The organism is Croceibacterium soli (genome assembly GCF_009828065.1).
GTDB lineage: Bacteria > Pseudomonadota > Alphaproteobacteria > Sphingomonadales > Sphingomonadaceae > Croceibacterium_B > Croceibacterium_B soli.
This window is the reverse complement of the sequence record NZ_WTYK01000009.1, coordinates 1-96,438: the sequence shown is the minus strand read 5'-3', so window position 1 is coordinate 96,438 and position 96,438 is coordinate 1. Positions and strand designations below refer to the sequence as shown.

Sequence of the window (96,438 nt, the reverse complement as noted above, 5' to 3'; positions counted from 1 at the left end):
CCGTTCGTCCTGAGCCTGTCGAAGGACGCGAGGACGCGCTCCTCGTGGTTCGACAAGCTCACCACGAACGGGATTTGTCACGAACGGAACTTATTTGGCTTTCCCACCAGAACCCGTTCGTCCTGAGCCTGTCGAAGGACGCGAGGACGCGCTCCTCGTGGTTCGACAAGCTCACCACGAACGGGATTTGTCACGAACGGGGCTTGTTTAGCTTTCCCACCAGAACGCGTTCGTCCTGAGCTTATCGAAGGACGCGAGGTAAAGCGCTACGCGGTGACGCTAGGGTGACAGCTGCTCCGCGATCGCGACGAATTCAGCGACCGATAGCGTCTCGGCCCTGCGGGCGGAATCGATGCCGAGCCGGTCCAGCGCGTCGAGTGCGCCGGGCAGCCCTTTGAGGCTCTGGCGCAGCATCTTGCGGCGCTGGCCGAAGGCGGCTTCGGACGCGCGTTCGAGCATCCGCGCCGATACGCCCGCCGGCATGGCCGTGGGCTCGACGTGAACCACCGCGCTCATCACCTTGGGCGGCGGAGTGAAGGCGCTGCGATGGACTTTCATCGCCAGCTTCGCGGCCGTGCGCCACTGGGCCAGCACGGCGAGCCGGCCGAACGGATCGGTGCCGGGCTGGGCGACGATGCGCTGGGCCACTTCCAGCTGGAACATCAGCGTCAGGGAGGTCCACCGGGGCGGCCATGTCTCGCCGGAGAGCCAGCGGACGAACAGGGCCGTGCCGACGTTGTATGGCAGGTTGGCGACGACCGCGTAAGGCTCGCCCATCAGCGCGTCGTGATCCATGGCCAACGCGTCGCCTTCGATCACGCGCAGCTTGCCGGGGAAGGCTTCCTCGAGCTCGGCCAGGGCCGGAAGGCAGCGGCGGTCCATCTCGATGGCCGTGACGCAGGCTCCGGCGCGGAGCAGCGCGCGGGTGAGGCCGCCGGGGCCGGGGCCGATCTCCAGCACTGCGCGTCCGGACAAGTCGCCGGGGATCGCCGCGATGCGGTCCAGCAACTGCTCGTCGAACAGGAAGTTCTGGCCCAGGGCCTTCGACGCGCTGAGCCCATGGCGCGCGATGACCTCGCGCAAAGGAGGGAGGCTGACGGTCAACGGACTTGCGGTGATGAGGCTGCCAGCCGTCGAGCAGCGGCGTCCCCGGCCATGCGGATTGCCGCGATGGTTGCGCCGGCGTCGGCCAGGCGCTTGCCGGCGATGGCGAACGCCGTTCCGTGATCGGGCGAGGTGCGCACCACCGGCAGGCCGAGCGTCATGTTCACGCCCTCGTCGAAGTCGAGCGCCTTGAGCGGGACCAGCGCCTGGTCGTGATACATGGCGATGGCGACGTCGTAAGTCGCGCGGGCGCGGGGGGCGAACAGCGAATCCGCCGGGTGCGGGCCGCTGGCGTCGATGCCTTCGCCGCGGAGGACTTCGATCGCCGGTGCGATGATCCTCTGCTCCTCGTCCCCCATGCGGCCGTTCTCCCCGGCATGGGGGTTGAGCGCGGCGATGGCGAGGCGCGGGGCGGCGATGCCGAAGTCGCGGCGCATGCCTGCGGCCACGATCCGCGCCCGGCGGCAGATCAGTTCGACCGAGAGACGGGCCGGTACCTCGGACAGCGCGCAATGCACGGTCATCGGGACGGTCCGCAAGCTTGGTCCCGCCAGCAGCATGACCGCGTCTTCCGCCGCCGCGCCGCAGGCATCGGCAACGAACTCGGTCTGCCCCGGAAATGCGAAGCCGACCTCTGCCAGGAGGGCCTTGGCGATCGGGCCGGTAACGATACCGCTCGCGCGCCGGGAAACGGCCAGCGCCGCCGCCTGTTCGAGCGAGGCAAGCGCCAGCCGCGCCCCGTCGGCATTAGGTTCGCCGGGCCGGTAAGGAGCGTCGAGATCCCCCAGCACGGGCAGTGCCTTGCCGTAGAGCGAACCTGCGGCGGCGGGATGGTCGATCCTGGCGATAGGGACGTCCAGCCCGCGCGCCCTGGCGGCCGCTTGCAACAGCCCTGCGCCGCCGGCCACGAAGAACGGCGGCAGGCGCGCATCGCCGCGTCGCTCCCAGGCCTCACAGATAAGCTCCGGGCCGACCCCCGCCGGATCGCCGAGCGAAACCGCGAGCGGGGGAGGGCCGGCGTCAGTTATATTCGATCACCGCGTCGCGGCGGAGGTCGCGCAGATAGCGCTGGGCGCGCTTGCCGACGCGGTCTTCTTCGAGCTGGCTCATGAGCTGGTCGAAGTTCGGCCCGCTTTCGACTTGCGGATCGTCGCGCCCGCACAGCATGAGCACGCGGACACCCTCGCTCAGCGAACCGAACGGCGGCGTCGTCTGCCCGACGTTGAGTTGAAGCAGGGCCTGCTGCAGCGCTTCGGGCAGCGCGCGGACCGGGATCTCGTCGTTGTTCACGACATTGGCGCCGATCGCGGCGGCCCCGGCGTCCGCATCGCCGCAGCCGCGCATCGCGGTTACGGCCTTGGTAAACTCCGCCGTGCGCTGGCGGGCCTGGGCCTCGCTGGTGCCCTTCGGGAAATCGAGTGAGATCTGCTTCAGGCTGAGCACGGCGTCGCGCGGATCGGCCATGCCGATCTGGCGCTGGTCGATCACGTAAAGGATTGAAAAGCCGCCGGGGATCTCGATCGGGCCGGCCAGCTGCCCGGGCTGCATCTCGCGCGCTGCGGCCTCGAGGGCGGGGTTCTGCAATTGCTCGAGGCGGATCCAGCCGAGCTCGCCGCCGACCGCAGCGGTGGAGGCTTCGGAGAACTGACGCGCATAAGCCGGGAAGCTGCCACCTTCGCGCAGCTGGTCGACGATGCGGCGGGCGTTCTGGGCCACCGCTTCGCGCGTGGTCGGGGTGGCGGAGAGATAGATCTCGCCGATGCGGTACTCGGTCGTGCCGCGTGCCGCCTTCAGCCGATCGTGCAACTCGGTGACTTCCTCGCTCGAAACGTTGACGAACGGCTCGACATTGCGCTGCACCAGCCGGCTCCAGGCCAGTTCGCCTTCGATCTGGCGCTTCAGGGAAGCGGGCGAGGAGCCGATCGTGCGCAAATGGGCGTTCAGTTCCTCGGGCGTGCGATTGAAGCGCTGCACGGCCAGGCGATTGTAGGTCTGGTCGACCTCGTCCTGCGTGACCTCCATCTCCTGCGCGCGGGCTTCCTGGATCTGCAGCGTCTCGTCGATCAGGTTGCGGAGCACCTGCAGGCGGAGGTTCTGCATCTCCTGCGCGGAGATTTCAGCGCCTTCGTTGGCCGCGATGATCAGGGCGGCCCGCTGGTCCACGTCGGTGCCGGTGATGATCTGCCCGTTGACCTTGGCCGTGGCGCGCCGGTTGTTCGGGTCCATCGTGCCGAGCATCGTCACGTTGTCGGGGATGTTGAACACACCGGCCGCGCCCGCGCCCTGCTCGGCAGGGGCGGCGGGTGCGGCGGTGTCCTGGGCGCCGGCCATGCCGGCCAGCAGCGCACAGGCGGCGGTCGCCGTGACACACCCGAAAGTCCAGATTCCCTTGGCGGATCGGATCACTTAGAATTCCTCCAGCGGCGCGTGGTGCGCCGGTCATATCGGGGCTGCTCTATGCCGGAAACGGCTGAACCGTTGCTGAGCGCCCCGCCCGTCTCGGCGCGGATAGCGCGTTTGCGCGGGTCTGCCAATCGCCTGCCCGCCGTCAACGCAGGCCCAGGTTCTTGAGCGAGAAGAACACCCGGAAGGAGTCGCCCCGCCGCGCGTCGGCAACCGCGATGTAGTCGCGTCGCCAGGTCAGGCCGAACTCGAGGCAATCGTCCTCGTAAGCGACGCCGAGGCGGGTCCGCAGCGGCTCGAACCCGTCGGAGGTGAAGCTCGGGTCTTCCTCCCGGTCGGTCAGGTTCACGACCGCCGAACCGAACACCGACCAGTAGTCGGCGAATGCGACGCGCGCGGCGGCGCGCATCTCCTCGCGGTCCTGCAGGTCTTCGAAAGTCAGGTCGATGTCGCGGTTGAGCCGCAGGTAGCCAAGCTCGATATAGGTCCGGTCCGTCCCCACCGTCGCGTCGATCTCGTTGCGGCGGACCGCGAAGTTGTCCTTGTCGAGCCGGAAGCGGTGGGTGAACTTCACGAAGTCGCGGAAGCGCACCTCGGTGCGGCCGACGAAATCGGAGAACTGGTCGTTGAGCCCGGTCCCATCGGGGAACAGGGTCGGCTTGTCGTTCAGGCGATAGGACTGGCCGATGGTCGAGCGCACGCGCCAGCCCGGGCGGGTCAGCTCCCAGTCGGCGCCATAAGTCACGCGAGCGCCGTCTTCGATCCGATCGTACCCGGGGAAGCGGTTCAGCGCGAAGAGGTTGCTGTCCTCCAGGTCGATCGAGCGGGCGTCTTCGTTGGGGATCTCGAGATTGCGGATCGGCGGGCTGGCGACGATCTGCACCCGCGGGGTCAGCACTTGGGTGCCGCCCAGGAACTCGCCCATCAGAGGCCACTGCAGGTCCACGGCCGCGATGGCAATCCCGCGCCCCTGCCAGCCGGCATCGCCGCGGTAGACGGCCGTCGCGGTCGTCGCATTCTCGTCCGAATGGTAGACGTCGCCGCGCACGAGCGCCGTCAGGGTCAGTTCCTGGCCCCAGGCGGTCACGCGGCGCATGTCCCATTGCGCGCGGGCGAAGGCGCGCTGGGTGTCCTGCCCCTGGGTCCGGGTGATCGCCAGGCTGTTGAGCTGCAGCTCGATCCGGCCGCCGAGCAGCGGGTCGGCGAGACGGCGGCGATAGTCGATCACGGGAAGGGCGATGGGAACAAGCCCTTGGTCCTGGTCGGTGAGCAGGACTTGCGTGGCCCAGCCGGCCACCGAGAGATAGGAATTGTCGTCGATCCGCTCGACTTCCGCCATCGATCGCAGGCGGTCGTCGCGGCTGATGTCGTAGCGGCGCAGGAAGGTGCGGTCGCTGGCGACGCGGATCGATCCGGTCACGCTCCAGTGCGGGTCCAGCTGGAACCGGCCGTTGGCGAACAGATAGCCGCGGAAGTCCTTCTCCGCGGTCGGCTCGGTCGCGCCGAGCGGGATGCGCGTGCTGTGGGTCAGGTAGGCGGTCGCCTGGTAGGCGCCGTTGTCGGTCAGCGCCCGGTACTGCGCCGAGACCATCGGCGCGACCCTGCTGTAGAGATAGCCGGAGAACAGCAGGTCGCGGTTTTCCGCCAGCCGCCAGTAATAGCTCTCGCTCAGTTCGAACCCGTTGGAGGCGCTGTAGCCGATGTCCGGCACGAGCACACCGGATGAGGCGCTTCCGCCGGTGCCGATGGTCAGGCCCATCAGCGGCAGCACGCGGGCGCCGAAAATCTCCAGGAAGGCGCCACGGAAGCGAATCTTCTTGGCCACGGGATCGTAGACCACGCGCTCCGCCGTGATCCGCCAGCTCGGATCCTTCGGGCAGCCTTCCGGCGTCTCCACGGAGCAACCCGAATAGGCGGCGCGCGTGAGGATCACGTTGCCGGCATCGTCGCGCACGCCCTGTTCGGCAGCGAGACGGCCGCCTTCGCGCAGCGCGAGCAGGAGATTGCTCATCGCCCCGGCGCGCAGTTCGTCGGTCAGCTCGACCCGGTCGGTGAACAGCTGGTTGCCGTCCTCGTCGACCAGCCGAACGTCCCCTTCGGCGACGATCTGGCCGCTCGTGCGGTTCCATGTGACGCTGTCGGCACGGACCGACTGGTCGCCGGAGCGCAGCACCACGTCGCCGCTGGCGCTGACGCTGTCGCTGTTGTCGTCATAGCTGACGGTGCTCGCCTCGAACGCGATTTGACGTTCGCCGGCGGCGTTGAACTCGGGGGCCGGGGGTGGAACGGGCGCATCTTCGGCCGGGCGCGTGGCGAGCGGCTCGTCGGCCTGCTCCTCGGCGGTGTCGACGCCCGGTGCGGCGCCGTCCTGCGCGGCGGCCATTGCGGGGAGGGTCAGCAGCAGGGCCGCGCCAAGCGCGGCACCCGAGCGGAGGGCGCGCAAGCGGACAACGTGGGCTTGCAGCACGAGCTGCTCGGAAGGGGGCATGCCTTGCCTATCGCACCGGCCGCGATTAACTGCAACGCCAGCAATGTACGAGCGCGCCTCCCTGCCGCTCCGCGCCCTCGTTTCACCGGAGAGACAATGCAGATCACCTTCCGCGCCGCCGCCGATTCCTCCAGCCCCCGCCTCGTCGCCCGTGTCGTCGAGCGGGATAAGCTTCCCGCCGACCTCTCGCGGGCCGATAGCGAAGGCGCCGCGGCGGTCCGCTTCACCGGCAAGACCGGTCAGGTTTTCGAGACGTTCGCGGAGCAGGATGGCCGCGTGGTGCGCCAGGTCCTGCTCGGCATCGGCGGCAACGACGGTGAAGGCCGCCTGGGCGCGCTGGAGCGGGCCGGGGCGGCGCTGACCGCAAAGTACCTTACCGCGGGCGAGAGCGCGATCGCGCTCGACATGTCGGACGGGAGGTTGCGGGCCGACGAAGTCGCCGCGCTGCTGCTCGGCATGCGCCTGCGCGCCTGGCGCCACGACGCCTACCGCACGCGCCTGAAGGACGAGCAGAAGCGCACGCTGCACGAGATCGCGGTGATCGGCGCGCCGGATGGCGCCGAGGCTGCCTGGCAGGTCGAGCAGGCGCTCGCGGAAGGTGTCGAGCTGACCCGCGAACTGGTCGCCGAGCCGGCCAATGTGATCTACCCGGAAAGCTTCGTCGAACGCGTCACCCAGCGCCTCGAGGGCACCGGGGCGGAAGTGTCGTTCCTGGACGAGGACGAGATGCGCGCGCTCGGCATGGGCGCTCTGCTGGGCGTCTCGCTGGGTTCGGAGCGCGAGGCGCGGCTGCTGGTCATCAAGTGGCTCGGCGGCGAAAGCGGCGTGAAGCCGACGGTGTTCGTCGGCAAGGGCGTCACGTTCGATACCGGCGGCATCTCGATCAAGCCGGCTGCCGGCATGGAAGACATGAAGTGGGACATGGGCGGCGCCGGCGCCGTCGCCGGGGCGATGCTCGCGCTGGCCAGGCGCAAGGCCCCCGCGAACGTGATCGGCGTCTGCGGCCTGGTCGAGAACATGCCCGACGGCAAGGCCCAGCGCCCGGGCGACGTGGTCACCACGATGTCCGGCCAGACGGTTGAGGTGATCAACACCGACGCCGAGGGCCGGCTGGTGCTGTGCGATGCGATGACCTGGGCACAGCGGGAGTTCAAGCCGGCGGCATTGATCGATCTCGCCACCCTGACCGGGGCGATGATCATCTCGCTCGGCCACGAGCACGGCGGCCTGTTCTCCAATAACGACAAGCTCGCCGACAACCTGCTCGCCGCCGGTCGCGCGAGCGGGGACAAGATGTGGCGGTTCCCGCTGGCGCCCGAATACGACAAGCTGATCGACAGCCCGATCGCCGACATGAAGAACGTCGGGCCGCGCTGGGCCGGGTCGATCACCGCCGCGCAGTACCTTCAGCGCTTCGTCGAGAACGACACGCCGTGGGCGCACCTCGACATCGCCGGGATGGTCTGGGCCGACAAGCCCGGCGCCACCTGGGACAAAGGCGCCACCGGCTTCGGCGTGCGCCTGATCGACCGCTACGTGCGCGACGTGCTCGAAAGCTGAGGTGGAGCGGGTCGGCTTCTATCTCACCGGCGCGCAGCCGGTCGAGCGGGTCCTGCCGCTGATCGCCCGTGCGGCGAAGAAGCAGGACCAGCGGATGCTCGTCGTGGCCGGGGACGAGGACCTGCTCGGCCGGCTCGACAAGGCGCTGTGGGAGCAGTGCCCGGAGGACTTCCTCGCCCACGGCCGCGCCGACGCGCCACATGCGGAGCGCCAGCCGGTGCTGCTGTCGCAGGAGTGCTCCGCAGCAAACGGCGCCGCGCTGGTCGCACTGGCGGACGGGCGGTGGCGGGATGAAGCGGAGCAGTTCGCCCGCGCGCTGCTGTTCTTCGACGAGAGTGGGCGCGACTCGGCCCGCACTGTGTGGCGCCGCTTCGACGAGCGCACGGAGGTGACGCGCGAGTTCTACGAACTCGACGCCGGCAAGTGGGTCAAGCGGGCCTAAATTCTCCCCCTCTGGGGGAGGTGGCAGCGCGGAGCGCTGACGGAGGGGGAGTGGCTTGGCTCAGCCGTCCGTCCAGGCCAGCCCCCACCGTCAGCCGCCTTCGGCGTCTGCCACCTCCCCCAAGGGGGAGGATTGAGTGAGAGGCTGGATGGGCTCGCACACCACTAACCAGCGCTCCCCTTGCGCCGGTGGGGCTGCGGCGCTAGTGGCGCGCGCCAATCCCAATAACAATCGTTCGCAAGGAAAAACCCATGGCGGTCACCCGCACCTTCTCGATCATCAAGCCCGACGCCACGCGCCGCAACCTGACCGGTGCGGTCACCAAGATGCTGGAAGAAGCCGGCCTGCGCGTCGTCGCCTCCAAGCGCATCCAGATGACCCGTGAGCAGGCCGAAGGCTTCTACGCGGTCCACAAGGAACGCCCGTTCTTCGGCGAACTGGTCGCATTCATGATCAGCGGCCCGGTCGTGGTGCAGGTGCTCGAGGGCGAGGACGCCGTGAAGCGCAACCGCGACGTGATGGGCGCCACCAACCCGGCCGACGCCGCCGAAGGCACGATCCGCAAGGCGCTGGCCGAGTCCATCGAGGCCAACTCGGTGCACGGCTCCGACAGCGACGAGAACGCCGCGATCGAGATCGCCTACTTCTTCAAGCCGGAAGAAATCGTCGGCTAATACGAAGTCAGCTCCGTCGGATGTCTGCTCGTATGGGCGGAGATCCGACGGACACCGGCTGCCGGGCCGCGCCCGCTCGCCCCAGCAGCGGAACCCCGCATCCTTTGGTCCGTTGTCGGGCCGATGTTCTTCCTCTTCTCCAACAAGCTAGGCTGCCTGGGATCGCTCGCGATCTCGGCGGGGATCACCTTGCTGTTGCTGGTGCTGCTCGGCTGGGTCCAGTTCTAGCCCCGCTCTCCACGCAGCGATGACTCGCGACGCGTGACAAACTTGCGACCGTGTCGTCGCTTGCAACAAACCCGTAACATCCCCGTGTGAACGGCCGCATCCGATGCACCGGCGTGGAAGCGCTGCGGTGCCGAGCCGACGGTCCGGGGGGTTCTCGCCGCAATGAACGAGCTTTCGACACTGCCGGAAGGCGCAGGGTCTTCGCGGCTGCGCGAGCTGGTGATGATCCCGCCCCCGCCGGCGGCGGCCAAGTCCTGGGGCGGCCGGCTCGTCGCGCCCCTCCGCCGTGCGCGCCACTCCATCGCAGCGCGGATAAACCTTGCCGCGGCGGGGATGACCCTCCTCCTGGTGATGCTCGGTATCGTCATCGCCTCGGCCACGATGCATCTCGGCGCGCGCACCGAGCAGTCGCGTATTCTGCGCGAGGCCGCCCTCGCTTCGGCCGAGCTTACCGGCAGCATCGGGGAAACCCGCTACCACGCCTCGCGCTATGCCGCGACGGGTGAAGCGCGGGAGATCGAGGCGGCTGGGGATACCCTCGCGGGAGCGAAAGATAAGCTCGCGGAGGCGCGGGACAGTTCCGCCAACGTCGACCGGCAGGCCCGCGAAGCCATGGAATGGCTCCAGGTCCAAGTCGAAGGCTTCGACCAGGAACTGACCGCCCTACAGGGCTCCATCGGCGCCTATGGACCGTCGGAGAGCGGGAACGCGCTGGCCGGTGCGATCGACATCAGCGGGGAACAGCTCGCCCGGCAGGCGCGCGGAGTGCAGGGCGATCTGATGGCCGCCTCAGCCAGGGCCGACGCGGAGTTCGCCGGCGAGACCCGGCGGATGGTCATGACCGTCGCCGGGCTGCTGCTCGGCTGCGTGCTGCTGACGATTGCAGGCGCGCGCTTCGTCTCGCGCACGACCGCCGGGCCGGTCCGCGAGATCACCGCGGCCATGAGCGGCCTGGCTCGCGGCGACCGCGGCGTAACGATCCCCGGCACCGACCGGCAGGACGAGATCGGCGAGATGGCGCAGGCGCTGGCGGTGTTCCGCAAGGCCGCCGACGATCTCGCCCACCTGCAGCGCATGGCTGCGGAAGCCGCGCGGGACGAGCTCGCCCGGCAGGAAGCGGAGCAGGCGCGCCATGCGGAGCTCATGCGCCAGCTCGCCCAGCGCTTCGAACGCACGGTGGGCGAGGTCGTCGGCAGCGTCGCCGCGGCCTCGGAGCAACTTCAGACGACGGCGGGCGCGATGGCAGCGGCTGCGGCACAGTCCGCCACCGTCAGCGCCGACGTGTCGCGGGTTATGGCCGATACGACTTCGGGAACGACCGCCGCCGCCACGGCCGGGGATCAGTTCGCCCTGGCGATCGGCGAGATCAGCCGCGAAGTCGCCAACTCCGCCACGCGGGCGCAGCAGGCGCGCCGCTCCAGCCAGGTCGCCGACGAACGCATGGCCTCGCTGGTCAGCACCGCGCGCCAGGCGGAACAGATCGTCACGATGATCGACGACATTGCCGAGCAGACCAACGTGCTCGCACTGAACGCCTCCATCGAAGCCGCACGGGGCGGGGATGCCGGGCGCGGGTTCGGCGTCGTCGCCGGCGAAGTGAAGAACCTCGCGCGCCAGACCAGCGCCGCGACCCGCACCGTCGTGGAGCAGATCCAGGCCATGCAGGGTTCGACCGAAGAGAGCGTCGCGGCCTTGCGCCAGGTCGGCGAATGGGTGCGGGAGATGGAAACCAGCGCCATCGCCATCGCCCAGTCGGTCGACCAGCAGACCACGGCCGGGCAGGAGCTGGCGCGCAACCTCGCCCTCGCGGCGGGCGGGGCGGACGAGATCGACCGCAACGTGGGCCAGCTCAGCGACATGGCCCAGGTGATCGGCACGGCAGCGGCCCAGGTGCTGCAATCGGCCAACGAGCTGCACCGGCAAGCCGGCATCTTGCAGCGTCAGGCGCAGGCGTTCCTCGGCTCCGTCCGCACTGCCTGATCCCGGATTACCTCAGTCGAGCTTTTCTGGGCGGCTGACATAATCCGCGAGCATGCGCGGGTAGAGCTGGTACTCGGCCATCAGCACGCGCGCGGAGAGTGTGTCGGGCGTGTCGTCCGGCAGGATGTGCACGGCGATCTGGCCGAGCAGCGGCCCGGCATCGAGCTCCGGCACGACGACGTGCACCGAGCAGCCGCCGTGGCTCTCGCCCGCCTCGATCGCACGCTTGTGCGTGTCGAGGCCCTTGTACTTGGGCAGCAGGGAAGGGTGTGTGTTGACCATCCGCCCGGCCCACTTGTCGACAAAGGTTTCGGTCAGCACGCGCATGTAGCCGGCGAGGGCGATGTACTCGGCGCCCGCGTCGCGCAGGGCCTGGTCCATGATCGCCTCGTGCTCCTGGCGGGAGAGGCCGGCGTGGCTATGGGCGAACGTGGCGATGCCCTCAGCCGCGGCGATGCTCAGCCCGCGCGCTTCGGGCACGTTGCTGGCGACCAGAACGATCTCGTACGGACAGCCGGGCAGGCGCGAGTGGAACAGCAGGGAGGACATAGTCGTCCCATTGCCCGACAACATCACCGCCACACGCGCCTTATCGGCCATCGAAACTCCGCCTCCTCTGCGAGTGCAAACCGAACGCGCTATTTAAGCGGTGTGCGAAGCTTCCCAGGCTTCGGCGGAGCCCCAGGTGCCGGCGGGACCGCGGACGGTGCAGCCGCGCGGGCCGTCGGCGACCTGGCCGATGTGGACTACGTCCTCGCCCGCGGCTTCGAGTTCGGCGACGACTTCGCCGGCCAGCTCCGGCAGCACGGCCAGGACCATGCCGATCCCGCAGTTGAAGGTGCGCGCCATCTCGCCTGGGGCAATGCTGCCCTGGCGCTGCAGGAACGCCATGAGGCCCGGCTGCTCCCAGGCACCGGCGTCGATCACGGCATGGGCGCCTTGCGGCAGCACGCGCGGGATGTTCTCCAGCAGCCCGCCGCCGGTGATGTGGGCGAGGGCATCGACTTTGCCGCCGCGCACCGTCGGCAGCAGCGAGCGGACGTAGATCCGCGTCGGCTCCATCAGAGTGTCGATCAGCGGGCGGGCGGCATCGAAGGGCGCGGGGGCGTCCATCTGCCATTCCATGTCTTCCGCCAGGCGGCGGACGAGCGAGAAGCCGTTCGAATGGACGCCGGAGCTGGCGAGGCCGAGCAGCACGTGACCCGGAGCGACGCGTTCCCCGGTCAGTTGCTCGCCGCGCTCGACCGCGCCGACGCAGAAGCCCGCGAGGTCGTAGTCGCCTGCGGCATACATGCCCGGCATCTCGGCGGTCTCGCCGCCGATCAGAGCGCAGCCGGCCATTTTGCAGCCTTCGGCGATGCCGCCGATGACTCGCTCGGCTATGCCCGACTCCAGCTTGCCGGTGGCGAAATAGTCGAGGAAGAACAGCGGCTCCGCGCCTTGCACGATCAGGTCGTTGACGCACATCGCCACCAGGTCGATGCCGACCGTGTCGTGCCCGTCATGATCGATGGCGAGCTTGAGTTTGGTGCCCACGCCGTCGTTACCGGCGACCAGCAGTGGGTCCGAATAGCCGGCGGCCTTCGGATCGAAGAAGCCGCCGAATCCGCCAATCTCGCCGTCGGCGCCGGGGCGGCGCGTGGCCTTCACCAGCGGCCCGATCGCCTTCACCAGCGCGTTGCCGGCGTCGATCGAGACACCTGCCTGTTCGTAGGTGTAGCCCTTGGGCGGCGGGGAATTGTTGGAGGCCATGGGCACCCTTTAGTCATTCGCGCTTGGTTTTCCACTCGCCTTTCGGCAAAAGGCCCGCGGTTTTCCCCGATGACAGGTCTCACCCTTCCTTTCCCTCCGCAGGTTCGCCGCTCCATCGCCGTGGTCGCCGGCGGAGCCATGCTGGCGCTCGCCGGCGTGACGCTGGTGGCGCAAGTATCCGGCGACCGCGGCATCGCGCCCGTCGCGAGCACGACCGACATCAGCATCGGCGGGATCTCGGTCAACGTCGTCGGCGAGAATGCCGAGGAAGCCCGCCTGCTCGGCTGGCGGGAAGCGCAGCGCCAGGCGTGGAAGAAGCTCGGCGGGCCCGACATGCCGGACGAGCGGATCCAGTCGATGGTCTCGGCGATCGTGATCGAGCGGGAGCGGCTCGGGCCGCGGCGCTACGTCGCCACCCTGGGCGTCGTGTTCGACCGCGCGCGGGCCGGCGCCCTGCTCGGTGCGGACGGCGAGCGCCAGCGTTCTGCGCCGCTGCTGACCCTGCCGGTGCTCGTCGCCGGGGGGACGCAGACGATGTTCGAGGTGCGCAATCCCTGGCAGCGCGCCTGGGCCGAGTACCAGACCGGCGGCAGCGCGATCGACTACGTGCGGCCCTCCGGCGCGGGCTTCGAATCGCTGCTGCTGACCTACGGACAGGTGGGTCGCCGCAGCCGGGCCTGGTGGAACAACATTCTCGATACTTTCGGCGCGGCGGACATCATCGTGCCAGTCGCCCACTTGCGCCGGCAGTGGCCCGGCGGGCCGGTGCAGGGCACCTTCACCGCCCGGTACGGCCCTGACGACACTTATCTGGCCGCGTTCACGCTCACCGCGCCGAACGAGGAAGCTCTGCCGCGCATGCTCGAGCAGGCGGTCAGGCGATTCGACGCGATCTACACCCGCGCTTTGAACGACGGCATCTTGCAGCCCGACCCGACCCTCGCGCGCGAGAATATCGAGATCAGCCCGGAAGTTCAGGCGCTGATCGAAGCCGCCCGCCGGGCCGAGGAAGCGGCGGTCTCGCCCGTGCCGCCGACGCCCTCGCAAACGGCTGCGCCGCCCGCGACTTTGCCGGCAGCCCCGGACCAGCAGGCAGTCGCCGCCTATACCGTGCAGTTCGCCACGCCAGATGCGGCGGCGGTCGACGCCGTGCTTGCGGCGGTGCGCAGCGTCGCCGGCGTGCGCGGCGCGGCGACCACCAGCATCGCCATCGGCGGCACCTCCGTGATGCGCGTGAGCTTCGCCGGCGCGCCGGAGGCTCTCGCCGCGGCGCTGAGTGCGCGCGGGTTCCAGGTCAACCAGTCCGGCGCCGTACTCAGCATCCGCCGATAAGGCTCCTGGCCTATGTCGCAGATAGCCCTTCCGCTCCGCCCGGCAGTCGGCGCCGGTCCGGCGCGGATCGTGCTGGGGCACGGGAACGCCCATGTTGCCGATGCCATCGCGCGGCCGGAGAGCTGGCCCTTCCGTACTGCAGTGCTCACCGGGCCGCCGCGCTCGGGCAAGTCGCTGTTCGCGCGCTGGTTCGCGCAGAGCGGGAAAGGCGATGTGGTGGACCAGGCACAGATGCTCGACGAAGCCGAACTGTTCCACCGCTGGAACCGCGCGCAGGAGCAGGGCCGTCCGCTGCTGATCGTCGGCGGACAGCCGCCGTGGGACATCGCGCTTCCCGACTTGCGCTCCCGCCTCGGGGCGGCCCTGCAGCTCGAAATCGGCCAGCCGGACGATGCCCTTGCCGCGGAGCTGCTGCTTTCGTTGGCCGAGGAACGCGGCCTGCCCCTGGGTGAAGACGCGGCGCAGTATCTTGTCCCGCGGGCGGAGCGTTCCTACCTGCAGCTCGAAAGGCTGGTCGCGGAGATCGACCGGCTGAGCCTGGAACGCAAGGCGCCGCCCACGCTGGTCATCTGGCGCGCGGCGCTGGAAGCGGTTCAGGGTCCGGAGGAGCCCCGCCTGCTTTAGGGGGGCGAGGAAAGCCGCCTTGCTTTGGTGCGGCGTTTGATGGAGAATCGGGTGCCATGTTCGACCGGCTGATCTCCTACCTGGATTCCATCAAGGCCCGCGACCCGGCGCCACGCAGCCGCTGGGAAGTGCTGCTCTATCCGGGTGTCTGGGCGCTCGGCCTGCATCGCCTGGCCCACTGGCTGTTCGAAGCCGAGCTCTATTTCCTGGCCCGCGCGGTCAACCACTTCTCCCGCTTCCTCACCGCCATCGACATTCATCCGGGCGCGAAGATCGGGCGCAACTTCTTCATCGATCACGGCTTCACGGTGATCGGCGAAACCGCGCATATCGGCGACAACGTCACCATCTACCAGTGCGTCACCCTCGGTGGGACCAACCCGACCAACGGGAAAGGCGGCAAGCGCCACCCGACGCTGATGGACAACGTGATCATCGGCTCCGGCGCCCAGATCATCGGCCCGATCACCGTGGGGGAACGCGCCCGCGTCGGCGCCAACGCCGTGGTCACGGACGACGTGCCGGAAGGCGCGACGATGGTCGGCCTCAAGGCTCGCTCGACGCTCGTCCCGGCGGAAACCTGGCTGCGAGAGTTCATCCCTTACGGCACGCCCTGTGATGAGCCCTGCGAGCCGAGCAGCCAGCGGATCGACGAACTCGAGTCGCGCCTTGCGCAGCTTCAGGCCGAGATCGAGCGGATGCGCGGCGGCGACGAAAATGCCGCAGGGCCGCGCAAGCGCAGCGGCTCGAGCACCTGATGAGCTTCGGACCCGGCGCAGGCAGCACGATACTCGCCTTCCCCGGCCGCCCGCCCAGCCAAGTCGGGTTCGAGCGGGCGGAGCTGCAGCGCATCCTCGATCTCTACGGCCGCATGGTCGCCGCCGGGGAATGGCGCGATTATGCGATGGACTTCGACAAGGACCACGCCACTTTCGCCGCCTTCCGCCGCACCGCCGACGTGCCGCAGATGCGCCTTGAGAAACGGCCCGCGCTGCGCAACAAGCAGGGCATGTGGACCCTGTTCGGCGAACACGGCCAGGTCCTCAAGCGCGGGCATGAACTGGCCGGCGTGCTCGCGCCGGTCGAGCGGCGGCTGGTGAAGGTCGTGGCTGAATAGGGTTGCGCCTCATGCCGACCGAATTTCCTCACGGCACCGTGCACGAGGCAGGCGAAGACCTCCAAGCGGCCCTGCGATCGCAACCCGACGTTCTGAAGCGGTGGGAAAGCCTTACTCCGTTGGGTCGCAACGAATTCATCTGCTGGGTTGAGGACGCCAAGCAGGCAGCGACACGCCAGCGTCGGATCCAGCGAACGTGCGAGGAACTGCTGGAAGGGAAGAAGCGGCCCTGCTGCTGGGCCGGTTGCATCCATCGCACCGACAAGGCGCCGAGCCGGTGGCAACAGGCTGTCCTGATCGACAAGAAGGGGAAGAGCCGCCGTTAGAACGGCGCCTCCGTGGCTCACAGCCGCTCGAGCACGCCCACCAGTTCGTCGTAGTGGTCGATCAGCGCGTCGGCGCCGAGGGTCTCCGGCGGGGCGTCGTGGTAGCCGACGCTCAGGACCACGCAAGGAGCGCCGGCGGCTTTGGCGGCGCGCACGTCGAAGCTTGAATCGCCAACCATCGCGAAGCGCGTGCCGCCGCTGCGTTCGAGCGCGGCCTCGATCATGTCCGGAGCCGGCTTTGCCCGCCCGGGGCCAAGCGTGTCGCCGCCGAGGATGCAGGCGAAGCGATCGGTCATCTGCAATTCGTCCAGCAGCTTGCGGGCGAGGTATTCCATCTTGTTGGTGACCACCGCCAGCTTGCAGCCGCGCGCGGTCAGCGCGTCCAGCGCGGCAAGGCAGCCGGGGTAGGGCTCGCTGCCTTCGGAGGTGTGCCGTTCGTAGCAGCCGATCAATTCCTCGTAGAGGCCGGCGAACTCTTCCTCGCCTACCATGCCGCCGGTGCGCTCCAGCGCGCGCGTGAGCATGGCCCGGGTGCCGCCGCCGATCAGTTCGCGGGTTACGTCGGCGCTGACCGGTGCCCGTCCGATCCGGGCCAGCGCGTGGTTGACCGCCCGGCCAAGGTCCGGCGCGGTGTCCACCAGGGTTCCGTCGAGGTCGAAGCCGATCGTATCGAAGGGGAAGCCGTTCATTGCGGCGCGCCGTGCCAGAGCGATATGGAAACCGCAACGGATTGGTGGCATTGCCGCGCGCGATGACCCAGACCAGCCGACCTGCCGCCCCCATCGCCGCCGTAGTTCTTGCCGCGGGCAAGGGAACCCGGATGAAGAGCCAGCGCCACAAAGTGCTGCACCCGATCGCCGGGCGGCCGATGATCGAGCACCTGCTCGCCGCGCTCGCCGAGCTCCAGCCGGAGCGGACCGTGGTGATCGTCGGCGACGGGCGGGAGCAGCTCGAGAAGCAGCTGGCGGGACGCGCCGTGTTCGCAGTGCAGGAGCCGCAGCTTGGCACGGCCCATGCCGTGCAGCAGGCGGAAGCTGCGCTGGCCGGCTTCCAGGGGGATGTGCTGGTGCTCTACGGCGACGTGCCGTTCGTCAGCGCCACGACGATGCGCTCCATGATCGAGCGGCTGCACGAGGAGGACGAGCCGGCGGCGGTCGTGCTCGGGTTCGAGCCGGAGGATACGCTGCAATACGGCCGGGTGATCGCCCAGGGCGGGCGTATCGCCTGGATGGTGGAGCACAAGGACGCCGACGACGGCCAGCGCCAGTGCCGGCTGTGCAACTCCGGCCTGCTGGCTGCGCCCGCCGACGTGCTGTTCGACCTGCTCCGCAAAGTCGGCAACGACAACGCCCAGGGCGAATACTACCTGCCCGACGCAGTCAACGTGGCGATTTCCGAAGGGCGCACTTGCGCGGTGGTCACGACTGAGGACCCGGACGAAGTCGCCGGAATCAACTCGCGGGCCGAACTCGCCGAAGCCGAAGCCCGCTGGCAGCGCGTCCGCCGGTCCAAAGCAATGGCCGAAGGCGCCACGCTGGTCGCGCCGGAGACGGTGTTCTTCGCCTGGGACACGCAGCTCGGCCGCGACGTGACGATCGAGCCGAGCGTGGTCTTCGGGCCTGGCGTGACAGTCGCCGACGGTGTGACCATCCATGCTTTCTGCCACATCGAAGGCGCCGAACTGGGCGAGGGCGCTTCGGTCGGCCCGTTCGCGCGGCTGCGTCCGGGCACTCGATTGGCCAAGGGCGTCAAAGTCGGCAACTTCGTGGAGGTCAAGAACGCTGAACTCGGCGAAGGCGCGAAGGCCAACCACCTGAGCTACGTCGGCGATGCTACCGTGGGCGCTGCGGCCAACATCGGGGCCGGGACGATCACCTGCAATTACGATGGATACTTCAAGCACCGGACCGTCATCGGGGAGCGCGCCTTCATCGGCTCCAACAGCGCCCTGATCGCTCCGGTGAGCATCGGCGCCGACGCGATCGTCGCGGCCGGCAGCGCGGTCAGCCGCGACGTTGCGGCCGGCGAACTGCGCATGGTCCGGGCGGAGCAGCTGGTGAAGCCGGGCTGGGCCGACCGATTCCACGATGCCATGAAAAAGAAGAAGGCCGACCCGAAGAAATAGCTTGCGGTGACATCATGCTGTGATATCGCCGCGCCGCAATGCCGCGCATCCTTGCCGACCTTCCCGAAGACGACATCAAGTGGCTCGACCGCCTTGCGGAAGAGCAGGGCCGGTCGCGCGCCGCCGTGCTGCGCCAGGCGGTGAGCGCCTTTCGCGCCGATACGGCAAGGGACGGCATCGAGCGGTACTTCGGCATCTGGAAGGACCGGGAGGACATCGGCGACGCCGTCGACTGGCAGCGCCGGGAGCGTGCTTCGGCCACGAGGCCGTGGGATGCGGGCTACGAAGACGTGAAGGCCGAGTTTCCCGATCTGTTCGAGGACGGCGATGGTCGCCCGCGCGAAGGTGGGGAATCGTGACCGAAGCGGTCTTCGACACCAACATTCTGATCGACGCGCTGCGCGGCGTTCCCGCGGCGCATGGCGAGCTGAAGCGCTATACGGAACGCTTCATCAGCCGCATGTCGTGGATCGAGATCATGGTCCTGGGCCTGCCGGGCGACGCCGACCGGGCCGAAGGGTACCTCAGCCAGTTCCGGATCATCGAGGTCGGCGAGGACATCGCCCGTCACGCGGCGACGCTCCGCGGCCAGCGACGGCGTCTCGGCGCGCTGGACGCCATCGTCCTTGCCTCGGCGCAAAAGACCGGGCGCATCCTCGTCACCCGCAACACGACGGATTTTCCGGCCACGATGCCGGGCATCCGCATCCCCTATTTCCTCTGATCGAAAGACAAATCCATGTGCGGAATCATCGGCATCGTCGGCAACCGGCCCGTCGCGGAACGGCTGGTCGATGGCCTCAGGCGGATGGAGTACCGCGGATACGATAGCGCCGGGATCTGCACGCTCGACGACGGCGCGCTTGTTCGCCGCCGGGCCGAAGGCAAGCTGCTGAATCTCGTGGCGGAGCTGGAGCGCAGCCCCGCGGCGGGAATGGTCGGCATCGCCCACACCCGCTGGGCGACCCATGGCGCGCCGACCACGAACAACGCGCACCCCCATGTCACCGCCGAACTGGCCCTGGTGCACAACGGCATCATCGAGAACTTCCGCTCCCTGCGCGGCGAGCTCCAGGCGCGCGGCCGGACGTTCGAGAGCGAAACCGACACCGAAGTCGTCGCCCACCTCATTTCGGAGCAGGTCGAGGCCGGCAGGTCGCCCGAGGACGCGGTGCGCGACATCCTGCCGCAGCTGCGCGGCGCTTTCGCCCTGGCGATCGCCTTCCGCGCACATCCCGACATGCTGATCGGCGCGCGGCTCGGCTCTCCGCTGGTCGTCGGGTATGGGGACGGTGAGACCTACCTCGGCTCGGATGCCCTGGCGCTCGCCCCACTCACCCAGAAGATCGCTTATCTCGAGGAAGGCGACTGGGTCGTCGTCACACGGGACGGTGCGACCATCTACGACGCGAACGGCGAGCAAGTGACGCGCGAGATCACCACGTCCGGCGCATCGGCGGCCGCGATCGAGAAGGGCAACTACCGCCACTTCATGCTCAAGGAGATCTTCGAGCAGCCGACGGTCGTGGCCCAGACGCTCCGTTCCTACCTCCGCCCGCTCGAGCAGCAGGTCGCCCTGCCGCAGATCGATTTCGACATCTCGGGAGTCGACCGCGTCACCATCGTCGCCTGCGGCACCAGCTACTACGCCGGGATGGTCGCCAAGTACTGGTTCGAACAGTTCGCCCGCGTGCCCGTCGACATCGATTTCGCCAGCGAGTTCCGTTACCGCCAGCCGGTCCTGCCCGAGGGCGGCCTGGCCCTGTTCATCTCGCAGAGCGGGGAGACCGCCGACACCTTGGCGGCGCTGCGGCACTGCAAGGCGGAAGGGCAGACGATCGCCGTGGTCGTCAACGTGCCGACCAGTTCGATGGCGCGGGAGGCCGATCTGCTCCTGCCGACGCATGCGGGTCCGGAGATCGGTGTCGCCAGCACCAAGGCGTTCACTTGCCAGCTCGCCGTGCTGGCCGCTCTCGCGGCGCACTTCGCGGTCAAGAAGGGCCGCCTGTCCCCCGCAGAGGAAGCGGAGATCGTCGCTCACCTGCTCGAGGCGCCGGCCTGCCTCAACGCTGCCCTCGCGCACGACGAGGAGATCGCGGCGATGGCGCACCTGATCGCTCCGGCCCGGGACGTGCTCTATCTCGGGCGGGGCCCGGACTTCCCGCTGGCGCTGGAAGGGGCGCTCAAGCTGAAGGAGATCAGCTACATTCACGCCGAAGGCTATGCCGCGGGGGAGATGAAGCACGGACCGATCGCGCTGATCGACGAGGCCGTGCCGGTGATCGTGCTGGCGCCTTCCGGCCCGCTGTTCGAGAAGACGGTTTCCAACATGCAGGAAGTTCGCGCGCGGGGCGGAAAGATCGTGCTGATCTCCGATGCCGAAGGCCTGGAAGAAGCGGGCGAGGGCTGCCTGGCGACCATCGAGATGCCGTCGGTGCATCCGTTGATCGCCCCGCTCGTCTACGCCGTTCCCGTGCAACTGCTCGCCTATCACGTGGCGGTCGCCAAGGGCACCGACGTCGATCAGCCGCGCAATCTGGCGAAGTCGGTAACAGTCGAATAACACTGCGCAATCCGCAGTCGATCCTTTACCCTGTCTCAACCATTGCCGGGTACTCGCGGCGGTGTGAGGGCCAGTCAATCCGATCTGCCGCAGCTTCCGCTCGATCTGGCGCTGCCGGAGCTCGTCGGGCTCAGGGACCCCGAGAAGGGTGACTGGGCGCGGCTGCGCGCCTTCCAGTACGCTCACCTTCATAAGCTGTCCCGTTGCAGGGCCATCGCCCATGCGCTGAGCGCCGTGATCGCCGTCAGCCTGTTCCTTGGCGACGTACCGCTGATCGGCCTGCTGCTGTGGCTCGCGGCCGTTGTCGCCGCGCAGTGGAACTTGTGCCGGATCGACAGCAGCCTGGCGAATGTCGATCGCCGGTCGATGACTCGCGGCGAGTTCAGGAGCCACGCGATCGGTGTCGGCGGCACTTCCGCGATCTGGGCCGTGCCCTTGCTGCTGTTCGTCCCGTTCGGCACGGCGGCGGACCAGTTCGCCCTTTGGACGCTGGTCTCCATGCTGATCGCCGGCTCGGCCCTGGTCATGTCGGCCGCACCGATGGCGATGATCGTCTTCTCGGCGGTCGTGGGGGCCGCCGCTGTCGCCTCTTTCCTCTTGCGCGGCGAGTTCACATTCGCCGTTGCTACCGGAGCTTTCGTGGCGATCACGATCGGCGGCGGCCTTAACGTCGCGCGGACTTTCCTGTCTTCGCGCGTGGCCGAAGCCAGCGTGGCCGAAAAGGCGGAGACCGTTTCGGTGCTGCTGCGCGAGTTCGAGGAGAACGAGGCCGACTGGCTGTGGCAGATGGACGGCAACCGGCGCATCCGCGGGGTAAGCCCGCGCTTCGCACATGCCCTGGGGCGCGATGCGGCGGAGGCCGAAGGCAAGTCCTTCGTCGAACTGCTCGCCGGCTCCGCCTGGGAAAGCGGGCACTTCCCCGCCAGCCTGCATGACCTCGCCGAGCGCATCAAACGGCGGGAGAGCTTCTCGGACCTCCTGGTGCAGGTCGAGATCGGTTCGGAACGCCGCTGGTGGGAAATCTCCGGCACGCCGATACAGGACGAGAACGGCCGTTTCGCCGGCTTCCGCGGCGTCGGCTCGGACGTGACCGAACAGCGCGAATCGTCCGAGAAGATCGCATTCCTCGCGCGGTACGACACGCTGACCGGGCTGCCGAACCGGCTGATGATCACCGAGGCGCTGAAAGAGGCGCTGGCTTACGCGGAGCAGTGGCGTTCGCGCTGCGGCTTCCTGATGATCGACCTCGATCGCTTCAAGGCGGTGAACGATTCGCTCGGCCACCGCATCGGCGACAACCTGCTGGTCCAGGTTTCGCAGCGGCTGCAGCAGGCTGTCGGCGAAGGCGCGATGTGCGGCCGGCTGGGCGGTGACGAATTCGCGGTGGTGATCCGCGACGCCTCGGATCGCGACAAGTTGGTCCAGCTGGCGAACCGGTCGATCGAGGCGATCTCGAAGCCGTTCGACGTGGAGGGACACAAGCTCTACATCGGCGCCAGCGTCGGCTCGGCCACCGGCCCGGGCGACGGCGACACGGTCGAAGCGCTGATGCGCAACGCGGATCTCGCGCTGAATCGGGCCAAGGACGACGGCGCAGGCCAGCACCGCGCCTACGAGCAATCCCTGCACGCTGAGGCGGAGGAGCGCCGGCAGCTCGAAGCCGCGCTGCGCTTCGCCATCGACAGGAACGAGCTGTCGCTGAATTTCCAGCCGGTGGTCGACTCCGTTGGCGAGCACGTGGTCGCATTCGAAGCCCTGCTGCGCTGGAACAGCACGGAGCACGGCTTCGTCAGCCCGGCGAAATTCATCCCGCTGGCCGAGGACACGCGCCTGATCGTACCCATCGGGGAGTGGGTCATGCGCGAGGCATGCCGGCAGGCGGTCGCCTGGCCGGACAGGCTGAAAGTCTCGGTCAACGTCTCGGGCGAGCAACTGCTCGAGCCCGGCTTCGCAACCACGGTCGTCAAGGCTCTCGCCGACAGCGGCTTGCCAGCCCGCCGGCTGGAGGTCGAAGTGACCGAGAGCATCTTCGTGCGCGACGCACAGGTCGCGCGCCAGGCGCTGGAGGAGATCATCGCGCTCGGGTGCTCGGTCGCGCTCGACGATTTCGGCACCGGCTATTCCTCGCTCGGCTATCTCCGCGCGATCCGCTTTTCGACGATCAAGGTCGACCGCAGCTTCGTCCAGGGCGCGGCGCAGGGCAGCCGCGAAAGCCTGGCGATCATCCGCGCCGTCGTGGCCATGTCCGACAGCCTGGAGATGACGACCACCGCGGAAGGCGTCGAAACGGCGTCAGAGGCTGCGATGATCCGCGACATGGGCTGCACCAAGATCCAGGGCTACTACTTCGGCCGGCCAATGCCCGCCGCCGAAGCGCTTGCGCTCGCCCAGCGCTGCCTGCCGGGCCGCGCCGCGGCCTGACTGGCCGAGAGCGCTCGCCTCCGTCCTTCGACAGGCTCAGGACGAACGGTGAGGGTGGAGGCAGGCTGAGCTCAATCTCTGGCTAAGCCGAGTTACCGTTCGTGGTGAGCTTGTCGAACCACGAGAAGCGCGGCGCTCCCGTCCTTCGACAGGCTCAGGACGAACGGCGAAAACGGGAGCCGGTTCGAAACCACTCCCGTTCGTGGTGAGCCTGTCGAACCACGGAAGCGCCGCGCTCCCGTCGTTCGACGGCTCAGGACGAACGGTGAAAATGGGAGCCGGTCCGAAACCACTCCCGTTCGTGGTGAGCTTGTCGAACCACGAGAAGCGCGGCGCTCCCGTCCTTCGACAGGCTCAGGACGAACGGACCTCAGGGTCAGGCGTCGACGAGGCCCTTCACGGCGCTTTCGAACAGGGCCCGTCCATCGGTTTCGCCCAGTTCCGGCTCGATCGCGCGTTCCGGGTGCGGCATCATGCCGAGCACGTTGCCGGCTTCGTTGAGGATGCCGGCGATGTCGCGCCGCGAGCCGTTGCAGGCGTCGAGATAGCGGAACGCCACGCGGCCTTCGCCTTCGAGGCGGTCGAGCGTCGCTTCGTCGGCGAAGTAGTTGCCATCGTGGTGCGCGACCGGGAGGTGGATCGTCTCGCCCTGCTGATATCCGCCGGTGAACAGCGACTGGCTGTTGACGACTTCGAGCGGTGCCGTGCGGCAAGTGAAGGTGATCTGCGCGTTGCGCATCAGCGCGCCGGGCAGAAGGCCGCTTTCGGTGAGGATCTGGAACCCGTTGCAGATGCCCAGCACCGGCACACCCTTGTTTGCGGCATCGATCACCGCGCGCATGATCGGGCTGCGCGCGGCCATCGATCCGCAGCGCAAGTAGTCGCCGTAGGAGAAGCCGCCGGGCAGGGCGATGAAGTCCAGCCGCTCGGGCAGTTCGGCGTCGCCGTGCCACACGCGGATGGCGGGCGTGCCGGAGACCTTCTCGAGCGCGACCGCCAGGTCGCGGTCGCAGTTGGAGCCGGGGAAGGTCACCACGGCCGAACGGAACGCCATCACGCCGTCTCCAGCTTCTCGATACGGTAGTTTTCGATGACCATGTTCGCCAGCAGCTTGCGGCACATCTCGTCGAGCGCCTCGTCGCTGGTGCTGTCGGCCACTTCCATTTCGATCAGGCGGCCGACGCGAACGTCGGCGACGCCTTCGAAGCCGAGCCCCTCGAGGGCATGGTGCACCGCACGGCCCTGCGGATCGAGCACGCCTGGCTTCAGGCTGACATGGACGCTGACCTTCATTTGCGGGCCTTTCGAGAGGGGCTGGGGACTCGCCCGGAGCCTATGGCGATTGCCGCCGCGCGGGACAAGAGGGCGAGGCCGGTTTGCGGCCGGATCGTTACGCTATTCGCCTGCTTTCGGCAGCACGACGATCTCCAGCCGCGCTTCGGGCTGCAGGTAGCGAGCGGCAACGGCCTGGACATCCTGCGGCGTCAGCGCCAGCAGCCGGTCCTTGGCGGAAACGAAGCGGGCGATGCGATCCGGCTCCCGCTGAGCATCGTCCGCCAGCTGCATCCACCCGGCGTTGGTTTTCAGCGCGTTGTCGTAGCTCTCCAGCAGCGGCCGCCGCGCGCGCAGCAGGGTGTCGGCCTCGACCGGCTCGGAAATCAGGCGGCGGACCGTCTCAAGCATCGCTTCGCGCGCCGCATCCACTTGCGCGGCATCGACCGGAGCGGCGATGTTGAACGTGCCATACCCCGGGTAAGTGCGCGACTGGCTCCCGCTCACGCCAGGGGAGTAAGTCTGCCCCAGCTCTTCCCGCAGGCTGTCGGTCAGTTCGAGCCGCATGACCCGGGCCAGGAGCTCGAGTTTGAGCACCTCGTCGAAGTCGCGGTCGTCACGCGTCGGCCAGGTCATCCGGACGATCGCCTGGTCGGCCGGTCCGGAGTGGTGGATCACCCGCGGCGAACGGTTGCCGGTGAAACCGCGAAGGCGGTTCTCCTCGTAGGCCCGGAACTGCTCCTCGCGCGGCGGCAGCGCGCCGAGCGTGCGGGCGACGAGGGCGATCGCCTGGTCAGGATCGAAATCGCCGACCAGCGCCAGTTCGAGAGCGCCCTTCTGAAGCCGGTCGCCGATCGCTTCGCGCAGCCTGGCGAAGCTGAGCGCCAGATAGGCCTCCTTCGGCTGCAGCGTGAAGCGAGGGTCGCCGTCCGAGATAATCCCGCCGAGGGCATTGGCCAGGGCGCTGTTCGGAGTGGCATCGCGGCTGGCGAAGAAGTTCTCGATATTGCGGCGGTACTGCGCCTCGCCCTGCGGCCGGTACCCAGGGTCGGAAATCGCCGCGGCGAGCAGCTGGAGCTGCAGTTCCAGGTCGCGCGGCGTCGTCGTGGCGCCCATGCGGAAGCTGCGCTCTTCCGCCCCGATCGAGAAATCCACGGTGCGCCCAGCCAGGATCGACTGCAGTTCGTCGGTCGAATGCTTGCCGAGCCCGCCGACCGGCAGCACGCTGGTCATCGCCGTTGCGAGCGGATTTTCGCGCGTGTCGAGCATCTGCCCGCCATCCACGTGCAGCTCGACCGAGATCCGGTCACGCTGCAGCTCGGTCGGCTTGAGGTTGAGCATGAGCCCGTTGGCGAAGCGGAGCGTGCGGATGCCCAGGAGCGGTTCGGTCGTGTCGGACACGACGGTGCCCGGAGGGCCGAACTGGGTATAGGCGAATTCCGCCAGCGTCGCCGCGTCCTCCTGTACCAGCTCTTCGGCCATGCCCGCATTCCATGCCGCGCGGATGGCCTCGGCGCCGCCTTCGGGCGCGGTGCGGCCTTCGAAGCGCAGCAGCGGGTTTTCGAGCGGGACCAGCTCTGCCCTGAGCGCGCCGTACACGGCTTCGGGGGTGATCGACGGCGCAAACGCCTCGAAGCGCTCCAGGCCGCTTTGCGGCGTGGTCGGAACCTGCCCTTCCTGCAGCACCAGCAACGCCGCGCCGACGTAGCTGGAGTTGGGGCGAGTGTCGGCACCGGCGGCGGCATTCTCCTGCAGAGTGCGCACGTTGGCGACCTGTTCGGCCACTTCGGCGCGAGTGAAACCGAACTTCAGCGCGCGGCGGAACTCGCGCTGCGCGGCCGCGAGCCCGCGGCGCCATTCGCCCTCCGCGGCATCGACGATCAGGTTCGTCGTCCGGCCCGCCTCGAACACGTTCGCGGTGCCGACGCCGGCACCGCGGAACGGCGGGTCTTCGGACCGCGCCAGGCGCTGCAGGCGGCGATTGATGATGCCATAGCCGATCTGGCGCAGGACTCTCATCTGCCGCGTGACGATGGAATCCTTTTCATCCAGCCACGGCCCGGTGCTGGCGGCGGTGATACGTTCGGACAGGGCCGGATCGATGAAGATGTCGGTCTCGCCGGCACGGGAGAAGTCGATGGGGCCAGGATCGATCGGGGGAACGGGGGTGCGCGGCTGCCAGTCGGTGAAGTGGCGGCGTATCGCTGCCTCGACCGCATCGGGATCGAACTCGCCGACCACGATCACGGCGGCGTTGTCCGGCCGGTAGAGCCGCTGCCACATGGCCTTGAGCCTGGCCGCGTCGGCCTTCTGCAGCGACTCGACGGTGCCGATCGGCAGGCGGTCCGGGAAGCGGGCGCCGCGGTACAAGAACTCGAGTTGGTCGATCGTGTTGCGCAAGGCATACGTGTCGCGCACGCGCCGCTCGGACAGGATCACGCCCTTTTCGCGCTCCACCGCCTCGGGCGCGAACGTCAGCTCGCTGGCCGTTTCCCGCATCAGCATCAATGCCGTGTCGAGCAGGGCCGGATCGTTGCGCGGTAGGTCGAGCTTGTAAAGCGTGGTGTCGAAGCTCGTCGAGGCGTTGGTGTCGGCGCCGAAGGCCAGGCCCTCGCGTTCCAGCAACTTGACCATCTCGCCTTCGGGCACGCGCGTGGAGCCGTTGAAGGCCATGTGCTCGATGAAATGGGCGTAGCCGCGCTCGTCTTCGCCTTCCGAGACCGACCCGGCGTCGATCCACAGCTGCACCATGCCTTGGCCGGCAGGCGTGCCGTTCGGGCGGATGATGTAGCGCAGACCGTTGTCGAGCGTGCCGAAGCGATAGGCGGGATCCAGCGGGAGGTCGCTCTCCTGGAAAGGCCAGACCGGCTCTGCCGTAGCGCTCGCGGCAGGCGCTGCCGCCTGCTGGGCAAGGGCGGGGCTGAAGGCTGAGAGCGCGAGGAGGAGGGCCGGAGCCAGCGAGCGGATGAACATCGCCACCGGTTGTGGCGGAGCAATGCTGAACCCGCAATGGCTTCATCCTCCCCGGGACGTGGAGGGGGACCATGCGAAGCATGGTGGAGGGGGCCCGCCGCAGGCGACGCGCTGGTAGCGGGTGGCCCCCTCCGTCAGCGCTACGCGCTGCCACCTCCCCGTGCCGGGGAGGATTGGCCGCTTACTTCTTCTTGACCGGCGTTCCGCGCAGCTTTGTGCGGTGGGCCGAGAGGTCGAACACTTCGCCGGGGTTGCCGTCGTCCTGCAGCAGGCCGAGGCGGCGGGCGACTTCCTGGTAGGCCTCTTCCTCGCCGCCGAGGTCGCGGCGGAAGCGGTCCTTGTCGAGCTTTTCGCCGCTGACCATGTCCCACAGGCGGCAGCCGTCGGGGCTGATCTCGTCGGCCAGGATCACGCGGCTGTAGTCGCCGTCCCAGATCCGGCCGAACTCCAGCTTGAAGTCGATCAGGCGGATATTGATCGCCGAGAACATGCCGCAGAGGAAATCGTTGATGCGGATCGCCATTGAGGAGATGTCCTGCATCTCCTCGTTGCTGGCCCAGCCGAAGCAGGCGATGTGCTCTTCCGCGACCATCGGGTCGTTCAGCGCATCGTCCTTGAAGTAGTATTCGATCAGCGTGTGCGGCAGCTGCTCGCCTTCCTCGATGCCAAGGCGCTGGCTGATCGAGCCTGCGGCGACGTTGCGCACGACCACTTCCAGCGGAATGATTTCGCATTGGCGAACGAGCTGCTCGCGCATGTTCAGGCGGCGGATGAAGTGCGTCGGGATGCCGATATGCGCCAAGCGCGTGAAGACGTGCTCGGAAATGCGGTTGTTGATCACGCCCTTGCCGTTGATCGTGCCCTTCTTCTGCGCGTTGAAGGCGGTCGCGTCGTCTTTGAAGTACTGGATGATCGTGCCAGGCTCGGGACCTTCGTAAAGGATCTTGGCCTTGCCTTCGTAGATCTGGCGGCGGCGGGACATGGCGTGCACCTTCAATGGCGGAAAAAGCGAGCGCCCCGGCTTAACGAAGCAACGGGCTTCGCGGGGCCGGGGCGCGAGGATGCGCCATACAGGGAAACGCTCGGCAAGGCAATTGGCAGCACGCGGATCGGCGCTCCCCGCAAGGCAAGGCGGATCATCGGCGCCGGTGCGGGTCCGGGAACCCCCAAAGTTGACCTTCATGGCGTCATCGGCGATAGGGCCTCGCAATAGCAAAAACGGGGGTCGAGACATGAGGGCGATTTCGGGCTACAGGTCCGCCTCGCGGGCAGTGGTTGCAACGGCCATTCTTGCGGGCGCACCGGCGCTGGCGCAGGAAGGGGCCGCAGCCGATACCGAAATCGTCGTAACCGGCTCGCTGATCCGCGGTTCGGCCGAAGCATCGCCGGCGCCGGTCGAGGTGATCACGGCCGACGATCTCGCCAACCAGGGCGGGCCGACGATGATGGGCCTGGCCAAAAGCTTGGCGGCTTCCAGCGGCGTGCTCGGCGACGCCAGCCAGTTCGACATCCGCAGTCAGTTCAACCAGGGCGCGGCCTCGGTCAACTTGCGCGGGCTCGGCCCGCAGCGCACCCTCGTGCTGCTCAACGGCAGGCGCGTGGTGCCCACGGGCGCGGGCAACATGCCGCTGGTGGACATTAACCTGTTCCCCTCGGGCGCGATCGAGCGGATCGAGATCCTCAAGGACGGCGCAGCCGCCACTTACGGCTCGGACGCGATTGCCGGCGTGGTCAACTTCATCACCCGGACCGACCAGGACGGGTTTCTCGCGGAAGGGGACTACCGCTACATCGACGGCTCCAACGGAGACTGGAACGCGGCCCTGAGCTGGGGCGGCGATCTGGGGCCGGCGCGGGTGTTCCTCTCCGGCGGCTACCAGCATCGCAGCGAGCTGCGCGTGACCGACCGCGATTTCGGCCTGCTGCCCTATGACGTGAACCCGCAGGGCGGCTGGTCCGGCGGCGGCAGTCCCGGCAACTTCGACTTCGATGCCACGCTGAACGGCGTTCGCTTCGATGCCGACGAGGGCTGCGAGGCGGTCGGCGGCTTCCGCTCGCTGCCGGGCTCCACGGCCGACTTGTGCATGACGCCCTACCTCGGCTTCACCAACTTCGTGGAGCCGGAGGATCGGTTCCAGCTCTTTGCCGATGTCGAAGTGCCGCTGGGCACCGCCGACTTGCGGCTGACGGGGCTCTACGGCCGCACCGACACGGTGCTGACCACATCGCCCAGCTACCTGCCGACGATCGCGCCTTCGGCCAACGCGGCGTTCGGCGGCGGCGGGCTGTTCGTGATCCCGCAGTATGCTCCGGCGATGGCCGACTACTGCGCGCGCTACGGCGCAGCGTCGGGCTGTGCGGTCGACGCGCAGGGCGTGCCCCAGGCGCCGGCGCTGGCCTATCCGGTCCGCTTCCGCCCGCTGCTGCTCGGCGGCAACCCGCTGTTCGACAACGAACGCGGCGCGGCGACCCCGGACTACGAGGGCGAACAGTCCCAACTTACCGCCTCGCTCACCCAGCCGGTCGCCGCGGCGATCGACTTGCAGACCTCGCTCACCTGGTCGCGCAACGACCGGCGCTTCCAGGGCATCGACAACTTCGTCGACCTTCTGCAGAACGCCCTGGCCGGCTTCGGCGGCGAAACCTGCGCCTATGCCACGCCGCAATCGCGCGCCGGCATGACGAACGCGCAGCTCGCCGCCGTGGCGGGCCGGAACGGCTGCCACTTCTTCAACCCGTTCTCGACCGGCATCCCCGGCAACGCGATCACCGGTGCACCCAACCCGGGTTACGCCGGCACGAGCAATCCCCTCGGGCTCGACCTCACGCCGGGCGCCGGCCTGATCAACGACGCTTCGATCGTGGACGACTTCTTCACCGTGATCGAACGCGGAGCCACGACGGAGCAGTGGGTCGGCGACGTGCTGCTGTCGGGCCTCAGCGGCGTCTCGCTGCCGGGCGGCGAGATCGGCTTCGCGGTCGGCGCGCAGTACCGCAGCGACAGCTATCGCCGGACGTACAGCGCCAACAACAACCTGGACGTTTATCCTTGCCCGGGATCGGTTCTCAACTCGGCGGCGTCCTGCACTCCGGAAGTCGGCCCGGTCGGCTTCCTCGGCTCCAACCGCAATGCCGACGTGAACAGCGACGTGTGGGCCCTGTTCACCGAGCTGCAGCTGCCGGTGACCGAACGGCTCCAGGCGCAGCTTTCGGCGCGGTACGAGGACTACGGTTCGAGCGGCTCCACGTTCGATCCCCAGGTTCGCCTGAAGTACGATCTGGCCAACTGGGTGTCCCTGCGCGGCGGCGTGGGCACGACCTTCCGCGGCCCGCCGCCGCAGAACACCGCGGCGGACCTGGTGATCCTGACATTCATCGGCGGCGCCTTCCGCGCGGTGGACATCCTCGCCAACCCCGATCTGGCGCCGGAGACCGCCACGACCTGGAACGGCGGCATGCTGGTCGACCGCGGCGGCTTTCGCGCGAGCGTCGACTACTGGCGCTACCAGTTCGAAGGCGCGATCGAGGCGGAGCCGGTCAGCGGCATCGTCTCGGCCCTGTTCGGCGGCACCGGCACGGCGAACTGCGGCAACCCTGCCTATGCCGCGCTGCAGGCGCGCTTCACCTTCTCCGGCGGGATGTGTTCGGCGGCCAACGTCCAGCGGCTCGCCACCTATGCGTTCAACTCGGCCGACGTGACCACCAGCGGGCTGGATTTTCAGGCGAGCTACGACTTCGCCGCCGGTTCCGCCCAGCTTCAGGCCGGCGTCTCCGGCGCGCACGTCTTCGAGTACGAAGTTGGCGACGTGGTGGTCGAAGGGATCACCGTGCAGCCGGCGTTCGACGCTGCCGGCAAGCTCAACTATCAGACCACCGCCTATCCCATCCCGCGCTGGAAGGGGCGGGCGTGGCTGCAGGGCCTGTTCGGAGAGCACATGCTGCGGCTGCAGGCGAACCATGTCGGCGGCTACGACGACCAGCGCGGAGCCGACGTGTTCGGCCCCAACTTCGGCGTCCTGGCCGGCGCCTCGGTCACCGAAGGCAAGCGCGTCGGCAGCTTCACGACGCTCGATGCGGTCTGGCGCTGGGACGTGCGGAACGGCACCACCCTGTCGGTGGCGCTGGAGAACCTGCTCGACGAGGATCCGCCGTTCGCCCGGCTCGACCAGAACTACGATCCCTTCACGGCGAGCCCGCTGGGCTTTACGGCGCGGGTCGGGCTGCGGCAGCGGTTCTGAAGGCCGGCAGCATGGCCGCCAAAGTCTTCCCGCTTTAACGATCTGTTAACTATCGGCCGATAGCTATCGCTAAGAAGGCGTTAACGCTGCACTGCGGGTACTACGCCAAGCATGGGGGAAGACGATGGCGGCACCGGTCGAGGCGAGTCCGAGCGACGCTACGCCCAGTGGTGAGCGGCGGACGAACGTACGCCACAGGATGCTGCTGCGCACCGCCAAGCTGCGCTGTCGCAGCGGCGAGTATCCCTGCGTGATGCACGATGTCTCCGAAACCGGCGCCAAGCTCCGGCTGTTTCATGCCCATCCGCCCGAGGCTCACAAGTTCCTCGAACTGGCCAACGGCGATCTCTACGCCGTCGAGCGCCGCTGGATCGACGGCGCCTTTGCCGGCTACAGCTTCTCTTGCGAGGTCGAAGTGGAAGACTTCATGCACGAGAAGAGCCCGTGGCAACGGCGCCCGATGCGCCTGCGGATCACGCACCCGGTGTCGATCGACGAAGCGGGCCAGCCTGCCGACGCTGAACTGGCCAACCTGTCGCAGCAAGGCGCTTGCGTGGAAGCTGCCCGGCGGCTCCCCGTCCGTGCACCCGTTCATGTGGCGATCCCCGGCAGCAAGCCGCGCCTCGCCCATGTCTGCTGGCGGCGGAACTTCCGCCACGGCCTGGTCTTCCAGAAGGCGCTGACGCTGGACCACCTCGCCGAGATCGCGCTGCAGCTTCAGCCCTACGGCGCCGAACCGGCCGAAGTAGAGAGCCACGTCGAACAGATGCGGATGCTGGGCGCCTAAGTCCGCCTGCCGAAGTCCGGTTTGCTGCGTGCAGGGCGCGATGCGTGCGTATCGAGCATAGTCGAGACACGCTCGCGCCGCGCTGGTCCCGCGTCTCCCCGGGTTTGGGGGTGCCGGTCCGTGACAGCAGGGACCTGCGCCCGGCCGCTGCATGGACCCTGAAACAAGTTCAGGGTGACGGTGAGGATGGGGAAGGCGAGAGGCCCTCGTCATCCTGGAAGAACCTCCTCGATCTGAAAGAACCTCGTCGATCTGAAAGAACCTCGTCATCCTGAACTCGTTTCAGGATCCATCTCGCCTCCCGCGAAGGTCTGGCGGGAGCGGGGGACGCACCAGTCAGGCCCGCAGCGGGGAGGGTTCCATCGCATCCGACTTGACGGGGCTTAACCCTCGAGCTTCATCCAGGCGGGCAGCAGCGCCGGATCGATATCCGCGACGCGCACGTGATCGACGGCCAGGCCGAGCTCCGGATAAGCGGCCTTGCGCCGTGCTTCGTCAGAGCGGTCGAGCGGCAGCACCAGCAGCCGGCGGTTGACCTTCTGCCGCCAGTTCATCCGCGCGGTGTTCTCCTGGCCGATGTAGCAGCCCTTGGAGAAGCTGACGCCGCCCAGCTCGGCGGCATTGGTTTCGAGCCACAGGATATCGCCGAGCTCCGCGCGCCCTTCCGGCACGCCCAGGGAGAGGCGATGCTGGCGCCAGGCATCGTCGGCGCTCTCATCGTCCTCGGCGGTCTTGGCGATCCAGCGCTGGCCGAGTTCCGGCAGCCGCGGATCGGGTGCGCCGCCGTCGCCCAGTTGGGGCTGCCAGTACACACCGACCGAGTCGTCGCGGGCGATGCCGATTTTGCGCCTTAGTCGGTACATCGAAAGCCGTTTCACCAGTTCGTCGGCAGCATCGGCTTCGCAGTCGAGCAGCAGTTCACCGTCGCCGGCGGGCCAGACGATGAAATCGAACAGTGCCTTGCCTTGCGGCGAAAGCAGTCCGGCCCAGGCCGGAAGCTGGCCGGTAATGTCCTGGGTCACGAGACCCTGCAGGAAAGCGGCGACGTCCTCGTCCTCGGCTTCGGGGGTGAGGCGGACGAGGGTGCGGGAAAACAGGCGTTCTGCGGGCATAGGTGACAGATAGGCTCTCGGGTGCTTAAGGGAACCCCATGAACGCCCCTGCAATGGTTACGATCCGCCGCCCCGACGACTGGCATGTGCACCTGCGTGACGGCGAGATGCTGCGCACCGTCGTGCCCTATACCGCGCGGCAGTTCGCCCGCGCGATCGTGATGCCCAATCTCACGCCGCCGGTCACGAATGTCGCCGCGGCAGCGGCCTATCGCGAGCGCATCCTCGCCGCGCTGCCGAAGGGGACGGCGTTCACGCCGCTGATGACTGCCTACCTGACCGACGGCACCGATCCCGCGGAGCTGGCGCGCGGGTTTGGCGAAGGTGTGTTCACCGCGGCCAAGCTCTACCCGGCCAATGCGACGACCAATTCCGCCCACGGCGTGACTGACATCGCGCACATTCGCCCGGCTCTCGAACGGATGGCCGAGATCGGCATGGTCCTTTGCGTACACGGCGAAGTGACCGATCCGGAGATCGACGTGTTCGACCGCGAGGCGGTGTTCATCGACCGGATCCTCGATCCGCTGCTGCGCGACCTGCCGGAGCTGCGGGTGGTGTTCGAGCATGTCACCACCGAACAGGCGGTACAGTTCGTGGAAGGCGCGGGCGAGAACGTCGCCGCTACAATTACGCCCCAGCACCTGCACATCAACCGCAACGCCATGCTGGTCGGCGGCATCCGCCCGCACGCCTACTGCCTGCCCGTCGCCAAGCGGGAACATCACCGGCTGGCGCTGCGCAAGGCGGCGACGTCCGGCTCGCCGAAGTTCTTCCTCGGCACCGACAGCGCGCCGCATGGGCGCGAAGCCAAGGAAAGCGCCTGCGGCTGCGCGGGCATCTTCAATGCGCCGTTCGCACTCGAAAGCTATCTCGCGGTGTTCGAGGCGGAAGGCGCGCTCGACAGGTTCGAAGGCTTCGCCTCCGAGCACGGCCCGCGCTTCTACCGCCTGCCGCTGAATGAAGGCACCGTTACGCTGGAGAAAGCGCCCGTCGAGGTTCCGGGCGAACTGTCGGCGGCCGGCACATCCCTGGTGCCGTTCCACGCCGGCGAGACGCTCGGCTGGCGCCTGCGCTAGCCGACCGGCGTAACGGGTGCCTCGATCGCGCGGGCGCCGCGGATCATGTCCCAGATGAACAGCAGCGCGGCCATCCAGATCGCCACGAAGCAGGCAAGCTGTGCGGTGCTGAGTTCCTCGCCGAACACCAGGAGCCCGATCAGGAAGACGATCGTCGGCGAGCTGAACTGCAGGAACCCCACGACGCTGTAGGGCAGGCGCCTCGCGGCGAACGCGAACATGAGCAGCGGAACCGCGGTCATCGGTCCGCCCCAGGCGACCGCCGCGGTGAGCAGCGGATCCTGCCCCAGGGCCGACCCTTCGGGCGAGGCGGCGAACCACCAGGCGATCGCTGCCGCGACCGGCGCCAGCATCAGCGTTTCCAGGGTCAGGCCGGCGAGCGGGCCGGCGTTCACGGTCTTCCGCAGCAATCCGTACATGCCGAAGGACAGCGCCATCGCCAGGCTGAGCCAGAGCGTCGTCAGCGCGCCGGCGGCCAGCGCCGCGACTCCGGCGCCGGCCAACGCCACGGCCGCCCATTGCAACCGGCCTAGTCTCTCGCCCAGCACGACCAGCCCCAGCAGCATCATCGTCAGCGGGAGGATGTAGTAGCCCAGGCTGGCGGCGTAGACGTGGTCCGTCTGAATTGCCCAGACGTAGAGGAACCAGTTGAAGCCGATCAGCGCCGAGCTGGCCAGCAGGGTCAGCAGCGCGCGCCTGTCCCGCAGCACTTCGCGTACCTCCGGCCCGGCCTTGCGCCAGAGGACGAATACCAGGCACACCGGCAGCGTGAACAGGATGCGCCAGGCGACGTATTCGAGCGCCGGCACGCTCTTCACCAGCAGCAGGTAAAGCGGCATCGAGCCCCACACCACGTGGGCGCCGAGGGCATTGGCGAGCGCGGCTCGGTCGTATCGCTGCATTGCCCCCGTCATCCGCACTGCGTTACGCCCCCCGCCGCGCAGCGACAAGAACCCGCCGAGAAGAAAATTCCACGCAAAAACAACGTGATCGCTTTTCTTGCAGTTGGGTTGTGAGCCGTTCAGGATTCGAGGCCTAAACCTGAATTCATCGAAATCACAGCCGAACAGGAGTTGAGCTGATGAACACCATTATCAAGAGGTCCGCCCTGGCCGTCGCCGCTGCTGGCATGGCCGTTACCGCTCTCCCCGCCTCCGCGGTCGAGTTCACGCCTTCGGGCTATGGCGCCGCGCCGACCGAGGAAACCTGGCAGCAGAACCGCCGCTACGATCGTTACGACCGCTATGATCGCTACGACCGCGACGGCCGTTACGACCGGGACGGCCGCTACGACCGCGATGGCCGCTATGACCGCGACGGCTATTATGGCCGCAGCTCTTATGCCGAGCCGATCCGCCGCAACACACGCACCTGGCGCGGTAACGACGGCCGCTACTACTGCCAGAAGAAGGACGGCACCACCGGCCTCATCATCGGCGCCGCCGCCGGTGCGATCATCGGCCGCGAAGTCGACAGCCGCGGCGACCGGACCCTCGGCACCGTGATCGGCGCCGCTGCCGGCGCGCTTCTGGGCAAGAAGGTCGCTCAGGGCACCAGCTGCCGCTGAGCCCGACAGCTTCGGCCGCGCTTTTCCCCCTTTGGGCGCGGCCGAAGTAGCGGCTCGTTAGCCATAACAGGCCGCACGAGGCGCCCGGCGGAGTTCCGCCGGGCGCCTTTTCCTTTGCGATCGGGATCACGCGATCTGACCCGTTTCGGCACGGCCCCGTGATTTAACCCTGTTCGGCAACCCAATTCCCCTGCGAGGCGCTATGCAGCGGCAACGAAGCCGGAAAACGGGGAAGCCTGACATGGTGCGCAAGTCGATACTCCTGCTGTCGCCGCTCCTGCTGCTGGCCGGGTGCGGCCGCGACGAGCAAGAACCCGCCGCAGTGGCCGAAGACGATCCGGCGATGGGCGACGCGCTGGGCGAGCAGATCATGATCGATCCGGATCTCGTCGGCCAGAACCGCGCCGGCAACGCGGCTTCGGTAGGCTCCGAGAACGGCTCGCTTCCGACCATGGACCGTTCGCCCCAGGCGCTCGCCGCCGCCCGTGCCGATGCGCTGAAGTTCGTCGGCGGGCCCGGCGCCATGCGCAAGGCACCGCGCGCCCGGGAGGTTTCGGGCGCCCTGCCGGCCCATTCTGCGCTGACCGTCGCCGCGCGCGCGGCCGCCTCGCCCGGCAACAAGGGCGATTGCGCGGCGCGGGCGCGCTACACCGCCGAATGGGCGGCGAAGCTGCCCGCGGCCTTCCCGGTCTACCCGCGCGGCGCGGTGCAGGAAGCCGCCGGCACGGACGAGGGCGATTGCGCCTTGCGGGTGGTCAACTTCACCACCCCGGTCCCGCTGCCGGAAATCATCGACTTCTACTACACGCGGGCCAGCACCGCCGGCTTCTCCGCCCAGCACGTGCTCGACGGCGAGGACAATGTGCTCGGCGGCACCAAAGGATCGCAAAGCTTCATCGTCTACGCCCGCCGCCTGCCCGGCGGCGGCACCTCGGTCGACCTCGTCACCCACGGGGGGTGATCCGAGCCAGACGCCGTTCGTGGTAAGGACGAACGGGAAGGCAGTCTGAGACGGTGCGTTTCCATTCGGCATCCATGGCTCCGCCTGGCTCGGCACCGGCAGAGGGCACGACCGCGCCGCCGCATGCCACTGCATGCTCCACGCAGGAGGCGAAATGGACCCTGAAACAAGTTCAGGGTGACGAGTAGGGGCCGGAGCTGAAGACTCACGAACGCCAGTAGACTCACGACCGCCAGTCACAACTTCGTCATGCTGAACTCGGTTCAGCATCCATGGCTCCGCCTGGCTCGGCGGAGGGCATGACCGCGCCGCCGCATGCGACTGCATGCTCCACGCACGAGGCGAAATGGACCCTGAAACAAGTTCAGGGTGACGAGTAGGGGCCGGAGCTGAAGACTCACCAACGCCAGTAGACTCACGACCGCCAGTCACAACATCGTCATGCTGACTTGGTTCAGCATCCATGGCTCCGCCTGGCTCGGCGTTCTCGCAGGCGCACAACTGCGCCGCCGCACCCCAATGCGATACCCGTTCTAGCGCCCCGATGGATCCTGAAACAAGTTCAGGGTGACGAGTACAGGGGGCAGCCAGCCGAGGCTCAGACCTTGAAGCCGACGCCGACGCTGGCGCGCGGTTGCTCCATCTCGGTGCTGGCGACGGGATAGGCGCAGTAGTCGGCGGCGTAGAAGGCGGCCGGGCGGTGGTTGCCGGAAAGTCCGACGCCGCCGAACGGCGCGGCCGAGCTGGCGCCGTTGGTCGGGCGGTTCCAGTTGACGATCCCGGCGCGGATGTTGGCCCAGAAGCGGTTGTATTCCTGCGAGTTGCCGCCGATCAGCGATGCGGCGAGGCCGAAGCGGGTGTTGTTGGCCTCGGCGATCGCCTCGTCGAACTCCTCCACCCTGATCACCTGCAGCAGCGGTCCGAACAGCTCCACGTCAGGCCGTTCGGCCATCGCCGTGGTGTCGATCAGGCCGGGGGTGACGAACGGCAGGTCGCCAAGGGGCCGGCGCATGTGGCTGATCGCCTTGCCGCCGTTGGACAGCAGGTAGAGGAAGCTTTCGGTCAGCTGGTCGGCGGCGCGGCCGTCGATCACCGGACCCATGAACGGGGCGGGATCGTCGAACGGCGCGCCGACGATGATCCGGTCGGTTAGCCGCTTCACCTCCTCGACCACCTGGTCGTAGAAGCCGGCCTTGACGATCAGCCGCCGCGCCGCCGTGCAGCGCTGGCCGGCCGTGGTGAAGGCCGATTGCACGATCAGCACCGCCGCGTCGTGGATCTTCGGGGTGTCCCAAACCACGATCGGGTTGTTGCCGCCCATCTCCAGCGCCACGATCTTGCCCGGCTCTGCCGCCAGCTTGCGGTTGATGGCGATGCCGGCTTGGGCGGAGCCGGTGAACAGCACCCCGTCGACGCCGGGATGGGCAACCAGCGCCTTGCCTTCGTCCGGTCCGCCGATCAGCACCTGGACCACGTCTTCGCCAATCCCCGCGCGGCCGAACAGCGACACCAGGAACGCGCCGACCGCCGGAGTCTTCTCGCTGGGCTTGAGGATCACCGCATTGCCCGCGATCAGCGCGGGGACGATGTGGCCGTTGGGCAGGTGGGCGGGGAAGTTGTAGGGCCCCAGCACCGCCATCACGCCATGCGGCTTGTGGCGCAGCGCCGCAGTGCCCTGCAGCGCGCTGTCGAGCTTCCGCTGCCCTGTCCGCTCGGCGTAGGCGCGGACCGAGATCTCGACTTTGGCGATCACGGCTTCGACTTCGGTGCGCGATTCCCACAGCGGCTTGCCGGTCTCGCGCGCGATCAGCTCGGCGAAAGCATCCTGCTCCTTGCGCACTTCGTTGGCGAAGCGGCGGACGAGTTCGATGCGGGTGGCCAGGGGCAGGGCGGCCCAGGCCGGCCAGGCACGGCGCGCGCGCTCCACCGCGGCGTCCACGTCGCCGACTTCGCCGCGCCAGAGCTCGGCGCCCGTGGCCGGCTCGAACGAGATGATGGTGTTTTCGCTCAAGGTTCGGGGAATTCCGATGGTTTCAAGGGAGACTTCCTTGCCTGATAGCGGCTGGCGGTCAACCAAGCCACCCCGTCAGGCAACTGCATCCGCAGCCAGGTGCCCGGCCGGCACGGGCGGTTCGCCGAGCGCCTCGCCCATGCGGCGGAGCGCCGCGACCTTGTCCTCCAGCGGCTGCCAGTCGTCGCGCTCGGCGATGGCCGACCAGATCGCTTCGACTTCGTCGATCAGCATGGCCTGGGGTGCGGGATCGAACCAGTAAGGGTGATCGTCCGCCACCGGTTTGTACCCGCCGAACGCTTCGGCCAGCGCGCCCTGCACATCCCGCCCGCCGCGGTGGCGGAAGAAGAACTCGTCCGGCCCGATCTCGCCTTCGCGCATGGTCTTCTCGGCGGCGGCGATCAGGGCGCTGTCCGCTTCGCTGCCCTGGCTGCCCACGCCGAGGCGCCAGCAGAAGCGGCGCCGCATCGCCTCCGTGTAGCATTCGCCGAAGCGGTTGAATGCCGCCACCAGCGGTTCGGCCTCGCAGATCCGCCGCAAGGCCATCGCCAGTTGCCCGAGGTTCCAGTGGATCGCCTCCGGCTGTCGGCCGAAGGCATAAAGGCCCGAATGATCGAAATAGGCCGCCGTGAACCCCGGCTCCCACCGCGGAAGCCAGCGCCAGGGGCCGTAGTCGAAGCTTTCCCCGGTCACGTTCATGTTGTCGGTGTTGAGCACGCCGTGGACGAAGCCCGCCGCCATGTAGCTCGCGGCCAGGTCGGCGAGGCGCTCGACCGCCTGGTGCATCAGGATCGCCGCCGGCTGCTCCCGGCCGGGAGCGTCCTCGGGCGGCAGGGGACCTGGGAACTGCGCCAGGCAGTAATCGACCAGCGCGTGCAGGTGATCGTCCTCTTCGTAGGCTGCGAGCCGCTGAAAGGTGCCTATGCGGATGTGCGAGTGGCTGAGCCGGACGAGCACGGCCGAGCGGGTCGGGGAAGGCTCGTCCCCCCGCTGAAGCTCCTCTCCGGTTTCGATGACCGAGAAGGTCTTGGAGGTATAGACGCCGAGCGCCTCGAGCATCTCCGTAGCCAGGATCTCCCGCACCGCGCCTTTCAGCGTTAGGCGCCCGTCGGCCGTTCGGCTGTACGGCGTCAGGCCGCTGCCCTTCGTGCCGAGGTCGAGCAGGCGGCCGGGGCCGTCACGCAGCTGTGCGAAGGTGAACCCGCGCCCGTCGCCGATCTCCGGGTTGTACACCCGGAACTGGTGCCCGTGATAGCGCAGCGCCAGGGGCCGGGGCAGGTTGTCCGGCAGGGGCGCGAACTTGCCGAAGTGGGCGATCCACTGCTCGTCGGACAGGCTGCCGAGCCCGACGGCCTTGTCCCAGCGGCTGTTGCGGAAGCGCAGCCGATGGTCGGGAAAGTCGGCCGGATCGACGGCATCTCCGAGCCAATCGGCGAGAGCTCCGATCTGCGGATCGGGGCGATAGGGGGCAGCTTGCGGTTCGGCGCGCATCTGGCATTAGTGGGCATCGGACCGGCCCGGCGCAAGGCGCGGGCCAAACTGAGGGGCGCATACCAGCATGGCCGCACCGGCCTTTTCCGAAGGCGAGTGGGAGAGCGAGGACGGTCTCACGCTCCACTACCGCGACTATCCCGCCGCTGCCGGAAGGCAGGATAGGCCGCCATTGCTGTGCCTGCATGGGCTGACCCGCAACGCGCGTGACTTCGAGGCGCTGGCCGAGGCGTTCGCCGGCGAATGGCGGATGATCGTGCCGGAGATGCGCGGCCGCGGGCAGAGCGAATATGCGCGCGATGCGGCCAGCTACCGGCTCGATACATACGTGGCCGACGTGCTGGGGCTGCTGCGCCAGCTCGATTGCGGCCCGGTCGTGGCCATCGGCACTTCGATGGGCGGGCTGATCGCGGTGACCCTGGCCGCCACACAGGCCTGGCCGCTCGCCGGAGTGGTGCTCAACGACATCGGCCCGCAGATCGAGCCGGCGGGCGTGGCCCGGATCCGCGAATACGTGGGGCAGGGCGGCAGCTTCGAAACTTGGATGCACGCCGCGCGTGCCCTGCGGGAGATGGCGGGCGCCGCGCACCCCGACTACCAGATTTCCGAATGGCTGGACTTCGCCAAACGCGCGATGGTCGTCGGCGGCAACGGCCGCATCGTGTTCGACTATGACATGAAGATCGCAGAGCCGCTCAATGCCGTGCCGGAGGTCCCGCCGGCCGACTTGTGGCCCGCCTTCCGCGCGCTCGGCGGGATGCCGTCGCTGGTCCTGCGGGGCGAACTGTCGGACTTGCTGTCCGCCGACACCGTGCGCCGGATGCAGGCCGAAGTGCCCGGGCTTAGCGCGGCCACCGTCGCCCGCGTCGGACACGCGCCGACGCTCGGCGAACCCGAAGCACGGCGCGCGATCGCGCAACTCCTGGCGGAGGTCGCATGAGCCGCAAACCGAACCAGGTGCCGCGTATCCTGCACCTTCATTCCACGTTCGATCCGGGCGGGAAGGAAGTTCGCTGCGTCCGCCTGATCAACGCCTTCGGGGCGGGGACCGAGCACGCGATCGTCTCGGGCGATCCGGACCGCCGCGGGGCGGCCGCTCTGCTCGATCCGAAGCGCAAGGTCGCCTGGCCGAAGTTCCCCTCGCTCAAGGGCAAGCCGCTGCCGGGCAGGCTCAAGAGCATCGCCGCCGCGATGGCCGGTTATGACCTGATCTGCACCTACAACTGGGGCGCCATGGACGCGGTGATGGCGCATACCCTGTTCGCCGACGTCTACCGCCTGCCGCCGCTGGTCCATCACGAAGACGGCTTCAACGAAGACGAAGCCTTGCGCCTGAAGGCGGGGCGCAACTTCTACCGCCGCATCGCGCTCGGCCGCACGTCCGCGCTGGTCGTGCCCTCGCGCCTGCTCCAGCGCATCGCGCTGGAGGCGTGGCAGCAGCCCCACACCCGCGTGCGGCGGATCCCCAACGGCGTGGATACGCGCGCCTATGCGAAGAAGCCGCGGGCCGACGCCTTGCCGAGCCTGGTCAAGCGTAAGGGCGAGAAGTGGGTCGGCACGCTGGCCGGGCTGCGCAAGGTCAAGGACCTGCCCCGGCTGGTCCGGGCATTCTCCCGCCTGCCGGAGGATTGGCATCTGGTGATCGCCGGCGAAGGGCCGGAGCGGGCGGCGATCGTCGCGGAGGCCGAGCGGCTGCGCATCGAGCACCGCGTGCACCTGCCGGGCTTCGTGGCCCGGCCGCAGGATCTGGTGGGCCTGTTCGACATCTTCGCCTTGTCCTCCACCAGCGAGCAGTTCCCGATCTCGGTGATCGAGGCCATGGCGGCTGGGGTGCCGATCGTCTCACCGGCGGTCGGCGACGTGGCGGCCATGGTCGCCGAGGAGAACCGCGAGTTCGTCGCGCCCGGCAGCGACGAACGGGACCTCGGCGCCGCGCTGGAGCGGCTCGCCGGCGACGCCGCGCTGCGCGAGCGCGTGGGCGCCGCGAACCGCACACTGGCGCGCAAGGAGTATGACGAGACGACGATGATCGAGCGCTACAAGGCGCTCTATTGGGGCCTGATGGGGCGCAAGGCGCCTTAAGTAGCCGTTCACCTCGCGGGGGACACAGGCCAATCGGTAATTGCCAGCACAGAGTACGGACCCTAAACAGCCGCCGCACTTCCAACAACAGCCTTTCGAGAAAGCCGCAGTGGCCCTTCCAACGACAACCGATCAGAACCGCGCCGACAAGCTCGCCTCCCGCAAGGTGGCCGAGCAGGACATGCTGCTGCGCGAGGTGGACGAAGCCGTCCGCCAGGATCGGGCGGCGCATATCGCCCAGACTTACGGGAAGCTGATCATCGGCGGGCTCATCCTGCTGCTGGCGGCGTTCGGTGCCTGGCTGTGGTGGGACGCGAGCCAGGAAGGAAAGCTGGAGACGGGATCGGAAGAGCTCGTCACCGCGCTCGACCAGCTCGAGGCCGGCAACCGCGACACCGCCGACAAGGAACTCGCGGCGATCGCCGAGGACGGCGCCCCCGCAGCGGCGGCCGGCGCAGCCATGCTGCGCGCCGGGATCCTGATCGAGCAGGGCAAAGCAGCCGACGGGGCGAAGATGCTGTTCGCCGTGGCCGACGACGACGATGCTCCTGCCGCCTACCGCGAACTGGCTGCGATCCGCGCCGTGGCCGCCACGTTCGACAGCATGGAGCCGCAGCAGGTGATCGACCGGCTGAAGCCGCTCGCCACGCCGGGCACGCCCTGGTTCGGCAGCGCCGGCGAGCTGCTGGCGATGGCCTATCTCAAGCAGGGCAAGAACGACCTCGCCGGCCCGCTGTTCGCCTCGATCGCCAAGGACGAGGACGTGCCGCAGACCTTGCGTTCGCGCACGCGGCAGATGGCCGGCATGCTCGGCTACGACGCGGTGGTCGATATCGACCAGGCAATCGCGGAAACCGCTGGCGGCGAAGCCGCCGCGCAATGATGGATGAACAGATGAGCGGTACTGCCTTTCCGAACCTCCTGCGCCGCGCCGCGCTCGTCTGCGCCTCATCGGCGCTGCTCGCCGGTTGCGGCATTCTCGGCGGGAGCGACAAGCCCAAGACGCCGACCGTCGGCAACCGCACGCCGATCCTGTCGAACATCGCCACCGAAGTCTCGGCCGATCCGTCGCTCGCCGGCGTCGCCGTCGTGCTGCCGCCTCCGCAGGTGAACGCCGAATGGGCCCAGGCCGGCGGCAATGCGTCCAAGAGCGCCGGGCACGCAGCGCTGAGCGCCGCCCCCGTGCGCGCCTGGACCGCTTCGATCCAGGGCACCAGCAAGCGGGAACGCCTCGCGGCGGCGCCGGTGATCGGCAACGGCATGCTCTACGCGGTCGACACCAATGGCAGCGTGAACGCATTCGACGCCGCTACCGGCGCGAAGCGGTGGGCTTATCAGCTCGCGCTCGAGAAGGATCTGCGCGCTTCCAGCTTCGGCGGCGGGGCAAGCTACTTCGAAGGGAAAGTCTACGCCACCAGCGGCTCCGGCGACGTCGTCGCGCTGGATGCCAACACCGGTGCGGAGCTGTGGCGCGTGAAGCCCTCCGGCCCGCTGCGCGGCGCGCCGACGGTCGCTTTCAACGCGGTCTACGCGATGACGATGGACAACCAGATTTTCGCGCTCGACCTCACGGACGGGCGGATCATCTGGCAGGACGCCGCCGGGTCCGGCGAGGCCGGGGTGTTCGGCGTCGCCACGCCGGCCGCCGGGCAGGGCACGGTGATCGCGGGATACTCGTCGGGCGAACTGGTCGCCTATCGCTACGAGAACGGCCGCGTGCTGTGGTCGGACGCCTTGGCGCGGACTTCGATCTCCACTTCGGTGAGCACGCTGACCGACGTCGACGCCGATCCGATCATCGACGGCGGCCGGGTCTACGCGCTCGGTCAGGGCGGCCGCATGGCGGCCTACGAACTCGTCACCGGGCAGCGCATCTGGGAACTGACGCTAGCCGGCATCTCCACCCCTGCGGTGGCCGGCGAGTGGATCTTCACCCTGACCGACGACGCCCGCATCCTGGCGATCGCCCGCTCGACCGGGCGCGTCCGCTGGGTCACCCAGCTCGAACGCTACCGCAACGAAGAGAAGCGCTCCGACCCGGTGTTTTGGACGGGCCCGGTGCTCGCCGGCAACAAGCTGTGGATCGCTAACTCGCGCGGCAGGGTCCTTTCGGTGGACGTGACCAGCGGCGCGGCGAGCGAGCTGACCCAGCTCTCCTCCGGCGTTTCGCTCCCGCCGATCGCCGCCAACCAGACGCTCTACATCCTGTCCGACGACGGCAAGATCACGGCGTTCCGGTAAGGTTCGGACCTGAACGGGTGGAGCGTGCCAGTCGTGGTTCGACAGGCTCACCACGAACGGAGGTGGGCGCTAGGGATCAGGCGACACGAATTTGGTAGAGCCACCCCCGATCCGTTCGTCCTGAGCTTGTCGAAGGATGAACGGGCACGGCGGTTTGCGGGCTACGCCTCCCGTTACCCGCCCTTTAACCCTTTTCGCCTAACGCGGGCCCGATGAGCGCGCCTTTCTCCCGCCCGGGCAGCCCGCCCGCCAGCGACGTTTCGCCGTGGGTCGGCCTGGTCGGCCTCGCCGCGCTGCTCGGCTGGATCGCGGTTTGCCGCAGCTGGCCGGAGCTTTCCGAGGGGCTCGACCTGGCGGGCCCGCGTGCGCGGCTGTCCGGGCCGCATTCGGCGCTCATGGCGATGATCCTCACCGGCCTGGCGATGGCGTCGTGGTCGGTGTTGGTGGAGAAAGTGCACCGCAGTCCCAGCACCGGGATCGACTGGAGCCGCAAGCGCCCGCTCGCCGCGGCGCTGCCGGAATCGCTGACGAAGCTGGCCGGTCTGTGGGCGACCTGGGCGATCATCGGTTTCCTCTACTGCCTCGGCCGCTGGTACTGGGACGGGCAGTACCTCTTCGCGATGAACGTAATCGGCTGGGCCGCCGTGCCGCTGTTCGTGCTGTCGGTGCCCTATGTCCTGTGGCTGGACCGCGTGCTGGTGGAGCCGCGCGACCACGCCTGGCACTTCGGTGCGATGCTGCTCGGCCGCGAGGGCTGGGACGGTGAGGAGGTGAAGAAGCATTGGCGCGCGTGGCTGATCAAGGGCTTCTTCGGCGCGTTCATGATCTCCGCGCTCCCGGCGGGCTTTGCAGCCGTCGTGGAAGCGGACTGGAGCGCGATCGCGCAGGATCCGGTGCGGGTCGGCGTGGGCTTGTTCGAACTTCTGTTCGTGATCGACGTGCAGATCGGCACCGTCGGCTACCTTCTCACGCTGCGCCCGCTCGACGCTCATATCCGCAGCGGCAATCCGTTCCTAGGCGGCTGGGTGGCGGCGCTGATCTGCTACCCGCCGTTCGTCTACGCCTTCATGGGGCAGGGCGGGGTGATCCAATACGAGTACGCCACGGCCGGCTGGGGCCACTGGTTCGCGGGGCATGAGGTGCTGCTGTGGATCTGGGCCGCCTGGCTGGTGTTCCTCACCGCCGTCTACGCCTGGGCCACGGTCGCGTTCGGCATCCGCTTCTCCAACCTCACCTACCGCGGCGTCCTGACGAACGGGCCGTACCGCTTCACGCGGCACCCGGCGTACTTGTCCAAGAACCTGTTCTGGTGGTGCTCCGTCCTGCCCTTCATGGTCACCAGCGGCTCGATGGTGGACATGGTACGCAATACGACGTTCCTCGCCTGCGTCAGCGCGATCTACTACTGGCGCGCCAGGACGGAGGAAACGCACCTGCTGGGCGAGGACGCGAAGTACCGCGAATACCACGCCTGGATGCAGCGGCACGGCGCGATCACGGCGCCGCTCGCCCGCCTGCTCTCCCGCGCCCGCCCGCGCTGCGTGGCGGTGCAGCCGGCGGAGTAGCTCAGAAGCTTTCTTCGTAGACCCGGGTGATGTCGCCGCCCCACTGGCCGTGGAACTTGTCCAGCAGGCGCTGGGCGGGGACTTTGCCGCTTTCGACGATCTCCTCGAGCGGTTCGAGGAAGCCGGTCTCGTTGTCGCCGGCCTCGTTCAGCCGCGCCCGCGCCGAAAGGCCGCCGCGCGCGATCGGCAGCGCCACGCGGGCGAGGTCGCGCAGGGTCCCTCCGCCGGGGATCGGCGCGTCGAGCGCCAGCTTCGGCACGGCGTCGCGCAGCGCCTCGCGCTCTTCCATCGACCAGTCCTTGACCAGGTCCCATGCGGCATCGAGCGCGGTCTGGTCGTAAAGCAGCCCGACCCAGAGCGCCGGGAGGGCGCAGATGCGGTTCCAGGGGCCGCCGTCGGCCCCACGCATCTCCAGGAAACTCTTCAGCCGGACTTCGGGGAAGGCGGTCGAGAGGTGGTCGATCCAGTCGCTCTCGGTCGGCAGCTCGCCGGGGAGGGCAGGGAGTTCGCCGCGCATGAAATCGCGGAAGCTCTGCCCGGCGGCATCGATGTACCGCCCTTCGCGGAAGACGAAATACATCGGCACGTCGAGCATGTAGTCGACATAGCGCTCGTACCCGAACCCGTCCTCGAACACGAACGGCAGCATGCCGGTACGATGCGGATCGGTATCGGACCAGATGTGGCTGCGGTAGGAAAGGAAGCCGTTCGGCTTGCCTTCGGTGAACGGCGAGTTGGCGAACAGCGCCGTCGCCAGCGGCTGGAGAGCCAAGCCGACGCGGAACTTCTTCGCCATGTTCGCTTCGGAACAGTAATCGAGGTTCACCTGGATCGTGCAGGTGCGCAGCATCATGTCGAGCCCGAGCGAGCCCACCCGCGGCATGTGCCGCAGCATGATCTCGTAGCGGCCCTTCGGCATGATCGGCAGCACGTCGCGGGTCTTGTCCGGCCACATGCCCAGGCCGAGGAAGCCGACGCCGCACTTCTCGCCGACGGCTTTGACCTGCTGCAGGTGCCGGCCGGTTTCCGCGCAGGTGCCGTGCAGGTCCAAGAGAGGCGCGCCGGAGAGTTCGAGTTGTCCGGCAGGCTCCAGGCTTACCGTTCCGTCGGCGCCCGCCATCGCGATGACTTTGCCGTTCTCCTCGACCGGCTGCCAGCCGAACTCCTGCATTTGCAACAGGATATCGCGGATACCGCCGTCTTCGTCGTAAGACGGGGCGCGGTGGTCTTCGGTCTTGAAGACGAGCTTTTCGTGCTCGGTGCCGATGCGCCAGTCGGCCGGCGGCTTCGCGCCCCCTTCCAATGGGGCGATGAGCTGCGCACGGCTTTCGATCCGCGGCTCTTCCCCCGTCGACGCCTTGCGCGTGCTCATGATTGCGCCGTTAGTGCGGGATGCGGCGACGCGCCAGCCTTAATTGCGCCAGTCCCCGGAACTGGACATCCACAACGCGCAGCCGGCGATCGCGGCGGTTTCGCCGCGCAGGATCCGTGGTCCGAGGGTGATTGCGCGGGCGACCGGGTGGGCGCGGATCGCCGCGCGTTCGGCATCGTCGAATCCGCCTTCGGGGCCGACCAGCAGCGCCGCCGGCCCGGCATGCGCGGCGAACGCCTCGGCCGCCGGAGCGCCGCCGAGCTCGTCCGCGAAGAACAGCACGCGGCCTTCGGGCCAGTCTGCCAGCAGCGTGTCGAGCTTCACCGGTGCAGCCAGTTCCGGCAGCGCGGTGCGCGCGCATTGCTCGGCCGCCTCGGTCACCACCGCGCGCGCCCGCTCCAGATTGAGCTTGTCGGCCACGCAGCGCCGGGTGACCAGCGGGCGAATGCTACGCACCCCCAGTTCGGTGGCCTTCTCCAGCACCAGATCGAAGCGGTCCTTCTTCAGCAGCGCCGGGCAAAGCCAGAAGTCCGGCACCTCCTCTCGCTCCCGCAGCTTCTCGGCTGGCTCGAGCACGACCTCGCGCTTGCCGGCGGAAACGACCCGCGCCGCCCATTCCCCGGTCATGTCGTCGCAGAGCACCACCGCGTCGCCTTCCGCGACGCGCATGACTTTCGCCAGATAGTGCGCCTGGTTGCCCTCGACGCTCACAGCGGCGCCCTGGGTCAACGATCCGGGCACGAACAGCCGCGGGGCGCTGCGTGGCGGCCAAGCGGGAGTGGCGGGCATCTGTTCTCCAATCGTCGTCGTCACCCCCGCGCACGCGGGGATCGCTGGCCTCATCGATCCGACCTAGCGGCCAGCGATCCCGGATCAAGTCCGGGATGACGAAATGGCGCCGGGCCGCTAGGCATGCGCCATGATCGCAACCGACATCACCCCCGACAGCGAGCACCGCGGGCTCGTCGGCCGCTTGCCGCAGCCGTTGCGGGATTACGCGCTGCTCGCCCGGTTCGACCGCCCGATCGGCTGGTGGCTGCTGTTCTGGCCTTGCGCCTGGGGCCTCTGGCTCGCCGGTGCGGGGCCGCAGTGGGAGCTGTTCGCCTGGCTGCTGCTCGGCGCCATCGCCATGCGCGGGGCGGGCTGCGTGTACAACGATATCGTCGACGCCGATCTCGACAGGCGCGTGGCGCGCACCGCGGCCCGTCCGGTCGCCAGCGGCCGGGTCAGCGCAAAGGCCTCCTGGATCTGGCTGCTGGTGCTGTGCGCCGTGGGCCTTGTCGTGCTGCTGCAACTGCGCTGGCAAGCGCAGCTCGTGTCTATCGCCAGCCTCGTGCTGGTGGCGATCTATCCCTTCATGAAGCGGGTCACCTGGTGGCCGCAGCTCTGGCTGGGCCTGGTCTTCACCTGGGGCGCGCTGGTCGGCTGGACGGCGCTGCGGCTCGATCACCTGGAGGTCATGCTTGCGCTCTACGGCGGCGCGATCTTCTGGTGCATCGGCTACGACACGATCTACGCGCTGCAGGACCGGGAGGACGATGCACTGGTCGGCATCCGCTCCAGCGCGCTCCGCCTCGGGGACAGCGTCAAGGCGGGGGTGACTGCCTTCTACGCCCTTGCACTCGCGCTGTGGGGCCTGGCGTTCTGGCTGCTGCGGGAGGACTGGCTGGCGCTTATCGCTCTTCTCCCGGCCGCCGCGCATCTCGCGTGGCAGGCGCTCACGCTCGATCCCGGCGATCCCGACAACCCGCTGCAGCGCTTCCGCTCGAACCGCTACCTCGGGCTGCTGGTGGCGGCGGGCTGCTTCGTCGTGGGCAACGCCTGACTTGCGTCAGGCATAGCTCACGATCTCGAACTCGAGCCCGTCCCAGTCGAAGAAATAGAACCGCCGCCCCGGCGAGTAGTCCGCGTGGTTGAAGGTCTCCAGCCCGGCCTCGAGAACGATCTTCTCGGCTGCATCGAGATCGTCGACCAGCAGGCCCAGATGGTTGAGCGGCACGCTCCTGCCGAAGGGCTCGTACGGCTGGCGATCGGTATAGAGCGCGAGATAGGTTCTTTCGTCGCCGACATGGATCGTCTCCCCGCCGTTCTTCGCTTCGCCGCGCCATCGTTCGTGCCAGCCGAGCAGCTTCTGGAACAGGGCGGAGGAGCGTTCGATGTCGCTCACCGTAAGGTTGGCATGTTCTAGCGTACCTCGGGTCATGATGTCCCTTTCGTTCATTCTCGGTTCCACGACGGCACGCGACCTGTCCCGTTCGGGAGCGGGGCGAATCATCGTGCTTGCTCATCATGCGACCTCAAGGTAACTTGAGATCAAGGACGATCTGGCGCGGGTGGGGACGATGGCGACGATCACCAAGGACGACGTGATATCGATCGGGACGCTTGCAGCCCGAACCGGCGTGGCCGTTTCGGCGGTCCGCTTCTACGAGGAAAAGGGGCTGATCCACTCGGTCCGCACCAGCGGCAACCAGCGCCGCTTCCTGCGATCGGACATTCGCCGGGTCAGCTTCATCCTCATTGCCCAGCGGCTCGGCCTGGCGCTCTCGGAGATCGAGCGGGAGCTTGCCACTTTGCCCGAAGGGCGCACCCCCACGGTGCGGGACTGGCAGCGGATCAGCCATTCGATGCGTGAGCAGATCGACCAGAAGATCAACCTGATGACCCGCACTCGCGCCAAGCTGGACGAGTGCATCGGCTGCGGCTGCCTGAGCCTGCACAAGTGCCAGCTCTACAACCGCGACGATCGGATGGGCGCGGCCGGGGCGACCGGCCCGCGTCTGGTGCTGGATTAGCTGGACCGCAAGAAGCCGCGTGCCCTAACGGCCGGCGCACCAATCGGGAGCAGACCTCGCAATGAAACCCATGGAGTTGCTCGGCGTAGCGCGTGCGCCGGATGGCGAGGAGCTGAAGCTGTTCCGGCGCGGGGACGATTTCATGATCGTGCTCGACCGCAACGAGCTGATGAACAGCCGCATGAGCGGATCGGAAGAGGCGCTCGCGGCGATGACTTGCGAGCGGCTGCAGGGCCGCGCGGCGCCGCATCTGCTAATCGGCGGATACGGGATGGGCTTTACCTTGCGGGCCGCTCTCGGGGCGCTCGGCGCGGATGGGCGGGTGACGGTCGCCGAGCTCGTGCCGGAGATTCTCGCCTGGGCCAGGGAGCCGATGGAGCGGCTGACCGCGGGTTGCCTCGATGATCCCCGTGTCGAAGTGGTCGAAAGCGACGTCGTGGCGGTGATCGCCAAGACGCGCGGCAAGTACGATGCCATCCTGCTCGACGTCGACAACGGCCCGGACGGGCTGGTGCGCCAGGCCAATGACCGGCTGTACTCGATGGCCGGCCTCGCCGCCGCCAAGGTGGCGCTGCGGCCCGGCGGCGTTCTGGCAGTCTGGTCCGCCGGACCGGACCCGGTGTTCGCCAAGCGGCTGCACAAGGCCGGGTTCACGGTCGACGAGGTGAGGGTGCGGGCCCGCAGCAACGGCAAGGGCGCGAAGCACGTGATCTGGTTCGCCGTTCCAGCATGATCATACGACCAGCCGGACCCGGCGACGCGGAGGCGATCCTCCGCATCGTCATGCCGGTGATCCGGGAAGGGCGCACTTATGCGCTGGACGGCGACATGAGCGAAGCCGATGCGCTGGCCTACTGGACGTCCGCCGAGAAGGAGACCTTCGTCGCCGAGCACGACGGCGCGGTGGTGGGCACTTACTACATGCGGGCGAACCAGGCCGGGGGCGGAGCGCACGTCTGCAACTGCGGCTACATGACCGGCGAAGCCGCCCGCGGGCGGGGCGTGGCGCGCCGGATGGCCGAGCATTCGCTGGTCCATGCGCGGGAGCGGGGATTTCGGGCGATGCAGTTCAACTTCGTGGTCGGCACGAACGAGCGGGCCGTGAGGTTGTGGTCCTCGCTCGGCTTCGGCATCGTCGGCCGCCTGCCCGGCGCGTTCCGGCTTCCCGAAGGCGAGTATGTCGATGCACTGGTGATGTACCTGGAGCTCTGACTGAACAACGGTTCAGGAACCCGATCCTGCTTGCGTCGTTCGCCTGGGGATAGCTCACGGTCGAGGCTCCTGTCCGGAGGGGGCTGCCGTCTGGCATCGAGGAGAGTGGCATGACTGTCCAAAGATTTGCGATGATCTGGGGTATCCTGTTCCTCCTGATCGGTATTGGCGGCTTCCTGTTTGTTGAGCCGCACACCCATCCCGACGTGACGATGGAGGCCGGCCTCGGCCTCGAACTCGGCCTGTTCCCGGTGAACCTGCTGCACAACCTCGTGCACATTGCTTTCGGCCTCTGGGGCCTGCTCGCCGCCCGCAGCCTCGGTGCCGCCCGCGGCTATGCCAAGGCGACCGCGATCATCTACTCGCTGTTCGTGATCATGGGCCTGATCCCGGCCGCGCGCCTGTGGACCACCTTCGGGCTGGTCCCGCTCTACGGCCACGACATCTGGCTCCACGTGATCCTCGCCGCCGGCGCCGCCTACTTCGGCTTCATCAAGCGCGAAGGCGACGTCCGCCGCTGAGGCTGATGCGAACCAGTCCCCCCCTGTAAGGGGAGGGGGACCGCCCGCGAAGCGGGTGGTGGAGGGGTGTCGCCGCTAGCGGGTACACCCCTCCGTCAGCCCTGCGGGCTGCCACCTCCCCTTGCAGGGGAGGATCTTTTCAACCCTGCATCACTCGGCGGCCAGCAGTTCCTCCGCGCCGCCGAGATCGACGCTGACCAGGCGGCTGACGCCTTTCTCGACCATCGTCACGCCGAACAGGCGGTGCATCCGGCTCATCGTCACGGCGTTGTGGGTGACGATCAGGTAGCGGGTCTGGGTTTCCTTCACCATCGCGTCGAGCAGGTCGCAGAAGCGGTCGATATTGGCGTCGTCGAGCGGCGCGTCGACTTCGTCGAGCACGCAGATCGGTGCGGGGTTGGTGAGGAACAAGGCGAAGATCAGCGCGATCGCCGTCAGCGCCTGCTCCCCGCCCGATAGCAAGGTGAGCGACTGGAGCCGCTTGCCGGGCGGCTGGGCGAAAATCTCCAGACCCGCGTCGAGCGGATCGTCGCTGTCGACCAGCGCGAGGTGCGCCTGCCCGCCTTCGAACAGGCGGGTGAACAGACGGCGGAAGTGGCCGTCGACTGCCTCGAACGCGGCGCGCAGGCGCTCGCGCCCTTCGCGGTTGAGGCTGCCGATGGAGCCGCGCAGGCGGTGCACGGCCTCGGCCAGTTCGGCCTGTTCGGCGGCGCTGGAGCCGTGCTCTTCCTCCAGCTTGGCGAGCTCGTCGGCTGCGACGAGGTTGACCGGGCCGATCCGCTCGCGGCTGGCGACCAGGCGGTCCATTTCCTCGCTCTCGGCGGCCGAGTCCTTCACCGCCTCGCCGTCGAACTCGAAACGGCCGGTGAGCAGCGGGGGCGGGCACTGGAAGCGCTCGCCCGATAGGCGGGCCATCTCCTCGCGCCGCTGCTCCTCGTTCTCCGCGCGCGCGGCGGCGCCGGCGCGGTTCTCGCGGGCGGAGGACAGCGCCTCGTTGGCATCGGCGAGCGCCTTGTCGGCGGCTTTGGCCTCTTCGGTGATGGAAGCGACCGCCGCTTCGGCTTTCGCCAGCTCTTCGGTCAGCCGGGCGCGCACGGCATCGCCTTGCTCGATCTCGCGCATCAGCCCCTCGGGCTTGGCGGCGGTGATCGCGCGCTCGGTGGCGATCTCTTCGAAGCGGCGCTCCATGTCGGCCAGGCGGCGGGCGGCATCGCCGGCGCGCATTTCCCAGCCCTTGATGTCTGCGCGCTGCGTTCCGGTTCGCTCCCGCGCTACCGCGAGCGCCTGGTCGTGCGCGGCGAGGGCGCCGAGCGCGGCCTGCAGCGCCGTGCGCGCCGCCTCGTGCCGGGCCTGGGCCGCGCTGAGCGAAGCGCGCCCGCTTTCCGGGTCGGGCAGGGCGGTGCGCTTCTTCTCCGCGGCCTTGAGCTCGGTTTCCGCCTGCGCCCGCTGCTCGGAGAGGTCCTTCGTGGCCGCGTCGATCTGCTCGATCCGCGCCGCCATCCGCTCCCGCGCGGCTTCGGCCTGGTCGAGCGAGCGCAGCGCCTGGCGCTCTGCTTCCGATGCTTGCGTGACGTCCCGCTCGGCGGCGACCAGCCCGCGCTGCAGTTCGCCGAGCGCCGACTGGATCTCGTCGTGCGCCTTCTGGGCCTGCTCGGCGGCAGCCCTCAGAGCGGGAAGCTCCTGCTCAAGATCCGCAAGGCGGTTCTCCGCCTCCAGCCGCGCCGCTTCCGCCGCGCCTTCGCCGCGCGCGATGAACCCGTCCCACCGGCGCAGCGCCCCGGCCTTGGTGACCAGCCACTCGCCCGGCTTGAGCGCGCGCCCGTCCTCGCTGTCCACAACGTGCACCAGCGCCAGCCGCGCAGCCAGCTCGGGCGGGCAGGAAGGCACGTGATTGGCAAGGCTGTCCGGGACCCTGGTCGGGGCTTCGGAACCTGTCCAGAACCGCCCCTCGGAGGGCGCCTCGGGCGAGCCCAGCGGGGCCTTGGCATCACGCCCCAGCACCGCCGCCAGCGCCCGCTCGTAGCCACGCTCCGCCTTTACCCGGTCGAGCGCCGCCGGCAGGCCATGCCGGTTGCTCGCCTGCTTGGCCCGGGCCTCGCGGTCCCGGACGAGCGCGTTGTACTCCCGCTCTACGCCCGCCAGTTCGGCCCGCGCGCCGGACAGCGCGCTCGAGATCTCGTCCCGCTTCTCGGCCAGCGTCTCCTTGCGCGCCTGCATCGCCTCGAGATCGGCGCGCAAGTGCGTCACTCTGGCCGCCGCCGCCTCCGCCGCATGCTTGGCTTCGAGAACCGCCGCAGCGGGATCGCCTTGCTGCGTCAGCGCCGCGCGCGCTTCCTCCTGCCGCCGCACTTCGCCGGCCAGCCGGTCGAGCCGCGACTGCACCTGCGCGACTGCCGCCTCGGCCACACGCCACTCGGCCTCGACGCCCGCGTGGTCGGCGGTCGCCTTCGCCAGCGCCAGCTCGGCCGCCCGCGCGGCTCGCTCCGCATCCTCGGCCTTCGCGGCGAACTCGGGCCGCCGCGCTTCGTCGGCGGCTAGCGCCTTCTCCCCCGCCTCCAGCTCGGCCTGGAGCCGCTTGAGCGCCCCGGCGGCGTCGGTGGTCATCCGGTCGGCCTCGCCGCGGTCGGCCTCGAGCTGCGCCGTCTGCCGGTCGAGATCGGCGAGCCTCTGCTCGGCCGCCTCGAGCTGGCTGGTAAGCGCCGCCATGCGGTGGCCGTGTGCGCTGGCGTCGTCGCGCCGGTCGGCCAGGACGTCGCGTGCTTCGGTAAGCTTCGCCGCGAGAGCATGCTGCGCCTTCTGCGCCGAGTCCGCCGCCTGCTTGGCGGCGTCGACCTTCGCGTTGGCGCCCTTGGCCTGTTCCCGCGCCACGTCGGCCGCGGCGGCGGCATCGCGCCAGCGGGCGAACAGCAGCCGCGCTTCGGCGACGCGGATCTGGGCGCTGAGCGCCTTGTACCGCTCCGCCTGCTTGGCCTGGCGGCGAAGGGAGGAAATCTGGCTGTCGAGCCCGGCCATCAGGTCCTCGAGCCGGGCGAGGTTGGCCTCGGTCTGGCGCAGCTTGCCTTCGGCGTCGCGCCGGCGGACGTGGAGGCCGGCAATGCCCGCCGCCTCTTCCAGCATCATCCGCCGCTCGGCCGGCTTGGCGGCGATCACCGCGGCGATCTTGCCCTGGCTGACGAGGGCCGGCGAGTGCGCCCCCGTGGCCGCATCGGCGAACACCAGCGCCACGTCCTTGGCGCGCACGTCCCGTCCGTTGACCCGGTATGCGCTGCCGGCCCCGCGCTCGATCCGGCGGGTCACCTGCAGCTCCTCGCCATCGGCACCGACCGCATCGAGCACGACTTCGGCGAAAGACCGCGGCGGGCGCTGCGCGGTCCCGGCGAAGATCACGTCCTCCATCCCGCCGGACCGCAGGGACTTGGGCGAGTTTTCGCCCATCACCCAGCGGATCGCTTCCAGCAGGTTGGACTTGCCGCAGCCGTTCGGCCCGACGACGCCGGTCAGCCCCGGCTCGATGCGCAGTTCGGCGGGCTCGACGAAGCTCTTGAAGCCCGCAAGCTTGAGCTTCCTGAAGAGCATCGCGCCGGGTTCCCCTCCGCCCGGCGCCCTAGCGAGCGCCGGCGTTCTGCAGGATCGGCTCGATTTCCGCCCAGTTGCTTCCTTCGAGCTTGCTGCCATTGAGGAAGAAGGTTGGCGTGCCGGTCACTTCCAGTTCCTCCGACTGGGCCTGCGAACGCTGCAGGATCGCCTCGCCCTTGGCCGGATCGGCCAGGCACTGCATCGCCTGGTCGCGGCTGATCCCGCGCGCTGCGAAGAAGTCCAGCAAGCCGGCGGCATCGGCGATCTTCTGGAAGCGGGTGGCGTCCTGCGCCTGCATGGCCTGGTTCAGCGCCGCTTCGTTCTGCTGGGCGGTGTTCATCACCTGGTCGAGGTTGGCCCAGACCTGGTTGGCCAGCGGGTGGAACGTCTCGGGCGCGCCGCAACGCATCAGCATCGCCAGCGTCAGGTCGAGCGCGTTGTGGACCTGGTTGCGGATCTCGTAGCTGACCACGCCCTTCGCGACGTACTCGTCCAGCTCGGCGACCGCCGAGGTCGAGAACGCGGCGCAGGCCGGGCAGGTGTGGCTGGCGTATTCGACCAGCTTGAGCGGCGCGTCCGGGTTGCCGATCCGGTATCCGTCTTCCGGGGTGACGGCGGCGGTCTCGACCCAGCTCGTGCCGGCGGGGGCGGGGACGGCGGCGATCGGCTCGCCCTTCGGCGCGCCTTCGGTGGCCTGCTCGTCGGAGCCGCAGGCGGCGAGGGCGAGCGCCAGCGGGGCGGCGACGGCGGTGAGAGCGATACGGCGAAGCGCGGTCATGGCAAAATCCTATCCGGCAAGAATTCCAGCGTGCAGGCTAGCCCAGCCCGGGCCCCCGTCAAACCACGGTAACCACCGCGGCCCTCCTTTTGCACAGGGTTATCCCATGTCGGCGCCCTACTTGTCCGCGGAGGCGAGCGCCTTCTGCAGGTCCGACCACTGGTGCACGCCTTCGAGCAGCTTGCCGTTGACGACGAAGCTGGGTGTCCCATTCACCTTGTACTGCGTCCTGTCGGCCTGGGCCTGGCCGACCAGAGCGTCGATCTTCGCCTGGTCGCCCAGGCAGCGATCGACTTGCGCACGGGTGTAGCCGCGGCGCTCCATCATCTCGTAAAAGCCGAGGTCGCTCGAGATCGCCCGCAGCCGTTCCGGCACGGTGCCGCTGGTCCAGCGCTGCTGCTGCGAACGGGCGGCGCCTTGGGCCTTGCTCAGCCACTGTTCCTGGCGGCTGAAGAACATCTCGTGATTGCCGAAGAACTTGGCCTTGTCGCCGCAGTTCGCCAGGACCACCGCGGTCAGGTCGATCGGATCGCGGATGAAGTGGCGGATCTCGACCGAGACTTTCCCCGGCTGCACCAGCGCCACTTTGATCGGCCCGTCGGCTTCCTTGAAGAACTTGCCGCAATGCGGGCAGGTGTAGCTGACGAACTCGATCAGCTTGGTCTTCGCCTGGGGATTGCCCAGCCGGTGCCCGCCGCTGGTGGCGGCTGTCGTGCCGAGCCAGTTCTGCGCCGTTACGGCGGTCAAGGGGATGGCCGCGAGCAGTGCGGCCAGGATCGCGAGCTTCTTCATCCCTGTTCGTCCTTCTTTCCGTTGCCCTGGGCTCCGAGGCTTCGGGCGAGCGATTCCAGCACGGTGCGCAGCTCCGGATCGCCGATGTCGCGGAGGCTTTCGCCGAGCTCGATCGGGATCGGCTTGAGCGACACCGGCGCCTTGGGGCGATCCTCGGTGCCGTCGGTGGCCCGGCGCGGCTTAACCGCGCCTTGCCGCAGCTTGACCCTGACCACGGCCTTGTAGCCAAAGAAGCGGTTCACCCGCTCGATGATCTCCGGGATCACGTGCTGGATCAGCGGCGCATGAGCCGGCAGCACGACCAGCTGCATGATCCCTTCGCTTTTCTCCCCCGGCGGGAAGCGGATCGATTCGGGCATGCAGACGCGCGCATGGCGCTCGCCGACGATCTCCGGCCAGCGGGTGACGACCGAGCTTTGCACGAAGCCGAACCGGCGGAACGCGGCGCGGCCGATCTGCGGCATAAGGTCGGCGATCGGCTTCGCCTGGCCGCCGCGCGGGCGCTCCCAGACTTTAGCCTTCGGCTGCTTTGCCTGGGCCTTCGCCTTCTTGCCTTCCGGCTTGTCTTCGTCCCGTTCCATGATCGCCCCCGCCATGCCATAGCCGCCGCATGACCGCCAGCCCGACGCCTCGCGAGACGATCCCCGGCAAGCTGCTGGAATGGTACGACGGGCATGCCCGCAAGCTGCCCTGGCGGGTGCCCCACGGGGGCGCGGTGGATCCGTACCGGATCTGGCTGTCGGAGGTGATGCTGCAGCAGACCACCACTGCTGCCGTCGCGCCATATTTCGCCGCCTTCACCGAACGCTGGCCGACCGTGGAGGCGCTCGCCGCCGCGCCGGAGGAGGAGGTCATGGCCGCCTGGGCCGGGCTCGGCTACTACTCGCGGGCGCGCAATCTCGTCGCCTGCGCGCGGGAAGTGGCTGCGTACGGCGGTTTTCCCGATACCGAGGAGGAACTGCGCAAGCTGCCCGGCCTCGGCGCCTACACCGCCGCAGCGGTCGCGGCGATCGCCTTCGGCCGGCGCGCGGTCGTGGTCGACGCCAATGTCGAGCGGGTCGTCGCCCGCCTCTTCGCCATCGAGGAGCCGTTGCCCGCCGCGCGCAAGGCGATCCGCGCGGCGGCGGAGCGGATCACGCCCGAACGTCGCGCCGGCGATTTCGCCCAGGCGATGATGGACCTCGGCTCAGGCATCTGCACTCCGCGGGGTCCCAAGTGCCTGCTGTGCCCCGTTTCGGCCGACTGCCGAGCCAGGGCGCAGGGCGATCCCGCGCGGCTCCCAGTGAAGGCGCCGAAGAAGGCTCGCCCCCAGCGCATCGGCACCGCCTTCTGGATCGAGCGCGAAGGCCAGGTCTGGCTGGTCACGCGGCCCGGCAAGGGCATGCTCGGCGGAATGCGCGCCTTGCCCGACGACGGCTGGAGCGTCCGCGCCGATGGATCGGGAGACGCGCCGCTGCCCGGCTCGTGGCGCTCCGGCGGCGTCGTGCGCCACGGCTTCACCCACTTCGACCTGGAGCTTGGCGTGGTCACATACGCCGGCAGCGCCTGGACCGAACTCGAAGGCGAGGGCGAGTGGTGGCCGGTCGATAACCTCGAAGGCGCCGGGCTCCCGACGCTGTTCGCGAAGGCGGCGCGAGTGGTGAGGGCCTAAAAATCCTCCCCGGGACGGGGAGGGGGACCGCGCGCAGCGCGGTGGAGGGGGCCCGCCACAGGCACCACGCACCAGGAGGCGGGCCCCCTCCGTCACCGGCCTGTGGCCGGCGCCACCTCCCCGTCCCGGGGAGGATTTGGAGACCTGGCAAGACATCTTCGTGTCTTCGTGTCTTCGTGTGAGTCCTTTTTGATCACACGAAGCCACGAAGCCATGAAGGGATCAGCACAATCCTTCGCGCCTTCGCGTGAGTAATAATCCTCCCCGGAACGGGGAGGGGGACCATGCGAAGCATGGTGGAGGGGGCCCGCCGCAGGCACCACGCACCAGGAGGTGGGCCCCCTCCGTCACCGGCCTACGGCCGGCGCCACCTCCCCGTGCCGGGGAGGAGTTGGATCAGATGATCCCGCCGCCGATCATCAGGCGGATTGCCGCGACGGCGAACACGATCAGGCAGAAGTTGCGGCCGGTGTTCTTCGACGACAGCGCGCCGAGCACGACCCCGACGGCGATCAGCGGCAGTGCCAGCCAGTTGCCCCAGCCGAGCAGGGGGATCTGCGAAGGGATCACGATCACCAGGGACAGCAATCCGGTCAGGATCGAAAGCAGGTTGAGCATGTGTCTTGTATGCATAACACAGCCGGTGGATGCAAGGACGGCTTTATCGCCGGCGCGGGGCCGCTAAGCTGCTATTCACGCCGTTCGCCCGATGGAGCGGCGGATTCGACTGGAGGGACACGCCGATGAAGCCGCTCGACTGGAACGCTATGGTCACCCGCCGCCAGTGGATCGGCGGCGCCGCAGCCCTGGGTGCGGGGGCCGCACTGGGGGGCGTGCCGGTGCTCGCGCAATCCGGCGGGCAATGGGCCAATGTCGAGCGGCTGATTGCCGGCTATGTCGACAGCCGCAAGGTCGCCAACATGGTCGCCACGCTCGGCTTCGGCGGGGAGGAGCCGGCGGTCGTCGCCCGCGGTCTCGACACGTTCGCGCAGCCGCGCCGGTCCGACGCAGACAGCATCTACCGCATCTATTCGATGACCAAGCCGGTGACGGGCATGGCGGCCATGATGCTGATCGACGAAGGCAAGCTCGGCCTCGACCAGCCGCTGCACGAGATCTTGCCGAAGTACCGCAACATGCAGGTGCAGAAAGTCTACGACGGGCCGATCACCCCCGACAATCTCGAACCGGCGGTGCGGCCGATCACCATCCGGCACCTGCTGACGCATACCGCCGGCCTCGGCTACGGGATCATCCAGACCGGCCCGATCGCCCAGGCTTACCGCCAGCGCGGCATTGTCCCCGGCGTGGTCAGCCGGCTGCAGAGCGTGCCGGTGTTCCAGGGCACTTCGGTCGGCAGCCTGGAGCTGTTCGCCGACCGGCTGGCGGAGCTTCCGCTGGTGCACCAGCCGGGCACGCGCTGGAGCTATGGCATGGGGCTCGACTTGCTGGGCCGGGCGATCGAGGTCGTTTCCGGCCAGAGCTTCGACGCTTTCCTGAAGGAGCGGTTCTTCGATCCGCTGGGCATGCGGGACACTGGGTTCCAGGTCGCGCGGGCGGATGCCGGGCGCCTCACGACCGGCTACTTCCTGCTCGGCGGGATGCTCCTGCCGATCGACCTCGGGCAGAACTCGGTCTATCTCGACAAGCCGCCGTTTCCCTTCGGCGGTGCGGGTCTCGCCAGCACGCCGCGCGATTACGACCGCTTCCTCGAGATGCTGCTCGGCAACGGGTCCTTCGACGGCGCCAGGGTGATGAGCGAGCGGGCGGTGCGGCTGGGCACTTCGAACCTCTTCCCCGACACGCTTTCGCCGGACGACGAGTACGCGAAGACCTGGGGCTTCGGAGCCGGCGGACGCGTCGGGCGCGGCGCGGAGGAGGGCGTGTTCGGCTGGGCCGGCGCCGCCGGGACGATCGGCTTCATCGACCGCAAGCACGGCCTCCGCGCCGGGCTCTACACGCAGTTCATGCCGTTCGACGCCTATCCCCTGCTCGAGGAATTTCCCGCAGCGATCCGCGCAGATCTGGCGGCGCAGGGCCGGGCGTGAGAGGACGGACGCTTCCTTTTGCCGGACACAAGCTCGACCGCGCCGACACCTTGCGCGCGGATCCCGCGCGGCTCGCCGCGCTCGCCGGGCCCGACGCCCGCCTCCTGCGGCTGGAGGGCCTCATCCCTCGGCTGAGCGACGAATCCTGCCTGCAGTGGGGCCGCTGCGGGGAACTGGAAAAGGGTGCCGAGCTGGTGTTCCTCGGCCTGCTCGATGGGGAGGCGCTGTTCGCCGCAGTGCCGGCCGATGGCGATGTCGATCCGGCCTATGCCCGGCAGGAGACCTGGGCGGCGCTTGGGCAGCTCGGACCGGAGGACCTGGCGCTCTACGGGGGTGCTCGCAGCGTGCTCGACTGGCATGCGCGCCATCGCTTCTGCTCCCGCTGCGGCGGGCCGACCAGGATCGCCAAAGGCGGCTGGCAGCGCGATTGCGTCAGCGAGACCTGCGCCGCGCAGCACTTCCCCCGGGTCGATCCGGTGACGATCATGCTGGTCGAGCACGGCGGCCGCCTCCTTCTCGGGCGCAGCCATCGCTTCCCCGCCGGCAACTACTCGGCGCTCGCCGGCTTCGTCGAGCCCGGCGAGTCGATCGAGGAGGCCGTCGCCCGCGAGGTGTTCGAGGAAGCGGGCGTGCGGGTGCGCGACGTCGCCTACGTCGGCAGCCAGCCCTGGCCGTTCCCCTCGCAGCTGATGATCGCCTGCCACGCCCATGCGGAGCACGACGCTCTGGCGATCGATGAAACCGAGCTGGAAGACGCCCGTTGGTTCACCGCGGGCGAAATCCGTGAGGCGCTGGAGAGCGGCGCCGAGAGCCGCAGCTTCCGGGCGCCGCCCCGGCAGGCCATCGCCCACCACATGTTGCATTGGTGGCTGGAGGAACAACGATGAGCAGACCCACTGTCGACGTGCAGATCTGGTCCGACGTGATGTGCCCGTGGTGCGCGATCGGCTATGCGCAGTACGCGAAGGCTTTGGCCGAGCTCGATGGCGAGATCGACGTCGAGACTCGCTGGATGCCGTTCGAGCTCAACCCGGATATGCCGCCCGAAGGCAAGAGCCAGGCGCAGCACCTGGCTGAGACTTACAACCGCTCAGAAGACGAACTAAGCGCCATGCGGCGGCGGCTGTCCGAGAAGGCCGCCGAAGCCGGCTTTCCGATCCCGGCAGACGAGCCGGCGGGGCAGCCGGGGATGATGTGGAACACCTTCGATGCGCACAAGCTGCTGCGCTGGGCCCTCGCGGTCGAAGGACCCGAGGCGCAGACCCGGCTCAGTCAGGCGCTATTCCGCGCCCATTTCCAGGAGCGGCGGAGCATCGGCGACCGCGAGGTCCTGCTCGACATCGCCGAAGCGGAAAACTTCGACCGTGGCGCCGCCGCGGAGGCGCTGGACGAGGAAGCGCTCGGCATCGCCGTGCGGCTGGAAGAGAAGCGCGGCCTCGAAGCTGGGATCAACTCGGTCCCGAGCTTCGTAGTCAACGGCAAGTACCTGATCCCCGGCGCGCAGGAGCCGGCGGTGTTCTCCGCGACCTTGCGCCGCGTTGCCGCGATGGCCGCAGGCGAGGTGCGGAACGCCTGACGGCACCGTCGCTCCGATCGTCCTTCGACAAGCTCAGGACGAACGGGGTGGGGTGCCTTAGGAAACAACTACAGCTGGGACCTACCCCCGCCGTTCGTGGTGAGCTTGTCGAACCACGACTGGCGCAACGTCTCGTCCTTCGACGAGCTCAGGACGAACGGGTAAGTCGTGCTACCCGTTCTGCTGGCCGGAGCGAATTTTGTCGAAGGTCTTGTTACCCTTCTGCGCATCCTGGTCGGGATTGTCGCGGCCGGTGGCGCGTTCCACCTCGTCGCCTTCCAGCGTACCTTCGGCGCGGTGCAATTCGGCGCGGGAGCCGACTTGCCGGCTCACCTGCCCGCCGGCCGCGCTTTGCTGGGCGGTGGGGACGGATTCTTCCTGCGCGGCATCGATCATGTCGTTGTCGGGATGGCGTGACTGGCGGTCTGGCATTGCATCTCTCCTTCCCCGATCAACGGGGCGGAAAGGGGATGCGTTCCGGGCTCAGACGAAGCCCAGCTTGCTCAGGTCACGGACCATCCGAACCGGCAGCGCGTCGCCCGCCACTTCGCCTTCCGCAAGATCGGGCGGAGCGTCCTTCTCGGCGAGGTAGCGCCAGCCCTGGTGGGCGCGCTTGGCTTTGGGGTGAACGAGGATCAGCTTGGGCGCGAGGCGGATGGTCCAGCGGCCGTCGCTGTTCTGTTCGAAGCCGATGATCTCGCTGCGGGCGACCAGCGCGTGTTCGAGGATCCAGTAGAGCGAGCCGCCGATCATCTCTTCGTGCCGCTTGGGCAGGTAGCGCGTCGTCATGTGCGCCTCCGGCCCGGCTTCGACCCACTTGCGCAGGTTCTCCACGCTCCCGGAGCGGTAGGCGATCTTAGTCATGTGGAGGGGCATGGTGAGGGAGATAGGGGTTCTGGAGGCTGGCTCAACCGGCTCGGCGCCGAAACCGCTCAGCCGACCAGCCCGCTCGCCACGGCCAGGCCGAGGAACGCGAAGAAGCCCATCGAGTCTGTGATCATCGTCACGAACACGCTGCTGGCCACCGCCGGGTCCTGGCCCATGCGGTCGAACAGCACCGGCACGGCCACCCCGGCGAGGCCGGCGGTGATGATGTTGATCACCACGGCGAGGGCGATCACGCCCCCCAGCAGCGGGGAGAAGATGAGCGCGGTCGCCACCCCGATCAGTGCGGCGATCGTTGCGCCGTTCAGCAGGGCGACGCGCAGCTCGCGCCAGATGATGCGCCGGGTGTTGGACCGAGTGAGCTGGTTCATCGCCAGCGCGCGGACCGAAACCGCCATCGTCTGTGTGCCCGCGTTGCCGCCGATGCTGGCCACGATCGGCATCAGGATCGCCAGCGCGACCAGCTTCTCGATCGCCGCGCCGAACATCGCGATGATCAGGCTGGCGATCAGCGCCGTGCCGAGGTTCGCCACCAGCCAGCGCACGCGGGCGGAATAGGCGTCGCGGATCGGTTCGTTGATGTCGCCTTCGCCGGCGCCGCTCATCAGCAGGGCGTCCTCGCCCGCTTCCTCGGAGATGATGTGGACGATGTCGTCGACGGTCAGCTGGCCGACCAGTCGCCCGCTCTCGTCAACCACTGCGGCGCTGATGAGGCCGTACTTCTGGAAGCGCAGCGCGACTTCTTCCTGGTCCATCCCGACCGGGATGAGCGTCTGGTCGCGCTTCATCACGTCGGACAGCGCGATGTGCCGCGGCGCGCGCAGGATCCACGACAGGGCGCAAGAGCCGAGCGGGTGGTGCTTGTGGTCGACGACGAAGATTTCCCAGAACTCGGTCGGCAGCTCTTCGTGCTCGCGCATGTAGTCGATCAGATCGCCGACGGTCATGTGCTCGGGCACGGCGACCAGCTCGCGCTGCATCAGGCGGCCGGCGGTCTCTTCCGGATAGGCCAGCGCGCTTTCGATGGCCGCGCGGTCTTCCGGCTCCATCTGCGCGAGGATCGCCCGCTGGTCTTCCGGCTCGAGATCCTCGATCAGCTGCACCGCGTCGTCGGTGTCGAGCTGCTCGGCGATGCCGGCCACGGCGGCGTGCGGCAGCGCCTCGATCATGCCGTCGCGGACGTAGTCGTTGAGTTCGGCGATCACCTCGCCGGTCATCAGGTCGGTGATCGCGCGGGCGAGGGCGCGGCGCTGGTCCGGCTGGAGCAGCTCGAACAGGTCGGCCAGATCGGCCGGGTGGAGCGGTTCGACCAAGTCGTAGGCGCGGCCTTCGTCGCCTACGGCCAGGGCGCCGATTACGGCATCGACGAACTCCGGTTTCAGCCGGTTCTCCTCGTCGAGCTGCTCGCCCTCCTCGGGCGGCGCGGTCTCTTCGACCAGCTCGGCGATCTCGTTTTCGGCCATGGCGGCTTCCCTATTCCGGTGGCCCGCAAAAGCAAGCGAAGGGTGACATCGCCGCGCCGCCGCCTATATCGGCGCGGAATCGACAGGAGAATGACACGATGGCCGACGAAAAACTCACCTTCACCCTCGAGAGCGGCGACGTTGTCATCAAGCTGCGCCCCGATCTCGCGCCCGGCCATGTCGAGCGGATCAAGGAACTCGCGGGCGAAGGCTTCTACGACGGGGTGGTGTTCCACCGCGTGATCCCCGGCTTCATGGCCCAGGGCGGCGACCCGACCGGCACCGGCATGGGCGGCAGCGACAAGCCCGACCTGAAGGCCGAGTTCAACTCGGAACCGCACGTGCGCGGGACCTGCTCGATGGCCCGCACCCAGGCGCCGAACAGCGCCAACAGCCAGTTCTTCATCTGCTTCGACGACGCCCACTTCCTCGACGGCCAGTACACCGTCTGGGGCCAGGTCGAGAGCGGCATGGAACACATCGACGCGCTGCCCAAGGGCGAACCGCCGGCCAGCCCCGGCAAGATCGTCAAGGCGACCGTAAGCTGAACTGAACAGAGGGCGCCGCGAGGCGCCCTCTTACAATCCGGCGGCGATCAGCCAGTCGTGGAAGATCCGCACCGGGCGGTTCTCCAGCGTGGTCGGTCGGCAGACGAACCAGTAGCTGTAAGGGCTCTCCACCTCGATATCGAACAGATGCGCCAGGCGCGGGTCCTTGGCGCGCTTGAGGTGATCGTCGTGCATCATGGCGATGCCGAGGCCCTGGGCGGCCGCTTCCAGGATGAGCTGGCCTGAATCGTAGTGGTCGATGGCCGAAGGGTGGAGATGCGGCATGCCGATCGCCGCTTTCCAGGCGTTGAAGCTGTGCGGCAGATCGCTGTGGATCAGGAAAGTCTGCTTCTCCAGCGCCTCGATGCCTGGATTGGGCCCGAGCTCGTCGGCCAGTTCCCGGCTGCAGATGGCATAGACGGTGTTCTGGTCGAGCTGGACGGCGTGGTAGCCGGCTTCGGGCTTGGTGGTCAGCAGGATCGCCGCGTCGAGCGTGTCGCCGACCCGGTCGATCAGGTGCGGCCCGGTGTCGATGTCGATGTGCAGGCGCGGGTGCAGCTTGCGCAGTTCCGGCAGGCGCGGGAACAGGCGCTGCGTGCCGAACAGCGGCAGCACGCCCAGGCGCAGGCGCAGGAGCTGCAGGTTTTCGGACTGGTTTTCGACCGCAGTGGCCAGCGCATCGAAGGCAGGGGCGATGGCGTCGTAGAACTGGCGACCCTCGTCGGTCAGCTTCATCGTCTGGCCGGTGCGGGAGAACAGCTTCTTGCCGGTGAACTCCTCCAGGTTCGCGAGCCGACGGGACAGGGCCGAAGGGCTCAGCCCGATCTCCGCCGCGGCGGCTCGCGCCGATCCGAGGCGAACGGTGCGCATGAAGGCTTCGAGCGCCCTGAGGGGCGGGAGTCGGCGGATCGGCATAGGGTGGACTGTTGCGAAACACGCAATCGCTGTCGAGAGCGGATTCACCCTGGCTGCGATTTATTGCGGCTCGAAGGCAGGTGGCGCTATTCTTCCGACTCTTCGCGGCGCTCCGGCGGGTGCAGGCGCAGGCGGGTGACGTGAGTTTCGTCGCCCGCGGTCACTTCGATCCGCCAGCCGCTCGGGTGGAGCAGGATCGCGCCGGGTTGCGGCACTTGCTCCGCCAGCACGAAAGCTAGCCCACCCAGCGTGTCGACCGCCTCTTCGACTTCGGCCAGCCGCGGATCGCCAACGATTTTGGCCACGTCGTCCAACTCGGCGCGCGCGTCGGCGTCCCACATTCCGTCGCCGATCGGGGAAATCAGTTCGACCGGTGCCTCGTCATGCTCGTCCTCGATGTCGCCGACGATCTCCTCGACCAGGTCCTCGATGGTGATGATGCCGTCGGTGCCGGAGAATTCGTCGAGCACGATGGCGAGATGGGTGCGGCTGGAGCGCATGTCGGCGAGCACGTCGAGCGCGCCGCGCGCCTGGGGCACGTAGAGCGGCTGGCGCATCAGCGTGGTCCAGTCCTCAGGAGGCGGCGCGCGGGTCGCCAGGAAGGGGAACACGTCTTTGATGTGCATCATGCCGATCACTTCATCGAGCGTGCCGCGATAGACCGGCAGCCGCGAATGTCCGTGCTCGGCGAACTGGGCGACCAGTTCCTCCCACGTCGCATCGGCCGACACGGCGAGGATCTCGCCGCGCGGAATGGCAACGTCGTCGGCGTCGTGCTCGCTGAAGTGCAGCAGGTTGCGCAGCATCGTCAGCTCGAAGGCCGAAAGGTCCCCGGCAACCGGGCGCTCGGCACCGGAGGTCTGCTCGTCCTCGTGCTCGTCGATCGCTTCCTCGAGCTGGGCGCGGAGCGAAGTGTCGGCCTCGCCGCTGTCGAAGAGCTTGCGGATGGCCCTCAAAAGGCCACCGCTACTGTCCGCGTCTCCCGTGGAGGAGTCGCCGTTTCTGGTATTGTCGGGCATCGCCCTGCTCGCATCCCCTGTTAGTCGCGGTCCCCATATGGGTCCGCAACCCCCATCACCGCAAGCGCCTTCACTTCGAGCGCTTCCATTGTCTCGGCATCTTCGGCCGATGTCTCGTGATCGTGGCCGGCCAGGTGGAGCAGGCCGTGGACCAGCAGGTGCGCCGCATGTTGCTCCAGCGGGATGCCCTTGTCGCCGGCTTCGCGGGCGCAAGTCTCGTGGGCCAGGGCGATGTCGCCCAGCAGCACCGGCGGGCCTTCGGGGGAGAGAGTGAGCAATTCCTCGCGCTCGAGCATCGGGAAAGACAGCACGTTGGTTGGCTTGTCGCGCTGTCGCCACTCGCGGTTGAGAGCATGGATTTCCTCGTCGGAGGTGAACACCACGCTGGCCGAAAGCCGCGCATTGTCCAGCTCCGGCGCAATCTGCGCCGCCGCCTCGCCGACGCGCTCGGCAAGCGCCTCCCACTCGCCGGCAGGCCAGGGATCTTCAATGTCGACTTCCAGTTCCAAAATCGGTCCGATCGATGGGGTTGAGAGCTGATGAGCAGCCTCAGTCCCCTTTGCCCTCATAGGCTTCGACGATGCGGCCGACGATCGGGTGGCGGACCACGTCGGCGACGGTGAAGCGGGTCACCGCGAGGCCTTCGACACCTTCGAGCCGCGCCACTGCATCGTGCAGGCCGCTGTGCGCACTTCCGCCGGGGATATCGACCTGGTTGGGATCGCCGCAGACCACCATCCGGCTGTTCTGGCCGAAGCGGGTGAGGAACATCTTCATCTGCTCGCGCGTGGTGTTCTGCGCTTCGTCGAGGATCACGAACGCGTCGGCCAGCGTGCGGCCGCGCATGAAGGCAATCGGGGCGATCTCGATCTCGCCCGAGGCGATCCGCCGGTCGACCTGCTCCGGCGGCATGCAGTCGTAGAGCGCGTCGTAGAGCGGGCGCAGGTAGGGATCGACTTTGTCCTTCATGTCGCCGGGCAGGAAGCCGAGCCGTTCGCCCGCCTCCACCGCCGGGCGGGAGAGGATCAGCCGCTGCACGCTGCCGACGATAAGCTGGCTGACCGCCTGGGCGACCGCGACATAGGTCTTCCCCGTACCTGCCGGCCCGAGCGCGAAGATGATGTCCTTGCTGGCGAGCTGGCGCATGTATTCGGCCTGCATGTTGCTACGCGGCACGATGGTCTTGCGGCGGGTGCGGATCATGATCGGCGGCGCCTTCGAGTCGCCGGTGATGATGCCTTCCAGAGTCGGCTCGCCCGACATGGCGATCAGCGCCTCGATGGCCCCCGAGTCGAGGTCCTGCCCGGTGAGCAAGCGCTGGTGCATGGCCTTGAGCACGTCGCGGGCGCGGGCGACGTCGTCCTCCGGCCCTTCGATGGCGATCTTGTTGCCGCGTGCTCCGATGAAGACGCCGAGTCGGTTCTCGAGCTGGACGAGATGGGCGTCGAACTCCCCGAATAGCGCACCGAGCACTGCCTGCTCGTTGAATTCAACCTCGGTCCTGGCGCGGCGTGCGGCGTCGCGGCGGTCCTCGGGATGGCTCAGCGCCGCCTGGTTGTCGGCGCGATCGGGTTTACGGGCCATGCGCTCCTTTCGGTGTTGTAAGCCGAAGATAGGCGCGCTGGAGGCGGAGGCAAGCGGCCTGCGCCATGGTGGCGGTGGAAAACGCTCAGGCGTGCGCCGGTTGCAACAGGCGGCCCGCCAGCGAGTTTGGCCCCGCCTCTGCCAGTTCCACCTCGACAAGGTCGCCGATGGCAGCTTCGCCTTTGAAGAACACCGATTGCAGCCAGGGCGACTTGCCGAGCCACTGGCCCGGCAGTTTGCCTCTGCGATCGACCAGCACCGTGCAGCGCTTTCCGACGGATGCCTGGTTGAACGCGAGTTGCCCGCGCGCAATCGCGGCCTGGAGGCGCTGCAGGCGCTCGTCCATCACTTCGCGCGGCACCTGCCCGTCCATTCCTGCTGCCGGCGTGCCGGGGCGGGGCGAGTACTTGAAGCTGAACGCGTGGGCATAACCGACTGCATCGACCAGACGCAGCGTATCCTCGAACTCCGCTTCGGTTTCGCCAGGGAAGCCGACGATGAAGTCGCCGGAGATGGCGATATCCGGCCGCGCCGCACGGAAACGATCGAGCAGCTTGAGATAGCTCTCCGCCGTGTGGCTGCGGTTCATCGCCTTGAGCACGCGGTCGCTGCCGCTCTGCACCGGAAGGTGCAGGTAGGGCATTAGCTTGTCGACTTCGCCATGGGCGGCGATGAGCCCGTCGGTCACATCGTTCGGGTGGCTGGTGGTGTAGCGGATGCGCTGCAGATCCGGGATCCTGGCGAGCGTTCTTATCAGTCCGTCGAGCCCAGCCGAGCACCCGGCATCGTCCTCACCCTGCCAAGCGTTGACGTTCTGCCCCAGCAGCGTGATCTCGCGCGCACCGGCTTCGACCAGCTTCTCCGCTTCGGAGACGAGGTCCCCGAACGGCCGCGAAATCTCCGCGCCGCGCGTGTACGGGACGACGCAATAAGTGCAGAACTTGTCGCATCCTTCCTGCACCGTCAGGAATGCGCTCGGCGCGCTGCGGCGGCGGGCGGGGAGGGCGGCGAACTTGGCGTCGGCCGGCATGTCCGTGTCGGTAGCGCGCTCTCCGCGGGCAGCCCGGGCGATCATCTCCGGCAGGCGGTGGTAGGCTTGCGGGCCGACGACCATGCCGACGGCGGGAGCGCGGGTCATGATCTCCTCGCCCTCGGCCTGGGCGACGCAGCCAGCGACGGCGATCATCGGCGGCTTGTCGCCGCCGGCTTTCACCAGTCGGCCAATGTCCGAATAGACCTTCTCCGCCGCCTTCTCGCGGATATGGCAGGTGTTGAGCACGACCAGGTCGGCGTCTTCCCCCTCAGGGGCCGGCGCGATGCCTTGATCAGCCAGCAACTCGGCCATGCGCTCGCCGTCATAGACGTTCATCTGGCAGCCGAAGCTCTTGACCCGGAAGGTCTTGGGGAAAGCAGTCTGTCGCATGAGGCGCGCCAGATACGGCAATCGCCGGGTGCTTTCAAATACTGACTGCGCGCCGGCCTATCGGGCAAGCTCTCCGGCGATCGCCTCCCGCGCGGCAGCGGCCATGGCCTTGCGGTCCGCCAGCGCCCGACCCGCCAGCGGCTCGAGGAAACGCACCGTCAAGCGGATGGGCCGGGTCCGTGCGAGGATCCTGGCTGCGTTGTCCAGTCCCGGCTCGACGCCCGTCCAGGCGATGTCCGGCGCTTCGTCATAGATCAGCGCGACCGGCTGCACCGGTATGCCCGGCGGCAGCGGGTCGACAGCCGAAAGCAGCGCGCTCTTGAACGGCAGCAGTTCGCGCCCGTCGCCGCAGGTTCCTTCCAGGAACACGGTCAGCGGCCGTTCGCACGAAAGCGCCTGGCGCAATTGCTCGGCCTGTCCCGCGACCGAGCCGCGCCGCTCGCGGGCGATGAACACGGTGCCGTTCTGTTCGCAGAGCCACTTAAGGATGGGCTGCCCGGCAAGACCGCTGTGCGCGACGAATGCGGAGCGTGATGCAGCGGCCAGGGCCGGGATGTCGAGCCAGCTTAGGTGATTGCTCAGCAGCAGCGCATTGCGACTCGGCTCACCCTCGATCCTCAGGCGCAGCCCGGCAATGCGGCCGAGGCCAGCAAGGTAGACAGGCGGGACGGCCCATGACTTGCCCGTCAACAACACGACGAGATGGATCGGCACTGCGACGGCGGTCCACGCCAGCATCGCCGCCGCCCGCGCGGCGACGAGCAGCCAGCGCCAGCCCAGCCGCGGCAACCTCAGTCCTCGCGGTCGAGGCGGACGCCGTAAAGCTCCATCCGGTGATCGACGAGTCGGTAGCCGAGCTTCTCGGCGATCTGGCGCTGCAGCGCCTCCAGCTCGGGATCGACGAATTCGAGGACCCGGCCGGTCTCCACGTCGATCAGATGGTCGTGGTGCGCCTCTGGCGTCGCTTCGTAGCGCGCGCGGCCATCGCCGAAGTCGTGGCGGTCGAGAATACCCGCGTCCTCGAACAGGCGAACGGTGCGGTAGACGGTGGCGATCGAAATCTTCGGGTCGATCGCGGAAGCGCGCTTGTGCAGCAGTTCGACGTCGGGGTGATCCTCGCTCTCCGACAGGACGCGGGCGATGACCCGCCGCTGTTCGGTGATACGCAGGCCGCGCTCGGCACAGAGCGCTTCGAGGTCGATCGTCTGGTGCAAAATGTCCCTCGCAAAAAGATAGCGCCCCGACCCTAGAGGGCCGAGGCGCCTATCTCAAGCCATCGCTGTACGTGACGTTCAGGCGGCTGCCGCGCTTTTGCCGCGGCCGCGCTTCTGGCCCGGCTTACGGCCGAGGCCGATCTTCTTGGCCAGGTCGCGGCGCTTCTCGGCGTAATCGGGCGCAACCATCGGGTAATCCGAAGGCAGTTCCCAGCGTGCGCGGTATTCTTCCGGCGACAAGCCATGATCGGTCATCAAGTGACGCTTGAGCATCTTCATCTTCTTGCCGTCTTCCAGGCAGACGATGTGGTCCTTCTTGACCGACGAACGCACCGAAACGGCCGGATCCGGCCGCACTTCGGCAACGACCGCTTCTTTGCCCAGGCCGGACAGCGTGCCGTAAACGTTGCGGATCAGCGCCGAAACATCGTCGGCGCCGAGCGAATTGTTGGACACGTAGGAGACCACGATATCCGTTGTGTGCGTGATCAGCATTTCCTGCGTATCGGCTGCAGTTTCATCCATAGCGAACCCCGTTTGTTGAAGGCTTCTTGCCCATCGTTCCCGGTGACTACCGGGAAACGGCAGTCGGCGATGGCCCCTAATACGAACGAGATGAGGATTTACAAGAGTAGTCTATCGCTAGGCAAACATGAATATTAGTACCGTATTATTACGGTACTTGTTGGCGCCTGGCATAGGTAATAGCGTCCAGTGGCCCTTGTTGTGCGCTGCGGTAATAGTTGCGGCGACGGCCGACCGGCTCGAATCCGAACCGCTTGTATAGCACTGCGGCAGGATTTCCCTCGCGCATTTCCAGAAACAGGCTGGTGCGGCCCCGCTCCGTCGCCGTTTCGATGAAGCGCTGCATCAGCGCCGCGCCTACGCCACGCTGACGATGGTCCGGGTGAACCGCGATCAGCAGCAGTTCTTCTTCGTCCATGATGCCGCGCGAGAGGACGAACCCGGCGGCGGGCTCGGCGGCGGACGGTTCGAAACCGCCGGCGCTGGCCAGCAGGTAGTAAGTGTTCGGCATCAGCAGGGCGTCGCTCACCTGCCGGCGGTTCCACGCTTCGCCATATGCGGGATCGAAGGCGGCGCTCATGACCGCCATGATCCTGTCGATATCGTCGTTCAAATGTCGCTCACCCAGGGGTCCCCGGCAGTTTCGCATCGGGCGCACGACCGTAAAGCGGCGCCAGCGTGGTGTCGAGCGGCCCTGGTGGCAGGGAGAGGAAACGGCGGGCGTCGGGCAGCAGTGCCCGGGGGGCGCCGTAGCCCCGCAGGGCGACCAGAGCATCCGCCTGGCTGCCGGCCACGTACTCGTGCGCGGCAGCACGGGCGGCGTCTTGCGGCGTGAGCGACAGCAGCGGCGCCTGGGCGTGCCCGTCTTCCGCGAATTCCTGCACGAACCATTCGCCGTGGCCGCCGGTCATCGCCACGGTGACCGGGCCTGGCCGTTCCGCTCTCGCCATTGCGGCGACGAGCGCAAGGGTGGGGTAGCCGAGCACTTCGGCCTGCCAGGCGAGCCCGAGAGCACGTGCCGCCGCGAGGCCGATCCGCACGCCGGTGAAGCTGCCGGGGCCGAGGGAGACGACGATCCGGTCCGCGCGCCCTTTGCCGGGCAGTTCGGCGATTATCGGCACCAGACGTTCCGCGTGACCGCGCCCGATCTCCTCGAACGTCCCGCCGACCAGCACGTCATCCTCGAATAGCGCGGCCGAGCAAGCGGCAGTGGCGCAATCGATGACGAGGGTTCGCATGCCCGGGGTCAGGCGGCGCGGACTTCGACCACCTCGGGCACGTAGTGCTTCAGCAGACCTTCGATCCCGTGCTTGAGCGTGGCAGTCGAGCTAGGGCAGCCGGAGCAGGCGCCCTGCATCTGCAGGTAGACCACGCCGTCGCGGAAGCCGCGGTACTGGATATCGCCGCCGTCGCCGGCCACTGCAGGGCGGACCCGCGTCTCGATCAGCTCCCTGATCTGCGCGACGATTTCGGCGTCGGCGGGATCATCGTCCACGTCCTGTTCGGCGGGAACAGCGATTCCGGCGGCGTCGCCCCCGGTGAACAGCGGCGCCTGGCTGACGAAGTGATCGAGCAGGATACCCACGACTTGCGGCTTGAGCGCCGACCAGTCGGCCCCCGGCGCGGCGGTGACGGACACGAAATCGGCGCCGAAGAACACGCCGGTGACCTCGCCGGTGTCGAAGATCGCCTGGGCCAGCGGCGAGGCTTCGGCCTCTTCGGGCGAGACGAACTCGCGCGTGCCTGCAGGCATGACCTGCTGGCCGGGGAGGAACTTGAGCGTGGCCGGGTTCGGCGTCGTTTCGGTTTCGATGAACATGGGCCGCGATGTAGTGAGCGGGAGGCCCTCGGGCAAGGAGCAGCGCCTATTCACTGTCCCTTCATCGCTTCGCCCTCTATTGCCGCCCCATGGTATCTCCGCTGTACGCGCTTCGCGTTCTCGCTCCCCTGGTCCTGCTCGTTCCGCTGCCGCTGGCGGCGCAGCAGGCTGCGGCGCCATCTGCGCCCGCGGCGACGGCGGGTCCGCGCTACGCCCAGCCGGACGATCCCTGGCTCTTCCGCGGCACGGACATCCCCCCCGACCGCGAGTGGCTGTTCGGCGAGATGCCAAACGGCCTGCGCTATGCGGTGCGCCGGAACAGCGTGCCGCCGGGGCAGGTCTCGATCCGCATCCGAATCGACGCCGGATCGCTGCATGAGCGGGACAACGAGCGCGGCTTCGCCCACCTGATCGAGCACTTGAGCTTCCGGGAATCGAAGTACCTGTCCAACGGGCAGGCGATCCCCACCTGGCAGCGGCTCGGCGCCAGCTTCGGCAGCGATACCAACGCCGAGACGAGCCCGACGCACACCGTTTACAAGCTCGACCTGCCGAATGCGCAGCGCGCTTCGCTCGAAGAAACTATGAAGCTGCTTTCGGGCATGATCCGTGAGCCGGCGCTGTCGGAGGCCAACCTCAAGGCGGAAGTGCCGATCGTGTTGGCCGAGCGGCGCGAGCGGACCGGCGCCGACATGCGCGTGGCGACGGCCACTCGCGAGACGCTGTTTGCCGGGCAATTGCTGGCCGATCGTGCGCCGATCGGAACGGTCGAGACGCTGCAGGGCGCCACGCCCAAGGCGGTCCGCGCCTTCCACGACCGTTGGTATCGCCCGGAGAACACCGTGATCGTCGCCGCCGGCGATGCCGATCCGGCTTATCTCGCGGCGCTGATCGAGCAGCACTTCGCCGACTGGAAGGTCGCCGGCGAGCCCACTCAGGCGCCCGACTTCGGTAAGCCGGTAGCCCCTCCCGGGGCCGATCCGGAGATGCCGGTCGGTGAAACGAGGGTCGTCGTCGAGCCCGGGCAGCCGCGCGGGTTCAACTACGCCTACCTGCGGCCTTACGTGCAGGTGGTCGACAATCTCGAATACAACCGCGGCAAGCTGATCGACGCGGTCGGCGAGGCGATCATCAACCGCCGGCTCGAGGCCAAAGCGCGAAGCGGCGGATCCTATCTTTATGCCGCGGTGCAGACCGACGACATCAGCCGGTCCACCAGCGGCACTTTTGTGGCCTTCGCTCCGCTCTCCGCGGACTGGCGTGCCGCCCTGGCCGACGTGCGCTCGGTCATTGCGGATGCTCTGGCCGAGCCGCCGACGCAGGAGGAAATCGACCGCGAACTGGCCGAATTCGACGTGATCTTCGCCAACCAGGTCGAGCAGACGGTTGTCCAGGCCGGATCGAAGCTGGCTGACGATCTGGTGCAGGCAGTCGATATTCGGGAGGCGGTCGCATCCCCGGCTCTGTTCCTCGATGTGTTCCGCGGGATGAAGGACCGGTTCACGCCCGAGGCCGTGTTCCAGCATACGCAGCGCCTGTTCAAGGGCACCGTCGTGCGGGCGCTCTACCTGACGCCCGTGACAGGCGAGGCGAGCGCCGCGGACGTCGCAGCCGCGCTCCGTGAGCCGCCGAAGGCCGACGGAAGCTCGCGCATCGCCGCGCAGGATATCTCGTTCGCCGAGCTCCCGCCGGTCGGCACGCCGACGGCGCCTGTTTCGCGGCGCCCGATCGGGATCTTCGATATCGAGCAGCTCGACTATGCCAACGGCGTTCGCGCGCTGGTATGGAACAGCGGCAACGAGCCCGGCCGGGTGACGGTGCGGGTGCGCTTCGGCAGCGGCTGGCGCGCGTTCTCGGGAGACGAGGGCGTTTACGCCAAGCTGGGCCAGATGGCGCTCGTCGGGTCCGGCGTGGGACCGCTCGGCCAGGAAGAGCTCGACCGGATCACCACCGGGCGCAAGGTCGGCTTCAACTTCGAGATCAAGGACGGCGCGTTCGTCTTCCAGGGGCTGACACGCCAGGCCGATTTGGCCGACCAACTCTATCTCTTCGCCGCCAAACTCGCGACGCCGCGCTGGGACGCGAACCCGCTGGAACGGGCCCGGGCTTCGGCGCGGCTGGCCTACGACAGCTATGGCCGGAACCCCAACGGCGTGCTCGGGCGCGATCTCGAGTGGCTGCTGAACAATCGCGATCCGCGTTTCGCCACGCCGGGTCCGGAGCAGCTTGCCGCGGTGACGCCGGAACGCTTCAGGGCCATTTGGGAGCCGCTGCTCAAGCAGGGCCCGGTCGAAGTCGAAGTGTTCGGCGACATCGATACGGAAGCCGCTGTGCAGGCGCTCAACCGCACGTTCGGCGCTCTTCCCCAGCGGCAGGCGATCCCTGCGGAGGCGCTCGCCCGCACTCCGTCGTTCCCTTCGGTGAACGGGCAGCCCGTCGTGTTGCGGCATTCCGGCGAGCCCGAGCAGGCGGCGGCGGCCATTGCCTGGCCGACCGGCGGCGGATCCGCCCAGCTGCCCGAGAGCCGCAAGCTCGAGGTCCTGGCGGAGATTTTCTCGAACCGCCTGCTCGACGCGGTGCGCGAGAACGCCGGCGCAAGCTATGCGCCGCAGGTCGTGTCCGAATGGCCGCTGGACGTGAACAGCGGCGGGCGCTTCCTGGCCCTGGCGCAGATCCCGCCGGCGCAGGTGCCGCAGTTCTTCGTCGAGGCCGACCGGATCGCCGCCGAGCTGGCAGCAACCGGGCCAACGCCGGACGAGCTGGAGCGGGCGACGGAACCGCTGCGCCAGCTGCTGGTGCGGCTGCAGACCGGGCACACCTTCTGGCTCAACCAGCTCGAAGGCGCCACGACCGACCCGAACCGGCTGGCGCAGCTGCCTTCGCTGATGTCGGATTACACCCGGCCGACCACGGAAGAGATGGGCGCGCTGGCGGCGAAATACCTGCAGCCCGGCAAGGCCTTCCGGCTGCAGGTTCTTCCCGAAAAGGCGGCCCGGTAGCACCGTTTACCGATACCAGATGTAACCTTTGCAATACGGAGGGCGAGGGGGTAAACGCCCGCCTTCCCCCCCAAAGAATATTGGACGAGTGCGACGTGGTACAGAATTGGACTCCTGACGGCTGGAAGAAGTGCGAAGCAAGGCACTTGCCGCTGTATGAGGATGGCGAGGCTCTCGCCCGTACCGAGGACGTGCTCGCCAACTTCCCGCCGCTGGTCTTCGCCGGGGAAGCGCGGGTGCTCAAGACGCAGCTGGCCGACGTCGCCGCCGGGCATGGGTTCCTGCTGCAGGGCGGCGACTGCGCCGAAAGCTTCGCCGAGTTCCACGCGAACAACATCCGCGACACTTTCCGTGTGCTGCTGCAGATGGCGGTCGTCCTGACGTTCGCCAGCAAGCGCCCGGTGGTGAAGGTCGGCCGCATGGCCGGGCAGTTCGCCAAGCCGCGCAGCGCGCCGACCGAGACCCAGGGCGACGTCACGCTGCCGAGCTACCTCGGCGACATCGTCAATGGTATCGAGTTCGACGGCGCCGATCGGGTCAACGATCCGCAACGGATGATTCGCGCCTATTCGCAGAGCGCGGCGACGCTCAACCTGCTGCGCGCCTTCGCGACTGGCGGCTATGCCAACTTGCGCCAGGTGCACCAGTGGACGCTGGACTTCATGGGCCGGTCCCCCTGGGCCGAGCGTTTCACCGATATCGCCAACCGCATTGGCGAAGCGCTCGACTTCATGGAAGCTTGCGGGATCGATCCCGCGACCGTGCCGCAGCTCCAGAGCACCGACTTCTACACCAGCCACGAAGCGCTCCTGCTGCCTTACGAGCAGGCGCTGACCCGGCAGGACTCGCTCACCGGCAAATGGTACGACACCAGCGCACACTTCCTGTGGATCGGTGACCGTACGCGGTTCGAGGGCAGTGCGCATGTCGAGTACCTCCGCGGCGTCGACAACCCGATCGGGATGAAGTGCGGGCCGAGCCTCGAGCCGGACGCGCTGCTGCGCCTGCTCGACACGCTCGATCCGGCGCGCGAGCCGGGCCGGATCACGCTGATCAGCCGCTTCGGCCACGATAAGGTCGAAGCCGGCCTGCCCAAGCTGGTCCGCGCCGTGAAGGCGGAAGGCCACCCGGTCGTATGGAGCTGCGATCCGATGCACGGCAACGTGATCAAGTCGGACAGCGGCTACAAGACGCGGCCGTTCGACCGCATCCTGTCCGAAGTGAAGGGCTTCTTCGCCGTTCACAGGGCAGAGGGCACCCATGCCGGCGGCATCCACGTCGAGATGACCGGGCAGGACGTGACCGAGTGCACCGGCGGCGCGGTGGCGATCACCGATGCCGGGCTGGCCGATCGCTATCACACGCATTGCGATCCGCGGCTCAATGCGGCGCAGTCGCTCGAGCTGTCGTTCCTCCTGGCCGAGATGCTCAATCTCGAAGCAGGCGTGCGCCAGCGCGACGCGGCCTGACGGGCGGAACGGCCGGGCTTCACGGCGGGCGACGGGAAACAATCCGCGGGCGAGACTTTCCATCGTAAAGGAATCCGGCCACATTGGCCTGGACTGCCGGGAATTGGAGAGACGCCTTGCCCGAAGCCGGTATCCTCGCGCCTGCCGTGCGGGCGTTCGGTCTCGCCGAGAGCTACCGCCGGACGCGCCGGCTGACGGAGGCACTGTGTGCGCCGCTCTCCGAGGCGGACGCCACCATCCAGTCGATGGACGATGCATCGCCGGCCATGTGGCACCTGGCGCACACGACCTGGTTCTTCGAGACCTTCCTCCTGCGCGACAGGCTGCCGGGTTACCGCCTGCATGACGAGCGCTGGCCGTTCCTGTTCAATTCCTACTACGAAAGCGAAGGCGAGCGCATCGCGCGTCCGCGCCGAGGTATGCTCTCACGTCCGACCGTTGCCGAGATCCGCTGCTGGCGGGACCACGTCGACACGGCCATGGAGCAAGTGCTGGCCGATCCGGCCTGTGCGGATCTGGTCGAACTGGGCATCGCGCATGAGCAGCAGCACCAGGAACTGCTGCTGACCGACATCAAGCACGCGCTGTTCCAGAACCCACTGGGTCCGGCGATGTGGGCCCTTCGAGACGGTCGAAGTGCGTCTTCGAAGCTGAAAGCTGAGGACCCGTCTCGAAGGACCGCTGCGCCCGAGGGCTGGCATTCCCATCCGGGCGGCATCGCGCTGGTCGGGCACGACGGGCACGGCTTCGCCTTCGACAACGAAGGGCCGCGCCACCGCGTGCTGTTGGAACCATTCGCGCTGTCCTCGCGGCTGGTCACCAACGGCGAGTGGGACGCGTTCATCGCCGATGGCGGTTATTCCACCCCCTCCCTGTGGCTCTCCGACGGCTGGAGCTGGGTGAAGGCGGAGGGCGTGTCTGCGCCGCTCTATTGGCGCGGCGGCGAGCATTTTACGCACCAGGGGTGGTTGCCGCGCGATCCCGAAGCGCCCGTCACGCATATCTCCTACTACGAGGCCGACGCGTTCGCCACCTGGGCGGGTGCCCGGCTGCCGACCGAATTCGAGTGGGAAGCCGTTGCCCGCGGGCAGACGGAGCCCGGCTTCGATGCCACGGCCGGGAACCAGCTCGACGATGCGGGGCCGCCGTTGCCGCGCGGCGGGAGCGAACTGTTCGGCGATTGCTGGCAGTTCACCCGCTCGGCCTACCTGCCTTATCCCCGCTTCGCCCCTGCGGCGGGCGCCGTAGGCGAGTACAACGGCAAGTTCATGTCGGGCCAGTTCGTGCTCAAGGGCGCCAGCTGCGCGACCCCGCGCGGCCATTCGCGGCCGAGCTACCGCAACTTCTTCTACCCTCATCAGCGCTGGCAGTTCACCGGCCTGAGGCTGGCGAGGGATATATAAGGTGGCGGCGGGGGAGGGGATCGCGCTGGTCGAGCTGGACGACGACGGCGTCGACAAAGCCTTCCGCGCCGACGTGCTCGCCGGGTTGGCGCAGCCGCAGAAGGCGGTGCCCGCGCGCTGGCTTTACGACGATGCCGGCTCGGAGCTGTTCGAGGCGATCACCCGCCTTCCGGAATACTACCCGACACGCGCCGAGACCGAAATCCTCACCGCGCAGGGCGAGGCGTTCCGCGAGCTGATCGGACCGGGCCGGGCGGTGGTCGAGTTCGGATCGGGTTCCTCGGTCAAGACGCCCCTGCTGCTCGGTGCGATCGAGCCAGCCGCCTATGTCCCGCTGGACATTTCCGGCGACTTCCTGCGAGCGGCGGCGGCCGATCTCGCGGCCAAGTTCCCCGGCCTTCCGGTCTACCCGGTCGAGGCCGATTTCATGCGCTGCGTGGAATTGCCGGAAGCGGTGGAGGACCTGCCGAAGCTCGGCTTCTTCCCCGGCTCCACCATCGGCAACATGGTCGCCCGTACGGCGGTGGACCTGCTGCGCTCGATGCGCGAGACGCTGGGGCAGGGTTCGAAGCTGCTGATCGGGATGGACCTGATCAAGGATCGCGCCGTCTTGGAGGCGGCTTACGACGATGCACAGGGCGTCACGGCCGAGTTCAACCTCAACCTCGCGCGGCGGATCAACCGCGAGCTAGGCGGCACGATCCCAATTCACCAGCTGCGTCATGTCGCCCGCTGGAGCGATACTTTCGCCAGGGTGGAGATGCATCTGGAGGCGCGGGAGGACATCGTGTTCGCCGTCTCCGGCCGGCGCTACTCCATGGCCAAGGGCGAGACGATCCACTCCGAGAACAGCCACAAGTTCGACCGGCGCAGCCAGGATACCCTGCTGCTCGCCGGCGGTTGGACCCCGGTGTCCCGCTGGCTCGACACCCAGGAGCGATTCTCCCTCATCCTCGCCGACTGGACCGTTCCGAGAGGGGCGCCTTAAGTGACCGTCCGCTCATCGCAAATCCATTTGCGGGCTCCTATATAGCCGGAATGGACCTCGCACCGATCTGGGAGCAATTGGCGCATTCTATCAACCAGCTGCCTCGTTCGGGGCTGCTGCTGGCGGCGCTGATCGCCATGGCCGTCGGCGTTCTGGGCACGATCACGGTCCGCCGCATACCCCTCCTGGGCAAGCTGTTGCGGGCCGGCAGCACCCTCGCGCTGATGGGCGTGCTGCTGCTCGTCGTGCTGCAATTGTCGCGCATCGATCCGCGGTTCGAGCTGGCGGTGCCGGAACTAGGCCTGCCGCAGCAGGTCGTCGAAGGCGGGGAGACACGGGTGGAACTCGCGCCGGACGGGCACTTCTGGCTGCGCGCGCAGATCAACGGTTCGCCGGCGGACTTCCTGGTCGATACCGGCGCCACGCTGACCGCTGTCTCGACCGAAACGGCCGCCAGGGTGGGGCTGGAGCCGCGCGAAGGCGGGCTGCCGGTGCGGATGCAGACCGCCAATGGCGCAGTCGCCGCGCAGATCACCACGATCGAGGAACTGCGCTTCGGCAATGTCGCCGCGCGCGGGCTCGACGCGGTCATCGCGCCCGGGCTCGGGCCGACCAACGTGCTCGGGATGAACCTGCTCTCGCGGCTCGCCTCGTGGCGGGTCGAAGGGAACACGATGATCCTGGTGCCGCACAATCCGCAAACGCCGGTCGCGACCGATTGACGCCGGCCCGCCGGGCCGCCACTCTCCCTTTTGATAAAGTCCACTGGGGAGAGGACACACATGACATCCGCCGCCGCGAACCGGCGCTTCGACGTAGCAGCCTTCATCGACGAGCGGCCCATCGGCCCGCGTGAGATCATGGTGCTGGTCGTGGTCTCGACCGTCCTGTTCATCGACGGGTTCGACATGTACTTCCTCGGCAAGATCCTGCCTGCGATCGCCGAAGGGCTGGGCGGAACCCCGGTGGACATGGGGCCGGTCGTCACGTTCCAGCAGGTCGGCATGGCCATCGGCGCCTTCCTGATGCCGCCGCTCGCGGACCGCATCGGGCGTAAGCCGGTGCTGGGGCTGTGCCTCTTGGTGTTCGGCGTTCTTTCGCTCTGGGCGGTGTTCTCGACCGGTTTCACGATGCTCGCCTGGCTGCGCGGGATTTCCGGCGTGTTCTTTTCCGCGATGTTGCCGATCGGTTTGGCGCTTCTTTCGGAGATGACGCCCAAGCGCCGGCGCGCTCTGTTCATGTCCATCGCCCTGGTGTGTTTCTCTGGCGGCAATCTCGCCAGCGGGGCGATGACCGCGTGGCTGCTGGAGATCTACGGCTGGCAGATCGGCTTCATCCTCGGGGGCATCCTGCCGCTCGCGGCCCTGCCGCTGCTGCTGCTCATCCCTGAGAGCCTTGCCTTCCGCGTCACCCGCAACCCGGCAGATCCACGCATCGCTCCGGCGATCCTGAAGATCGATTCCGGCGCCCCGATCCAGGGCGGCGAAGTGTTCCACATGGGCAACCGGGACCAGCCCGAGCAGCTCGGCCCGCTGGCGATGTTCGGCTCGAAGTACCGGACGCAGACGATCCTGCTGTGGTGCCTGTGCTTCTTCTCGCTTGGCAACATCGCCCTGCTCGCCAACTGGCTCCCGACCTACATGCAGGAGATGGGCGGCGTTCCGATCGCGACCTTCGCGGTCTACATGATGATCGGCTATTTCGGGGGCGCGGCCGGCACCCTGACGATGGGCTGGCTGATGGACCGGGTGAATCCCTATTGGCTGATCACCGGCTATTTCGTGGTCGATGCCATTGCCATCGCCTCGCTGGGCTTCCTGCCGACCGGGCCGGCGATCGCCTTCGTCACTGCGCTCGTGGTGTGGAACTTCTGCCAGGTGGGCGGGCAGACCGGGATCAACAATCTGGCCACACTCGGCTACCCGCCGGAGATGCGCTCCACCGGAATCGGCTGGGCCGGGGGCGTGGGGCGCATCGGCGGGATCGTTTTCCCGGCGCTCGGCGTCCTCGCCTTGTCGATGACGCTGCCCCTGCAGACCATCATGCTGATCACCGCGGTTCCGGCCCTGATCATCGGCTCGCTGGTCTTCACCCTAGGGGTGTTCAACCGGGGACTGATCGGCGGCCGGGCGATGCAGCCACAGGCGGCGTAAACAGCCGGGCAACGGCGCCAGCCCAGTGTCCTGACCTCCTGAGCTCCTGAGCCTCGCCACCGGCCGGGGGCGCAGGAGCACGATCCCGATCGGCGGCGGCCTCATCAGGGGCCGCCGCCGATCGCACGCGCCTGCTCCTACGCTGAGGCTTGCCAACATAACGACATCTTTATATCTCCATGCGCTAGAGCGACTCGCCCTGTGGTGCGCAGCCGCCTGAAGATCCGATGCGGTGGGCGGGCGGACGGTCACGGCTAGCCAGATGGAGTATTCTGATGAACGCCTACGGGTCGTTGCACTTCGAAGAAGCCGGCGAACCCCTGTTCGCGGATCTTCCCGGCGACATCGCGGTGTCGTTCGAGTTCTTCCCGCCGAAATCGCCGGGTGCGGAAAGCCAGCTATGGGCGGCGGTCGAAAAGCTCGCGCCCTGCGGGCCGGCGTTCGTCTCGATGACTTATGGCGCGGGAGGAACGACGCGGGAGGGATCGCTTGCGGCGGTGCGGCGGCTGGCTTCCGAGACGCCCCTTGATGTTGCCGCGCACCTTACGTGCGCCGGCGCAAGCAAGGCGGATGTCGCTGGCTTGGCCGAGGAGTTCTGGGCCGCCGGAGTGCGGCACATCGTCGCCTTACGGGGAGACGGCGGCCCGCCCGGCAGCCGCTTCACGCCGCACCCGCAGGGCTATCGCAGCGCCGCCGAACTCGTCCGGGGACTGCGCGAGATCGCGCCTTTCGAGATCTCGGTTGCGGCATACCCCGAAACGCACCCCGATGCTGCGAGCGCGGAGGCCGATCTCGACAACCTCAAGCGCAAGCTGGACGCAGGCGCGGTTCGCGCGCTCAGCCAGTTCTTCTTCAGCGCCGACACGTTCCTCCGCTTCCGCGACCGGGCGGCCTCGGCGGGGATCGACGCACCGATCGTGCCCGGGATACTCCCGGTCACCAATTTCGGGCAGACGCGCAAGTTCGCCGCCGCCTGCGGAGCCGAGGTGCCGGGGTGGATGGCGCAGCTCTTCCTCGGGCTCGACGACCATCCCGAACCGCGCCAGCTCGTCGCCGCGACCGTGGCCGCCGAGCTGTGCCGCCGGCTCTATGCCGAAGGCGTGCGCGACTTTCACTTCTACACGCTCAACCGGGCGGAGCTGACCCAGGCGATCTGCCATCTCCTCGGCCGCCGGCTGCCGGCCCAGCTGGAGCCAGTCTCATGACCCCGCGCGAAGCCCTGACGGCGGAGGCGGCGAAGCGCATCCTGCTGTTCGACGGCGCCTATGGCACCGAGATCCAGGCGCGGCGCCTGGGCGAGGCGGACTTTGCCGGCGAGCTGGGCCTGTCTGCCGACCAGAAAGGCAACAACGACATCCTGGCGCTAACCCGTCCCGACGTGGTGAGCGCGATAACCCGCGCCTACCTGGAGGCGGGGTCGGACATCGTTTCGACCAACACCTTCTCCGCCAACCGGATCAGCCAGGCCGACTACGCGGCGCAGGACCTCGTCGCCGACATCAATCTCGCCGCCGCCAGGATCGCCCGCGAGGCTACCGATGAGCTCGTTCAGTGTGACGGACGGCCCCGGTTCGTGGCCGGGGCGATCGGCCCGACCAACAAAACCCTGTCGCTTTCGCCCCAGGTGGAGGACCCCGGCTTTCGCGAGATCGATTTCGACGAGCTGGCCGAGGTCTATCGTGAGCAGGCGGCGGCGCTCGTGGAGGGCGGGGCGGACTTCATCCTGGTCGAAACGGTGTTCGACACCCTTAACGCGAAGTCCGCCATCTATGCCGTGCGCCAGCTCGAGCGGGAGCTCGGCCGCGATATCCCGCTGATGATCTCGATGACGCTGACGGACCTGTCCGGGCGCAACCTGTCGGGCCATACGGTCGAGGCGTTCTGGTACGCGGTGAGGCACGCGAACCCGCTGACCATCGGGCTCAACTGCTCCTTCGGCGCCGAGCAGCTGCGCCCGCACATCCAGCTTCTGTCGGGCATCGCCGATGCCCTGCTGATGGCCTATCCCAACGCCGGCCTGCCGAACGAACTCGGCGAATACGACGAACAGCCCGAGACCACCGCCGGGCACCTGCTCGAATGGGCCAGGGCAGGGCGCGTGAACATCCTCGGAGGATGCTGCGGATCGACCCCGGCGCACATCGCCGCGATCGCCCGCGCGGTCGAAGCCGTGGCCCCGCGCAGGTTCGACGCGGCCGAGCGGGTGACCCGGCTCGCCGGTCTCGAACCTTTCACGCTGGCGGCCTGAGATGGCGAGCGCGTTCAAGCTGGAGGAACTGGAGCAGCCCGCGACCGCCCGGTTCGTCAACGTGGGGGAGCGGACGAACGTCACCGGCTCGGCCGCGTTCAAGAAGCTGATCCTCGCGGGCGACTACGCGGCAGCGGTCGAGGTCGCTCGCCAGCAGGTCGAGAACGGCGCGCAGATCGTCGACGTCAACATGGACGAAGGCCTGCTCGACGCGGTCGAGGCAATGACCACGTTCCTCAAGCTGATCGCCGCCGAGCCCGACATCGCCCGCGTCCCGGTGATGATCGACAGCTCCAAGTGGCCGGTCATCGAAGCCGGGCTCAAGTGCGTCTCGGGCAAGCCGATCGTCAACTCCATCAGCATGAAGGAGGGCGAAGCCGCCTTCCTCGAGCATGCCCGCCTCTGCCGGGACTATGGCGCGGCGGTCGTCGTCATGGCGTTCGACGAGCAGGGGCAGGCGGACACGCGGGAGCGCAAGGTCGAAATCTGCGAGCGGGCTTACAACTTGCTGACCGGCATCGGCTTCCCGGCGGAGGACATCGTGTTCGACGCGAACATCTTCGCCATTGCCACGGGCATGGAAGAGCACGACCGCTACGCGCTCGATTTCATCGAAGCGGTCGGCGAGATCAAGGCGCGCTGCCCGCACGTCCATTGCAGCGGGGGCCTGTCCAACCTGTCGTTCAGCTTCCGCGGCAACGAGACCGTGCGCCGGCGATGCATTCGGTGTTCCTGTTCCACGCGATCCCGGCCGGGCTGGACATGGCCATCGTCAACGCCGGCCAGCTCGACGTCTACGACACGATCGAGCCGCGCTTGCGTGACGCCTGCGAAGACGTGATCCTGTGCCGCCGGCCGGACGCGACCGAGCGGCTGATCGCCCTGGCGGAAAGCTACAAGGGCAAGTCGCCGGACCAGGAGCAGGCGGCGCAGGAATGGCGCGGCTGGGCGGTCGAGAAGCGGCTCGAATATGCGCTCGTCAAAGGCATGGACGCGTACATCGTCGCCGACACCGAAGAGATGCGCGCGTCCACGGCCGAACGCGGCGGCCGGCCGATCGGGGTGATCGAAGGGCCGCTGATGGACGGGATGAACGTCGTCGGCGACCTGTTCGGCAGCGGCAAGATGTTCCTGCCGCAAGTGGTCAAGTCTGCGCGGGTGATGAAGAAGGCGGTCGCCCACCTTGTGCCGTTCATCGAGGCGGAGAAGAAAGCCGGCGCCAGGCCCAAGGGCCGCATCGTCATGGCGACGGTGAAGGGCGATGTGCACGATATCGGCAAGAACATCGTCGGCGTGGTCCTGCAGTGCAACGGCTACGAAGTGATCGATCTCGGCGTGATGGTGCCGTGGTCGAAGATCCTCGACACCGCGCGCGAGCAGCATGCCGACATGATCGGGCTTTCGGGCCTGATTACCCCGTCGCTGGACGAGATGGTCACCGTGGCGGAGGAGATGCAGCGCGCCGACATGTGCCTGCCGCTGCTGATCGGCGGCGCGACCACCAGCAAAGTCCACACCGCGCTGCGGATCGATCCGGCTTATTCCGGCCCGGTGATCCATGTCCTCGACGCAAGCCGTGCCGTAGGCGTGGCGAGCAAGCTTCTGTCGGACACGCTGCGCGACGAGTTCGTCGAGCAGACCGCCTGCGAATACGACACCGTGCGGGAGGCGCGGGCGGGCAAGACCAAGTCGGAGCTGCTGCCGCTGGCGGAAGCGCGGGAGAAGGGCTTCGCAGCCGACATGGCGGACAAGGCGCCTCCGCCCCGCGAGCCGGGCGTACGCGTGTTCCATGAGTGGCCCCTGGCCGATCTGCGCGAGTGCTTCGACTGGACCCCGTTCTTCCGCGCCTGGGAGCTGGCGGGCACTTTCCCCTCGATCCTGGAGGACGAGGTGGTCGGCGAAAGCGCCCGCTCGCTCTACGCCGATGCGCAAGCCATGCTCGACCGGATCGTAACCGAGGAGTGGCTGGTAGCGAAGGGTACTTGCGGTTTGTGGCCGTGCCGCCGGGAGGGCGACGACGTCGTTCTGGAGAATGGTACGCGTCTGCCCTTCCTGCGCCAGCAGGTGAAGAAGTCGCGCGACCGGGCGAACTTCTGCCTCGCAGACTTCATCGATCCCGCAGGGGACTGGATCGGGGGCTTCGCGGTTGGGATACACGGGATAGAGCCTCACTCCGAGCGCTTCAAGGCGGCGAGCGACGACTACTCGGACATACTGTTCAAGGCGCTGGCCGACAGGTTTGCGGAAGCGTTCGCCGAGCGTCTCCATCAGCACGTACGAACGACCGTGTGGGGTTATGCCGAGGGCGAACAGCTCACCAACGAGGCCCTGATCCGCGAGCAGTACCGCGGCATCCGCCCGGCGCCTGGATATCCCGCGTGCCCCGATCACAGCCTCAAGCCGCTGCTGTTCGATCTGCTCGGCGGGGAGGCCGGCACGGGAATCTCGCTGACCGAAAGCTTCGCGATGTTGCCGGCTTCGGCCGTCAGCGGCTTCTACTTCGCGCATCCGGATAGCCAGTATTTCGGCGTCGCGCGGATCGGCCGCGACCAGCTTGAAGACTACGCCGCGCGGCGAGGGGTGACCGTGGAAGCCGCGGAACGCTGGCTCCGCCCCAACCTCGATTGAGTGCACATGGAGGGCACAAGAACATGACTATCTCGACGGCAGAATCCCAGGTTCCGCGGGGCGTGGACCGCTTCTGGCACGACAGCCTGTCCGAAGCCGATCCCGAGATCTTCGCTGCCATCCGTAATGAACTCGGCCGCCAGCGCGACCGGATCGAACTGATCGCCAGCGAGAACATCGCCAGCACGGCGGTGCTGGAGGCGACCGGATCGGTGTTCACCAACAAGTATGCCGAAGGCTATCCCGGCCGGCGCTACTACGGCGGCTGCGAATATGCCGACGTGGTCGAGACCCTGGCGATCGAACGGGCCAAGCAGTTGTTCGGCTGTGAGTTCGCCAACGTTCAGCCCAACTCCGGCAGCCAGATGAACCAGGCGGTGTTCCTGGCCCTGCTGCAGCCGGGCGACACCTTCATGGGCCTCGACCTCTCCTCCGGCGGGCACCTGACCCACGGATCGCCCGTGAACATGAGCGGCAAGTGGTTCAACGCTGTTCCCTACGGCGTGCGCAAGGACGACCAGCGGCTCGACATGGAGGCGGTCCGCCGCCTCGCCCACGAGCACAAGCCCAAGTTGATCATCACCGGCGCCACCGCCTATCCGCGCCAGTGGGACTTTGCCGCCTTTCGCGAGATTGCCGACGAGGTTGGGGCCTACCTGCTGGTCGACATGTCGCACTTCTCCGGCCTCGTCGCCGGCGGCGCGCATCCTTCGCCCTTCCCGCACGCTCATGTCGTCACCACGACCACGCACAAGAGCCTGCGCGGGCCGCGCTCGGGCGTGATCCTGTGGGATGACGAGGCGCTGTCCAAGCCGCTCAACATGGCGGTGTTCCCGGGCATGCAGGGCGGCCCGCTGGTCCATGTCATCGCCGCCAAGGCGGTCGCCTTCGGCGAAGCGCTGCGGCCCGAGTTCAAGGCCTATGCCGCGAGCGTGGTGGAGAACGCCAAGGCGCTCGCCGCCAGCCTGGCGGAGGCCGGGCTGACGATCGTCTCCGGCGGAACCGACAACCACCTGATGCTGGTCGATCTCACCCCCAAGGACGTCACCGGCAAGGCCGCCGAGAAGGGCCTCGATCGGGCCTACCTCACCTGCAACAAGAACGCGGTGCCCTTCGATCCGCTGCCGCACACCCTGACCTCCGGCCTCAGGCTCGGCACTCCGGCGGGCACGACGCGCGGCTTCGGACCGGCCGAGTTCCGTAAGATAGGCGGCCTGATCGCCGAAGTGGTGGACGGCATCCGCCGCAACGGTGCCGAGGGCGACGGTCAGGCCGAAGCGAGCGTTCGCCGCCGGGTGGGCGATCTTTGCGCGGCCTTCCCGCTCTATCCTGGACAATGAGAGAAGGGCCGCCTGCTGCCGATCGATGGTGGCAGGCATAACGATGTCTTGATATGACCGCGCCCATGCTGATCGAAACCGTAACCCGTGCGCTGGCCGACCCCACGCGCCTTCGAATGATGCGGCTGCTCGCGCATATGGAACTCGCCGTGGGGGAACTCGCCCAGGTGCTCGGCCAGAGCCAGCCGCGGGTTTCGCGCCACGTTGGGATCCTGTGCGACAGCGGCCTGGCCGAACGGCGCCGCGAAGGCAGCTGGACGTTCCTGCGCCAGGCGGCGTCAGGCTCTCGCGGGCGCGGGCTCGGTGCCACCGTGGTGCGCATGCTCGAGGCTGCGGAGGAAGAAGACGCATCGTTCGGCGCCCGCTGTGCCGAGGACCGCAGGCACCTAGCCGCGATCCGTACGGCGCGGGAGAAGGGGGCGGCGGACTACTTCGCTCGCCATGCTGGCGAATGGGATCAGCTGCGTTCCTGGTTGAGCCCTGCGAAGACGGTCGAAGCCGCGCTGCTGGAGAGCCTCGGGGACGCTCCGCTCGGAAGGCTGCTCGATATCGGCACCGGCACCGGCAGGATGGCCGAACTGCTCGCCGACCGCTCGGATCATGTGGTCGCATTCGACAAGAGCACGGAGATGCTGCGCCTTGCCCGCGCGCGGCTGCAGAGCTTCCCGCCGCAGCAGATCGAGCTGGTGCAGGGCGATTTCGGCGCGCTGCCGTTCGGTGAAGGCGAGTTCGACACCGTCGTGCTGCACCAGGTGCTCCACTATGCGCAGGAACCCGCGCAGCCCCTGGCGGAGGCGGCCCGGGTGTGCCGGCCGGGCGGCCGGGTCGTAGTCGTGGACCTTGCCACTCATGAGCGGGAGGAACTGCGCGAACGCCATGCTCATGCCAGGCTGGGCTTCAGCGACGAGCAGATGCTCGAATGGTTGACCGGCAGCGGCTTCGCGCCGGCATTGCCGGTCGCGCTGCCGGGAAAGGGGCTCACGACGAAAATCTGGCTGGGCACGCGCCCGCCAGCTCTGAAGAATACCATCCAAACAGTGCCGACACGGGCGCGCGATTGATCATGTATCCCCAGTCATCCCTCCTATGATCTTGGATCAGGTAGGGGGGACCAAGATGGACCATGCGGACAGCACCCGTCCGGCGTCGAGAACGCTGACGCGTCTTACGGCGCAGCCGCCGGACGCGATCCTCGAACTCATTTCGCTTCATGCCCAGGACGAGCGCGAGCGAAAGATCGATCTCGGGGTCGGCGTCTACCGCGACGAGGCCGGCGTCACTCCGGTGTTCGCTGCCGTGAAGGCGGCCGAAGACCGGCTGCTGCGCTCGCAGACCACCAAGTCCTACCTTGGGCCGGAAGGGGACATCGAGTTCTTCCGGCGCCTCCTGCCTCTCGCGCTGGGCAGCGACGTTGCGGCGGAGCGCGTTGCCGGGATGCAAACCCCCGGCGGCACAGGCGCCTTGCGTATCGGTGCGGAACTGATCGCAGCGGCGAACCCGAACGCGCGCGTGCACGTCGGCGCCCCCACCTGGCCCAACCATGCGCCGATCTTCGCCGCCGCCCGCTTAGAACTGGTGGAGCATCCCTATCTCGATCCGGCGAACCAGACCGTGCGCTTCGGCGACATGATGGCCGCGCTGGAGAAAGCTGCGGCGAGGGATGTCGTGCTGCTGCACGGCTGCTGCCACAACCCGACCGGCGCCGATCTGGACGCCGTGCAGTGGCAAGCCGTCGCGCGCCTCTGCGCCGAGCGCGGCCTGCTGCCGTTCATCGACTTTGCCTACCACGGGCTGGGGGATGGGCTGGAGGCCGACAGGCAGGGCCTGGCGTGCGTGGCGCGGCACTGTCCCGAAGCGATCGTCGCCTATAGCTGCGATAAGAACTTCGGCCTCTATCGGGAGCGGGTCGGCGCATTGTTCGTGCTGGCGGCCGATCGCAGCGATGCAGCGCTGGCCCAGAGCAATCTGCTGAGCCTCGCACGCGCCAACTGGTCGATGCCGCCGGACCACGGCGCGGCGATCGTGCGGCTGATCCTGGAACGCGAAGAGCTGTCCGCCTTGTGGCGGGAGGAGCTCGAAAACATGCGCCGGCGCATCGCTGCCATGCGCGAGGGGCTCGCACGGCTCGATCCGGCCCTGGCCTTCCTGACGCGGCAGAAGGGCATGTTCTCCACTCTCGACCTCACGCCCCGGCAGGTCGCGGCGCTGCGCGAAGAGCATGCAGTTTACGTGGCTGGGACGGGCCGCATCAATATCGCCGGGCTCGCGCCTCACGACCTGCAGGCGTTCGCCGCCGCATTGGCCGCTGTTCGGTGACGCGATCGACGGTTGCTTCAGACTTTGAGAGCAGTCGTCTGCTTGATGCAGCGCAGAACGAACAGCGATGACGATGCCGACACATCGGGGTTGTTGAGGAAGCGCTGCATCAGCAGGTTCTCGAACTCTTCCATGTCCTCGACGACGAACTGCAGCTGGTAGTCCCATTCCCCGGACACGGAGAAGCACTGCGTCACTTCCTCTTGCGACATCACGAACTGCTGGAAGCGCTCCCGCGCGCCGCTGTCCTGGGACTTGAGCCGGATCTGCGACAGGACCGTCATCGTCCGGCCGATCGCCTTCGGGTCGACCAGCCGCACCACGGGCCCGAGAACTCCCCGCTGCTCGAGCGATTTGAGCCGCCGCCAGCAAGACGCGGTCGAAGTGCCGACTTTCTCCGCCAGTTCGGCCTGGCTGATGTCGCCCCGCTTCTGCAGGATGCGGACAATCTTGCGGTCAAGTTCGTCGAGCCGGGCCATTTTCATCCAATACCCTACTTTTCCCGAACGTTCTTCATCAAAAATGCGCCGACGCGCGTCCAAAAGACGAAAACCGATCATCGCGCGTTTGGTAGAATGACGCTCTCGCAGGAGAGGTACGATGAGCACCAATGCCGCGGCAACAAGCGCGCAGAGATCGGGAGCGGCTCCCCGCAACGCGCCCGATCCCGCGTTCGATTGGGAGCGCATCGCCTATCTCGTGAACCTGTCCCGCGCCCTCGATCACATGGAGGAAACCCGCCTCGTCCCCGAGAAGAAGGTCATGTACCAGTTCTCGGCGCGGGGTCACGACATGGCGCAGGTCATGCTCGGCTGCCGTCTCGGCAATCCGCGCGATGCGACTTGCGGCTACTACCGCTCGCGCCCCCTGCTGCTGGCGCTCGGCGTCGATGTGGCGGATGCGCTCGGCTCGGCAATGGGCCGCGCCGGGGGCTATTCGGACGGGCGCGATATCGGGGTGGTGTTCAACTTCCCCAATCCGCACGGTGCCTCCGCCCTGCCGATGTGCGGGGGAGTGGGCTCGCAGTACACGCCCACCGCCGGCTGGGCGCAGGCGATCGAGTACTACCGCGATGTTCTAAAGGACCCGGCTTACGAGAGCGCCATCGCGGTCGTTCTGGGCGGGGACGCATCGGTGGCGACCAACGGTTTCTGGGCAGCGCTGACGATCGCGACGACGCAGCGCCTGCCGATGCTGTTCTACATCGAAGACAACGGCTTCGGAATCTCGGTCCCGTCCACGTTCCAGACGCCGGGTGGCGATATCGCCGCAAACCTGTCGGGCTGGCAGGGGCTGGAGATATTCTCCGGCGACGGCACGGACCCGGCGGAAGCGGCGCGCCTGGTCGCCGATGCAGAAGCCCACGTGCGCCGCCAGCGCGCCCCGGCCTTGCTGCGGCTGACCATGCCGCGTCTCGAGGGGCACAGCTTCCAGGACACCCAGACCTACAAGTCCGCGCAAACAATCGAGGCCGAGTGGCAACGCGACCCGCTGCCCCGGCTGAAGGACTACCTGGTTCCGGCAGTGTTCGATCAGGCCGGCTGGGACGGCATCGTATCGCGGGCCCAGGCCGCGGCCGAAGAGGGGCTCGAACGGGCGGAATCCCGGCCCGCGTCCGAACCGGCGGACGTGATGCGCAACGTGTTCTTCGAAGGGGAGATGCAGACCGAAGGCGGGATGCACAACCACGGCTATGTCGCGCCGCCTTCGACCAGCGAGCCGAAGCCGGAAGGGCAGCGCATCAATATGGTCACGGCGATCCGCAGGACGCTGGAGCACGAGATGACGATCAACGATCGCGTGCTGCTGTTCGGGGAAGATATCGGTCCGAAGGGCGGCGTCCATGCGGTCACGCTCGGCCTGCAGGAGAAGTTCGGGCCAAAGCGGGTGTTCGACACGTCCTTGTCGGAAGAGGGCATCATCGGCCGGGCGGGCGGGATGGCGCTGGCGGGCCTTATGCCGGTGCCGGAAATCCAGTTCCGCAAATATGCCGAGCCCGCGACCGAGCAGATCAACGATTGCGGCACGATGCGCTGGCGCACGGCCAACCGCTTCGCCGCGCCGATGGTCGTGCGCATGGCCGGCGGCTTCTTCAAGTGCGGCGATCCCTGGCACAGCCAGACCAACGAGGTCGCCTTCATCCACAATCCGGGCTGGCAGGTCGTGGTGCCATCGAATGCCGAGGACGCGGTCGGGCTCCTGCGCACGGCGCTGCGGGGCAACGATCCGGTGATCTTCTTCGAGCACCGCAACCTGCTCGACCTCGCCTGGGCCCGTCGCCCCTACCCGGGCGACGATTTCGCCCTGCCGTTCGGGCAGGCGAAGTTCACCCGGCGGGGCGATGCCATCACGATCGTGACCTGGGGAGCGATGGTGCCGCGCTGCGAGGAGGCCGCCGAAGGCTACGCCGCCGATGTGATCGACTTGCGCACGCTGATGCCGTGGGACCGGGAGGCGGTGCTCCAGTCCGTCCGCCGCACCCGCCGGTGCCTGATCGTGCATGAAGACTTGCGGACCGCGGGTTTCGGCGCCGAGATTGCGGCCGTTGTGGCGGACGAGGCGTTCATGGACCTCGATGCTCCGGTCGCTCGGGTGACGATGCCCGACATTCCCAGCCCGCACAGCCCCAGGCTGCTCGAATGGGCGGTGCCTTCGGTCGAACGCATCCGTGCCAGAATCGCCGATCTGGTAGAGTTCTGAGCGAGAAAGGGCCCGGCATGAGCGATACGATCGACATCAAGGTTCCCGCCGAGCAGGAGGGCACGAAGGCGATCGTGCGGAGCTGGCTCGTGAAGGTCGGCGACCGGGTTGAGCTGGACGGGCCGCTGGTGGAGCTCGAGACCGACAAGGTCACGCAGGAGGTTCCCTCGCCCGCGGCGGGCGTGCTCACCGAGATCCTCCTCGACACCGATGACGAAGCGGAACCGGGAGCGATCCTAGGGCGTATGACGCTCGGAGCCGCTCGGGAGGAGAACGCGAACGGACCTGACAATGGCCATGCGCCGGTCCCGGTGACCGGGCTCTCCCCCGCCGTGCGGCGCGCGATCAAGGAACACGGCATCGACCCGGCGACGATCACAGGCACCGGCCGGGGAGGGCGGATCACCCGCGCCGATGTCGACAAGGCCGTGGCCGAACGCGCGACGGCCCCGGCCTCGGCGCCGGCACCCAGCGCCCCGGCATCCACATCCGCCGGCGGCGTGACCACCATTCCTCACGACAGGATGCGCCTCGCCATTGCGCAGAACATGCTGCACTCGGTAACCGTGGCGCCGCACGTGACCGCGGTGTTCGAGTGCGATTTCTCAGCCGTGATGGCGCACCGCGACAGGCACAAGGCCGCGTTCGAGAAAGACGGCGCGAAGCTGACTTTCACGGCCTATATCCTCGCCGCCTGCGCGGAGGCGATGAAGGCCGCGCCGGCCGTCAACAGCCGCTGGTCCGATGATCGGCTGGAGATCTTCGACGACGTCAACATCGGCGTCGGGACTGCGCTCGGTGACAAGGGATTGATCGTGCCCGTGGTCCGCCGGGTGCAGGACCTCTCGCTGCAGGGCATCGCCAAGCGCCTCAGCGAGCTCACGGCGCGGGCGCGGGAGGGCAAGCTGAGCGGCGGCGATGTTGCCGGCGGCACCTTCACCGTGTCCAACCACGGGGTCTCCGGATCGCTCGTGGCCGCGCCGATCATCATCAACCAGCCGCAGTCCGCCATCCTCGGCGTCGGCAAGCTGGAGAAGCGCGTGGTCGCGAGGGAGGCGGGCGGTAGCGACACCATCCAGATCCGCCCGATGTGCTACGTATCGCTGACGATCGATCACCGCGCGATCGACGGCCACCAGACCAACGCCTGGCTGACCAGGTTCGTCGAAACGATCGAGAACTGGGGGGAGGCGTAGCTCAGGCGAAGGCTCCGCGGCACACACGGCCGATCAGCCTTTGGTTGACCCTGTCCGAAGGGCTGCTAGTTGGAGGGAACAGACCGGGGCGGCGATTATGGCACGGACGAGGGCAGCCGACTATGACGAGCGGCTCCAGGCTATCGTAGAAGAAGCGGCTCGTCTTTTCGCCAGGGACGGGTTCAACGGCACTGCTGTTTCAGACATTGCCAAGGCGTGTTCGATGTCGAAATCGCTGCTTTATCACTACTACCCGTCGAAAGAGGATCTTCTCTACGCGGTCATGTCCGCGCACGTCGAGACGTTGGTGGAGGATGTCGAAACCATCGGTCCGGATGGAGGCACGCCGGCCGACGAGTTGAGGCGGGTGCTCGGTCTGTTCATGCAGCACTACATGGGCGCGTCGGACCAGCAGAAGGTCCTGCTCAACGAGCTCGAGAACCTGCCGCCCGAGCGGAGGAGCGAAATCGTCGCCAAGCAGCGCCGCATCGTGGATGCGGTCCAGAAAGTCCTCGTCGCCGCGCGGCCCGAACTTGGCGGCGACAGCGGAATGGCTCGCGCGCGGACGATGCTGCTGTTCGGCATGCTGAACTGGACGATGACCTGGTACGACCCTGAGGGGCCGGTCGATCCGGCGCGAATGGTCGACGCGATGGCGGAGATGGCGCTGGGCGGCGGAGGCGCGTAAATCCTCCCCCTCTGGGGGAGGGGGACCGCCGAAGGCGGTGGAGGGGGCTGGCCTGGACGATCGGTTGAGCCAGGCC

At 68.1% G+C, this 96,438-nt stretch carries 85 protein-coding genes and 2 pseudogenes; 49 read left to right on the top strand and 38 right to left on the bottom strand.

From position 1 onward, the window contains the following. Window positions 1–279 precede the first annotated feature (279 nt). From rsmA to GRI75_RS13585, 4 genes are all read right to left on the bottom strand, one after another. Window positions 280–1,104 carry a 16S rRNA (adenine(1518)-N(6)/adenine(1519)-N(6))-dimethyltransferase RsmA gene (gene rsmA, locus GRI75_RS13600; RefSeq protein WP_235911534.1) on the bottom strand — a complete coding sequence of 275 codons (825 nt, stop codon included), beginning with the start codon at window positions 1,102–1,104 and terminating at the stop codon, window positions 280–282. Beyond that, window positions 1,101–2,132 (bottom strand): 4-hydroxythreonine-4-phosphate dehydrogenase PdxA, encoded by a 1,032-nt coding sequence (pdxA, locus tag GRI75_RS13595; RefSeq protein WP_160747546.1) that lies wholly within the window; start codon window positions 2,130–2,132, stop codon window positions 1,101–1,103. The genes rsmA and pdxA overlap by 4 nt, the downstream gene beginning before the upstream one ends. Further along, a complete protein-coding gene (locus GRI75_RS13590) occupies window positions 2,125–3,435 on the bottom strand; it encodes a peptidylprolyl isomerase (RefSeq protein ID WP_160747545.1) in 1,311 nt (436 codons plus the stop codon). Before GRI75_RS13590 ends, pdxA begins: the two co-directional genes overlap by 8 nt. 217 nt (window positions 3,436–3,652) lie before the next feature. After that, a complete protein-coding gene (locus GRI75_RS13585; RefSeq protein WP_160747537.1) occupies window positions 3,653–5,995 on the bottom strand; it encodes an LPS-assembly protein LptD in 2,343 nt (780 codons plus the stop codon). Window positions 5,996–6,091: 96 nt separating this feature from the next. Between GRI75_RS13585 and GRI75_RS13580 the strand changes: the two genes are divergently transcribed. The 4 genes from GRI75_RS13580 (at window position 6,092) to GRI75_RS13565 (ending at window position 10,879) form a co-directional block, all read left to right on the top strand. Further along, window positions 6,092–7,555 (top strand): leucyl aminopeptidase, encoded by a 1,464-nt coding sequence (locus tag GRI75_RS13580; RefSeq protein ID WP_160747536.1) that lies wholly within the window; start codon window positions 6,092–6,094, stop codon window positions 7,553–7,555. Window position 7,556: 1 nt separating this feature from the next. After that, window positions 7,557–7,997: a DNA polymerase III subunit chi gene (locus GRI75_RS13575; RefSeq protein WP_160747535.1), complete on the top strand. Its 441-nt coding sequence runs from the start codon at window positions 7,557–7,559 to the stop codon at window positions 7,995–7,997. A gap of 251 nt (window positions 7,998–8,248) precedes the next feature. Further along, on the top strand, window positions 8,249–8,671 hold the full coding sequence (gene ndk / locus GRI75_RS13570) for a nucleoside-diphosphate kinase (RefSeq protein ID WP_160747534.1): 423 nt from the start codon (window positions 8,249–8,251) through the stop codon (window positions 8,669–8,671). A 390-nt stretch (window positions 8,672–9,061) separates the two neighbouring features. Further along, window positions 9,062–10,879 carry a methyl-accepting chemotaxis protein gene (locus GRI75_RS13565; RefSeq protein WP_160747533.1) on the top strand — a complete coding sequence of 606 codons (1,818 nt, stop codon included), beginning with the start codon at window positions 9,062–9,064 and terminating at the stop codon, window positions 10,877–10,879. A gap of 30 nt (window positions 10,880–10,909) precedes the next feature. On the opposite strand, the pseudogene purN reads toward GRI75_RS13565, so the two are convergent. Together purN and purM are read right to left on the bottom strand one after the other, a co-directional pair. Further along, window positions 10,910–11,479, bottom strand: a pseudogene (purN, locus tag GRI75_RS13560) (phosphoribosylglycinamide formyltransferase); the annotation flags it as partial. A gap of 42 nt (window positions 11,480–11,521) precedes the next feature. Next, on the bottom strand, window positions 11,522–12,631 hold the full coding sequence (gene purM / locus GRI75_RS13555) for a phosphoribosylformylglycinamidine cyclo-ligase (RefSeq protein WP_160747531.1): 1,110 nt from the start codon (window positions 12,629–12,631) through the stop codon (window positions 11,522–11,524). 69 nt (window positions 12,632–12,700) lie between these two features. On the opposite strand from purM, the gene GRI75_RS13550 reads away from it, so the two are divergent. Genes GRI75_RS13550 through GRI75_RS13530 form a run of 5 tightly spaced genes read left to right on the top strand, consistent with a single transcriptional unit; the run spans window position 12,701 to window position 16,030 of the window. Beyond that, a complete protein-coding gene (locus tag GRI75_RS13550) occupies window positions 12,701–13,963 on the top strand; it encodes a heavy-metal-associated domain-containing protein (RefSeq protein ID WP_160747530.1) in 1,263 nt (420 codons plus the stop codon). 12 nt (window positions 13,964–13,975) lie between these two features. Beyond that, window positions 13,976–14,587: an HdaA/DnaA family protein gene (locus tag GRI75_RS13545; RefSeq protein ID WP_160747529.1), complete on the top strand. Its 612-nt coding sequence runs from the start codon at window positions 13,976–13,978 to the stop codon at window positions 14,585–14,587. A 56-nt stretch (window positions 14,588–14,643) separates the two neighbouring features. After that, window positions 14,644–15,345: a serine O-acetyltransferase EpsC gene (gene epsC / locus GRI75_RS13540; RefSeq protein WP_160747528.1), complete on the top strand. Its 702-nt coding sequence runs from the start codon at window positions 14,644–14,646 to the stop codon at window positions 15,343–15,345. Continuing rightward, the gene (locus tag GRI75_RS13535; protein WP_160747527.1) at window positions 15,345–15,704 is read left to right on the top strand and encodes a DUF2794 domain-containing protein; all 360 of its coding nucleotides are present in this window, start codon (window positions 15,345–15,347) and stop codon (window positions 15,702–15,704) included. Before epsC ends, GRI75_RS13535 begins: the two co-directional genes overlap by 1 nt. Window positions 15,705–15,715: 11 nt before the next feature. Then, window positions 15,716–16,030 (top strand): YdeI/OmpD-associated family protein, encoded by a 315-nt coding sequence (locus GRI75_RS13530; protein ID WP_160747526.1) that lies wholly within the window; start codon window positions 15,716–15,718, stop codon window positions 16,028–16,030. A 17-nt stretch (window positions 16,031–16,047) separates the two neighbouring features. Here the strand turns inward: GRI75_RS13530 and GRI75_RS13525 are convergent, their stop codons facing one another. Beyond that, window positions 16,048–16,719: an HAD-IA family hydrolase gene (locus GRI75_RS13525; RefSeq protein WP_160747525.1), complete on the bottom strand. Its 672-nt coding sequence runs from the start codon at window positions 16,717–16,719 to the stop codon at window positions 16,048–16,050. 62 nt (window positions 16,720–16,781) lie between these two features. Between GRI75_RS13525 and glmU the strand changes: the two genes are divergently transcribed. The 5 genes from glmU to GRI75_RS13500 all read left to right on the top strand — a co-directional run bounded on the left by glmU (window position 16,782) and on the right by GRI75_RS13500 (window position 23,139). Continuing rightward, complete coding sequence (gene glmU, locus GRI75_RS13520; protein WP_160747524.1) at window positions 16,782–18,155, top strand: bifunctional UDP-N-acetylglucosamine diphosphorylase/glucosamine-1-phosphate N-acetyltransferase GlmU; 1,374 nt, start codon at window positions 16,782–16,784, stop codon at window positions 18,153–18,155. A 38-nt stretch (window positions 18,156–18,193) separates the two neighbouring features. Next, complete coding sequence (locus GRI75_RS13515) at window positions 18,194–18,514, top strand: ribbon-helix-helix protein, CopG family (RefSeq protein ID WP_160747523.1); 321 nt, start codon at window positions 18,194–18,196, stop codon at window positions 18,512–18,514. Further along, window positions 18,511–18,879 (top strand): type II toxin-antitoxin system VapC family toxin, encoded by a 369-nt coding sequence (locus GRI75_RS13510; protein WP_160747522.1) that lies wholly within the window; start codon window positions 18,511–18,513, stop codon window positions 18,877–18,879. The genes GRI75_RS13515 and GRI75_RS13510 overlap by 4 nt, the downstream gene beginning before the upstream one ends. 15 nt (window positions 18,880–18,894) lie before the next feature. After that, window positions 18,895–20,718 (top strand): glutamine--fructose-6-phosphate transaminase (isomerizing), encoded by a 1,824-nt coding sequence (gene glmS, locus GRI75_RS13505; protein WP_160747521.1) that lies wholly within the window; start codon window positions 18,895–18,897, stop codon window positions 20,716–20,718. A 63-nt stretch (window positions 20,719–20,781) separates the two neighbouring features. Continuing rightward, window positions 20,782–23,139 carry a putative bifunctional diguanylate cyclase/phosphodiesterase gene (locus GRI75_RS13500; RefSeq protein ID WP_160747520.1) on the top strand — a complete coding sequence of 786 codons (2,358 nt, stop codon included), beginning with the start codon at window positions 20,782–20,784 and terminating at the stop codon, window positions 23,137–23,139. Between the two features lie 376 nt (window positions 23,140–23,515). Here the strand turns inward: GRI75_RS13500 and purQ are convergent, their stop codons facing one another. From purQ to purC, 4 genes are all read right to left on the bottom strand, one after another. Beyond that, complete coding sequence (gene purQ, locus GRI75_RS13495; RefSeq protein ID WP_160747519.1) at window positions 23,516–24,193, bottom strand: phosphoribosylformylglycinamidine synthase subunit PurQ; 678 nt, start codon at window positions 24,191–24,193, stop codon at window positions 23,516–23,518. Next, window positions 24,193–24,432, bottom strand: coding sequence for a phosphoribosylformylglycinamidine synthase subunit PurS (purS, locus tag GRI75_RS13490; RefSeq protein ID WP_160747518.1), 240 nt, complete (start codon window positions 24,430–24,432; stop codon window positions 24,193–24,195). The genes purQ and purS overlap by 1 nt, the downstream gene beginning before the upstream one ends. A 102-nt stretch (window positions 24,433–24,534) precedes the next feature. Further along, the gene (locus tag GRI75_RS13485; protein WP_160747544.1) at window positions 24,535–27,384 is read right to left on the bottom strand and encodes a M16 family metallopeptidase; all 2,850 of its coding nucleotides are present in this window, start codon (window positions 27,382–27,384) and stop codon (window positions 24,535–24,537) included. A 181-nt stretch (window positions 27,385–27,565) separates the two neighbouring features. Continuing rightward, window positions 27,566–28,366, bottom strand: coding sequence for a phosphoribosylaminoimidazolesuccinocarboxamide synthase (purC, locus tag GRI75_RS13480; protein ID WP_160747517.1), 801 nt, complete (start codon window positions 28,364–28,366; stop codon window positions 27,566–27,568). Between the two features lie 250 nt (window positions 28,367–28,616). Here purC and GRI75_RS13475 point away from each other — a divergent pair, with 250 nt between their 5' ends. After that, window positions 28,617–31,622 (top strand): TonB-dependent receptor plug domain-containing protein, encoded by a 3,006-nt coding sequence (locus tag GRI75_RS13475; RefSeq protein ID WP_160747516.1) that lies wholly within the window; start codon window positions 28,617–28,619, stop codon window positions 31,620–31,622. A 124-nt stretch (window positions 31,623–31,746) separates the two neighbouring features. Further along, complete coding sequence (locus GRI75_RS13470) at window positions 31,747–32,409, top strand: PilZ domain-containing protein (protein WP_160747515.1); 663 nt, start codon at window positions 31,747–31,749, stop codon at window positions 32,407–32,409. Window positions 32,410–32,792: 383 nt separating this feature from the next. Here GRI75_RS13470 and ygfZ read toward each other — a convergent pair whose 3' ends face one another. After that, a complete protein-coding gene (ygfZ, locus tag GRI75_RS13465) occupies window positions 32,793–33,521 on the bottom strand; it encodes a CAF17-like 4Fe-4S cluster assembly/insertion protein YgfZ (protein WP_160747514.1) in 729 nt (242 codons plus the stop codon). Window positions 33,522–33,559: 38 nt separating this feature from the next. Here ygfZ and pyrC point away from each other — a divergent pair, with 38 nt between their 5' ends. Beyond that, window positions 33,560–34,600 carry a dihydroorotase gene (gene pyrC, locus GRI75_RS13460; RefSeq protein ID WP_235911531.1) on the top strand — a complete coding sequence of 347 codons (1,041 nt, stop codon included), beginning with the start codon at window positions 33,560–33,562 and terminating at the stop codon, window positions 34,598–34,600. Here the strand turns inward: pyrC and rarD are convergent. Next, the gene (gene rarD / locus GRI75_RS13455) at window positions 34,597–35,502 is read right to left on the bottom strand and encodes an EamA family transporter RarD (protein ID WP_160747513.1); all 906 of its coding nucleotides are present in this window, start codon (window positions 35,500–35,502) and stop codon (window positions 34,597–34,599) included. The two genes, pyrC and rarD, sit on opposite strands and share 4 nt — an antisense overlap. Before the next feature lie 179 nt (window positions 35,503–35,681). Between rarD and GRI75_RS13450 the strand changes: the two genes are divergently transcribed. After that, window positions 35,682–36,167 carry a glycine zipper 2TM domain-containing protein gene (locus tag GRI75_RS13450; protein ID WP_160747512.1) on the top strand — a complete coding sequence of 162 codons (486 nt, stop codon included), beginning with the start codon at window positions 35,682–35,684 and terminating at the stop codon, window positions 36,165–36,167. A gap of 241 nt (window positions 36,168–36,408) precedes the next feature. Beyond that, the gene (locus GRI75_RS13445; RefSeq protein ID WP_160747511.1) at window positions 36,409–37,128 is read left to right on the top strand and encodes a hypothetical protein; all 720 of its coding nucleotides are present in this window, start codon (window positions 36,409–36,411) and stop codon (window positions 37,126–37,128) included. Between the two features lie 598 nt (window positions 37,129–37,726). Here the strand turns inward: GRI75_RS13445 and astD are convergent. Next, window positions 37,727–39,139, bottom strand: a complete 1,413-nt coding sequence (gene astD / locus GRI75_RS13440; protein WP_160747510.1) for a succinylglutamate-semialdehyde dehydrogenase — start codon at window positions 39,137–39,139, stop codon at window positions 37,727–37,729. Window positions 39,140–39,214: 75 nt separating this feature from the next. Continuing rightward, window positions 39,215–40,630, bottom strand: a complete 1,416-nt coding sequence (locus GRI75_RS13435) for a protein adenylyltransferase SelO family protein (protein ID WP_160747509.1) — start codon at window positions 40,628–40,630, stop codon at window positions 39,215–39,217. Between the two features lie 67 nt (window positions 40,631–40,697). On the opposite strand from GRI75_RS13435, the gene GRI75_RS13430 reads away from it, so the two are divergent. The 5 genes from GRI75_RS13430 to GRI75_RS13410 all read left to right on the top strand — a co-directional run bounded on the left by GRI75_RS13430 (window position 40,698) and on the right by GRI75_RS13410 (window position 46,518). Next, complete coding sequence (locus GRI75_RS13430) at window positions 40,698–41,570, top strand: alpha/beta fold hydrolase (RefSeq protein WP_160747508.1); 873 nt, start codon at window positions 40,698–40,700, stop codon at window positions 41,568–41,570. Then, window positions 41,567–42,712, top strand: coding sequence for a glycosyltransferase family 4 protein (locus GRI75_RS13425; protein ID WP_160747507.1), 1,146 nt, complete (start codon window positions 41,567–41,569; stop codon window positions 42,710–42,712). Before GRI75_RS13430 ends, GRI75_RS13425 begins: the two co-directional genes overlap by 4 nt. 109 nt (window positions 42,713–42,821) lie before the next feature. After that, window positions 42,822–43,595 (top strand): tetratricopeptide repeat protein, encoded by a 774-nt coding sequence (locus GRI75_RS13420; protein WP_328597990.1) that lies wholly within the window; start codon window positions 42,822–42,824, stop codon window positions 43,593–43,595. A gap of 11 nt (window positions 43,596–43,606) precedes the next feature. Continuing rightward, window positions 43,607–44,953 (top strand): outer membrane protein assembly factor BamB family protein, encoded by a 1,347-nt coding sequence (locus GRI75_RS13415; RefSeq protein WP_160747506.1) that lies wholly within the window; start codon window positions 43,607–43,609, stop codon window positions 44,951–44,953. Window positions 44,954–45,165: 212 nt separating this feature from the next. After that, window positions 45,166–46,518, top strand: coding sequence for a methyltransferase family protein (locus GRI75_RS13410; RefSeq protein ID WP_160747505.1), 1,353 nt, complete (start codon window positions 45,166–45,168; stop codon window positions 46,516–46,518). Window position 46,519: 1 nt separating this feature from the next. Here GRI75_RS13410 and GRI75_RS13405 read toward each other — a convergent pair whose 3' ends face one another. Beyond that, window positions 46,520–47,890, bottom strand: coding sequence for a glutamate--cysteine ligase (locus GRI75_RS13405; protein WP_160747504.1), 1,371 nt, complete (start codon window positions 47,888–47,890; stop codon window positions 46,520–46,522). A 39-nt stretch (window positions 47,891–47,929) separates the two neighbouring features. Next, window positions 47,930–48,679: a 16S rRNA (uracil(1498)-N(3))-methyltransferase gene (locus GRI75_RS13400; RefSeq protein ID WP_160747503.1), complete on the bottom strand. Its 750-nt coding sequence runs from the start codon at window positions 48,677–48,679 to the stop codon at window positions 47,930–47,932. 130 nt (window positions 48,680–48,809) lie between these two features. Here GRI75_RS13400 and ubiA point away from each other — a divergent pair, with 130 nt between their 5' ends. Beyond that, window positions 48,810–49,715 (top strand): 4-hydroxybenzoate octaprenyltransferase, encoded by a 906-nt coding sequence (gene ubiA, locus GRI75_RS13395; RefSeq protein ID WP_160747502.1) that lies wholly within the window; start codon window positions 48,810–48,812, stop codon window positions 49,713–49,715. Window positions 49,716–49,721: 6 nt separating this feature from the next. Here ubiA and GRI75_RS13390 read toward each other — a convergent pair whose 3' ends face one another. Further along, window positions 49,722–50,093 carry a VOC family protein gene (locus GRI75_RS13390; RefSeq protein WP_160747541.1) on the bottom strand — a complete coding sequence of 124 codons (372 nt, stop codon included), beginning with the start codon at window positions 50,091–50,093 and terminating at the stop codon, window positions 49,722–49,724. A gap of 139 nt (window positions 50,094–50,232) precedes the next feature. Between GRI75_RS13390 and soxR the strand changes: the two genes are divergently transcribed. The 4 genes from soxR (at window position 50,233) to GRI75_RS13370 (ending at window position 52,418) form a co-directional block, all read left to right on the top strand. After that, entirely contained in the window at window positions 50,233–50,685 is a 453-nt protein-coding gene (gene soxR / locus GRI75_RS13385; RefSeq protein ID WP_160747501.1) for a redox-sensitive transcriptional activator SoxR, read from the top strand. 61 nt (window positions 50,686–50,746) lie between these two features. Further along, window positions 50,747–51,418, top strand: coding sequence for a spermidine synthase (locus GRI75_RS13380; RefSeq protein WP_160747500.1), 672 nt, complete (start codon window positions 50,747–50,749; stop codon window positions 51,416–51,418). Further along, complete coding sequence (locus GRI75_RS13375; RefSeq protein ID WP_160747499.1) at window positions 51,415–51,897, top strand: GNAT family N-acetyltransferase; 483 nt, start codon at window positions 51,415–51,417, stop codon at window positions 51,895–51,897. Before GRI75_RS13380 ends, GRI75_RS13375 begins: the two co-directional genes overlap by 4 nt. 110 nt (window positions 51,898–52,007) lie before the next feature. After that, window positions 52,008–52,418, top strand: coding sequence for a DUF4383 domain-containing protein (locus tag GRI75_RS13370; RefSeq protein WP_160747498.1), 411 nt, complete (start codon window positions 52,008–52,010; stop codon window positions 52,416–52,418). A 150-nt stretch (window positions 52,419–52,568) separates the two neighbouring features. Here the strand turns inward: GRI75_RS13370 and smc are convergent, their stop codons facing one another. From smc to GRI75_RS13350, 4 genes are all read right to left on the bottom strand, one after another. Beyond that, entirely contained in the window at window positions 52,569–55,994 is a 3,426-nt protein-coding gene (smc, locus tag GRI75_RS13365; protein ID WP_160747497.1) for a chromosome segregation protein SMC, read from the bottom strand. Window positions 55,995–56,022: 28 nt separating this feature from the next. Then, the gene (locus tag GRI75_RS13360) at window positions 56,023–56,772 is read right to left on the bottom strand and encodes a thioredoxin domain-containing protein (RefSeq protein ID WP_160747496.1); all 750 of its coding nucleotides are present in this window, start codon (window positions 56,770–56,772) and stop codon (window positions 56,023–56,025) included. Window positions 56,773–56,889: 117 nt separating this feature from the next. After that, complete coding sequence (locus GRI75_RS13355; protein WP_160747495.1) at window positions 56,890–57,564, bottom strand: thioredoxin domain-containing protein; 675 nt, start codon at window positions 57,562–57,564, stop codon at window positions 56,890–56,892. Beyond that, window positions 57,561–58,145 carry a DUF721 domain-containing protein gene (locus GRI75_RS13350; RefSeq protein ID WP_160747494.1) on the bottom strand — a complete coding sequence of 195 codons (585 nt, stop codon included), beginning with the start codon at window positions 58,143–58,145 and terminating at the stop codon, window positions 57,561–57,563. Before GRI75_RS13350 ends, GRI75_RS13355 begins: the two co-directional genes overlap by 4 nt. Before the next feature lie 29 nt (window positions 58,146–58,174). On the opposite strand from GRI75_RS13350, the gene GRI75_RS13345 reads away from it, so the two are divergent. Continuing rightward, window positions 58,175–59,215 (top strand): A/G-specific adenine glycosylase, encoded by a 1,041-nt coding sequence (locus GRI75_RS13345; protein ID WP_160747493.1) that lies wholly within the window; start codon window positions 58,175–58,177, stop codon window positions 59,213–59,215. 396 nt (window positions 59,216–59,611) lie between these two features. On the opposite strand, the gene GRI75_RS13340 is transcribed toward GRI75_RS13345, so the two are convergent. After that, window positions 59,612–59,833, bottom strand: a complete 222-nt coding sequence (locus GRI75_RS13340) for a hypothetical protein (protein WP_160747492.1) — start codon at window positions 59,831–59,833, stop codon at window positions 59,612–59,614. A 125-nt stretch (window positions 59,834–59,958) separates the two neighbouring features. On the opposite strand from GRI75_RS13340, the gene GRI75_RS13335 reads away from it, so the two are divergent. The 3 genes from GRI75_RS13335 to GRI75_RS13325 are packed head-to-tail and all read left to right on the top strand — an operon-like array spanning window position 59,959 to window position 62,839. Beyond that, window positions 59,959–61,263, top strand: a complete 1,305-nt coding sequence (locus tag GRI75_RS13335; RefSeq protein ID WP_160747491.1) for a serine hydrolase domain-containing protein — start codon at window positions 59,959–59,961, stop codon at window positions 61,261–61,263. Beyond that, window positions 61,260–62,150 (top strand): NAD(+) diphosphatase, encoded by an 891-nt coding sequence (gene nudC, locus GRI75_RS13330; protein ID WP_160747490.1) that lies wholly within the window; start codon window positions 61,260–61,262, stop codon window positions 62,148–62,150. The genes GRI75_RS13335 and nudC overlap by 4 nt, the downstream gene beginning before the upstream one ends. Further along, a complete protein-coding gene (locus tag GRI75_RS13325; protein WP_160747489.1) occupies window positions 62,147–62,839 on the top strand; it encodes a DsbA family oxidoreductase in 693 nt (230 codons plus the stop codon). The genes nudC and GRI75_RS13325 overlap by 4 nt, the downstream gene beginning before the upstream one ends. 171 nt (window positions 62,840–63,010) lie before the next feature. Here the strand turns inward: GRI75_RS13325 and GRI75_RS13320 are convergent, their stop codons facing one another. From GRI75_RS13320 to mgtE, 3 genes are read right to left on the bottom strand one after another with little or no spacing between them, the layout of a single operon-like run. Next, window positions 63,011–63,271: a hypothetical protein gene (locus GRI75_RS13320; RefSeq protein WP_160747488.1), complete on the bottom strand. Its 261-nt coding sequence runs from the start codon at window positions 63,269–63,271 to the stop codon at window positions 63,011–63,013. 51 nt (window positions 63,272–63,322) lie between these two features. Beyond that, window positions 63,323–63,715, bottom strand: a complete 393-nt coding sequence (locus GRI75_RS13315; protein WP_160747487.1) for a DUF1489 family protein — start codon at window positions 63,713–63,715, stop codon at window positions 63,323–63,325. A gap of 56 nt (window positions 63,716–63,771) precedes the next feature. Continuing rightward, entirely contained in the window at window positions 63,772–65,187 is a 1,416-nt protein-coding gene (gene mgtE, locus GRI75_RS13310) for a magnesium transporter (RefSeq protein WP_160747486.1), read from the bottom strand. A gap of 98 nt (window positions 65,188–65,285) precedes the next feature. Between mgtE and GRI75_RS13305 the strand changes: the two genes are divergently transcribed. Then, the gene (locus GRI75_RS13305) at window positions 65,286–65,735 is read left to right on the top strand and encodes a peptidylprolyl isomerase (RefSeq protein WP_160747485.1); all 450 of its coding nucleotides are present in this window, start codon (window positions 65,286–65,288) and stop codon (window positions 65,733–65,735) included. 30 nt (window positions 65,736–65,765) lie between these two features. On the opposite strand, the gene GRI75_RS13300 is transcribed toward GRI75_RS13305, so the two are convergent. The 11 genes from GRI75_RS13300 to GRI75_RS13250 form a co-directional block, all read right to left on the bottom strand. After that, complete coding sequence (locus GRI75_RS13300) at window positions 65,766–66,650, bottom strand: LysR substrate-binding domain-containing protein (RefSeq protein ID WP_160747484.1); 885 nt, start codon at window positions 66,648–66,650, stop codon at window positions 65,766–65,768. 86 nt (window positions 66,651–66,736) lie between these two features. Beyond that, window positions 66,737–67,669 carry a hemolysin family protein gene (locus GRI75_RS13295; RefSeq protein WP_160747483.1) on the bottom strand — a complete coding sequence of 311 codons (933 nt, stop codon included), beginning with the start codon at window positions 67,667–67,669 and terminating at the stop codon, window positions 66,737–66,739. A gap of 20 nt (window positions 67,670–67,689) precedes the next feature. Next, complete coding sequence (gene ybeY / locus GRI75_RS13290; RefSeq protein ID WP_160747482.1) at window positions 67,690–68,178, bottom strand: rRNA maturation RNase YbeY; 489 nt, start codon at window positions 68,176–68,178, stop codon at window positions 67,690–67,692. 40 nt (window positions 68,179–68,218) lie between these two features. Beyond that, window positions 68,219–69,253, bottom strand: a complete 1,035-nt coding sequence (locus GRI75_RS13285; RefSeq protein ID WP_160747481.1) for a PhoH family protein — start codon at window positions 69,251–69,253, stop codon at window positions 68,219–68,221. Between the two features lie 85 nt (window positions 69,254–69,338). After that, window positions 69,339–70,676, bottom strand: a complete 1,338-nt coding sequence (gene miaB, locus GRI75_RS13280; RefSeq protein ID WP_160747480.1) for a tRNA (N6-isopentenyl adenosine(37)-C2)-methylthiotransferase MiaB — start codon at window positions 70,674–70,676, stop codon at window positions 69,339–69,341. A gap of 57 nt (window positions 70,677–70,733) precedes the next feature. After that, the gene (locus GRI75_RS13275; RefSeq protein ID WP_235911517.1) at window positions 70,734–71,465 is read right to left on the bottom strand and encodes a lysophospholipid acyltransferase family protein; all 732 of its coding nucleotides are present in this window, start codon (window positions 71,463–71,465) and stop codon (window positions 70,734–70,736) included. A gap of 2 nt (window positions 71,466–71,467) precedes the next feature. Then, complete coding sequence (locus tag GRI75_RS13270) at window positions 71,468–71,890, bottom strand: Fur family transcriptional regulator (protein WP_160747479.1); 423 nt, start codon at window positions 71,888–71,890, stop codon at window positions 71,468–71,470. Between the two features lie 78 nt (window positions 71,891–71,968). Further along, complete coding sequence (locus tag GRI75_RS13265; protein ID WP_160747478.1) at window positions 71,969–72,415, bottom strand: MucR family transcriptional regulator; 447 nt, start codon at window positions 72,413–72,415, stop codon at window positions 71,969–71,971. 148 nt (window positions 72,416–72,563) lie between these two features. Next, window positions 72,564–73,028 (bottom strand): ribosomal protein S18-alanine N-acetyltransferase, encoded by a 465-nt coding sequence (rimI, locus tag GRI75_RS13260; protein ID WP_202389770.1) that lies wholly within the window; start codon window positions 73,026–73,028, stop codon window positions 72,564–72,566. Between the two features lie 7 nt (window positions 73,029–73,035). Beyond that, window positions 73,036–73,653, bottom strand: coding sequence for a tRNA (adenosine(37)-N6)-threonylcarbamoyltransferase complex dimerization subunit type 1 TsaB (gene tsaB, locus GRI75_RS13255; protein WP_160747477.1), 618 nt, complete (start codon window positions 73,651–73,653; stop codon window positions 73,036–73,038). 8 nt (window positions 73,654–73,661) lie between these two features. Continuing rightward, window positions 73,662–74,234 carry a NifU family protein gene (locus GRI75_RS13250; protein ID WP_160747476.1) on the bottom strand — a complete coding sequence of 191 codons (573 nt, stop codon included), beginning with the start codon at window positions 74,232–74,234 and terminating at the stop codon, window positions 73,662–73,664. A gap of 89 nt (window positions 74,235–74,323) precedes the next feature. Here GRI75_RS13250 and GRI75_RS13245 point away from each other — a divergent pair, with 89 nt between their 5' ends. From GRI75_RS13245 to GRI75_RS13190, 12 genes and pseudogenes are all read left to right on the top strand, one after another. Beyond that, the gene (locus GRI75_RS13245) at window positions 74,324–77,233 is read left to right on the top strand and encodes a M16 family metallopeptidase (protein ID WP_160747475.1); all 2,910 of its coding nucleotides are present in this window, start codon (window positions 74,324–74,326) and stop codon (window positions 77,231–77,233) included. Window positions 77,234–77,328: 95 nt separating this feature from the next. Then, window positions 77,329–78,702 (top strand): class II 3-deoxy-7-phosphoheptulonate synthase, encoded by a 1,374-nt coding sequence (locus GRI75_RS13240; protein ID WP_160747474.1) that lies wholly within the window; start codon window positions 77,329–77,331, stop codon window positions 78,700–78,702. 116 nt (window positions 78,703–78,818) lie between these two features. Further along, complete coding sequence (gene egtB / locus GRI75_RS13235) at window positions 78,819–80,105, top strand: ergothioneine biosynthesis protein EgtB (RefSeq protein WP_160747473.1); 1,287 nt, start codon at window positions 78,819–78,821, stop codon at window positions 80,103–80,105. 1 nt (window position 80,106) lies between these two features. Next, window positions 80,107–81,093, top strand: coding sequence for an L-histidine N(alpha)-methyltransferase (egtD, locus tag GRI75_RS13230; RefSeq protein ID WP_160747472.1), 987 nt, complete (start codon window positions 80,107–80,109; stop codon window positions 81,091–81,093). Window positions 81,094–81,143: 50 nt separating this feature from the next. Then, window positions 81,144–81,815 carry a retropepsin-like aspartic protease family protein gene (locus GRI75_RS13225; protein ID WP_160747471.1) on the top strand — a complete coding sequence of 224 codons (672 nt, stop codon included), beginning with the start codon at window positions 81,144–81,146 and terminating at the stop codon, window positions 81,813–81,815. Window positions 81,816–81,875: 60 nt separating this feature from the next. Further along, window positions 81,876–83,246: an MFS transporter gene (locus GRI75_RS13220; protein ID WP_160747470.1), complete on the top strand. Its 1,371-nt coding sequence runs from the start codon at window positions 81,876–81,878 to the stop codon at window positions 83,244–83,246. 275 nt (window positions 83,247–83,521) lie between these two features. Beyond that, window positions 83,522–84,451, top strand: coding sequence for a methylenetetrahydrofolate reductase [NAD(P)H] (gene metF, locus GRI75_RS13215; protein ID WP_160747469.1), 930 nt, complete (start codon window positions 83,522–83,524; stop codon window positions 84,449–84,451). Further along, on the top strand, window positions 84,448–85,494 hold the full coding sequence (locus GRI75_RS13210) for a homocysteine S-methyltransferase family protein (protein WP_160747468.1): 1,047 nt from the start codon (window positions 84,448–84,450) through the stop codon (window positions 85,492–85,494). Before metF ends, GRI75_RS13210 begins: the two co-directional genes overlap by 4 nt. A gap of 1 nt (window position 85,495) precedes the next feature. Continuing rightward, window positions 85,496–88,122: pseudogene (gene metH / locus GRI75_RS13205) on the top strand (methionine synthase). 23 nt (window positions 88,123–88,145) lie between these two features. Next, window positions 88,146–89,462 carry a serine hydroxymethyltransferase gene (gene glyA / locus GRI75_RS13200; protein ID WP_160747467.1) on the top strand — a complete coding sequence of 439 codons (1,317 nt, stop codon included), beginning with the start codon at window positions 88,146–88,148 and terminating at the stop codon, window positions 89,460–89,462. 65 nt (window positions 89,463–89,527) lie between these two features. Beyond that, complete coding sequence (locus GRI75_RS13195; protein WP_160747466.1) at window positions 89,528–90,523, top strand: ArsR/SmtB family transcription factor; 996 nt, start codon at window positions 89,528–89,530, stop codon at window positions 90,521–90,523. A 31-nt stretch (window positions 90,524–90,554) separates the two neighbouring features. Next, window positions 90,555–91,778, top strand: a complete 1,224-nt coding sequence (locus GRI75_RS13190) for an amino acid aminotransferase (protein WP_235911510.1) — start codon at window positions 90,555–90,557, stop codon at window positions 91,776–91,778. 17 nt (window positions 91,779–91,795) lie between these two features. Here the strand turns inward: GRI75_RS13190 and GRI75_RS13185 are convergent, their stop codons facing one another. Continuing rightward, on the bottom strand, window positions 91,796–92,263 hold the full coding sequence (locus GRI75_RS13185; protein WP_160747465.1) for an Lrp/AsnC family transcriptional regulator: 468 nt from the start codon (window positions 92,261–92,263) through the stop codon (window positions 91,796–91,798). 115 nt (window positions 92,264–92,378) lie between these two features. Between GRI75_RS13185 and GRI75_RS13180 the strand changes: the two genes are divergently transcribed. The 3 genes from GRI75_RS13180 (at window position 92,379) to GRI75_RS13170 (ending at window position 96,362) form a co-directional block, all read left to right on the top strand. Continuing rightward, window positions 92,379–94,478, top strand: coding sequence for an alpha-ketoacid dehydrogenase subunit alpha/beta (locus tag GRI75_RS13180; protein WP_160747464.1), 2,100 nt, complete (start codon window positions 92,379–92,381; stop codon window positions 94,476–94,478). Between the two features lie 17 nt (window positions 94,479–94,495). Then, on the top strand, window positions 94,496–95,674 hold the full coding sequence (locus GRI75_RS13175) for a dihydrolipoamide acetyltransferase family protein (protein ID WP_160747463.1): 1,179 nt from the start codon (window positions 94,496–94,498) through the stop codon (window positions 95,672–95,674). Window positions 95,675–95,771: 97 nt separating this feature from the next. Next, window positions 95,772–96,362 (top strand): TetR/AcrR family transcriptional regulator, encoded by a 591-nt coding sequence (locus GRI75_RS13170; RefSeq protein WP_160747462.1) that lies wholly within the window; start codon window positions 95,772–95,774, stop codon window positions 96,360–96,362. Window positions 96,363–96,438 lie beyond the last annotated feature (76 nt).

Excerpts from the sequence above, each read along its gene's own strand:
- GRI75_RS13590 (WP_160747545.1), bottom strand. The coding sequence starts at position 3,435 with ATGGCCGGCGCCCAGGACACCGCCGCACCCGCCGCCCCTGCCGAGCAG.
- GRI75_RS13585 (WP_160747537.1), bottom strand. The coding sequence starts at position 5,995 with ATGCCCCCTTCCGAGCAGCTCGTGCTGCAAGCCCACGTTGTCCGCTTG.
- GRI75_RS13580 (WP_160747536.1), top strand. The coding sequence starts at position 6,092 with ATGCAGATCACCTTCCGCGCCGCCGCCGATTCCTCCAGCCCCCGCCTC.
- ndk (WP_160747534.1), top strand. The coding sequence starts at position 8,249 with ATGGCGGTCACCCGCACCTTCTCGATCATCAAGCCCGACGCCACGCGC.
- GRI75_RS13565 (WP_160747533.1), top strand. The coding sequence starts at position 9,062 with ATGAACGAGCTTTCGACACTGCCGGAAGGCGCAGGGTCTTCGCGGCTG.
- purM (WP_160747531.1), bottom strand. The coding sequence starts at position 12,631 with ATGGCCTCCAACAATTCCCCGCCGCCCAAGGGCTACACCTACGAACAG.
- GRI75_RS13550 (WP_160747530.1), top strand. The coding sequence starts at position 12,701 with ATGACAGGTCTCACCCTTCCTTTCCCTCCGCAGGTTCGCCGCTCCATC.
- GRI75_RS13545 (WP_160747529.1), top strand. The coding sequence starts at position 13,976 with ATGTCGCAGATAGCCCTTCCGCTCCGCCCGGCAGTCGGCGCCGGTCCG.
- epsC (WP_160747528.1), top strand. The coding sequence starts at position 14,644 with ATGTTCGACCGGCTGATCTCCTACCTGGATTCCATCAAGGCCCGCGAC.
- GRI75_RS13535 (WP_160747527.1), top strand. The coding sequence starts at position 15,345 with ATGAGCTTCGGACCCGGCGCAGGCAGCACGATACTCGCCTTCCCCGGC.
- GRI75_RS13530 (WP_160747526.1), top strand. The coding sequence starts at position 15,716 with ATGCCGACCGAATTTCCTCACGGCACCGTGCACGAGGCAGGCGAAGAC.
- GRI75_RS13525 (WP_160747525.1), bottom strand. The coding sequence starts at position 16,719 with ATGAACGGCTTCCCCTTCGATACGATCGGCTTCGACCTCGACGGAACC.
- glmU (WP_160747524.1), top strand. The coding sequence starts at position 16,782 with ATGACCCAGACCAGCCGACCTGCCGCCCCCATCGCCGCCGTAGTTCTT.
- GRI75_RS13515 (WP_160747523.1), top strand. The coding sequence starts at position 18,194 with ATGCCGCGCATCCTTGCCGACCTTCCCGAAGACGACATCAAGTGGCTC.
- glmS (WP_160747521.1), top strand. The coding sequence starts at position 18,895 with ATGTGCGGAATCATCGGCATCGTCGGCAACCGGCCCGTCGCGGAACGG.
- purQ (WP_160747519.1), bottom strand. The coding sequence starts at position 24,193 with ATGGCGTTCCGTTCGGCCGTGGTGACCTTCCCCGGCTCCAACTGCGAC.
- purS (WP_160747518.1), bottom strand. The coding sequence starts at position 24,432 with ATGAAGGTCAGCGTCCATGTCAGCCTGAAGCCAGGCGTGCTCGATCCG.
- GRI75_RS13485 (WP_160747544.1), bottom strand. The coding sequence starts at position 27,384 with ATGTTCATCCGCTCGCTGGCTCCGGCCCTCCTCCTCGCGCTCTCAGCC.
- purC (WP_160747517.1), bottom strand. The coding sequence starts at position 28,366 with ATGTCCCGCCGCCGCCAGATCTACGAAGGCAAGGCCAAGATCCTTTAC.
- GRI75_RS13475 (WP_160747516.1), top strand. The coding sequence starts at position 28,617 with ATGAGGGCGATTTCGGGCTACAGGTCCGCCTCGCGGGCAGTGGTTGCA.
- GRI75_RS13470 (WP_160747515.1), top strand. The coding sequence starts at position 31,747 with ATGGCGGCACCGGTCGAGGCGAGTCCGAGCGACGCTACGCCCAGTGGT.
- ygfZ (WP_160747514.1), bottom strand. The coding sequence starts at position 33,521 with ATGCCCGCAGAACGCCTGTTTTCCCGCACCCTCGTCCGCCTCACCCCC.
- pyrC (WP_235911531.1), top strand. The coding sequence starts at position 33,560 with ATGAACGCCCCTGCAATGGTTACGATCCGCCGCCCCGACGACTGGCAT.
- rarD (WP_160747513.1), bottom strand. The coding sequence starts at position 35,502 with ATGCAGCGATACGACCGAGCCGCGCTCGCCAATGCCCTCGGCGCCCAC.
- GRI75_RS13450 (WP_160747512.1), top strand. The coding sequence starts at position 35,682 with ATGAACACCATTATCAAGAGGTCCGCCCTGGCCGTCGCCGCTGCTGGC.
- GRI75_RS13445 (WP_160747511.1), top strand. The coding sequence starts at position 36,409 with ATGGTGCGCAAGTCGATACTCCTGCTGTCGCCGCTCCTGCTGCTGGCC.
- GRI75_RS13435 (WP_160747509.1), bottom strand. The coding sequence starts at position 40,630 with ATGCGCGCCGAACCGCAAGCTGCCCCCTATCGCCCCGATCCGCAGATC.
- GRI75_RS13430 (WP_160747508.1), top strand. The coding sequence starts at position 40,698 with ATGGCCGCACCGGCCTTTTCCGAAGGCGAGTGGGAGAGCGAGGACGGT.
- GRI75_RS13425 (WP_160747507.1), top strand. The coding sequence starts at position 41,567 with ATGAGCCGCAAACCGAACCAGGTGCCGCGTATCCTGCACCTTCATTCC.
- GRI75_RS13415 (WP_160747506.1), top strand. The coding sequence starts at position 43,607 with ATGAGCGGTACTGCCTTTCCGAACCTCCTGCGCCGCGCCGCGCTCGTC.
- GRI75_RS13410 (WP_160747505.1), top strand. The coding sequence starts at position 45,166 with ATGAGCGCGCCTTTCTCCCGCCCGGGCAGCCCGCCCGCCAGCGACGTT.
- GRI75_RS13405 (WP_160747504.1), bottom strand. The coding sequence starts at position 47,890 with ATGAGCACGCGCAAGGCGTCGACGGGGGAAGAGCCGCGGATCGAAAGC.
- GRI75_RS13400 (WP_160747503.1), bottom strand. The coding sequence starts at position 48,679 with ATGCCCGCCACTCCCGCTTGGCCGCCACGCAGCGCCCCGCGGCTGTTC.
- ubiA (WP_160747502.1), top strand. The coding sequence starts at position 48,810 with ATGATCGCAACCGACATCACCCCCGACAGCGAGCACCGCGGGCTCGTC.
- GRI75_RS13390 (WP_160747541.1), bottom strand. The coding sequence starts at position 50,093 with ATGACCCGAGGTACGCTAGAACATGCCAACCTTACGGTGAGCGACATC.
- soxR (WP_160747501.1), top strand. The coding sequence starts at position 50,233 with ATGGCGACGATCACCAAGGACGACGTGATATCGATCGGGACGCTTGCA.
- GRI75_RS13380 (WP_160747500.1), top strand. The coding sequence starts at position 50,747 with ATGAAACCCATGGAGTTGCTCGGCGTAGCGCGTGCGCCGGATGGCGAG.
- GRI75_RS13375 (WP_160747499.1), top strand. The coding sequence starts at position 51,415 with ATGATCATACGACCAGCCGGACCCGGCGACGCGGAGGCGATCCTCCGC.
- GRI75_RS13370 (WP_160747498.1), top strand. The coding sequence starts at position 52,008 with ATGACTGTCCAAAGATTTGCGATGATCTGGGGTATCCTGTTCCTCCTG.
- smc (WP_160747497.1), bottom strand. The coding sequence starts at position 55,994 with ATGCTCTTCAGGAAGCTCAAGCTTGCGGGCTTCAAGAGCTTCGTCGAG.
- GRI75_RS13360 (WP_160747496.1), bottom strand. The coding sequence starts at position 56,772 with ATGACCGCGCTTCGCCGTATCGCTCTCACCGCCGTCGCCGCCCCGCTG.
- GRI75_RS13355 (WP_160747495.1), bottom strand. The coding sequence starts at position 57,564 with ATGAAGAAGCTCGCGATCCTGGCCGCACTGCTCGCGGCCATCCCCTTG.
- GRI75_RS13350 (WP_160747494.1), bottom strand. The coding sequence starts at position 58,145 with ATGGAACGGGACGAAGACAAGCCGGAAGGCAAGAAGGCGAAGGCCCAG.
- GRI75_RS13345 (WP_160747493.1), top strand. The coding sequence starts at position 58,175 with ATGACCGCCAGCCCGACGCCTCGCGAGACGATCCCCGGCAAGCTGCTG.
- GRI75_RS13340 (WP_160747492.1), bottom strand. The coding sequence starts at position 59,833 with ATGCTCAACCTGCTTTCGATCCTGACCGGATTGCTGTCCCTGGTGATC.
- GRI75_RS13335 (WP_160747491.1), top strand. The coding sequence starts at position 59,959 with ATGAAGCCGCTCGACTGGAACGCTATGGTCACCCGCCGCCAGTGGATC.
- GRI75_RS13325 (WP_160747489.1), top strand. The coding sequence starts at position 62,147 with ATGAGCAGACCCACTGTCGACGTGCAGATCTGGTCCGACGTGATGTGC.
- GRI75_RS13320 (WP_160747488.1), bottom strand. The coding sequence starts at position 63,271 with ATGCCAGACCGCCAGTCACGCCATCCCGACAACGACATGATCGATGCC.
- GRI75_RS13315 (WP_160747487.1), bottom strand. The coding sequence starts at position 63,715 with ATGCCCCTCCACATGACTAAGATCGCCTACCGCTCCGGGAGCGTGGAG.
- mgtE (WP_160747486.1), bottom strand. The coding sequence starts at position 65,187 with ATGGCCGAAAACGAGATCGCCGAGCTGGTCGAAGAGACCGCGCCGCCC.
- GRI75_RS13305 (WP_160747485.1), top strand. The coding sequence starts at position 65,286 with ATGGCCGACGAAAAACTCACCTTCACCCTCGAGAGCGGCGACGTTGTC.
- GRI75_RS13300 (WP_160747484.1), bottom strand. The coding sequence starts at position 66,650 with ATGCCGATCCGCCGACTCCCGCCCCTCAGGGCGCTCGAAGCCTTCATG.
- GRI75_RS13295 (WP_160747483.1), bottom strand. The coding sequence starts at position 67,669 with ATGCCCGACAATACCAGAAACGGCGACTCCTCCACGGGAGACGCGGAC.
- GRI75_RS13285 (WP_160747481.1), bottom strand. The coding sequence starts at position 69,253 with ATGGCCCGTAAACCCGATCGCGCCGACAACCAGGCGGCGCTGAGCCAT.
- miaB (WP_160747480.1), bottom strand. The coding sequence starts at position 70,676 with ATGCGACAGACTGCTTTCCCCAAGACCTTCCGGGTCAAGAGCTTCGGC.
- GRI75_RS13265 (WP_160747478.1), bottom strand. The coding sequence starts at position 72,415 with ATGGATGAAACTGCAGCCGATACGCAGGAAATGCTGATCACGCACACA.
- tsaB (WP_160747477.1), bottom strand. The coding sequence starts at position 73,653 with ATGCGAACCCTCGTCATCGATTGCGCCACTGCCGCTTGCTCGGCCGCG.
- GRI75_RS13250 (WP_160747476.1), bottom strand. The coding sequence starts at position 74,234 with ATGTTCATCGAAACCGAAACGACGCCGAACCCGGCCACGCTCAAGTTC.
- GRI75_RS13245 (WP_160747475.1), top strand. The coding sequence starts at position 74,324 with ATGGTATCTCCGCTGTACGCGCTTCGCGTTCTCGCTCCCCTGGTCCTG.
- GRI75_RS13225 (WP_160747471.1), top strand. The coding sequence starts at position 81,144 with ATGGACCTCGCACCGATCTGGGAGCAATTGGCGCATTCTATCAACCAG.
- GRI75_RS13220 (WP_160747470.1), top strand. The coding sequence starts at position 81,876 with ATGACATCCGCCGCCGCGAACCGGCGCTTCGACGTAGCAGCCTTCATC.
- metF (WP_160747469.1), top strand. The coding sequence starts at position 83,522 with ATGAACGCCTACGGGTCGTTGCACTTCGAAGAAGCCGGCGAACCCCTG.
- GRI75_RS13210 (WP_160747468.1), top strand. The coding sequence starts at position 84,448 with ATGACCCCGCGCGAAGCCCTGACGGCGGAGGCGGCGAAGCGCATCCTG.
- glyA (WP_160747467.1), top strand. The coding sequence starts at position 88,146 with ATGACTATCTCGACGGCAGAATCCCAGGTTCCGCGGGGCGTGGACCGC.
- GRI75_RS13195 (WP_160747466.1), top strand. The coding sequence starts at position 89,528 with ATGCTGATCGAAACCGTAACCCGTGCGCTGGCCGACCCCACGCGCCTT.
- GRI75_RS13185 (WP_160747465.1), bottom strand. The coding sequence starts at position 92,263 with ATGAAAATGGCCCGGCTCGACGAACTTGACCGCAAGATTGTCCGCATC.
- GRI75_RS13180 (WP_160747464.1), top strand. The coding sequence starts at position 92,379 with ATGAGCACCAATGCCGCGGCAACAAGCGCGCAGAGATCGGGAGCGGCT.
- GRI75_RS13175 (WP_160747463.1), top strand. The coding sequence starts at position 94,496 with ATGAGCGATACGATCGACATCAAGGTTCCCGCCGAGCAGGAGGGCACG.
- GRI75_RS13170 (WP_160747462.1), top strand. The coding sequence starts at position 95,772 with ATGGCACGGACGAGGGCAGCCGACTATGACGAGCGGCTCCAGGCTATC.